Origin of the sequence: Aromatoleum tolulyticum (assembly GCF_900156155.1) — a bacterium.
GTDB classification, from domain to species: domain Bacteria; phylum Pseudomonadota; class Gammaproteobacteria; order Burkholderiales; family Rhodocyclaceae; genus Aromatoleum; species Aromatoleum tolulyticum.
In genome coordinates this window covers 1-115,343 of record NZ_FTMD01000006.1, presented here as the reverse complement: position 1 = coordinate 115,343, position 115,343 = coordinate 1, and the positions used below count along the sequence as shown (strand labels likewise).

Here is a 115,343-nt window from a genome sequence, read left to right as displayed (position 1 = left end):
CACGTAGTCACCCATGAACTCGTGACCACAGGAGTCGCAGCGCTGCATGCCGTCGAAGGATGCGCGGTGGGCCGTCAGGCGAATGGTGCCTATGCCGGCGATCGCATCGCGCGCATTGATCAGCAGGTTCATCATGATCTGATGGAGATGCGCCGGATCGACAGACAGTCGCGGCAGGCCGGGATCGATATCGGCAACCACCGCGAGCGTGTCGGGCAGGGTCGCGCGCAGCAGCCCTACCGCCTCGCGACCGATCTGGGCGAGCTCGGAGCTGCCCGGCTGCACGGCACCGCCGCGACGGAAACTCAGGAGCTGCTGGATCAGTTCCCGGGCACGCTGGCCGGCCGAGCGGATTTCCTCGACGTACTTCAGCACGCGCGCCTGCCCGCCGTCCTGTTTGAGCTGCGTGGCCGCGAGCTGCGAGTAACCGAGGATGGCAGCGAGGACGTTGTTGAAATCGTGCGCGATGCCTCCCGCCAGGGTGGCGACGAGTTCCATGCGCTCGAGCCGCGCAACGCGCTCGAACAGCTCGTGCCGTCTGCGCTCGTCATCGCGCAGCTGCGTGATGTCTTCCTTCAGCGCAACGAAATGCCGGACCTCGCCGCACTCGTCCCGCACCGGCGACACGGATACCGCCTCGCGGATCAGCCGGCCGTCGCGACTGCGATTCGACATCTCGCCGCGCCAGGTCTCCCCGGCGAGAATCGTCCGCCACAGGCTTGCGTACTCCTCCTGCGTCGTTTCGCCGGACTTGAAGATGCTCGGCCGCGCCCCGATGAGCTCTTCCTCGGTATAGCCATATGCCTTGCAGCACGCGGGATTCACGTATTCGATCCGCCCGTCGCCATCCGTGATGATGACCGCACAGCCGGACTGTGCGATCGCCTCGGCAAGCGTCCGACTGCGCGCCTCACTCGCTCGCAGGGCATCTTCCGCACGCTTGATCGGCGTGATGTCGGCAAAACTGGTGATCACCGACGTGATCCGGCCCGTAGCGTCCGCGATCGGCTGGCTATTGACCTGGATCCACACCGGATCCTGCCCGGGATGAGCGATTCCCATCACCACGCCGCGCTGAGGCAGGCCGGTGCGCAGCGTGACCATCGCCGGGTGCAGGTCCGGCGGACAGGAAGATCCGTCCTCGTGGAGGAAGCCGACCGGCAGGCTCTCGGCGGTATGGCCTTCGAGTTCGGCAGCGGAAAGGCCGTAGATCTGCTGTGCGGTGCGATTGCACGCCGTGATGCGGCCTGCGCCGTCGCGCACGACCACGCCTTCGAGCATGATGTCGAACAGGGGCGAGAGGTCGTCGTGACCCCGCGATTCGCGCATTGACTGCTGCTGGTCTGCCATCTTGATCCGGGTCGATCTGCTTCCCGGATTATACTTACAGCATAGCAATGCAGCCAGTGCGCGATTTGCGCCGGAACATCAGCTGCGGTAGTCGGCGTTGATCTTCACGTAATCGTACGAGAAATCACAGGTCCACACGGTGGCGCGCTCGAGACCGCGGCCGAGATCGACACGCACGGTGATCTCGGATTCCTTCATCACGCGCGCACCGGCGTCCTCGCGATACGTTGCCGCACGGCCACCGTTCTCGGCGACCAGCACCTCCTCGCTTGCGCTGCCAAGCCACACGCGCAGCCCGCTCACGTCGAGATCGTCGATGCCCGCGTAGCCGATCGCGGCGAGGATGCGCCCGAGGTTGGGGTCGGAGGCGAAGAAGGCGGTCTTGACCAAGGGCGACTGGCCGATCGCATAGGCCACCTTGCGGCACTCCGCGCGGTCCTTGCCGCCCTCGACGGCAATCGTCATGAACTTGGTGGCACCTTCGCCGTCGCGCACGATCGCCTGGGCGAGCCGGATCGAAACGTCGATGATCGCATCGCGCAGCGCGCGGAAGTCCTCGCCCAGCGGATCGTTGATCTCGGAGTTGCCGGCCTTGCCGGTCGCGATGATGATGAAGGAGTCGTTGGTCGAGGTGTCGCCGTCGACGGTGATGCTGTTGAACGACAGGTCGGCCGCCTCGAGGGCGAGCGCGTCCAGCAGGGACTGCGAGATTGCCGCATCGCAGGCGAGGAAGCCGAGCATCGTTGCCATGTTGGGCTTGATCATCCCCGCGCCCTTGCTGATGCCGGTAAGCGTCACCGTGCGCCCCGCGATCGTCACCTGGCGCGACACGGCCTTGGCCACGGTATCGGTCGTCATGATCGCGTGCGCCGCATCGAACCAGCCGTCGGCACGCAGATCGGCCTGCGCGGCAGGGAGTCCGGCCACCAGGCGGTCGACGGGCAGCGGCTCGAGAATCACGCCGGTGGAAAACGGCAGAACCTGCTCGGGGGCAATGCCCATCAGCCCGCCCACGGCCGCACAGGTGGCGTTGGCGTTCGCCAGCCCTTCCTCGCCCGTCCCCGCGTTGGCGACGCCGGTATTGATCACGAGCGCGCGGACGTTGCCGCCGGGAAGGTGATCCTTGCACACCTGGACCGGCGCGGCGCAGAACCGGTTGAGCGTAAACACGCCCGCCACACGGCTGCCGGCCGCAACTTCGATGAGGGTCAGATCGCGACGGTTCAGCTTCCGGATCGCGGCTTCGGCAACCCCGAGGCGAACGCCTGCAACCGGATGCAGCTCCGAGGCAACCGGGGTCGAGAGGTTAACGGGCATGACGGGTCTCCATCGGACAAAGGGCGGCACGCGCCGCCGCGGTTTCATTGGATGCCGGCAACGGCATCACTGCAGGGCCTCGCATCAGCCGTTCTGGCGCGACGACGAGGCTGCCGTGACGGCAAGCGAGACTTGCTGGGCAAACAGCTGGAAGGCTTCGAAACGTTCGTCATCGATACCCTCCGCGGAATGGGAGCGGTCGGCGTAAAAAAGACCGATCGGGCGCCCCTGCGCGAGGATGGGAGCAATGCAGGCGCAGGCGGCATCGGTCACCTGCAGCAGACGGTCGAGCCGGATTCCCGGCGGCGTCTGACCGGGACCGAAACGCATCGCCCGCGGGTTGCGGAAGAATTCGTTGAACAGATCCCCGGGCGTGCCATCGAGGGAAAAGATGAAAGCCTGGCGCAACGCCTCGGCGCCGCCACCAAGCGAGGTCTTCCCGACCAGTTGCAGCCGGTTCTGCGACATCAGCGCGAACAGCACGCGGTCAAAACCGACGCCGCGATAGATGCCTTCGAGCACGAGTTGCAGGATCTCGTTGAGGTTCGCTCCAGCCGCGATGCGGCCCGAAATCTCGCGCAGGATCCTGAGCTGGAGATGCGGATCGGGCTCCATCGCGAAAGCTTCTTCCACCTCGATCACGCCGGTCTCGGAGGCTCCTGCGGCGGGAGTCGGCCGCGGGATCAGCGCTCCTGCCTCGGCCGCGCCGAAATATCCGGCAATGCGAGCGGCCTCGACACTGTTGGCGGCGAGCTCCTCGCGCATCGCCTCGGACGAAACTCCGGCAAAGGTCGCCAGACCGCGAACGAGCTTGTCCAGACCCGGGCTGTCCCACCCGCCCTCGACCTCGACGGCGAACCGGTGGCCGAAGTGGATCGCCTGCTCCGCCACGCCCGCACGATTGCTGCCGTCGAGCACGGACTGGAGCAGCGCACCGAGCTTCCACTCGCGCGCGAGCCCCTGCGAAAGCTGGCGCAGGCGAAAGCCGAGCACGGTCATCTGCGCCTCATCGTCGGCCTGGCCCGCGGCGAGCGCTTCATCCAGCCGTTGCGCGAGCTTGCCGCCGAAACACCAGAAGGCCATCTCGCCGACCCGCGACAGCAAGGCGGCGATGAAGACCTCTTCACTGCGCCCGTCGCGTCGCAGCGCGGCCAGCGCGCGCGCCTGCACCGCCGCATGGAACACCCGCGCCATCTCGTTCACGACGCGCTGCCGGACGCCGCCGGCCAGCAGGGCATCGATCACGCGAATCGCGATCGCAATCTCGGCGACGGCATTGAAGCCGAGCACGACAATGGCGCGGCTGATGGTGCTCACGCCATGGCGTGCGGGGTTGTACAGGACGCTATTGGCGAGCTTGAGCACCTTCGCCGTCATGGCCGCGTCCTGCAGGATGGCCTGGGCGAGCTTTCCGGTCGGGGATTTTTCGTCCTCGGTGACGGAATGGATCAGGGCCACCGTCGCGCCGAGCGCAGGCATCTCCTGGTCGCGAATGAAGGTGACCCACTCACCGAGGCCGCGCGGCTCGCGCGTGCCCTGCTCGGAGGCATCCGCCGGAACGCCGAGCTGCAGTTCCGGAAACAGTGCGGGCTCGGCGGAACGCCGGCCCTTGGGATCAGCCGGCCCGGTCACGTCCGGGAACGCTCCGCGTGAAGCCAAGAACGGCCCGCAAAGGGCCGTTCAAGGACGTGGCGGGGACGCGTCGTGCCACCCATCGCGCCTCAGCTCAGCTTGCCGTGGCAGTGCTTGTACTTCTTCCCCGAGCCGCAAGGACAGGGGTCGTTGCGCCCGACCTTCGGGGCCTGCGCAACGGCAACGCCACCTTCCTGCTCCTGCGACGTGGCGCCGAGCGCCTCATCGTAGTCGGCATGGTGGTACTGCACGTTGTCCAGCTCGGGCTGACGTTCGGCCTCCTCCAGCTGAGACTCGGCGCGGACCTGCACGGTCATCAGCAGCTTGGAGACTTCGGCGCGAACGGTCTCGAGCAGGCCCTCGAAAAGCTCGAAGGCCTCGCGCTTGTACTCCTGCTTCGGGTTCTTCTGGGCGTAGCCGCGCAGATGGATGCCCTGCCGCAGATGGTCCAGCGCGGCCAGGTGCTCACGCCAGTGCGTGTCGAGGCTCTGCAGCATCACGTCGCGCTCGAACTTGTGCCACGCCCCCGTGTCGACTTGCGCGATCTTCGCTGCATAGCCCTCGTCGGCAGCGGCAAGGATGCGCTTGAGAATGGTCTCGTCGTCCAGATTCGGCTCGGCCTTCAGCCACTCGCCCACCGGGAGGCGGAGCAGGAATTCCGCCGCGAGGGCCTGCTCCAGCGCCGGGATGTCCCACTGCTCCTCGACGCTGTCGACCGGCACGTAGATGCGGAAGGCGTCGTGCAGCACGCCCTGGCGCATCGCATGAATCGTGTCGGAGATGTCCTCGCTCTCGAGCAGCTCGTTGCGCTGCTGGTAGATCACCTTGCGCTGGTCGTTGGCGACATCGTCGTATTCGAGCAGTTGCTTGCGGATGTCGAAGTTGCGCTGCTCGACCTTGCGCTGGGCCGACTCGAGCGAGCGCGTGACCATCGCATGCTCGATCGCCTCGCCCTCGGGCATCTTCAGGCGCACCATGATCGCGTTGAGGCGCTCGCCGGCGAAGATCTTCATCAGAGGATCTTCGAGCGAGAGATAGAAACGCGAGCTGCCCGGGTCGCCCTGGCGACCGGCACGGCCGCGCAGCTGATTGTCGATGCGGCGCGACTCGTGTCGTTCGGTGCCGACGATGTGCAGGCCGCCGGCTGCGAGCACCTGCTCGTGCACTTTCTGCCATTCCTCGCGCATCCCGGCGATGCGCGCGTCCTTCTGCTCGTGGGTCAGCGTTTCGTCATCGCGGATTGCCCCGATCTGGCGCTCGATACTGCCACCGAGCACGATGTCGGTACCGCGACCGGCCATGTTCGTCGCGATCGTGATGACCCCCGGACGACCCGCCTGCGCGACGATTTCGGCTTCGTGTTCGTGCTGCTTCGCGTTGAGCAACTGGTGGGGCAGCTTTTCGCGCTGCAGCAGGCCCGAGAGGAATTCGTTGATCTCGATCGAAGTCGTGCCGACCAGCACCGGCTGGCCGCGGCCGACGCATTCGCGGATGTCGGCGATCACCGCGTCCCACTTTTCCTTCGCGGTGCGGTACACCTTGTCGTTGTCGTCGCGGCGCTGCATCGGCCGGTTGGTCGGGACCACGACCGTTTCCAGGCCGTAGATCTGGTGGAACTCGTAGGCCTCGGTGTCGGCGGTGCCGGTCATGCCGGCGAGCTTGCCGTACATGCGGAAGAAGTTCTGGAAGGTGATCGACGCGAGCGTCTGGTTCTCTGCCTGGATGCGCACGCCTTCCTTGGCCTCGACCGCCTGATGCAGGCCCTCGGACCAGCGACGGCCGGCCATCAGGCGGCCGGTAAATTCATCGACGATCACCACCTCGTTGTTCTGCACGACGTAGTGCTGGTCCTTGAAGTACAGCGCGTGCGCACGCAGTGCGGCGTAGAGATGGTGCACGAGGAGGATGTTGCCCGGGTCGTACAGGCTCGTTCCCTCGGCCAGCAGGCCCATGCGCGTGAGGATCTGCTCGGCGTTCTCGTGCCCCTGCTCGGTGAGGAGCACCTGGCGCGCCTTGAGGTCCAGCGTATAGTCGCCGGGCTTGGTGACCTTCTCGCCCTCGCCGTCGCCCTCGCCCTCCTGCTGCGTGAGCACCGGGGCGACCTGGTTGAGCTTGAGATACAGCTCGGTGTGATCCTCGGCCTGGCCCGAGATGATCAGCGGGGTGCGCGCCTCGTCGATCAGGATGGAATCGACCTCGTCGACGATCGCGAAGTTGAGGCTGCGCTGCACGCGTTCGCTGGTGGTGTACACCATGTTGTCGCGCAGGTAGTCGAAGCCGAATTCGTTGTTCGTACCGTAGGTGATATCCGAGGCGTAGGCAGCCTGCTTTTCCTCGTGCGACATGCGCGACAGGTTGCACCCGGTCGTCAGCCCGAGAAAACCGTAGATACGCCCCATCCAGTCGGCGTCGCGGCTCGCCAGGTAGTCGTTGACGGTCACGACGTGCACGCCCTTGCCCGCCAGCGCGTTGAGGTAGGCCGGCAGCGTCGCGACGAGCGTCTTGCCCTCACCGGTGCGCATTTCGGAGATCTTGCCGTTGTGCAGCACCATGCCGCCGATGAGCTGCACGTCGAAGTGGCGCATGCCGTGGACGCGCTTCGCCGCTTCGCGCACGACCGCGAAGGCTTCCGGCAGCAGGCTGTCGAGACTTTCGCCATTGGCGACGCGCTGCCTGAATTCGTCCGTCTTGGCCCGCAGGGCCTCGTCCGTCAGGACCGAAATCGTCGGCTCCAGGGCATTGATGGTGCGTACCGTCTGGGAATACTGGCGGATGAGGCGGTCGTTGCGACTACCGAAAATTTTCTTGAGCAGGCCGGAAATCATGTGGGTATCTGATGGGACCGATTCGGCAAAGCGGGAAGTTTAGCATGCCGGCCGCAAGCCCCTGCAGAGGATGCGGCGACGGCACGCGAGCGCAGCGGGAAGGCCGGCCCTTGCGGCCCGGGACTGCACGACCTACCATCTGGGCGCACTCCGACTTCGGCACCGCAATGACCCAGCTCATCCAGCGCTTCCTGGGCACCGGCGACGCTCTCGCTCGCCTGAAGGACCATGCGGCGCGCCTGATGCGCCTGCAGACCCTGCTCCAGCAACACCTCCCGCCCGCGCTCGCATCGGCCTGTTCGGTCGCCAACCTGAAGGGCGACATCCTGGTGCTGCTTGCCAACGGCGGCGCTGCGGCCGCGCGCCTGAAACAGATCGCGCCGTCGCTGGTCCAGCAGTTTGCGGCGGCCGGGCTGCAGATCAAGACCGTGCAGGTGAAGGTCAAAGTGCTGGAGACGCGCGAGGAGCGACGCCCTCCGCCGCAACGCACGATCTCGGAAGACGGCAGCCGCAGCATCGAGGATTTCTCGGCCACACTGCCCGCGGATTCGCCACTGCGCGAATCGCTCGAGCGCCTGGTGCGGCGCAGCCGTCGCGACTGACTATCAACCGGGCGATCAATCGCCCTCTTGCCGCGGCGCGGCGAAGGCTACGCGAACGGGACGAACACGCGCTCGAGCGCGAACAGCGCAAGGAACACGAACAGCACGACGATCCCGGCGCGGAAGCAGTTCCACGCCCACAGGCGGTACTTGGGATTGCCGGTGAGCATCCATGCGGCGAGCGATCCGCCGATGCCGATCACTGCGAGGATGGCGAACAGGCGGATCACCAGCATCGCCGGACGCTCAGGCGAGCGAGAGTTCGAACTGGTGGCTGACCGCCGCCGGGGTCGCGGCGTCCTGCTCGAACGTCACGATTTCCCACGCGCTGCTGTCTTCCAGCAGCACGCGCAGCACCTGGTTGTTCAGCGCGTGGCCGGCCTTGTGCGCGGAATACCGGGCGAGAAGCGGATGACCGCACAGGTAGAGGTCGCCGATTGCATCCAGCACCTTGTGCTTGACGAACTCGTCGACGTAGCGCAGGCCTTCGGCGTTGAGCACGCGGTATTCGTCCATCACGATCGCGTTGTCCAGACTGCCACCCAGCGCCAGGCCGTTGGCGCGCATGAACTCGACGTCCTGCATGAAGCCGAAGGTGCGTGCACGGGCGACGTCGCGAACATAGGAGTGTTCGGCGAAATCGATACTCACCTGCGTCGAGGTCTTGTCGATCGCAGGGTGGTTGAACACGATGGAGAAATCCAGCCTGAAGCCGTCGTACGGTTCGAGGCGCACCCACTTGTCGTCCTCGCGGTACTCGACGGCCTTCTTTACGCGCAGGAAGCGCTTCGGTGCCTGCTGTTCCTCGATCCCCGCCGACTGCAACAGGAACACGAAAGGACCCGCGCTGCCATCGAGAATGGGAATCTCGGGCGCGTCGACGTCCACGTGCAGATTGTCGATACCGAGACCGGCAAGGGCCGACATCAGGTGCTCGACGGTGCCGACCTTGGCGCCGTCGCGCTCGAGCCCCGAGCACATGCGCGTGTCGCACACCGAATACGGGTCGGCCGGGAAGTCCACGACCGGATCGAGATCGACGCGATGGAAGACGATGCCCGTATCGGGCGCAGCCGGACGCAGCACCAGCTGGACCTTGCGTCCGCCGTGCAGACCGACGCCGGTGGCCTTGATGAGCGATTTGAGGGTGCGCTGCCTGATCATTGTTAAATTCCCGTTACACGACAGCAGTTTAGCATGCACACACGGGATCACGCGGCAAGTTTGGTTGCAACGCAACATGCAACACAGCGTTGCTGCGGAGTGCCATCAAGCCTCTGCAGCGCCGGCAGGAACGGAAACGGGCGCATGCCGCGGACCGGAGGCGACGGTCCACAGCACGCGCCCGTAATGGGCGGAGCCGGCGGTGCTCAGTCGGCCTGCTTGCGCAGGAAAGCCGGAATGTCGTACGTGCCCATGCCGTTGGCGCTCATCGCCTCGACCGTCGTGCGACGGTTGGTGCGAATGACCGCCGGAACGTCCAGGTTGGTCAGGTCGATGCCGCCGACCGAGGGACCGTAGGTGCCCGTGCCCTGCACGACCTGCATCACCGGCTGGCGCGCGGCGCGCGGCACGCCGAGGCCGGTCGCGACGACGGTCACGCGGACGCAGTCTTCCATCGACTCGTCGAACACCGTGCCGTACTTGACGAAGGCTTCGGGTGCGGCGAAGGCCTGGACGGTCTTCACGGCATCGCGCACTTCGGACATCTTCAGCGAGCGGCTGGCGGTGATGTTGATCAGCACGCAGCGCGCGCCGGACAATTCGGTGCCCTCGAGCAGCGGGCTCACGGCGGCCTGCTCGGCGGCGATGCGTGCGCGGTCCATGCCGGAGGCTTCGGCCGAACCCATCATCGCGCGGCCCATCTCGCCCATCGCGGTGCGCACGTCCTGGAAGTCGACGTTCACGAGGCCGGGCACGTTGATGATTTCGGCGATGCCGCCGACGGCGCTGCGCAGCACGTTGTCGGCCGAACGGAAGCAGTCCTCGAAGCCGGCGTCGTCGCCGTACACTTCGAGCAGCTTGTCGTTGAGGACGATGATCAGCGAGTCGACGTAGCGGGTCAGCTCTTCGACGCCGCTTTCCGCGACGCGCAGGCGGTTCTCGAAGTCGAAGGGCTTGGTCACGACCGCGACGGTCAGGATGCCCATCTCCTTGGCGATCTCGGCCACGACCGGCGCAGCGCCGGTGCCGGTGCCGCCACCCATGCCGCCGGTGATGAAGCACATGTGGGCGCCGTCGAGCGCCGCGGCGATCGCGTCGCGCGAATCCTGCGCCGCCGCACGGCCGGCTTCGGGCTTCGAGCCTGCGCCCAGACCCGAGTTGCCCAGCTGGATCTTGTTCGGGGCGAGGCAGCGATTGAGCGCCTGTGCATCGGTGTTGGCGACGATGAATTCGACGCCCTGCACCCCTTCCCGGATCATGTGATCGACGGCATTGCCGCCGGCGCCACCGACACCGATCACCTTGATGATCGTGCCGGTCTGCTCCTTCTCAACGATTTCAAACATTTGCCTCGCCTCCTGAAAAACAACCCCGATACGCACCGAGCTGCCGCCGAATCTACATCTAGTAATAAATCAAAAGTTTACAACTAAATAAGGGGGTCAGATCAACAACTCATTCAATTTGGCTGAAAAATTCCACGCCATTCCGTCAAAAATTCTTTTCGAACCACGCCTTCATGCGTCCGAACACCTGCTTCACGCTGCGGGTGTCGCGCGCCAGCATGCCGCGGCGACGCTGGGCGTGGCCTTCCATGACCAGGCCCATGGCCGTGGCATAGCGCGGGTGGCACACGACATCCGCCAAGCCGCCCGAGTACTGCGGCGCGCCCACGCGCACCGGCATGTGGAACACTTCCTCGCCGAGTTCGACCATGCCGAGCATCACCGACGAACCGCCGGTGAGGACGATTCCCGAGGAGAGCAGCTCTTCGTAGCCGCTGCGGCGCAGCTCGGCCTGCACGAGTTCGAACAATTCGGACACGCGCGGCTCGATCACGTCGGCAAGACGCTGGCGCGACAGCGGCCGCGGCGGGCGGTCGCCGACGCCGGGCACCTCGATCATTTCCTCGGGGTCGGCCAGCGTGTGCATCGCGACGCCGTGGCGGATCTTGATTTCCTCGGCTTCGGAGGTCGGCGTGCGCAGCGCCATCGCGATGTCGTTGGTGATCTGGTCGCCCGCGACCGGCAGCACCGCCGTGTGGCGGATTGCGCCGTGCGTGAAGACCGCGATGTCGGTCGTGCCGCCGCCGATATCGACGAGGCACACGCCCAGTTCCTTCTCGTCCTCGGTCAGCACCGCGTAGCTCGATGCGAGCGGCTGCAGGATCAGGTCCATGACCTCGAGTCCGCAACGACGCACGCACTTGATGACGTTCTGGGCCGCCGACACGGCGCCGGTGACGATATGCACCTTGACCTCGAGCTTGACGCCGCTCATGCCGATGGGCTCGCGCACCCCGCCCTGCCCGTCGATGATGAACTCCTGGGTGAGCGTGTGCAGGATCTGCTGCTCGGCGGGCACCGGCATTGCGCGGGCGACCTCGATCACGCGCTCAACGTCGAGCGGGGTGACTTCCTTGTCCTTGATCGCAACCATGCCGTTCGAGTTGAAACTCTTGATGTGGCTGCCCGCGATCCCGGTATAGACGTCGCGGATCTTGCAGTCGGCCATCAATTCGACTTCCTGGATCACGCGCGAGATCGCGTCGACCGTGGCCTCGATGTTCACGACCACGCCGCGCTTGAGACCGCTGGCCGGCTGCGTGCCGACACCGACGACGTTGATCCGCCCGTCGGGACGAACCTCCGCGACCATGCACGTGACCTTGGCGGTACCGATGTCCAGCCCGACGATCAGGTCCTTGTATTCCTTGCTCATTGCTTGCCTTTCGCTGCCTTGAAGTCCCCCACCGGGGTGAGGGCGAATCCGCTCGGGTAGCGGAGGTCCGCTACCGCCACCTGCACACCAACCTTTTCCCGCGCCTGCGGCCAGGCGCTCACGAAGCGCTCGAGGCGCTGGCCGATCGGCGCCTTCTCCTGGTCGCGTCCGAGCATGATCACCATGCCGTCGTCGAGCTTGAGCTGCCACGCCTCGCGCGCCGAAAGCGCGAGACCGACGAGCTTGTGGCCGAGCGGTTCCAGCATCGCGCCGAATTCGCGGTGTTTCGCCTGAATGTAGGCAGCCGACCCCTGCGGCCCCGAGAAGGACGGCAGTTCGGCATTGCTTGCCGCGACGAAGACTTCGCCCTGGCGATTCACCAGCTGCGAGTCGCCGCTGCCGGACACGGTCCAGTACGCCACGGCCTGATGTTCCTCGAGGCGCAGCTCCAGCACGTCGGGCCAGCGACGGCGGACTTCGGCGCGCCTGACCCAGGGCAGCTTCTCGAAGGTCTCGCGCACGGTCTCGAGGTCCACCGAGAAGAAATTGCCGTGGATCGCACTGCGGGCCACGTATTCGAGCTGCTCGGTGGTCACCTGCGCCGGAGGCGTCAGCACGACCACCTCGCGCAGCGGAAACAGCGGGCGCGACAGGAACCACGCGACGAAGGCGTAGCCGAACGCAACCGCCGCGAACAGCATCAGGATGTCCGAAAACAGGTTCAGCACGGCCGGCCGGTGCCACACACCCTCGCGCTCATGCACGCGACCGGGCATCCGGCTGGTGCCGGATAGCCCGCGTGCGGCAAGCGGAGAACGCAGGCGGAATTCAGCCAAGGCGGGCATCCTCCAGGATCGCGAGACACAGCTGGGTAAAGTCCATGCCCGCCACGCGCGCCGCCATCGGCACGAGGGAGTGGCCGGTCATGCCGGGACTGGTGTTCATTTCCAGCAGGTAGGGACGCCCGTCCTCGGTCAGGATCAGGTCGGCGCGGCCCCAGCCGCGGCAACCGAGCACGCGCGCGCTCTGCATGATCAGCGCCTGCAGGGCCTGCTCCTGCGCGGCGGGCAGCCCGCAGGGGCACAGGTAGCGCGTGTCGTCGGTGAAGTACTTGTTCTGGTAGTCGTAGTTGCCGCCGGGCGCTTCGATGCGGATCAGCGGCAGCGCCCGGTCATGCAGGAAGGGCGCGGTCAGTTCGGCACCGGAGATGAACTCCTCGGCAATCACGAGATCGTCGAAGCGCGCTGCGAGCTCCCATGCGGCCTTCAGCTGGGCGGGCTCGGTGACCTTGGTCGCCCCCATGCTGGACCCTTCATGCACCGGCTTGACGAAGATCGGCAGGCCGAGATCGGCGACGACCGCATCCCAGTCGGTGTCGGCATTCAGGATCGCATAGCGCGGGGTCGGCAAGCCGCATGCCGCCCACACCATCTTTGTGCGCCACTTGTCCATCGCCAGCGCCGACGCCATCACGCCGCTGCCCGTGTAGGGGATCTTCAGCAGTTCGAGCATGCCCTGCACGGTGCCGTCTTCGCCGCCACGGCCGTGCAGCGCGATGAAGGCGCGGTCGTACCCCTGTTCCTTGAGGATGTGCAGGTCGAACTCGGCAGGGTCGAAACCGTGTGCGTCGACACCCGCAGCGCGCAGGGCCTCGAGCACGGCGCCGCCCGACATCAGCGAGACGTCCCTTTCGGCCGATGTGCCACCCAGCAGCACCGCGACCTTGCCGAATTTCGCACGCATGGCCGGATCGACCACGGCCTTGTCCATCACTTCGCCGCTCACGCCACTTCCTCGTTGTTAGCCAGTTTTCCGGGCACGGCGCCGATCGAGCCCGCGCCCATCGTGATCACCACATCACCGTCGCGCGCAGCCGAGAGGACCGTCGCCGGCATATCGCCGATGTCTTCGACGAAGACCGGCTCGACCTTGCCCGACACGCGAATCGCACGCGCCAGCGAACGCCCGTCGGCAGCGACGACCGGCGCTTCGCCGGCGGCATACACTTCGGCCAGCAGCAGGGCGTCGACGGTGGACAAGACCTTGACGAAGTCCTCGAAACAGTCGCGCGTGCGCGTATAGCGGTGCGGCTGGAAGGCGAGGACGAGGCGGCGGCCGGGGAACGCGCCGCGCGCGGCGGCCAGCGTCGCAGCCATCTCGACCGGGTGGTGGCCGTAGTCGTCGATCAGCGTGAAGCTGCCGCGCTCGCTGCCATCCTCGCCGCGCAGCGGAATCTCGCCGTAACGCTGGAAGCGCCGCCCGACACCCTTGAACTCGGAGAGCGCCTTGATGATCGCTTCGTCCGGCACCTGCGCCTCGGTGGCCACGGCGATCGCGGCGAGTGCGTTGAGTACGTTGTGCAGGCCCGGCAGGTTCAGTTCGATCGGCAGACGGCTGATCGTGCCATTCACGCGAACAGCGTCGAACAGCATGCGGCCGCCTTCGGCACGGATGTTCTCGGCGCGGATGTTCGCGGACTCCGACAGGCCGTAGCGGACGATCTGCTTCGACACCAGCGGCATGATCGAACGCACGTGCGGGTCGTCCTCGCACAGCACCGCGACGCCATAGAACGGCAGGTGCTGGAGGAAATCGACGAAGGCCTGCTTGAGGCGGGCAAAGTCGTGCCCGTAGGTGTCCATGTGATCGGCGTCGATATTCGTGACGACCGAGATCACCGGGGTCAGCAGGAGGAAGGATGCGTCGGACTCGTCAGCCTCGGCGACGAGGAAATCGCCCTTGCCGAGACGCGCGTTCGCACCCGCCGCGTTGAGCTTGCCACCGATCACGAAGGTGGGGTCCAGCCCGCCCTCAGCAAGGATGCTCGCGACGAGCGAGGTCGTCGTGGTCTTGCCGTGGGTGCCCGCGATCGCGATGCCCTGCTTGAGGCGCATCAGCTCGGCGAGCATCTGGGCGCGCGGCACCACCGGGATGTGGCGCGCACGCGCGGCCGTCACTTCGGGGTTGTCGTTGCGCACTGCGGTAGAGATCACCACAGCATCGGCCTGGGCGACGTTCTCGGCAGCGTGGCCGGACACGACACGCGCGCCGAGTGCGCGCAGGCGGCGCGTCGCCGCGTTCTCGCCGAGATCCGAGCCGCTGACGGTGTAGCCGAGGTTGACCAGCACTTCGGCGATGCCGCTCATGCCGGCGCCGCCGATGCCGACGAAATGGATGCGTTTGACTTTGTGCTTCATTGCTTTCTCCCTGCCGCGAGGTCTTCGCAGACTTTCGCGACCGCCTCCGCGGCATGCGGCTTGGCCAGCGCGCGCGCCTTCGTCGCCATTTCGAGCAGACGCGTGCGATCGAGGCTCGCCAGGATGCCCGCCAGCCGCTCGGCGTTGAGTTCGGTTTGCGGGAGCAGGTATGCCGCTCCCTGATCGGCGAGGAACCGCGCGTTGCCCGTCTGGTGATCGTCCACCGCATGCGGGAAGGGCACCAGCAGACTCGCGGCGCCCGCAGCCGCCAGTTCTGCGACCGTCAGCGCACCCGCGCGGCAGATGACGAGATCGGCCTCGGCGTATTTCGTCGCCATGTCGTCGATGAAGGGCAGCAGCTCGCCCTCGACGCCCGCAGCGGCGTAGGCACTGCGCAGCGCGTCGATCTGCTTCGCGCCGGCCTGGTGCGTGACGTGCGGGCGCTCGGCCGGCTGCATGCGTGCGAGCGCCTGCGGCACCGTTTCGTTGAGCACCGCCGCACCCAGACTGCCGCCGACCACGAGCACCCTGAGCGCGCCGCTCCGGCCGGCAAAGCGCTCGGCGGGCGCCGCGAGCGCCGCAATGTCGGCACGCACGGGGTTGCCGACCCAGGCGGCCTTCTTCAGCACCTTCGGAAAGCCGGCGAGGACGCGGTCGGCGACGCCTGCGAGCACGCGGTTCGCGAGCCCGGCGACCGAGTTCTGTTCGTGCAGGACCAGCGCACGGCCGGTGAGGGCGGCCATCATGCCGCCCGGGAAGGTCACGTAGCCGCCCATGCCGAGCACGACGTCGGGCCGGATGCGCCCCAGCTCGCGCAGCGCCTGCCAGAATCCGCGCAACAGGTTCAGGGGCAGCAGCAGCTTGCGCACGATGCCCTTGCCGCGTAGCGCGGTGAAGCGCACCCAGGCGGTCTCGTAACCACGCTCGGGGACGATGCGCGCCTCCATGCCGTCGGGGTTGCCCATCCACACGATGCGCCAGCCGCGCGCGCGCAGGACTTCCGCCACGGCGATGCCGGGGAAGATGTGACCGCCCGTGCCACCAGCCATCACGAGGAGCGTCTTCATGAGCGCCCCCGCATCACTTGGCGGTTTTCCCAGTCGACACGCAGCAGGATCGCGAGCGCGATGCAGTTCGCGACGATGCCCGAGCCGCCGAAGCTCATCAGCGGGAGCGTGAGCCCCTTGGTCGGCAGGAGGCCCGTATTGACGCCCATGTTGATGAAGGACTGCACGCCGATCCACAGGCCGATACCCATCGCGACGAGGCCCGAGAAGTAGCGCTCGAGCTTGATCGCCTCGCGCCCGATCATCATCGCCCGATGCACGAGGATCGCGAACAATACGACGATGGTCAGCACGCCGACGAATCCGAGTTCCTCGGCGATCACCGCGAGCAGGAAGTCGGTATGCGCTTCGGGCAGGTAGAAGAGCTTTTCGACGCTTGCACCGAGGCCGACGCCGAACCACTCGCCGCGGCCGAATGCGATCAGTGCGTGCGACAGCTGGTAACCCTTGCCGAAGGCGTCCTGCCACGGGTCCATAAAGCCGAACAGGCGGTCGCGGCGGTAGGGCGAGAGCCACACCAGCAGCGCGAGGCCGATCACCGCGACGATCGCCAGCAGGACAAAGACGCGCACGTTGATGCCGCCGAGGAACAGCACCCCGAAGGCGATCGCGGCGACCACGACGAAGGCGCCGAAGTCGGGCTCGCGCAGCAGCAGGAAACCGACGAGGACGATGGTGATCGCCATCGGCAGGAAACCTCGGCGGAAGCTGCCCATGTCGGGGAGCTTGCGCACCGTGTAATCCGCGGCGTACAGCGCGGCGAAGAGCTTCATCAGCTCGGACGGCTGCAGATTGACGGGACCGAGCGGCAGCCAGCGCTGCGCACCGTTGACTTCCCGGCCGACGCCGGGGATCAGCACGATGACCAACAGTGCGAGGCCGGCGAGGAACAGCAGCGGCGCAAACTGCTGCCACTGGCGCATCGTCACCTGAAAGGCCATCAGGCCGCCGACCACGCCGATCGCGAGAAAAATCGCGTGGCGGATCACGAAGTAGTACTGCTGGTAGCCGGTGAACTTGCTGCCTTCGGCGATCGCGATGGACGAGGAATAGACCATCACGAGACCGATCAGCAGCAGCGCGGCCGCGGACCAGATCAGCAGCGGATCGAGGTCGCGGGCAGGCGTCTGCGGACGCATCAGGCGATTGACCGCGCGGCTGGTGTCCGAACCGATGCCGCCGGTGTTGCGCGAGGAGATCCAGCCGCTCAGTGCCGTCACGAATTTCATGTCGCGCTCACCCCCGGCTGACGGAGCACGGCCGCGATGAACACCTCGGCGCGATGGGCGTAGTTGCGGAACATGTCGAGGCTCGCGCAGGCGGGCGAGAGCAGCACGACATCGCCGGGTTGCGCGAGTGTCGCGGCGCGGGCAACGGCCGCCTCCATGTCGGCCGCACGCTCGGTCGGCACGCCCGAACCGGCCAGTGCGGCATCGATGAGCGCGGCGTCACGACCGATGAGCATCACGGCGCGGGCGTGGCGGGCAACGGCCTCGCGCAGCGGCGAAAAATCCTGCCCTTTGCCGTCACCGCCGGCGATCAGGACGACCTGCCGCCCCAGCCCTTCCAGCGCGGCCAGCGTCGCACCCACGTTGGTGCCTTTGGAGTCGTCGTAGAACACCACGCCGTCGGTACGCCGTGCAACGGGCTCGACCCGGTGCGGTAGCCCGCGGAAGGACTTCAGGCCCTCGATCAGCGCGGGATAGGGAAGATCGATCGCGCGGGCGAGCGCCAGTGCCGCCATGGCGTTCGCCGCATTATGTGCGCCGGCGATCGGGAGCTCGGTGATGCGCAGCAGGCGCTGTCCGCCGCATGCGAGCCATGCGGTGCCGTCCGCATCGGCGACGATGCCGTAATCTTCGGACCCGGTCGGGGCGTCCGTGCCGAAGGACACGACGCGCCGCCCGGTCTGCGCCATCGCCATCACGCGCAGGTCCTGGCGGTTGAGCACTTGCACGCCGTCGCCGTCGAAGATGCGCGCCTTGACGGCCGCATAGCTGCCGAGGTCGCCGTGACGGTCAAGGTGATCGTCCGTTACGTTCAGTACCGTCGCGCCTTCGGCGTTCAGGCCGGCGGTGGTTTCGAGCTGGAAGCTCGACAGCTCCAGCACCCAGCATTCGGGGAGCGCTGCGCCGCGATCGAGCCGCTCCATGAGCACCGTCAACGCGGCGGGGCTGATGTTGCCCGCGGCGACGGCGTCCAGTCCGGCCGCGCGGCACAGCGCCGCCGTCAGCGCGGTGGTCGTGGTCTTGCCGTTGGTGCCCGTGATTGCGAGGATCCGGGTGCGGGCGCGCTCCTGCTCCGTGAGCGCTTCGGCAAGCAGCGTCATCTCGCCGACGATCGCGATGCCGCGGCGACGCGCTTCGGCGAGCACCGGGGTGCGCGCGTCGATGCCCGGACTGAGGGCAATGCGCGCCACGCCGTCGAGGAGGCTGTCCGCAAAGTCGCCGAGGACGATCTCGGCTGCCGGCACGCTCGCCCTGAGTACGGACAGGCCCGGCGGCTCGCGGCGGCTGTCCGCCACGCGCACGCGCGCCCCCTGGCGTGCGCACCATTGCGCCATCGCCAGGCCGGACTCGCCGAGCCCGAGAACCAGTACGAGCTTGTCGGATGCGTCGCTCATCTCAGTTTCAGGGTCGAAAGGCCGAACAGCACGAGCATGATCGTGATGATCCAGAAGCGCACCACGACCTGGGTTTCCTTCCAGCCGCCCAGCTCGTAGTGGTGATGCAGGGGCGCCATGCGGAAGATGCGCTTGCCGCCGCTGTACTTGAAGTACAGCACCTGCGCCATCACCGACATGGTCTCGGCGACGAAGAGGCCGCCCATGATGAAGAGCACGATCTCCTGGCGCACGACGACCGCGACCGTGCCCAGCGCGGACCCCAGCGCGAGCGCACCGACGTCGCCCATGAAGACTTCCGCCGGGTAGGCGTTGAACCACAGGAAGCCGAGCCCCGCGCCGCACAGGGCGCCCAGGAACACGGCGAGTTCCCCCGCGCCGTTGATGTAGGGCACGCCGAGATACTTCGAGAAACCGGCATGGCCGGCCACGTAGGCGAAGATCGCGAGCGCGCCCGCGACCATCACCGTCGGCATGATCGCGAGGCCGTCGAGACCGTCGGTGAGGTTCACCGCGTGGCTCGTGCCGTTGATGACGAAATACGAAAGCGCGATGAAGCCGTAGATGCCCAGCGGGTACGACACGGCCTTGAAGAAGGGCACGATCAGTTCGGTCTGCGCCGGCTCGTGCGCCGTCAGCCCGAGGAACAGCGCCGCAGCCAGCGCGATCAGCGAGGTCCACAGGTACTTCCAGCGGCTCGGCAGGCCCTTCGGGTCGCGATGCACGACCTTGCGCCAATCATCGACCCAGCCGACCGCGCCGAAGCCCAGCGTGACGAGCAGCGTCACCCACACGTACTGGTTGCGCAGATCGCCCCACAGCAGCGTCGTGACCGCGATCGCGATGAGGATCAGCGCGCCGCCCATCGTGGGCGTGCCGGCCTTGGTGAGGTGCGACTTCGGGCCGTCGTCGCGCACGGCCTGGCCGATCTTCTTCGCTGCCAGCCAGCGGATCAGCGACGGGCCGAAGACGAAGGAAATGATCAGCGCCGTGAGCGCAGCAAGGACCGTGCGCAGCGTGATGTAGCCGAGCACGTTGAAGGTGCGGATATCCTGACCCAGCCAGAGGGCGAGTTCGAGCAACATGGACTAGTGAGACTCCTGTGAAGGGGCGCCATTGTGCACCGCCGCAAGCCCGTTCGCCACCCGCTCCATCCGCATGAAACGGGAGCCCTTCACCAGCACCACCGTGTTCGCATCGAGTCGCGGCGCCAAGGCGGCCACCAGGGCCTCGGCGGTGGCGAATTTCTGCCCGCCGTCGCCGAAGTTGTGCGCCGCAACCGCGCTCATTTCGCCCAAGGCGTAGAGTTCGTCCACGCCCTTGCTCTTGGCGTAGCCTCCGACCTCGTCGTGCAGTTGCGCGCTGGTCGTGCCGACTTCACCCATGTCTCCGAGCACCAGCACCGTATGCCCGGCCGTCGAGGCCAGCACGTCGATCGCGGCACGCACCGAGTCGGGATTCGCGTTGTACGTGTCGTCGATGACCTGCGCACCGTTCTGACCGGCACGTCGCTGCAGGCGGCCCGGCGCCCCGCTGAACCCGGAAAGCCCCTCGACGACCGCGGTCTGCGATGCGCCGGCGGCAAGGCATGCAGCTGCGGCGCCCGCCGCGTTGCGCACGTTGTGCTCGCCCGGCACCGGCAGATCGAACTCCACGCTTCCCTCGGAGGTGCTCAGCGTGAGACGGGCGCCGAGCCCGTGCAGATCGGCCTTCGCGCTCACGTCCGCTGCGTGGCCGGTGGCGAAAGTGACGACGGCGCGTCCCCGGTTCAGCTCCCGCCACAGCGTGCAATGGGGATCATCGGCATTCACGACGGCAATGCCGTCGTCGCCCAATCCACCGTAGATGGCCCCCTTCTCCCTCGCGATCTCGACCAGCGAACCCATGCCCTGCAGATGGGCACGCTGCGCGTTGGTGACGATCGCCACGGTCGGTCGGGCCAAGGCGGTCAGGTAGCCGATCTCGCCCGGGTGGTTCATTCCCATCTCGATCACCGCCGCACGATGGTGATCGCGCAGCTCGAGCAGGGTCAGCGGCAGACCGATGTCGTTGTTGAGATTGCCGGTGGTCGCAAGAACGCAGTCCGGGGCGTGCCCCTCATGTCGGGCCTGGGCGCGCATGATCGCGGCGCACATTTCCTTGACCGTGGTCTTGCCGTTGCTGCCGGTCACCCCGATCAGAGGGATGTCGAAGCGACTGCGCCAATGGGCCGCCAGTGCGCCGAGCGCACGACGGGTGTCGCTCACGACGAGGCGCGGAAACTCGATATCCTCGTGTTCGCGCTGCCAAGTCTCATCGACCAGCGCGGCAACGGCACCCGCCGCCACTGCCTGTTCGACGAAATCGTGACCATCGAAATGCTCGCCGCGCAGCGCGATGAACAACTGGCCGGGCCGGATGCGCCGGCTGTCGGTCCCGACGCACGAGAAGGTCGCCTCTCCGACCACGCGGAAACCGGCGAGTTGTCCCGCGTCCCTGAGGCTCAGCATGCATCGGCCCCCTTGGCTTGATTCCATTCACGCAACGCGATGTGCGCCTGCTCGACATCCGAAAAGGGCAAGCGCACGCCGAGGATCTCCTGATAGGGTTCATGCCCTTTGCCGGCGAGCACGATGACGTCGTCGGCTCCGGCCTCGGCGACGGCGATGCGGATCGCCTGCGCCCGGTCGATCACCCGCTCCGCCTGCGGACCCGCGCCCTGCATGATGGCGTCGATGATCTTCGCCGGGTCCTCGGAGCGCGGGTTGTCGCTGGTAACGATCACCCGATCGGCCCGCTCGCGCACGACCTCGCCCATCAGCGGGCGCTTGCCCGGATCGCGGTCGCCACCGCAACCGAACACGCACACGAGACGCCCGCCGCGCGTCGCGACGGTCGCACGCAGGGACTCGAGCACTTTCGCCAGCGCGTCCGGCGTATGCGCGTAATCGACGACGATCATCGGCTCGGCGACACCGCCCACAAGCTGCATGCGTCCCTGCGGCGGCGTCAGATGCGCGATCGCATGCACGATCTCGTCCAGCGGCAAACCGCGCGCGAGCAGTGCTCCGGCAACCGCGAGCAGGTTGGACACGTTGAACGGCGCGACCATGCGCACGTCGAGCTCGCGCCGCGCGCCTTCAAAAGCCATCGCGAAGCGCAGGCCCGACGCCGACATCCGGACATCCTGCGCACTCAGCAGGCGCACGCCATGCACGGGCGTCGCCGCGGCGGACTGCGTATAGCCGATCACCGGCAGCCCGGCGCCGGCGAGACGACGCGCCTGGTTCAGGCCGAAGGCGTCGTCCAGATTGATCACGGCGCAGCCCAGACCCGGCTGATCGAACAGCCGGGCCTTCGCGGCACCGTAGGCTTCCATCGTGCCGTGATAGTCGAGATGGTCGCGGGTCAGGTTCGTGAACACCGCGACATCGAAAGCGACCGCATTGACGCGCTCCTGGTCGAGCCCGATCGACGACACTTCCATCGTCGCCGCACTCCCGCCTGCAGAAAGGAAGTCGCGCAGGACGCGATGAACTTCGAGCGCATCCGGTGTCGTGTTCAGCGTATCGGCGAGCTGCCCCGGGAAGCCGTTGCCCAGCGTTCCGATCACACCGCATTTTTCGCCGAACCGGGCCAGGGCAGCGGCCAGCCACTGGGTGACGGTCGTCTTGCCGTTGGTGCCGGTCACCCCGACGACCCACTGCCTGTCGGACGGACATGCATGAATCAGGTGCGCGAGATAGCCCCCGAGGCGGCGCAGTTCGGCGACGGGAATTGCCGGAACCGGCAAGCCGTCCACGCGAAATCCGCCGCGGTCGTCCCACAATATGGCGGCAGCGCCGCGTTCGACGGCGGCGCCGATGAACTTGCGTCCATCCGAGGCCAGCCCGGGCCACGCGGCGAAAACATCGCCCGCGACTACGCGGCGCGAATCGGCCGTGATGCCGGTCGGCGCGACGCCGGCCTGTTGAAGGCGTTCGAGGATCGCGGATGCGAGTTCGCGGCTCACATGTTCTCCCGCGCTGGCACGACTGCCCCCTGCTTCTGTGCGAGTTGCAGCGGCACCAACGGAGCATCGGGCGCCACGCCGAGCGCACGCAGCGCTCCTTCGGTAATCTGGGCAAACACCGGCGCTGCAACTGCACCGCCGTAATACTGTCCCGCAGAGGGTTCGTCGATCATCACGGCAACGATAAGCCGTGGATCGGAGGCGGGGGCCAGCCCGACATAGGACGAAACATATTTGTTCGTGTAGTGCGCGCCTTCCAGCTTGATGGCCGTGCCGGTCTTGCCCGCGACGCGGTAGCCGGCAACCTGCGCCTTGGGCGCCGTGCCGCCGGGGCCGGACGCCAGTTCGAGCATGCCGCGCATCTCGCGCGCCGTCGCCGCCGAGAAGATGCGCTTGCCACCGACCGGCGGCGCGTCCAGACGCGTCAGCGACAAGGGCACCAGCTCGCCGTCGCGCGCGAACGCGAGATAGGCGTGCGCCATCTGGATCAGGCTCACCGAAACCCCGTGGCCGTAGGACATCGTTGCCTGTTCGATCGGCTTCCACGTCTTCGCAGGGCGCAGGCGGCCGCCCGCCTCGCCGGGAAAACCGAGATTGAGCGGCTTGCCGAAGCCGAGATCGTCGTACAGACGCCACATCTCGTCGGGCGAGAAATGCATCGCGACCTTGACGGTACCGATGTTGGACGACTTCTGGATCACCTGCGCCACGGTCAGCGCACCATTGCGGTGCGAATCGGAAATTGTCGCCCGCCCGATCGTCATCCGGCCCGGCGACGTATCGATGATCGTACCGGGCTGTACCTTCCCGCGGTCCAGCGCGAGGCCGACGATGAACGGCTTCATGATCGAGCCCGGCTCGTACACGTCGGTGAGTACGCGGTTGCGCAACTGGGCCCCGCTCAGGTTCGAGCGATTGTTCGGGTTGTAGGTCGGCGCATTGACCAGCGCGAGCACCTCGCCGGTGCGCGCATCGAGCACCACCGAAGCACCGGCCTTCGCCTTGTGCGTCTGCATCGCCTGGCGCAGGGCCGAATAGGCAAGGTACTGGATCTTGGCGTCGATCGACAGCGCGAGGTCCTGCCCGTCGCGCGGCGCACGGATGGCCTCGACGTCCTCGATGATCTGCCCGCGACGGTCGCGGATCACGCGCCGAGCACCCGCCTTGCCGGCGAGGGTGCCGTCGAAGGCGAGCTCCACGCCTTCCTGCCCCTTGTCGTCGACGCCGGTAAAACCCAGCACGTGAGCCATCACCTCGCCGCCGGGGTAGTAGCGACGATATTCCTGCTGCTGATGGACGCCGGCGAGCTTCAGGTCGGCGATCTGCTGTGCGGACTCGGGCGACACCTGGCGTTTCAGGTAGACGAAATCGCGGCCGGCGGCGAGGCGGCGATTGAGCTCCTGCACGTCCATTTCCAGCAGACCCGCAAGCTTGCGCGCGTCCGGCGGAGTGAGATTCACGTCGGTCGGAATCGCCCAGATCGAACGCACCGGAGTGCTCACCGCCAGCATGTCGCCGTGGCGGTCCGTTACACGGCCGCGCGTCGCCGGCACCTCGAGCACCCGCGCATAGCGCGACTCGCCCTTGGCCTGCAGGAATTCGTTGTTGACTCCCTGCAGGTACATCGCACGTCCGATCAGCGCCAGCGAGCACGCCATCAGGCCCAGCATCACCGCGCGCGGACGCCAGGCAGGCAGGCCGTGCCGCAGCAAGGGGTTGTGATTGAAGGTCACCGTCCGCTGTTTGCTCATTTGACCCCCTCGATCGAAAAGACCTGTCCCGGCACCGGCGCGCGCATCCCGATGCGCTCGCGGGCAATCTTCTCGACACGCGCATGCGCGGCCCAGGTGCTCTGTTCGAGCTGCAACTGGTCCCACTCCACTTCGAGGCCGTGAGCGCGCGTCTGCTCGCGCTCGAGTTCGGAGAACAGCTTGCGGGCCTGGTGCTGCGATGCGACCACGCCCAGCGCGCTCGCCACCGCCACCGCCACGAGGAAGGCGTCGGTGCGGATCATGCCGACACCTCCGTGCGCTCGGCCACGCGCATCACGGCACTGCGGGCACGCGGATTGGCCGCAACCTCCGCGTCGCCCGGACGGGCGGCCTTGCCGACCAGGGCCAGACGCGGCTGGGGCAGATCCGCGGCGCGTACGGGCAGACGCGACGGCAACTGCGGCGGACGCGATTCGTCGCGCATGAAACGCTTGACGATGCGGTCTTCGAGCGAGTGAAAGCTGATCACGACAAGCCGCCCGCCCGGCTTGAGCCGGGCGACGGTATCGGGCAGGATCAGCGACAGCTCTTCGAGTTCCTGATTGATGAAAATCCGTAGAGCCTGGAAACTGCGTGTCGCCGGGTGCTGCCCCGGCTCGCGTGTACGGACCGCTTTTTCCACGATCGCGGCAAGCTGTCGAGTGGTTGCAACAACCCCCCCTGTCCGAGCAGCTGCAATCGCCTTTGCAATCGCATGAGCAAACCGTTCTTCCCCATAATCCCTGAGCACCTCCGTGATTTGCGCGACAGACGCCTCTGCCAGCCATTGCGCCACGGTCTGCCCGCGGCTCGTGTCCATGCGCATGTCGAGCGGCGCATCGAAACGAAAACTCATGCCCCGCTCCGGCTCGTCGAGCTGCGGAGAGGACACGCCAAGATCGAGTAGCACGCCGTCGACCCGGCTGACGCCGAGGCCGTCGAGTTCGTCGGCAAACGAACTGAAAGGCGCATGCACGAGGGTAAGGCGGGGATCGGCGATTTCGCGACCGACCTCGATCGCCGACGGATCGCGATCGAAGGCGATGAGCCGCCCCTGCGGCCCGAGCGCCGCAAGAATCGCGCGGCTGTGTCCGCCGCGCCCGAAGGTGCCATCCACATAGACGCCGTCGGGCCGGATCGCCAGCGCAGCGACAGCTTCGGAAAGGAGCACGGTCACGTGCTTGGGCGATGGGCTCACAGCGCCAGGCTCTCGAATCCTGCCGGCAGGGCGGCACCGGACAGCGCCAGCATCGCCTCCTGCTGCTTCTGCCAGCCGGCATCCGACCACAATTCGAAGTGAGTCCCCTGCCCGACCAGCCACACCTGCTTGTCCAGCCCGGCCCACTGACGCGACGACGGCGCGATCAGCACACGCCCCGCGCCATCGAGTTCTTCTTCCTGGGCAAAACCGATCAGCAGACGCTTGAGCGCCGCGGCAGCGGGATCGAGGCCGGGCATCGCCGCGACCTGCGCGCGGATCGGCGCCCAGACTGCCTGCGGATAGACCAGCAGACACTTGTGGGGGTGGGCAGTGACGACCAGCGGCGCCCCGTCGGGAACGAGGGCGTCACGATGCCGCGCAGGGATCGCAACGCGACCCTTGGCATCGAGACTGAGCGCAGCGGCTCCCTGGAACATTTCCCCCCCTGATTCTGCCCGTCGAGGCGGCATGCATATGCCACCTGAACCCACTTTTCACCACCAGCCCCCACTTTAGAGTAAAGGAAATGGAGGGTCAAGCCGCGCGCGGGGAGTTTTCCGTTGCTACACAATGACTTATGAACAAGCAAAGCGCCGCCATAAACCCTGAAAAATCAAGGCAGATAGCGCAACTTCATGAGAAAAACGTAGAGATTCGGACGCCGGACGAGCCCGAAGTGGGGAAGCGTGGGAAAACGCACACGCAAGTGGGAAAAAAACAGCTCAGCGGGAGGAGGGAAGTTCGCCGATAAGCCGGGTTTTGTCGAACGGCCGCGACCTGAGCCGCAACCGCCGGGCAGTCATTCCTCTGGGGGCCGTGTTGCCACGGCGCTCTAGCAGCCTACCCGGGAGCAGCGCGAGCCACGCCATTGCTCCCCTATTTGGCCTTGCCCCGGATGGGGTTTACCGTGCCAGTCCTGTTGCCAGTCCTGCGGTGGGCTCTTACCCCGCCATTTCACCCTTACCTGTGCCTGAGAACAGGCCATCGGCGGTTTGTTTTCTGTTGCACTTTCCGTCGCCTCACGGCGCCCGGCCGTTAGCCGGCATCCTGCTCTGCGGGGCCCGGACTTTCCTCCACGCACACAAGGTGCGCAGCGACTGCCTGGCGAACTTCCCGCTGCGGATTATACGCTTCGCGCGTTCACTTGCCCGCGGGAATGAAGGTGGCGACGCCGTCCTTCAAGCGAAAGGTGCCGAGCGCAGGCCCCGGAGTCGAACCCGCGGCATTGTCCCAGTCCTGCACCTGGCACTTGTCGGTCCCGACGAGGTACCAGCGGCTGCCCTGGTGGAGCGCCCACAGGCGATCACCGGCCTCGAACACTTCCATCGGCGTCAGTTCGGTGCCGTCCGGATGAATCGGCACGCGCCGCTGGCAGTGCGGCAGGCGCGACGCGATGACCGCCTGATTGACCGTGCCCTGCCAGAAGTAGGGTTTCTCGCGCACCAGAATCAGGGCGTGCTGGCTGCCCTCGATCATGAAGGCGGTCGCACTGTTCTCGCACGCCGCGAGCATGGGCAGCATTGCCAGCGCGACAATCGCATTTGTCCGGGCATTCGGCATAGGGACTCCCGATCAGAGCAGCCGCCAGGCGATGGTTTCGCCGGCACGCAGGGGCACCAGCGGGTCGCCGGCAAGATAATCGTAGGCGGCCGGAACGTCCCACACCTGTTTCGTCAGCGTGATGCGCCCGGAATTGGGCGGCAGTCCATAGAACGCCGGACCATTGAGGCTCGCGAACGCCTCGAGCCTGTCCAGCGCCCCGGCCTGCTCGAAGGCCTCGGCATACAGCTCGATCCCGGCATGCGCCGTGTAGCAACCCGCACAGCCGCAGCCTGCCTCTTTCGTCGAGCGCGCGTGCGGCGCCGAATCGGTGCCGAGGAAGAACTTCGTATTGCCGGAGGTCGCCGCCTCGACCAGCGCACGCCGATGGGTCTCGCGCTTGAGCACGGGCAGGCAGTAATGATGCGGACGAATGCCGCCGGCGAAGATCGCGTTGCGGTTGAGCAGCAGATGGTGGGCGGTGATCGTCGCGCCGACGTTGTCGCCCGCCGCCTTCACGAACTGGGCGGCATCGGCGGTCGTGATGTGCTCGAAGACGACGCGCAGGCCGGGAAATTTCTGCGTCAGCGGGGCAAGCACGCGGTCGATGAACACCTGCTCGCGATCGAAGACGTCGACTTCACCCTGCGTCACTTCGCCGTGCACGCACAACACCATCCCGACACGCTCCATCCGCTCCAGCACCGGATAGACCTTCTCGATCGCCGTCACACCCGCATCCGAATTGGTCGTCGCGCCTGCCGGATAGAGCTTCACCGCCACCACCGCGCCGCTCGCCCTGGCACGATCGATCTCGTCCGGCGCCATGTTGTCGGTGAGGTAGAGGCTCATCAGCGGCTCGAACTCGATGCCGGCCGGCACCGCCGCGCGGATGCGGTCGCGGTATTCGAGAGCCAGCGCCGTCGTGGTCACGGGCGGCCGCAGATTGGGCATGATGAGCGCACGGCCGAAGCGCTGCGCGGTGTGCGGCACGACGGCCGCCAGCGCGGCGCCGTCGCGCACGTGCAGATGCCAGTCGTCGGGGCGGATAAGGGAAATTTTGTGCATGACGTTCCAGGATCGGGATGCGGGCGCCGTTGGTCGCGCCAATTATATATGCGGGTTCAGCTGCCCTTCAGTTCGAGCGCGCGCGCATACAGCAGCTTGCGCGACGCGCCGGTGATGTCGGCAGCGAGCCGCGCGGCGGTCTTGACCGGAAGCTCCTCGAGCAGCAGCGCAAGGGCACGTTCGGCATCCGCGCCGAGGCCTTCGACCGCAGGCGCAGCGGCCACGATCAGCACGAACTCCCCGCGGCAACGGTTCGCATCGGCCGCCAGCCACGCCGGTGCCTCACCCAACGGCATGCGGGCGATCTGCTCGTAGATCTTCGTGATTTCGCGCGCGATCACAATGTCGCGCGACGGCTCCAGCACTGCCGCGAGATCCGCGACACATTCGGCGATGCGGTGAGGCGATTCGTAGAACACCAGCGGCACCTCCTGCGCGCGCAACTCCTCGATCCGCGCCCGCCGCGCCGCCTGCTTGGCCGGGAGGAAGCCGACGAAGCGGAAACCGTCGTCCACGAATCCGGACGCGGACAGTGCCGCAATGGCCGCACAGGGACCGGGAACGGGCACCACCGGGAAGCCCGCCTCGCGCACGCGTGCAACCGCACGCGCACCGGGATCCGAGATGGCTGGGGTGCCGGCGTCGCTGATCAGCGCGACGTGCTGCCCCGCCTCCAGCATCCGGATTACCTGCCCGACGGCGGCCTGCTCGTTGTGCTCATGCAGCGGAAAGAGCCGGGTACGGATGCCCAGCGCATCGAGCAGACGCTGACTGTGGCGCGTATCCTCGGCGGCGATCGCGCCCACTTCCGCCAGCACGCCCTGCGCGCGCATGCTGACGTCCTGAAGATTCCCGAGCGGAGTCGCCACCACATATAATGATGGCGTACTTGAAAGCGGAGACGAGCTGTTCGACATGGACATCGGGGATCGCAGCAAGAGGGAAGGCATTGTCCGGCGGCCGGCGCCTCTCACGCAAGCGCGCGGCAAGGCCGGCGAGGAACTCGCCGAGCGAATCCTCGCGCGCCGCGGCCTCACCCCGCTCGCACGCAACGTGCGTTGCCGCGGCGGAGAAGTCGATCTCGTGTGCCTGGACCGCGGCACGGTGGTGTTCGTGGAAGTCCGTCTGCGCAGCAATCCGGGCTTCGGCGGCGCGGCGGCGAGCATCACCACGACGAAGCGCCGGCGCATCGTGCTTGCGGCGCGCTGGTGGCTCGCGGGCGCGGGCCGTCGCTACGCACAGAGCCCGTGCCGCTTCGACGCGGTACTGATGAGCGCACTCGACGAAGCTGCGGTGGAATGGCTGCGGGGAGCGTTCGACGCCGACGCATGGTAAGCGTCTGTAAGGGAACCCGCCGCTGCAGCACCCGGCACGGCACACTTGCGCCGCACGGCGGCCGCGGCGGGGCCGGCCTCCGCCTCGTGCTAGACTTTTGCCCCCGACAGAAGCGACCCGAGCCCCTCATGGACCTGATTCACCGCATCTCCCGACAATTCGAAGACAGCGCGCGCACCAAGCTCGACTCGCTGGAGGCGCTGGCCGCCCCGATCGCGGGGGCCGTGGAGATCATGACCGGCAGCCTGCTCAACAACGGCAAGATCCTCGCGTGCGGCAACGGCGGCTCGGCTGCCGATGCGCAACATTTCGCCGCCGAGCTGGTCAACCGCTTCGAGATGGAGCGTCCGCCGCTCGCTGCAGTGGCGCTGACGACCGATACTTCGACGCTGACCTCGATCGCCAACGATTACGACTACACCCAGGTATTTTCCAAGCAGGTGTGCGCGCTCGGGCAACCGGGCGACGTCCTGCTCGCGATCTCGACCAGCGGCAACTCTCCCAACGTCATCGCGGCGATCGAGGCCGCCCACGAACGCGAGATGCGCGTCATTGCGCTGACCGGCAAAGGCGGCGGCAGAATGGGGGAAATGCTCGGCGACGGCGACATCCACCTGTGCGTTCCCGCCGACCGCACGGCACGCATCCAGGAAGTTCATCTGCTCGTCCTGCACTGCCTGTGCGACGGCATCGATTGTCTGTTACTCGGAGTTGAAGACTAATGAACAACAAGACCCTTCAAGCCAGCCGGCGCACCCTGCTCCTCGGCCTGGGCGCAGCAGCGACGCTGCCGCTGCTGCAGGGCTGTTTCCCGCTCGTCGCGGGCGGGGTCGGAGCGGGCGCGGCCATGGTTGCCGACCGCCGCACCTCGGGCGCCTACGTCGAGGACGAAGGCATCGAATGGCGCACCTCGAGCGCACTGCGCGATCGCCTCGGCGACGCCGTGCATATCAACGTGACGTCCTTCAACCGCAACGTGCTGCTCACCGGAGAAGCCCCCTCCGAGGCGCACCGTGCCGAAGCGGAGCGCGTGGCCGGCGGCATCGCCAACGTCAAGGGCATCGTCAATGAGATCCAGGTCGCCGGCACCTCGTCGCTGACCTCGCGCGGCAACGACTCGCTGATCACGTCGAAGGTCAAGGCGCGCTTCGTCGATTCGGCGCAGTTCAGCGCCAACCATATCAAGGTCGTGACCGAGGCGGGAACCGTGTTCCTGCTCGGCATCGTGACGCGCCGCGAGGCGGACGCCGCGACCGAGGTGGCACGCCGCACGGACGGCGTGCGCAAGGTCGTGAGGGTGTTCGAGTACATCACCGACCAGCAGGCCCGCCAGCTCGAAGGCAAGAAGGACTAACGCCGGATCGTCGGCTGGAGCGGCTTCGGCGAAGCCGCTCTCGCACGTTTCGTCAACCCGCCTGGCGGGAACGCAAAGCGGCGAGCAGCTTGTCGTGCACGCCGCCGAAGCCGCCGTTGCTCATGACCAGCACGTGATCGCCGGGGCGGGCTTCGGTGACGACGGCCGCGACCATCTCGTCCAGCGAATCGAAGGTACCGGCCCGCCCGCCCAGCGGCGCGAGCGCTTCGCCCGCATTCCAGCCCAGATTGTTCGCGTAGCAGTAAACGCGGTCGGCCAGGGCCAGACTGTCGGGCAAGCGACTCTTCATCACCCCCAGCTTCATCGTGTTCGAGCGCGGCTCTAGCACCGCAAGGATGCGCCCCTGCGCTTCGCGTTTGCGCAGCCCTTCGACCGTCAGCGCGATCGCCGTCGGATGGTGGGCGAAATCGTCATAGACGGTGATCCCGTCTACGCGGCCGCGCACCTCCATGCGACGCTTGATCCCCTGGAAACGCGCGAGGCTCGCGATGGCCTGCGCCGGCGTCACGCCGACATGGCGGGCCGCGGCGATGGCCGCCAGTGCATTGCTGCGATTGTGACTGCCCGACATCGGCATCGCGATGCGCCCCAACTCCTCGCCGCGCAGCCTGAACACGGCCTCGCCCTCGCCCTTACCCTCCTCCGCCCCCGGCTCGACCGACCACTGCGCGGCGTCGCCGAACCACTCCAACTCGGACCAGCAGCCGCGCGCGAGCACGCGCTTCAGGCTCTCTTCGCCGCCATTCGCGACGATGCGGCCGGATGCCGGAATCGTCCGCACGAGGTGATGGAACTGCGTCTCGATCGCCGCGAGGTCGGCAAAGATGTCGGCGTGGTCGAACTCGAGATTGTTGAGAATGGCCGTGCGCGGACGGTAATGCACGAACTTCGAACGCTTGTCGCAGAATGCCGTGTCGTACTCGTCCGCCTCGATGACGAAAAAGGGCGAATCGGTGAGGCGCGCCGACACGCCGAAGTTGCCCGGCACGCCGCCGACGAGGAAGCCGGGATTGAGCCCTGCATCGTCCAGAATCCACGCGAGCATGGAGGTCGTCGTGGTCTTGCCGTGCGTGCCCGCGACAGCCAGCACCCAGCGCCCCTGCAGGACGTGCTCGGCCAGCCACTGCGGACCGGACACATAGGGGAGTCCGCGTTCGAGGATCGCCTCCAGCAGCGGATTGCCGCGCGAGATGGCATTGCCGACGACGAACATGTCGGGCGCAAGGTCGACCTGCGAGGCATCGTAGCCTTCCGTCAGGCCGATGCCCTGCGCTTCGAGCTGGGTGCTCATCGGCGGATAGACGTTCGCGTCGCAGCCGGTCACCTTGTGCCCGGCCGAACGGGCGAGCAGCGCCACGCCGCCCATGAAGGTGCCGCAGATTCCAAGGATGTGGATGTGCATCGAAACTCCGGGACTTACGGACCGCTGCAATGTGCCTGAAACCGGTCCGTGTAGAATGGTGCGCATTCTACACGGACCCTCAGCCGGACTCGCGACCATGACTTTCCGCGCGCCCCCATCCCGCTCCGCAACCCTGAGGCGTGAAATCGCCGCGGCAGCGGCCCGCATGATGGCCGAAGACGGTATCAGCGATTTCGGCTTCGCCAAGCGCAAGGCCGCCCGCCAACTCGGCGCTTCGGACACCGACTCCCTGCCCAACAACGCCGAGATCGAAGCCGAGCTGCGCGCCTGGCAGTCGCTGTACCAGGACGAGGAGCAGGCCGAACGCGTACTCGAGATGCGTCGCGCCGCTGTCGGCGTGATGCGCCTGCTCGACGAGTTTCGCCCCTACCTTACCGGCGGCGCCCTCGACGGCACCGCGGGTCGCTACACCGAGGTCGATATCGAACTCTTCCCGGAAAGCGCCAAGGAGGTCGAGATCTTCTTCCTCAACCAGGACATCGCCTACGAACACCGCGAACCGCGCCGCCCCGCGCCGCACGCGCCGGAAGCCATACTGAGCTTCGACTGGGAACAGGTTCCGATCCGCCTGTCGATCTATCCGGCCGACTCCGAACGCTCCAACCGCCGGCATGCGGAAAGGGCGCGCCTGCCGGCGGTCGAGGCGCTGCTCGCCCAGGGCCGCAGCGAACCCGAACCCGTGCGCTGAAACCGCCCGCACCATGAAACCGCTCGTCCGCAACGCCTTGATCCTCGCCGTCGCCGCAGCCGCAGGCTTCGCCGGTTATCTCGCCCAGCGCAACTCTTCGCCTCCGCGCCCTGCCGCGGCACAGGTCGCCCGCGACGCGGGCGCACCGATCCTCGCCCTGAACCTGCCCGACAGTGACGGCCAGCCGCAGACCCTCTCGCAGTGGCAAGGAAAAGTGCTGGTGGTCAATTTCTGGGCGACATGGTGCCCGCCCTGCCTGCGCGAGATTCCCGAATTCGCTGCCGTGAGCCGGCGCTTCGCCGATGCACCGGTGCAATTCGTCGGCATCGGCATCGACCAGCCCGACAACGTGCACAGATTCGCCGAGGAAAACAAGGTTCCCTACCCGCTGCTGATCGCCCCGCTGCAGACCCTGGCCGTGACGAGCGCGCTCGGAAACACGTCCCAGGCGCTCCCATTCACCGCGATCTTCGACCGACGCGGCGAACTGGATTTCGTGAAGCTGGGCACCTTGAATGAAGCGGAACTTGAGGGCAAAATTCGCGCACTTCTCGCTTCGCGCTGACGTGCCCGGAACGCTTTCACTGGACAAAGTGCGGCGATCTGCGGCAAACTTGCCGTTATGACGCGCTCAAAACGCAGCAAAACCACCGAGGCCCCACCGCCTCCGCAGACCCGCATCCTGGTTCTGCACGGCCCCAACCTCAACCTCCTCGGTACTCGCGAACCCGATGTTTATGGTCGCACCACGCTGGCCGACATCCATTCCGCAATGGATGCGCGTGCCCGTGCCGCCGGGGTCATCGTCGAGTCCTTCCAGAGCAATCACGAAGGGCAGCTCATCGACCGCATCCAGGCTGCAGCCGTGGAAGCGATCGACTACATCATCATCAACCCGGCCGGCTACAGCCACACGAGCGTCGCCCTGCGCGACGCGCTGGCCGCGGTGGCGATTCCCTACGTGGAAGTACATTTGTCCAACATCCACGCACGGGAATCGTTCCGCCATCACTCCTATTTTTCCGATCGCGCCATCGGCGTGATCTGCGGACTGGGCGCATACGGCTACATGGCCGCACTCGAATTCGCCCTGACGCAACTGCGGAAAAGCTAGACACGAAACCCCTCTGGCGGCGCCCCGGATGCGCCGCATTGTCCGGAGAACAGCATGGATCTGCGCAAGCTGAAGAAACTGATCGACCTCGTCCAGGAATCGGGCATTTCCGAACTGGAGGTCACCGAGGGCGAAGAGAAGGTACGCATCGCCAAGCACATCGCCGCCCCCACGGCACCGGCCTATCTGGCAGCCGCGCCCATGGCCGCCCCCGCTGCAGCGCCCGCCACCAATGTGGTCGTCGCGCCGGCGGCTGATGCACTGCCCGACGGCAACGTCGTCAAATCGCCGATGGTCGGCACCTTCTACCGCGCGACCGCGCCGGGCGCGAAGCCGCTGATCGACGTCGGCCAGAGCGTCGCCGTGGGCGACCGTCTGTGCATCATCGAAGCGATGAAGCTCATGAACGAGATCGAGTCGGAGTTCACCGGCACGGTCAAGGCGATCCTGGTCGAGAACGGCCAGCCGGTCGAGTACGGCCAGCCGCTGTTCGTCATTGCCTGATCGGCGCGCCATGTTCGAAAAAATCCTGATCGCGAACCGCGGCGAGATCGCCCTTAGGGTGCTGCGCGCCTGCCGCGAACTCGGCATCCGCACGGTCGCCGTGCATTCGGTCGCGGACACCGAGGCCAAGTACGTGAAGCTCGCCGACGAGTCGGTGTGCATCGGCCCCGCCGCGTCGGCGCAGAGCTACCTGAACGTCCCGGCCATCATCTCGGCGGCGGAAGTCACCGATGCCGAGGCGATCCACCCCGGCTACGGTTTCCTGTCGGAGAACGCCGACTTCGCCGAGCGCGTCGAACAGTCCGGCTTCGCGTTCATCGGCCCGCGCGCCGAAACGATCCGCCTGATGGGCGACAAGGTCAGCGCGAAGGATGCGATGAAGGCCGCGGGCGTGCCCTGCGTGCCGGGTTCCGACGGCGCCCTGCCGGAAGACCCCAAGGAGATCGTCAAGATCGCGCGCGCGGTCGGCTATCCGGTGATCATCAAGGCGGCCGGCGGCGGCGGCGGACGCGGCATGCGCGTGGTGCACACGGAAGCTGCGCTGCTCAACGCCGTGCAGACGACCCGCGCCGAAGCGCAGGCGGCATTCGGCAACCCGGTCGTGTACATGGAGAAGTTCCTCGAGAACCCGCGCCATATCGAGATCCAGGTTCTCGCCGACGAGCACGGCAACGCGGTCTACCTGGGCGAACGCGACTGCTCGATGCAGCGTCGCCACCAGAAGGTCATCGAGGAAGCACCCGCGCCCGGCATCGACCGCAAGGCCATCGCCAAGGTCGGCGAGCGCTGTGCCGAGGCCTGCCGCAAGATCGGCTACCGCGGCGCCGGCACCTTCGAATTCCTGTTCGAGAACGGCGAATTCTACTTCATCGAGATGAACACGCGCGTGCAGGTCGAGCACCCCGTCACCGAGCTGATCACCGGCATCGACATCGTGCAGGCCCAGATCCGCATCGCGGCGAACGAAAAGCTGTGGTTCGGCCAGAAGGACATCGTCTTCCGCGGTCACGCGGTCGAGTGCCGGATCAACGCCGAAGACCCGTTCAAGTTCACCCCCTGCCCCGGCAAGATCACCAACTGGCACACGCCGGGCGGCCCAGGCATCCGTGTCGATTCGCACGTCTACAACGGCTACACGATCCCGCAGCACTACGACTCGATGATCGGCAAGCTGATCGCCTACGGCGACACGCGCGAACAGGCGATCCGCCGCATGCGCATCGCGCTGTCGGAGATGGTCGTCGAGGGCATCAAGACGAACGTGCCGCTGCACCAGGAACTCATGCTCGACGCGCGCTTCATCGAAGGCGGCACCAGCATCCACTATCTGGAGCACAAGCTGGCCGACCGCAACGAAGTCAAGAAGAGCTGACGAGCCGGAGCCGCCGCGCATGTGGATTTCCGTGACCCTGCAGGCCGAGGCGAAGAAGGCCGAGGCGCTGTCCGAAGCGCTGATGGAGGCAGGCGCGCTCTCCATCAGCATCGAGGACGCCGACGCCGGCACCGAGGCGGAAAAGCCGCAGTTCGGCGAGCCGGGCCATCACCCCGTGGGCCTGTGGGACCACAGCCGCGTCACCGCGCTGTTCGACGCCGGTGCCGACCTCACGGTCGCCCTCGCGCGGGCGGCCGCCGACGCGGGCTTCGACGCGGTGCCGCCCTTCACGCTGGAGGACGTCGCAGAGCAGAACTGGGTGCAGCTCACGCAAAGCCAGTTCGACCCGATCCGCATCACCGAGCGGATGTGGATCGTGCCTTCCTGGCATACCGCCCCCGATCCGACCGCCATCAACATCGAACTCGATCCCGGCATGGCCTTCGGCACGGGCTCGCACCCGACCACGCGCCTGTGCCTCGAATGGCTGTGTGACGCGGTCACGCCCGGCGCCGGCGTGCTCGATTACGGCTGCGGTTCGGGCATCCTCGGCATCGCCGCGGCAAAGCTCGGAGCCGCCGACGTGCTGGGCGTCGACATCGACGACAAGGCACTCGAGGCCGCACACGACAATGCGCAGCGCAATGGCGTGACGATGCGCCTGCAGCATTCGCGCCAAGCGCTCGACGTGCAGTTCGACATCGTCGTCGCAAACATCCTCACCAACCCGCTGTGCGTGCTCGCGCCCCTGCTGGCCGCACGCGTGGCGCCCGGCGGACGGATCGCGCTGTCGGGCGTACTCGACACCCAGACCGATCAGGTCATCGCCGCCTACGCCCCCTTCATCGCTCTGCGCGTCGGCGCGACCCACGAGGGCTGGGCGCGCCTCGAAGGCACCCGGCCCGCCACCGGGGCCGGCAACGACTGATGCTCGCCCGCTGCCCGGCCTGCCACACGGTATTCCGGGTGCGGAGCGAGCAGTTGCGCGCACACCACGGGCAGGTGCGCTGCGGCAGCTGCCTGCTCCCGTTCGACGCGCTGGACAACCTGATCGAGGACGCAACCCCTCCCGCAGCGCCCAGGACGCCCGAACCGGCACCGGACCGCTCCGACCGCTTCTTCGTACTCGAAGACAAGGCGGCAGACACGTTCTCGGACCAGCTCGACTTCGAATTGCCCGACGCGCTCGTCCCCCAGCGCGCGGCAAGCGGTCCGCGTCAGGAACCCGAGGAACGCACGCGGGAGCCAGTATTTCCGCCCGATACCGCCGAGGACGTTCGCCAAGCGGCGGGGGTGCCATCTGCGGATCAGGAGAACATCAACCCGGCAATCGACGCGCAGCTGGCACCCGCCGAGACAGACCGATCGCGCCCCGGACCCAAGCGCCCGAGCGAAGAAGGCCCCCGCAGGCCCGTCTACCATGACGGCGGCCGGTCGTGGCGGGACACCGATCATCGCGAGCAGCCGGAACCTGCCGGAGAGGCCGCGCCCGACACCCTGATGGGTCTTTCCACCTCACCCGACAGGATCGAGCCGGGCATCCCGACGCCGCCACGCCCCGAAGAAGACTTCCCTGCCGAAGAATCCACGCCCGCGCTCACCGAACCGCCGACGGATACCGAAGACGAGTTTGCAGACTACGCACCGCCGGCGCGCCCTCCTGCCCGTCGCGGCCTCACCGGCCTCGCCATCGGCCTGCTGAGCGGGATGCTCGCGGCGCAGATGCTCTATCTTTTCCGCGCCGACCTCGCACGGGAATGGCCGTCCTTGCGGCCCACGCTGGTAAACGCATGCCACGCCCTGGGCTGCAAAGTCGGACTGCCGCACATCGCCGGCCTGATCAGCGTCGAATCCTCGGACTTGCAGTCCGAGCCCGGCAAGGCGGCCAACCTCGTGCTGAACGCGACGATCCGCAACCGCGCCCCCCATCCGCTGGCCTGGCCGCACCTCGAACTGACCCTGACCGACGCGCGGGATCGTCCTCTCGTGCGGCGCGTACTCACGCCACAGGACTGGTTTCCGGGCGCAGATCTCGAACAGGGTTTTGCCGCCGGACGCGACATCGCCGTGACCCTGCCCTTTTCGGCGGACGGCTTGGGCGCGACCGGATACCGGATCTACGCCTTCTACCCCTGACACTCACGCGACACCACCCCATGACCCAGCCGCACCGCGAGCATCACGAAAGCCCGTTCAAGGGCAAGACCGGACTCACCCGCCTGTTCAACGCCCTGCGTTATTCATTCGACGGGCTGAGCGCAGCCTTCCGACACGAGGACGCCTTCCGCCAGGAGTGCATCCTTGCCGCGGTTCTCATCCCGCTTGCGCTGTTCATGCCCGTCACCGGAGCGGGCAAAGCCCTGCTCATCGGCAGCGTACTGTTCGTGATGATCGTGGAGCTGATCAATTCGGCGATCGAGGCGACCGTCGACCGCGTTTCCCTCGAACGCCACCTGCTCGCCAAGCGGGCGAAGGACATCGGCAGCGCCGCCGTCCTTCTCGCGCTCGTCAATCTTGCCTGTGTGTGGGGACTGGTCCTGCTCGGCTGATCGGAACCCTGTCCGGCGCCAGCCTCAGCGCGTCACGCGCGTCGTCGATCCGTCGCGCACGACGCGAACCGAATCGCCGGAACGGAAATCCTCGCCCTTGTCGTCCTGAACGACCGCCATGAGCTGATTGTTGTCGAGTCGGACGGTGACCTCCACGCCCTGAGAGCGCGTCGCGCCCTCCTCGATCGCCGAACCCGCAAGGCCGCCTGCGACCGCACCGATCACCGTCGCGATCGCCGCACCGCGCCCTTCGCCGATGCCACTGCCCGCAATGCCGCCGATCGCCGCACCCCCGAGTGCGCCGATCGGGGTCTTGGTTCCCTCGAGCTTCACGTAGCGAACCGATTCGACCACACCGTACTGCACCGTCATCGCCCGGCGCGCTTCGCCGCGCGAGTAGGTCTCGCCGCCCAGACCGGTCGCGCAACCACCCAGCCCGAGTCCAAGCACCGCCACGGCAAAGGCCGCCGCAACGGCACGCTGTCTCATATCCATCACCATAGTGCCTCTCCAAATACCTTCGCATAACGCGCGCCGATCTCAGCACGATCCGGCGCGTGATTCTGCCCCCCGCGACTGGCGATCTTGATCGATCCCATCAGGGACGCCAAGCGCCCGGTCCGCGTCCAATCGTAAGCTTCTGCAATCCCGTACAGCAGACCCGCCCGGTAGGCATCGCCACATCCGGTCGGATCGACCACTTCATCAGTCGCCACGCATGGAATCTCGATGCACCGACCGTCCGCATAGATGCGCGAACCCTCGGGCCCGAGCGTGACGACCAGCGCCTCGACGCTTTCCGCCAGCTGCTCCAACGAACGCCCGGTCCGCTCGCACAGCAGGCGCGCTTCGTAATCATTGACCGTGCAATAGGTAGCCTGGTTCAGGCATTGCAGCAGCTCCTCGCCCGAGAACAGGGGCATCCCCTGACCGGGATCGAACACAAAGGGGACGCCCGCGTCGGCAAACTGCGCGACATGGTTCAGCATGCCGTCGCGACCGTCCGGCGACACGATGCCGAGCTTCACGCCGGTCGCGTCCTGCACCCGGTTGAGGTGCGAATGATTCATCGCACCGGGGTGGAAGGCCGTGATCTGGTTGTCGTCGAGATCGGTGGTGATGAAGGCCTGTGCGGTGAAGCTGTCCGGCACCTGCTTCACGTGATCCTGGCGCAGCCCGAGTCGCTGCAGGCGCTGGCGGTAGGGCTCCGCGTCGTCCCCCACGGTCGCCATGATCAGCGGATCCGCGCCCAGCAGTTTCAGGTTGTAGGCAATGTTCCCGGCGCACCCGCCGAATTCGCGCCGCATGTCCGGCACGAGAAACGACACGTTCAGGATGTGGATCTGTTCGGGAAGGATGTGGCGCTTGAAACGATCATGGAACACCATGATGGTGTCGTAGGCCATGGAGCCGCAGACGAGGATGGACATTCAATTACCCGGAGGAAGGAAAATCCCGCCATTATAGGGCGCTGCGGCATTGCCCCTACAACGCCGCCCGCAGCTTCGCCGCCATCTCCTCGAGCGCCTCGCGCGGGGGATTCTTCGCCGGCCACGCCAGCGCCATGCCGTCGCCCTCCCAGCGCGGCACGACGTGGATGTGGAAGTGGAACACGGTCTGGGCCCCGGCCTTCTCGTTCGCCTGCAGCAACGTCACCCCCTCGCAGCCGACGACAGCCTTCACCGCACGCGCCATGCGGGCCGCGGTGCGCCATGCGGCCCCGGCCAGCTCATCATCCAGTTCATAGACATTCGCGCGGTGCGGCTTCACGACCACCAGCATGTGCCCGGGATTCACCGACTGCAAATCCATGAACACCAGCGTCGACTCGTCCTCGAACACCCTTGAGGCGGGCAGCTCACCCTTCACGATGCGGCAGAACACACAGTTTTCCATTGCTTCTCCCCAAGCGGACGGAACGCGATTTCGTCACCCCATCGTAACGCCCTCGTCATGGCACCGCAACGCAGCATTCAGACAATGCGGGGAACACGCCAGAACAAGGATGAACGTCATGCTTCAGAAACAGGCGCACACCGCGGAACGCCGCAACCGCAACCTGCACGTCGCGCTCGCGGGGTGCGAAACCGAGATCCTCGAAGCGCAGAAGCTGCGTTACCGCGTATTCGCCGACGAAATGGGCGCCCGCCTGCCGAGCCGCACGCCGGGCGTCGACCGCGACATCTACGACCCCTACTGCGAGCACCTGATCGTGCGCGACGAGGCTGCCGGACGCATCGTCGGCACCTACCGCATCCTGTCGCCCGCTGCCGCGCGCAAAGTCGGCGGCTACTACTCCGAAAACGAATTCGACATCACGCGCCTGCAGCACTTGCGCAACCGCATCGTCGAGATCGGCCGCTCGTGCATCGACGCCGACTACCGCAGCGGCGCCGTCATCACGCTGCTGTGGGCCGGCCTGGCCCGCTACATGCGGGAAAACGGCTACGATTACCTGATCGGCTGCGCCTCCGTCAGCATGGCCGACGGCGGACACACTGCCGCGAGCCTGTACAATCGCCTGAAAGACGAGCACGGCGCCCCGCTCGAGTACCGCGTCTTCCCGCGCTGCCCGCTGCCCCTCGAGCGCCTGCGCAACGACCTGCCGGGCGAGGCCCCGCCGCTCGTCAAGGGCTACCTGCGCGCCGGCGCGTGGATCTGCGGCGAACCGGCGTGGGACCCCGACTTCAACACCGCCGACCTGCCCATCCTGCTATCGATGAACCGGCTCGACGGCCGTTACGCCAAGCACTTCATGGAACGCCAAGACTGAAAACGCACGCCCTTCAACCGCCCCCCAGCCCACCCGCCCCGCGCTGGCTGCGCGTATGGCGCTACCTGCGACTCGCGCTGCACCTGGCGCAGGGGCTGCTCACGGTTCTCACCGTCTATCCGCTGACCGGTGATGCGACGCACCGCAGCCTGCGTCGCCGCTGGTCGCAGAGACTGCTCGCCATCATCGGCGTCGAACTGCGGATAGCGGGACACGCCATCCAGCCCGGCTGCATGCTCGTCGCCAACCACATTTCGTGGGTCGACATCTTCGTCATCAACGCCCTCGCGCCATCGGCCTTCGTGTCCAAGGCCGAAGTGCGCGGCTGGCCGCTGATCGGCAGGCTCGCAGCCAGGAACGAAACCGTCTTCCTGCGCCGCGGCAGCCGCGGTCACGCGAAAATCATCAACGCGGAGATTGCCGCCCTGCTCGATGCCGGACGCAACGTCGCAGTCTTCCCGGAAGGCACGACCACCGACGGCAACCACATCCTGCATTTCCACGCCGCCCTGCTGCAACCGGCAATCGAATGCGGCCATCCGATCCAGCCGCTTGCGCTCTCCTACGCGGGCGCCGACGAGCAGCCCAGTCGCGCGGCCGCCTACGACGGAGACCTCACTCTTGGACAGAGCCTCGGCAAAATCCTCGGGGAGCAGCGCCTGATCGCGCGCATCGACGTCGCGGCACCAATCGCCACCGAAGGTATTCACCGCCGTGACGTGGCCGCCATGGCCCACTCGGCGATCGTCGCGCGATTGCCAAGCGTCGGGGATGTGACTGCGCACAGCCCCAGGAACGAGGAAGCGGGGAAGAAGGTCGCCTAAGCCTAAGCCTGAACCTGGAACACGGCGCCGTCCTCGAGGCGCACCGCCGTCAGCTTGCCACCCCATACGCAGCCGGAATCGAGCGCGATGACGCCCGGGGCCCGGTAGAAGCCCAGCGCCGACCAGTGGCCGCAGACGATCGTGTGTGTCGAACTCAATCGTTGGGGCGTCGTAAACCACGGCATCGTGCCGGCAGGCGCGCGCATCGGCGAGCCCTTCGCCTGCAGCGCCATGCGCCCGTCTGCACTGCAGAAGCGCATGCGCGTCAGCGCATTGACGACGACCCGGTGGCGCTCCAACCCGATCAGGCTCTCAGACCACGCATCCGGCTCGTTGCCTCCGAGATGCTTGAGCAATTCCTGCGCATCCGGGCCAGCCAGTGCGGCACTCACATCCGCCGCTAGCTCCACCGCCCGAGCCACGCTCCACTGCGGCAGCAGCCCGGCATGCACCATCGCGAAATCACCCTCGACGTGCATCAGCGGCCGGGTCGCCACCCACGCCAACAGCTCATCACGATCCGGCGCCTCCAGCACCTGGAACAGCGTGTCGTCGTCATCCAGCCGCTTATGCCCCGCCGCTACCATCAGGAGGTAGAGATCGTGGTTTCCCAGCACGATCGTCGCCGCCTCTCCCAGACCCGACAGGAAGCGCAGCGTCTGAACGGACTCGGGGCCGCGATTGACCATGTCGCCCACGACCCACAGGCGGTCCACCTTCGGGTCGAAAGCGATCCGCTCCAGCAGGCGCTGAAGCACTGAATAACAACCCTGGATGTCACCTACCGCGTAACTGGCCATGAAAATCGGGTGCGCTACAAGAAGTCCGTCGCGAAATTCTATCGCGTCGGAGCTGCTTCAGTCGCGAATCAACGCCGATTTCCCTGCGGGAGCAGCATTCGCACACAATTGCGCTACGGCGCAAACCGCTCCGTCAGGCCTTGCTGCCCGCGCGCACAAAGCTCCGTTCGCCCTCGACCACACGCAAGGCCGGGCGACCGTACATGGGAACATATTCCGGCACCCAACGCAGCAGACCACGACGAACCTCGTCGTCAGTCAGCGACCCGCTCTGTGTCAGCCACGCGTTCAGTTCGGCCAATAGCGACACCACGGCCGGACGAGCACGGGCGATGCGCAGTTTCGGATGTGGCGTCTCGCGCGTTTCCTCTGCGTCGGCCAGCAACTCCTCGTAAAGCTTCTCGCCCGGGCGCAAGCCGGTGAACTCGATGCGGATCTCGTCTTCCGAGAAACCCGACAATCGGATCATGTTGCGAGCCAGATCGACGATCTTCACCGGCTGCCCCATGTCCAGCACGAATATCTCCCCGCCCCGCCCCATGGATGCTGCCTGCAACACGAGCTGCGCCGCCTCGGGAATCGACATGAAGTAGCGGTTAATCTCCGGATGCGTCACCGTCACAGGCCCGCCGCGCGCGATCTGCTCCTGGAACTTCGGAATCACGCTGCCCGTGCTGCCAAGTACGTTGCCGAAACGCACCATTTCGAACTGGGTCGAACCGCTCCGGTCCTGCATGGCCTGACAGAGCAATTCCGCAAGCCGCTTGCTCGCCCCCATGACGTTGGTCGGATTCACCGCCTTGTCGGTGGAAATCAGCACGAAGCGCTCGGCGGCATGACGCTGGGCGGCCTCGGCCACGCGCAAGGTGCCCAGCACGTTGTTGCGCACCGCCTGCCACGCGTTGCCGACCTCCATCAAGGGCACATGCTTGTACGCGGCCGCGTGGAACACGACCTGCGGCCGCCATGCGGCAAACACTTCATCAAGGCGCGTAGCATCCTTGACGTCGCCCGCAAGCGGAACGACCGCGAGTTCGGGGCAATTCTGCGCAAACCACTGCTCTATTGTGTACAGGGCAAATTCGTTCTGCTCAAAGAGCACCACGCGTGCTGGAGAAAAGCGCGACAACTGTCGGCAAAGCTCGCCGCCGATGGACCCGCCGGCCCCTGTCACGAGCACAACCTTGCCGTGCAGCATGGCCTCGACGTGCGGCGTATCGATCCATACCGGCTCGCGTCCGAGGAGGTCCTCGATATCCGCGCGTCGAATCGACGCCACGGCCACCCGGCCGCCCATCACATCCTCGAGCCCCGGCACGGTGAACACCTTCGCTCCGGCCCGGACCGCCAGATCCGTCGCGTGGCGCCGCACGCGCGTCGCGGCCGAAGGCATCGCCAAGATTACATGCTGTACACGTTCGCTCGCGAGAATCTCCGGCAACTCCTCGACGGAACCCAGCACAGGCAATCCGAGAAGCTCTCGCCCCCACTTGCTTTCGTCGTCATCGACTAGACCAACAACCCTCCAATCGGCACTGCGCTGGAGTTCACGCACCAGCATCGCGCCCCCGCGCCCCGCCCCGACGATGACCACCGGCCTTCCCTTGGCGATCAGTCCGCCATAGAGCCGATGCTCCTTCCACATCCGATAGGCGACCCGCCCGCCGGCCATAATCACGGCCAGCAGGATCGGATACAGCAACAGGGTCGAACGGGGAACGGCCGGCTGCGCACGGTACAGCGCAACGAAAGCCCAGACCGAAAGGGAGGAAATTGCAACCGCGCGCAGCACGCGCGCGAGGTCCGGCAAGCTGGCGAACACCCACATGCCGCGGTAGAGACCGGCCCGACGGCAGACGATCCCGTGAACCGGCAGCAGCACCAGCATGCCCAAACCGATCTGCGCCGCGTATTCGACAGGCCACTCGAAGTTGAACCGCAATATGTACGTACCGAACCAGGCAGCACACGCCGCCAGCAAGTCGAACAACAAAACCAGAATGGAACGGTTCAACCACGTCATCTTGACCGATTCCTAAGGGATAGAAGGCTCGCGAACAGGAATGCCGACTACGATTCTACTGCATCCCATCGAAGTTCTGCCGCGCCGCAACATTTCGGCACAGGCTGATTACCCAAATGGGGCGGCCGAATCACTGACGCCTCAGCCGACCTGAAACTCGCGTTCGCCCGCACGCAATACGACTGCGGCAAGCAACAAAGGTGCATATGCTATGACAATTCCGACAACGCCATCAAGGAGCCCGGTGCCGACGCACAGAGCCACCGGAAGCAGCCAGAGGACATTGATCGCGCAGACCGCGACCGTTACCGGCAAATGACCTCCGAAGTACCGTGACGCATGCTGGTACGCATGGCTGCGATGCGCTTCATAGACGCGTTCTCCCCGGCACAGTCGGCGCAGGAGCGTCCACGTGGCATCGACGATGAACACTCCGAGGAGGATGAGCCAGCACCAGAACAACGCCGGTGACGCCTGCGTCGCCTGCAACGACAGGATGCCGAGGACGATGCCCAGAAAACCGCTCCCGGCATCTCCCATGAAGATCCTGGCGGGCGGGAAATTCCAGTACAGGAAACCGGCGACCGCGGCCGCGAGCGTCAGCGGGACGATTGCTTCGTCGGCCCGCCCGATCACGATATAGAGCAACGCCCCGCCCAAGCACACTGTGATCGCCTCGACGCTCGCGATCCCGTCGATGCCGTCCATGAAATTATACAAATTCAATAACCAGACGAGGTAGATTGCACCCAGGACAGGGCCCCAGATCCCGAGCTGCACCGACCTGCCGAACCAATCGAACGACGGCATCCCGCCAAACCATGCGAGGATCCATACTGCGGCGACGAAGTGCGCAAGCAATCGCCAACGCGCTGCAATATGCCGATGATCGTCGATGAACCCGACCAAGGCGATCAGCGCGCCGGCGCCGACGATCGCGAATGCCAGGAGGTCGCCGACGCCTCCTTGCAATGCCAGAAGAACGATGGCCGTCAAGAAGCTCAGTACAATCGCCACCCCTCCGCCGCGCGGCGTCGGGATCGTGTGCGAGCTCCGCGCATTCGGTACGTCGATCAAGCTCCGCGCCATCGCATAACGCCGCAGCGCCCCGGTCAAGAGACCGGCCGTGAGCGCGACTAGCGTGATCACCACGACGAAGCGGATCACGCCTTGTACCCCGCCACGGCCCGGCGCATCCCTTCGTCGACACTGATCGGCGGACGCCAGCCCAGCACCTCGCAGGTTTTCGCACAATCGACCTGTAAATTGCCGCACAGCCGCAGCAACATATCTTCCTTCCCCATCAACCTCGCTCCCGCCTGCAAGACCCACTCGGGCACCGCCAGCAGCTTGGCCCGACGACCCATCGCGGCAGCGAGCCTGCGGATCAGTTCGGCGGTCGACAGATCCTCGCCGTCAGCAGCAAGAAAGATCCGGCTGGCGGCCGCGGGGTGGTCTACACACGTAACAAGCAGATCCACGAGATTGTCGAGAGCCACCAACGAGCGGCGATTGTGCTCGATCGCACCCAGCGGAAGGGGTAATCCGCTCGCCACCCAGCGCATCAGATCATGGAAGTTCGCACGGACACCGGGGCCATACACCAGCGGGGGCCGCACGATGACCACTTCCATGCTCGTCTCCGCGGCAATCGCAGCGAGGGCCACCTCGGCCTCCGCCTTGGAAATCCCGTATGCATCGGTCGGCGCGGGTCGCATGTCCGCGGTGAACCGCTCCCCCGGCGGCGTCTGATCCCCGTTCACCTTGATCGAACTGATGAACACGAAGCGCCGCACCCCCGCCAGCGCGGCCTGTCGGGCCAGACGAACTGTTCCCACGACATTGTCCGCACGGAATGCCGCCAAGGGGTCCGGCGCGCCATCCACGCGCACGTGCACACGCGCGGCCGCGTGGATCAGCACGTCGTCTCGACGGAGGATGCATCCCCAGTCCGCATCCGCATCCAGCGACGGCCCCCGAATGCACCCCGGCGGAACGGACTCGCCCCGCACGACACCGACGACGCACGCCTCACCAACGCGACCCCGCGCGACCAACGCGCTCCCCACGAAACCGTCCCCCCCGGTCACCACCACTCGGCGACCGGCGCTTGCGACGCTTTTCACCATCGCGCCATCCGACTCCACATTACGCCTCGACATTCGGCAGGCCCATGTCACGGCGACTTGGTCGCGACCGGACCGGAACCCGGAACATCTGGCAACCGCCCCCAATACTTGACGAAATATCGCAGCATGCTCCTTGCGTGCCAGCGCAGGTAGGCCAACCGCCTGTGGCTATCGCGTCGGGCGTCGTGCACCACCGCCACCGAGGGGCACGCGAGGACGGGCATGCCCGCCTTCCACGCCCGTGCACACACATCAACGTCCTCGTAATAGAGGAAGAAGCGCTCGTCGAAACCGCCGAGGTCTCGGTACGCTGCGCTGCGGAACAACATGAACATGCCCGCGACCCACTCGGGATAAAAATCCGGATCCCCCACAGCCACCGCATAACGCCCCGGATCGCCGACCAGCGCCTTGCGCACGAGCCTCCGAACCGACGGGAACGGACGCAGGCTGTCTTCCATGCGGCCATCGGGGGCGACGACCGCCGGCGCCGCCAACGCCACCGTCGGGATCGCGGAGAGCCGCTCGATCAGCGCGGCGAACGGATCTCCGTCGAATTCGATGTCAGGATTGAGCGGACAAAAGAAGGGGCGGTCGCACACCCGGAAGGCGGCGTTATGGTTCGCGCCGAATCCCCGTGGCGCAGGGTTCGCGATGATGCGGATGTCGTGCTTGCGCCCCACCGCAGCTAGCGGTTCCGGAACGTTCTGCGTGAGGATGATCTGCCCGACGGAAAGACACCCGGCCAGCGCCTCGACCAAAGCCTCTACCATGCTGCCATGACCGTGGCTGATGATCGACACCGAGACCGGCGCCACCGTCATATCACTAGATTCCACATCCGAAACGCACTTCGCTGAACCCACCGAACCATAACCACTAGCGCAACTTTTTACGTCAGCCCCTGCTCTCACTCACAACACCCACATCCACGATGTACGCTATCAATAACAACGACAACGCCTTCATTCGAACTAACAAGCGTAATTTGTAAATAACTAGCAGGAGGCTAACCTATTCAGCCGGCCGCGCGGATGCACTTGAGACACCAACTTTACGCCACCCCCGCCAGCGTTCAAAACTCCTATCCTTTAAGGCCAAACAAGGCTTCTCCACCAGATGCCACGACGCAACTCCTATCGTAAGCGCCACAACACTCGACACAAATGCGTTAACGCCGGGGGTAGCTTGCGGAAACAACAGCATCACCAACTGCTGAACTGGCCAGCCCCACAAATAGACGCCATACGAGTAATCGCCAAGCCTATCCATGAAAGCACCAAAACTCCGGAATACAAGGAAGATGAAAACACAGATTAGAACAAGATTATAACCATAAACAAATTTTGGCGTCCCATGCGTCATTCCGGCCACAGCCAACGCAAAAATGAAGTAAATCGGCGAAACAACGACACTTCCCCTATTCACATACAAGAAAGCACCAATCAAAAAGAGCAGCGCGACATGGTTATCTGTCTCCCCCTTAACTCCTGGAACTTCGAGCAGCCCACTCCACACACCAACAACTACTAGAAGCGCAAGAACATTAAAAAGGGACCTATTCGTAAGACACCCCGACAGGTACACGACCGCAACAATAATATACATTCGAATTTCAACAATAACAGACCAGATAGATCCGTTAACGCCCTTGTTTTTCAATTCTTCGAACACACCGGGAAGGAACCACTCCGTAGTTAGCCCAAACCCAAGGTGATACAAATATGCCCACGTCTGTCCGTTAGAGAAATAATCAAAAACAGAAAGACTCGAAACCCAAGGACCAATCACTAATGTTGTAATTCCCAGATACACCCAGAGCGCAGGAAACAGTCTCAGCATCCGAGAACGCGCATATACGAATACGCCCCTCTTCAAAATACTTGCCGTCACCAAGAACCCACTCATCAAAAAAAACAAATCAACTGCAACACCGCCAGCATGCGCAAAACCCGTTATGCGCATAACCCAGTCCGAGCCACCAGAGCCAGCCACAGCGTACGAATGCCCATATATTACGGCCAATGACGCTAACAACCTCACTAACGTAATGCTATTATTTCGCGCTTCCGATATATCCTGCAACGTATTCATTCGATGACTAGCCGCACTCATTAAATTCGCACCTAACTTCCTAGAACCGCGGAACATGAGACAACAAAAATCATACCCAACGGAACACTCAGCCCTACCGCTTTCCACTTGAACAAGACTCTATCGCCCCCCTCTTAGCACCGCGCTGCTTAAAAGATAGGTAACAGGAAGAACAACTATCGAGACCAGTAAAGGAGCAAAGGTTGCACCAATCCCAGCCTCCACAAGAACACCTAGAACCAATGCAGAAGAAGCATATTGCGCAACGTAAACGAGTGGATACCTAATCATTCCGCCAATTGTCACCGGAACATTAAATACAAATTTCGCATTAAACAGGTAAGACACTACAACACCTACGACATACGCCGCAAAATACGCTAACTGATACACCACAACCAAGTGCAACAGAAAATATACACCGTAACTAACAGCCGTATTTAGTGCCCCCCCCGCAATAAACCGGCCCCATCTCTTGCACTGCAACACATCATCCTCCCGCCTTCCCTTTTACAATCTCTACAAACTCCGAGTAATCACGAATATAATCAGTCGGATCATAATAGTCGGAGGCAAAAACAAGCAAGACTGCATCGCTTGAATATTTGTATTGAATACCCCAAGTGAGAGGCGGCAGATATATTCCGACATGAGGCGAATCGAGCAGAACCTCACTTCGAGACACCCCATCATCAACCACAACCGCGCAACTGCCTTTCACGCAAACCAAAAATTGGTGACAGTTAAAGTGCGCATGCTCTCCGCGCGTCTTTTCACTAGGCACATTGAAAACCAAAAAATAGCGCTTTGGGGAAAAGGGAATTTCGCGCAAAAACTCACCGACGGATAGATCTCCGCGCATGTCTTGCACAGCTGTAAATCTATGCAACGACACGTCACCTACGCCAACATCAATTCGCCCCTCCCTTCCATCTGAATCGCCCCCAACTGCGCCGTTGAAGTTAACCTTCCCTTGGGCATTGTTCTCAACGTACCCAACAATCCTAGCCGGAGAGCCAGTAACAATCGCATAAGGCGGGACAGACCTAGTCACGACAGCGCCTGCACCTACCATTGCGCCCCGACCGATAGTTACGCCAGGTAGTATGACGGCTCCCCCGCCGATGGATGCTTCCGCCTCGACATGCGTTTCGTGAAATCGTTGCGGGTAGACCTTAGATCTTGGGTATTTATCATTCGTAAATGTCACGTTCGGCCCAACAAACACGTCATCGCCCAAACGGACACCGTCCCATAAATATACCCCTGATTTCACCGTCACCCTGTCGCCAATAATTACGTCATTTTCAACAAAACAGTGCGCACAGAGATTTACATCACAACCAATTCTTGCGCCAGCCAGAATCACCACTGACTGCCAAACAGTCGTACCCTCGCCAACGTTACTCGTCTGAACGTCCGCCGTAGGATGCACTTTACTCGTGCGCGTCATACACCACCTTTACAATTTGACTTCCGAATCGCCACCACGGACGAAGGTCTTGCTTTACTGTTTTCATAGCCACGCCAAGCATACGTACCTACCAATCCGAGGCCCAATAAATTTAGCGCACCAAAAAACAACGACACCATCATTGTCGCTGCATAGCCAGGAACTACGATCTTGCCCGCGACGTGACCGATCAAAACAAGACTTCCCAATACCGCTGACAACGCACTCCCAATCAACCCAAACCTAAAAAGCATCTTAATTGGATAATCCGTGAAGGCAAATACGCTGTCCAGCATATAGTCGATCTTCTTTCTAAAGGTCCAAGCCGACTTACCCTCAGTACGAACAAGCCGGGTATACCCCACGAACTTCCTTCTGAACCCTAGCCAAAAAATAAGCGCAATAAGCGACGACCGCGACTCTTCTAGCTTAAGCAACTCGTCCCGAAATGCTCGATTGCACCCAAATATATCCACCCCCCCATCAGGCATTTCCGGAACAATTATGCGGCGATAAAGCCCCCAGAACACCTGAGACGCGATCCGCGACACTAATGGATCGCTTCGTCCATATCTCGTACCTATCGCAACGTCACATTCATCTGCATTCAGATGCCTAAAAAACGATATCAACAACTCTGGCGGCTCCTGCAAATCGGCCGCCATAACTCCAAAAAACTCACCGCGTGCCGCTGTCAAACCGGCGCGAATTGCCGCAAAGGAGCCGAAATTTCTTGAAAGTGCTAGAAGCTGAGCGGGGAAACTCAGTTGCTCGATACCATTCTGAAGCAATTCGAACGAACGATCCGGACTACCATCAACAACAAATACCACCTCCAACTCTCCGCCTACCTCTTGATTGATCGACGAAAGGACATCTAGAAGGCGGTAAATTGAAGCTTCGTTTCTATACACGGGAACAACAATGGAGTACCTCATCAGGACCACCGATTGACTGCATCGATTACCCTTTCTACATCAGCGTCGGTCATTTCCGGATAACATGGTAATGTCAAAACGGTTTTCGCAAGGGCCTCGGTGTTTGGCAGCTCCAGACACGAATACCTCTCCCCAAACACCGGCTGCATATGATCCGGAACTGGATAATGAACGTCGGTAGAGATCCCAACACGCTTTAGGTGCTCGCGAAGAGAATCGCGCTCGTTCGTCCTGATAACATATAGATGAGCAACGTAATCGGCGCCTCCACATTCAGGTGCGCAAACAGCCGGATTCGACAACCCGGCACTGTATGACTCCGCTATACAACGCCTCCTCTGATTCCAAGCATCTAGTCTCGGCAACAGCTCCATCAGAACGGCCGCTTGAATTTCGTCAAGCCTGCTATTTCTCGCCCCAGGCGATGCGACCTTGTACTTCTCCGACCACCCATACTGCCTAAGTCGTAAAGCCGCCTCCGCCAGCTCGACGCGCTTCGTCACGATAGCGCCGCCATCGCCGAGGGCACCAAGATTCTTAGTTGGATAAAAGCTAAAGCACGCCAAATCACCGTACGCACCGGCCATGCGCGAATCAAGCCGCGCTCCGTGAGCTTGTGCGCAGTCCTCAATCAACGGAACTTGCCGTTGCCTGCAAATATCGGCGATCTCCGCGATGTCTGGAGCAATTTTCCCATAAAGGTGGGTTACGATGATTGCCCTTGCCCCCAGGTCTATCGCCCGCCTAACGGAGGTTGAACTTGCCGTCCTAGACTCAAGGTCTACGTCCATAAACACCGGGAACGCACCAATCGCTAGCATCGCCGTTGTGGCATACATCCCAGCGTTCGCGACGGTTGCAACCCTGTCGCCGCTACCAATCCCCACTGAACGCAACGCGATCTCAAGCGCATCCGTGCCATTGGCAACTGTAACGCATCTTTCCACACCAACGTATTGAGCAAACGCCGACTCAAACCCCATAACTTCAGGCCCAAGTATCACCCAACCACTCTTCCGCACCCGTTGTAGAGCACGATCCACAGCATCAGCGTTGCAATCAATGTGCGCTTTAATATCGTTAATGACCATACAATTACCTATCGTTGTTCAACGTTTCTCTTCAACGCCGCTAATGCAGGGTTATTGGGCTCGAGATCAAGCCCCATCTTAATGTATTGCTGTGCTTCACTAAGCCGACCCATTTCTGCTAACGCTGCCCCATAGTGCAGATAGATCCAAGACGACAACAAATGCCGCCTAACAGCGTCCTCGGCTAGTGAAACTGTTGCTTGGTATTCGGCCGCCTCGTTTGCGCACTCAAGCGCTCTCCCGACGACAACGACATCGTCAATGCTACGCCACGTAATTCCACACACCAACAAGAGGATTCGCTCCGCGGGTAGCATTTCTTGCAGTCGCGGACCGTCGGTCACCTGCTCGAGCGATCCACTTTTGCCGAACACATAAACTTTGTCATAGCCACCAACCGCGGCCTCGTCCGCATAAACGCCATTTACGAGCTCCTTGGACATATTATTCCAACCGCGCTCGGATCTACGCAATATCAAGTCGAATTTCCCAACTTCCGGAAAACGCGTCAATACGTATCGCGTATTTCTGAAAGGGTGATACGGCCCCCTCACACCTGCAATTAATACCTTCTGCCCTTGCTGGGAATGCAGCAAGCGCAGACTACTCAACACAGCCTTACCATACCGTTGATTTTCGACGGACCACTCCGTCGACGCGGCAAACGAAAATGCATGGATCGCCACAGCCGTTATAATGCCCGCTAGCCCTGCGATACGTGCGGCACCACTTACACTTAACTTTCGACTATTTAAGCCAATTTCCGAAAACTTTATCACTCCCACTACCACGATGAGAGCCACGGGCACTAGGGAATACCATCCATATATATCCCATTCTCGGTTTACTAGTAGCGCCATTGGTATCGTCGCCCCCACGGCACATGCAATAGCGTACAAAATAAACTTCCAATGCCGCCCAGCAATAAAGCTTGTGCTTGCGATCGTAGCCGCAACCATTACTGGCACGCCAATACCGCTTACTAAGTAAAACAACAACAGCTCAATGTTGCGGCGCGGGCTAACCGCCAGCGTGTATGCGTCGGACGCAGTATCGAGTCTCAAGAATTTCGACCCTAACACTGCATCCTTGATAAACACTAGCGCTATTACCGAAACGACCGCCCCCGTGGTGAGCCACCGCCCCTTTCGCCCCCTCGAAAGAAGGTCGAAGACAAATGCCATTCCTGCAATGGACACTCCGTACGTTGGCTTAGCCTCAACCGACAGCCAAAAAATCACTATGGGAAAGACTAACTGCGACAGCCTTACTCTCCCCCCCTCGACTTCAATCTGATTTAGCCACATCAGAACGGCCACTACGCTCAACGCCCCCGCGAGCATCCCCCCAAAATCATATTGCGCGATCGGAAAATACAATGGCGAACCAACGACGATGAACATATAGATCCCGATAGCCCATAAGGGAAATCGATGACCAATAATCCGTTCCACCAAAAGTATTGTTAACGCAATGAACACTAAGGACGGCACAACTAGCAAGACCGCGAGAGCATTCTCAGCGTCGAAAATCCCGGCCAATCTCAGATACGCGAGCATGACAGGACGAGGAGACAAGAAGTCAGCGCTCGACCAGCGCTCATGCGCTATTAGATAATATCGATACAAGTCACTATGGTTGGGCGTTACGAAATCCAAATAGCCTGGACGCGCAAAAAGACTGACGAGGACAAATGCAATTATCACATATAGCAATAACAGTAACACCCTAGAAGACGTTAGGGCACCGCCCGCACCCCATAGACGCCCGTTCATCTTTCCTGTCATCGTCGTATAATTGTCTACACCACCTGACGGTCGTCCATTTGACATCATTAATAACCCTTAGAAAATTGTGACGCCGCACTTCGACTGCATCAAAATACCGTACTGTACATCTATAAAATAATGCGATTTTCACCCAACAAGCGTCCAACATTACATCCCGTGACCGTGAGGTCTGGAGCATTCCCTCCTACGCAATTAGGATATTGCATCACACCAACACGGCTCAAGAGCGAACATTCGACGCACAAGTTGCGTACACAAATTGATTGCGCGCAAACACAACAACTTATGGCCGTCAAGAGACACTCTTTCACATTCTTACGCTCCTGCGTGTTCGATTGCGTATCACCTTCACATCCGTCATGCACAAAATCAGACGAATAGAGCTTTAAGTGCCTCCTGAAGAGCAAATCTTGAAAACCGCCGTCGAACGTAAGCAAGTCCTGCTTTCGACCTACTTCGCCAGAGCTCATCGTTCGTCATCATGGCAACAACCTCACCGGCAATCTCTGCCGCCGTCGCGTACACGCCGAGTGCAGCGCCGGCATCCTCAAGCCCCTGCGCTCCGACAGGTGTAGTAATGACCGGAACGCCAAAACGCATTCCCTCCACCACCTTTCCCTTCACGCCAGCCCCAAACTGTAAAGGCGCCACAACGACCCGTGTATTACCATAGTATTCGGCCAGCGCGTCGTCAGATATATAACCTGTAATTACAACATGGTCATTCGCGAGACGGTATAAGTCAATTCCCGGGTTTGCGCCGGCGAGCACCACTTCAACGTCGGGCAATACTGCCCTGACGAGCGGGAGAACTTCACTGACCACGAATCGTGCTGCTGTAACATTTGGCCTATGGGCATAGTTCCCGACGAACAGAATGCCCCTTCGTTCAGAAAGGTTTTCGGCGGCATTGTCAACTACCGTTTCAAAGGCATATGAGGGAATGGTTGCCACTCCCTCGCGTGAAGCAAGCACACGGGCCACCTCGTCTGCCTCGCGCCTAGACGGATAGCACACGCGATCCACGGACCTCCAAATGTGCTGCTCAAGACTTAAGTACCTGCCAAGTTCCCTCCGAACCAGCCTCGCCTCACCTCTATCAAACCCCAGCTCATCAGCAAGCCGGAGGTAATGGATATCGTGCCCGTAGTAGATTATCGGGACAGGAGATCGTTTTCGGATTTGGCCGAGATACTCTCTAGCCACATCAGGTCGAGAAACTAGTATGAAATCAACATCCGCACCGTTTTCATTGAACCAATTCGTAAAATTGCCCTCCCGAGAATCGCCATATTGAATATCTACGCCCATCTCCTGCAGTTGCGGCGTATAGATAGGGTCATACCAACAGTGCTGAGGCCAAAATTTCACCTCAAAGTCTATGTCCAACAGGCCCCGGACGATCTCGATCATGGTGCGAGATCCAGCATCACGATCCGGTTGCGGGACATATTGATCTACGATCAACACTGTCTTGCGCAATCCTGAGCGCACATACTCCAATCGCTTCCCAAATGACGACGTGATCCACTTTCTCGTGAAGGTATGCTGATCGTGCGATTGATCAGACACAACCATCCCCATACCTTTCTCGATGCACCGGGGCTCATCATGCTGAAGCGCCGACGATGCAGGCTGGTACACTACTTTCATTCCTGCCTCGCGGATTGCAAACGCTAGATCAACGGCACCGTACCCCACTGGCGACATCGTCTCATCGAGGCCACCTACAGTCCTATACAGCTCCGCATCAATCATCAATAATGCAAAAGAACAGTAATCAACGAGCTTCAAATAGTTATACTTGGGGCTCGAGGACTTTTCCATCCGCCCTAGCTCTAACGTCGCGCCATCCTCCCGAACGTAACCGCCTGCCTGCTTAATCAAACCGCTTCTAAAAAGGATTTTCGATCCACAAATTCCAATTTCGCTCTTTAGACAAAAAGCGCGCAGCAGTGCGTCGATAGAGCCTTCTGCGATTTCAACGTCTGGTCCAACAAATACCAAGTAGCGCCCACGCGTTCTGTTAACCGCTTTGTTCAACGCCGCAGCTGTGTGACTGTCGTCTACACGCTGAATGTAACGAATTCCGCCATTTAACAGAAGACTATTCAGGGGAAACCTGCATTCTTGTTGTTGGACAACTACGGCTTCATACTCAAAGCCAAGCCGCGCACATGCAATTGAACGCAAGGTATTTAGCGTGTTCGATACGTCAGTCGAACTCAAAATAACAAAGGACACCAAAGGGCTCTGGGAGCTCTCGACTCGGATACTCCGCGCAACACCCTCAAACTGTTCCGGAGCAATTGGCGCCCAAGAAGTCACGGGTGCAGAGTTCAGCGCCCCTCGCCTATTCCATATCTCATAATTTGGGGTACCCTCAAACAGTGATCCTGCCCCCATATATGCAAGCGTCAGCAATCGCGACTTTTGCGGACCAGTCAACGGCAGCAGAGTATAAAAACGCCGCCCCCTCTCACGTACCCAACGCTTCAGTTTCAGTAATAGAGCACGCCGCGCATCTATAAAATTCAGCATTCCCACACCAACGCAGCTGTTCTTGTGACGTACCCAGATTGGCTCAGATTATTCCTCTTGCGAACTGCAAACCAAATCAGTAAAAATCGATTCACGATCATCTGCAACGTCAAAATGAACTCTTCCCGCCCATCCCGTCGTTGCACTCCGTTATCAAGAAGTTCGCCGCTTCAGCCAAGTTCGTGATGCGCGACAATTCAACCAGGTCGCAGGCCTCCCCAGAGAGGAAAAGTAGGGTTCCAACCTCCGCCGACCGTCCCGCCTCCATATCGGAAAGCTTATCGCCTATCAGAACCGATTGTGGCAGGTCGATTTTCCAGTCGTGAGCCGCCTGAATCAGCATACCGGGACCAGGCTTGCGAAAATTACTTTCGCGTCGGTATTTACCGACCCCATGCTCCGGATGATCCGGGCAATAGTAAACGCCGTCAATCCGGCCACCGCGCGCAATAAATTCGCCGCCAACCCAATTCATCAAAGCAGTGAAATCATCCTCGGTGTAGTACCCTCGACCGATACCAGCTTGATTCGTAACGACAATCACCACATAGCCGGCGCGATTTGCCTCTGCTACGAGCTCAAATATTCCGTCAATAAACTCAAAGTTTTCCTTACGGTGCACATAGCCGTGATCAATATTGATCACACCGTCACGATCCAAAAAGAGAGCGCGCCTAAGCATACTATTTACGACGCCGCCAACTCAGACTGCGCTCGCTGAAAGTCATCCGGCACCCCGATATCGATGAACTTTCCCGAGGTCACGTAGATATCAAACGTCCCACTAAGGACTTCCCCTGTAAGGAAATCCCCTTCCAGTGAGAATGCAGAGCCAGGCAAGAACCCGTCAAGCTGATGACGATTCAGCACATAACATCCTGCATTTATCAAGCCAGGCCCGGACATCCCCTTCTCCGCGAAACCTGTCACCACACCGTCGGCAATTAGAAGGCGCCCATAGCGTGATGCATCCGGAACCTCTCGACCAACGATGATCGGACGTCCGTTCGACTTCCACTGCTGCTCGACCTTCCCAACCTCCAAATCGAGATAAGTGTCGCCGTTGAAGACAAACACATGGTCCGAGACCGAGCGAGTCAACGCGAGCCGCACTCCACCGCCAGTCCCCAGGGGCTGCGACTCGGTCACGTAGTCAAGTTCAAGGTTCGCAAAGCGTTCACCAAAATAACCATGTATTCTTTCTCCCATGTACCCGAGTGACAAGACTACGCGACTAAATCCCTTGCGATCGAGGGTTGTAAGCAATATTTCCAGGAACGGTCGCCCATTGATTGGCGCCATTGGCTTCGGCACGTCCGCCACGACCCGACGGAGCCGAGTGCCAAAGCCACCCGCGAGCACAATCGCTTCCATCACGCAGGTTCTGTAAACAACGCCCGCTCAACCAGGCCGCACATAATGTGCCCCAACGCGGTATGGCCTTCCTGAATTTTTGGCGTGTCTCGCGAAGGAACCTCAAGATAATGCTCACAATAGTCCTTCATCGGACCGCCACGATTTCCGGTCATCCCCACACATACCAGATCCCTCGCCTGCGCCTCCTTCAACGCCGCAAGAATATTCGGTGATTGACCCGACGTCGAATAGGCGATAAAGACGTCGCCTTTCTGACCATGTGCCTGTACCTGCCGGGCGAATAGCCTTTCGTATCCGTAGTCGTTGCCTATCGCAGTGAGAATGGAGGTATCCGTAGTCAAGGCAATTGCGGGCAGGCCAGGACGATCGAAGGCAAAACGACTGACAAACTCACCCGCTATATGCTGGGCATCGGCGGCACTCCCCCCATTGCCGGCCAATAGAATCTTCCCACCACTCCCAAGGCACTCCACGCATGCTCGTGCTGCTGCCTCAACCCGCGCCAACAGGGAATCATCCGCGAACATCGCCTGCATGACCGTCTGTGTCTCTGCAAGTTGTGACCTTATATACGCTCTCACGCCAACCTCCATGCTTGCGCTCCATTTTTTGTAAAATGGCAATTACTGACCTGTCCGCTGAATTCGCTCAGCGTCCGAATAACATCCATACGCCTTTCCGACGGTACAAAGAAGAGCATAAAGCCGCCTCCGCCTGCGCCAGAGACCTTTCCGGCCAACGCGCCTGATCTGAGCGCCGCATCATAGATCTCGTCTATGTGGGGGTTTGAGACAGTCTTTGCCGACCGTTTCTTGTTCTCCCAACCTAAACGCATCGATTCGACGAGGCCATCGAAGTCGCCCCTGAGCAAGCATTCCTTCATCACCAGCGCTTCTCGCTTTAGCCCGTGCATCGCCTGCACTGCATCGCTGGCACCGGCCTTAATATTACTGCTCTGATCTGCAATGATGCGTGCGGATTCCCGCGAAACTCCCGTAAAAAAGAGTACGAGTGATGCTTCGAGTTCGCAGAGAATCCAGTTCTTGATCCGTAGCGGGTTAATCACCGACCGGTGATCTGAGTAGAACTCCATGAAATTGAAACCGCCAAACGTTGCCGAATACTGGTCTTGGCGACCTCCTTGCAACCCGCAATCGATCCGTTCAATCAGGAACGCAAGTTGGGCGATTGCGTAATCGTCCAGCGGCAGGTTAAGCAGTTCCACGAACGCACGGATCATCGCCACTACCAAGGTGGACGAAGAACCCAGACCCGAGCCGGCGGGGGCATCGCAAAAGGTACTTAGCGTCAGATGCAACGGGCGCCCGCCGTTGTATCGGAGCACCATATGATTGTAGACAGCCTTGTGAAGATCCAAGCGGCCATCGAGCTCAAGCGGCACAGCTGGAGCCGTCGTCGTTTCGGCCTGTAGATCGGTAGCAACAAACCGAACCAACGGTTCGTCGAGCGTTTCGATTACTGCATACGCGTACCGATCGATCGTCGCATTGAGGACATGCCCCCCGTGGACATCACAGAAGGGAGAAACATCGGTGCCGCCACCAGCCAACCCAAGCCGGAGGGGAGCTCGCGCACGTACAATCATCGCTTCGCCCCCGCTAGTTTCCCGCGCCAATAATCAAGCATGTCGGCGATCGTCTGCTCCAGGGGTATTTGCTGAACCCACCCCGTATGCTGAGTCAAACGCGCGGAGTCACCCCAAATGACCGGCTCATCGGTAGGGCGAAACAAAGACGTGTCCGATTCGATACGTATTCCAACCGATGCCAAGCGGCAAACAAGATCGACCACTTCCTGCATCGAATAAACGTGCTGGCCACTAATATTGTAGACTTCACCCGGATCACCGTGTTCTGCCAACAATACCAGCGCCTTTACCAGATCACGAACGTCCGTAATTGCGCGCCGCGTGCTCAAATTTCCTACACGAAGACAATCTGCAAGCCCGACTTCGATTTCAGCAGCACGGTACGTAAAATCACTCGCCGCGTCACCGACCTTCCGCGGACCGGTTGTGTTGAATATTCTGGCCCGTACAGTTCGAAGCTCGTCTGAATGGTGATACTGGTAGGCAATCAAGTCCTGCCCAACCTTGCTAACCCCATATGGACTAAGGGGCAAGAGCGGGGCATCCTCGGTAATCGGGGTATTCTCCGGTGTAAGGCTAGCGCCGTATTCTGCGCTCGAACAGGCCACAACAATCGCCGGATTGTACGAGGGTGACACACGTTGAATCAGCCTGACTGATTCGCAGACATTGACAGTACCAATGATGTTTATGTCAAGTGTGTCGGCAGGCCGCCGCCACGAAACCGCAGGATAGCTTTGCGCCGCAAGATGATAGATAACATCCGGCCTAAAACCATCCATAAGCCTGTAAATTCTCAGTGCGTCACGCACATCGCATTCTTCCAACGTCGCACGGCGATCAATCTCAGCCAACGAAATCGTCGAGTTGTAATACAAGCCAAGAGGGGATATTCCTTCCCGAAGCAAATAGTCGGTCAAATGCGTCCCGACCATTCCACCGATTCCAGTGATTAGAACTTTCATAGTGAATTTCTTTACCTATTTACACCCGACGGTTCAGTATATGGAACTGACACATCCTCACGTCGCCTGATGCGCCACACCCAAACATCAAAAGTTTACGGCCGGCCTCCACACACGCCTAACAAGGCCGCTCCGGTCCAAGAATTTGTACGTTCGGCTAGAATCGGTAGTTACGTCGATCCCTTTCTTTGCTCGCACAGAGCGATCCTCATTGAAGGCGTCGTTCCTCGCCGAAATCAATTTCTTCTGAGAAGACCTTTCTGAGCGCATTCACCGAGTAGAACTCGCGAACAAATGACAACTCAGCCGACGAGGATTCGCGCCATCTCACATCATTCGCCATAAGCTCAATTGCTGCATCCGCGAAGCTCTCCGGATCGTCCGCGACCGAGAGGGCATGAACGGCCGAGGAAAGTCCTTGCGCTCCAACCGATGTCGTAACGACGGGAAGTCCAAATCGCATGGCCTCGACGACTTTTCCTTTGACACCTCCGCCATAAAGCAGAGGCGCAACAGCGAGGCGTGCCTGCCGATAGTATCGAGCAAGTTCGTCGTCGGACACGAAGCCCGTGACCGTTACGCGGTCATCGGATAACGCGCACACCCGGGCCGACGGGTTCGAGCCAACCAGATACAAGTGCACTTCCGGGAGGCGCTTCCAGATTAATGGCATCACGTGCTTCGCCAACCACTCGGCCGAATCCGCATTGGGAGGGTGACCGAACCCTGCAACAAATACGATATCTTTCCGAACGGACAAATTACCTGCAGCGTCATCACTAAACTCATCAAATGCGTAAACCGGGATCGTCCGAACTTGCCCGCCCAGTTGATTCGACTCCAAGAATTTCTGGACATAATCCGTTTCAGTTTCAGACGGATAGTAAATAACATCCAGCAATCCCCAGACGCGCTTTTCTAGTTCTTCGAGCGACGACGCATCACCGCGCAGCCGATGGTTTTCGGGCTCGAGTCTGATTTGATCCTGGAGCCGCAAATGATGCACATCATGGCCGTAGTACAGGACACGCGCAGCGGAATGCTTGCGAATAGCCTCGATATAATCAATCGCAACATACGGGCGACTCAACAGGAAATAATCAATATACTTTCCGTTTTCGCGAACCCAGTCGTCAAATTTATTTGCATATTCAGGCCCGTAGAACACTTCGACCCCCATCTGCTGCAAGGGTGCAGTGTAAATCGGGTCGTACCACAGATTCTGCGGCCAGAACTTAACGTTTAGCCCGGCCTCGCAAAACAGTCGCATCCATTGAACCATCGTCCTGGACCCCGCATCCTTGTCCGGCTGCGGCACATAGTGATCGATTATTACAATGCACTTCCGGCGTTGCGAACGATCTCGTGCTAAGAAGACGCACTCTCCGTTCGCCAAATGCTCTCTTTCCAAGGTCGTTCGCCAGCGCACGAAAAACTTTCGCTGGTTTTCCACTTGATACGCTTTCACACCATGGTTCGTGTCCGTTCCATGCGAAGCCCCCTCGTGATGCACGACCACAGAGGCCGGCTGATAGTAAACCTTGTAACCAGCCCCTCGTACTTTGAACGCAAGATCCGTGTCTTCACAATACGCCGGCACATAGTGCTCGTCGAAGCGACCGAGCCTCTCAAACAAACTGCTCCGTAAGAGCAGGGATGCGCCCGAACAGTAATCTGCCTCGTGAACGTAATTAAATACGCTGGAGGCGGGGTCGGAAAGCCGACCAAAATTCCATGCACTGGCGTCGCGCCATACGATGCCACCGGCCTCCTGCTGCCTCCCATCCGGATAGACGAGCTTGGACCCGACCATTCCACAGTCGGGGAAACGCCTGAACACATCCAGCATTGCATCGAGCCAACCGGGCGTGACTTCGGTGTCGTTGTTCAGGAAATAAACATACTCACCTCTCGCGAGCGTGCTCGCCCGATTGCAAGACCGCACGAAGCCAAGGTTGGTCGGATTCTCGTCATATCTAAGACCACGTACCTCCCTCAGCCGAGCTATTTCGCGATCACCTGAGCAGTCTTCAACAACGAGCACTTCAATCGGAACGCGCGGCGGATGACGTGCGATCGATTTGATACATGCCAAAGTCATCTCAAGTTGACCATAAGCCGGAATGATGATACTCACTACGGGGTTATCAACCGTATCGAGAACAGCCAACTTAAGGCGTTCGTCCAAAGAGGTGCCGTCCAGCTTCGCATGAAGGTCGATGTTTTGCGCCGCAGCGATCGGTGTGGGCCGATGCCGACTCAGCTTCCAAGTCTCGTATCGTGGGATGCCCTCGAAGAGGGACGGTGCCACGGAAAACGCCGTTAGTTCTAACCACTTCTGCAGCAGCGGTCTTGAGTTGACCTGTCGACTTACTTTACGCCCCGCCGCATGCACATATGGGCGCAGACCCGCACCTGCGGCTGCACGATCGCCTCTGAGCACCCGTCCCAGAAACCGAAGCGGTCGCGTCGCTCGCCACGAGCGCGACTTTCGCATCAAATTGAGATCCGATTCAAGTCTGTGCATCCGGCGTAACATCTCATCCGAGGTGCGCGAACATTCCGCTAGACTGCGCAAAGACGAACTCAACTCCCCCTTCAGCGCAGAGAGCTCTGATGCACGCGCAAGCAGATCGGCCTCAAGTGTCTGGACCATCCCCAATGCGCTCACCTTCTCGCGCAACTCATCACTAAGCGCCTTTCGCGTTTGCCCCAACTCGGCATCAAGGGTCTCGATCATCCCCAGCGCGTTCGTTTTCTCCCTCAACGCAACATCGAGAGCCTTTCGCGTTTGAGCCAATTCGGCATCAAGGGTCTCGATCATTCCCAGCGCGTTCGTTTTCTCCCTCAACGCAACATCGAGAGCCTTTCGCGTTTGAGCCAATTCGGCATCAAGTGACCTTGTGCGGTTTTCCATCTCTTTGTACTGCCGCGACACATTCGCGCACGCTCCTTTCTCCTGACGCAGCTGCTCTTCGAGCGACCGCGCTCCGGCCACAACGCGTTCGTAATCTGTTATCGATTGTTGAAGGGCCTGCCTGGTTTGCGCCACCTCCAAGTCCAAGCTTTTTGCCCAGCTATTAGCCTCTTCATGGGCACGAAACGACTCCGCATGCGCCTGACGCGCCTTCGCCAGATCCTGCTCCAACGAACGCGCCCACCGCACAATTTCCAGCTGCCGTCGAACGGGATCGTAGTCCTCCGACAGTGCAATAGACGCGGGCAATCGCGGCAATACTGCCGCATCGTTACCACAAACCGCGATAAAGTACACCGCATCATCAAGCTGTGCTGTGCGTACTTCAATCCTGGAACCCGTATCGGTATACGCGACGTATTCGCGCGCTTGGCACCCGCCCGGCAGCAGCGCCGAGCCAGCAGAAATACGCTGATGAACGTATTGGATACTAGAAAAATGCGCTCTTAGAAGCTTATCTAGCTCCTCAAAATTGAGCTCTCTGACATGGAACTTATTGGGCTCATCGAGAAACGCATTGTAAACAGGACGATTCGGAGACGAAAGAATCAAAACACCATCCGGCTTAAGCACGCGGCGAATTTCCGTGAGCATCGCCTCCTGTTCAGCTAGATGCTCGAGCGTTTCGAACGAGACGACCCGATCAAAGTGACCATCAGGCATGGGAATCTTCAGCGCACTACCCTGATGGAAGCATATATTTTCTTCAGCGCCGTAACGCTCACGGGCGTGAGCTATGGCCTCCTCGGAAATATCCACGCCAACCACCCCTCTCGCTTCGCGCGCAAGCATGGCAGCACCATAGCCTTCACCACAGGCCACATCAAGAACCACGCAATCCCGACACAATGGGCTCGTCCATGCATATCGGTGCAAGTGTTCTAGTCGCAATTCACCCCCGACTTCAGGAACGTAGCGCTCGCCAGTGAAATCCATCATATAGCTTCCAAAACACCCTATTTTCTAGCAATCACCGCCATCGCCGCTGGATACTCGTAAGAAAAGATTCTGCAGTTCCTAAATCCAGACAAAATAACAAACTTCCAGAAATCCGCTCCAAACTCAGTGCGAACTAGCTGGTCGCTTTCCTGAACATTTGATCTACCGTGATAGCTTGGTCGCAGACCTTCTCGGCTTCGTGACATTCGATCAACCACAATTGGGATCGTAAAAATGCAATGCCCGCCCGTGCGCAGCACACGGTAACATTCTGACAGCCCCCTAGTCGGGTTCTGGACGTGCTCGAGGGTATCCGAGTGAACAACAAGATCAAATGAATCCGACGGGAGATCCAGATCTTGCATATCAAAATCCGGATATTGAACTAAACGATGCCCGTTAATCGAACTAAGGAAAGGCGTTAAATTCCCTGCCAAATTTATCTCAAGCACCCTCAACGGCCTTACGGCGCTGCAAAAATCAGAAAATATACCCGTTTCACCATACGCGTTGAGAATTGCTGCGGCCAACGCCATCGAACGAAGATTATTGCTGCAACGCGTACAGTGAAATCCCTGTTGCGTATTGATATACGAAACCTCATAAGAATCCAACTGCCAAGAACTTACTAGATCTGGCCAGAGGACCTCCGTTTGGGCGAAATCGCCCCCCCCCGCATACCGGGCAACAGGCAACCTGATTCAACGTGCTATTTTCCCGCATAACGCTCATAGAACCGAATATCCTGTTCCAATATTCTTTGCAAAGATAGTCTAGTGTCCTTACCGACACTTGACGCTGGCGCACTTCGCGCGACATCCTTGGTTACATTCAGTCTTATATCTTCATTAAATTGAATTCCGACGACCGCCCCAAGCCTTGCCAACTCGCAGTCGTACCGCTCATAGTCCCCAACAAAATCGAAGCGATGCATATCGACCCCCCCAAAATAGACCTCAGAATAGAGGAACCTGAGCTTAGGCAACATTGCGAACTGTTCAATCGTGAGACCCGTATCCTTAACATACTGAAAAACAGGGCTATCCCATGCACTTCTGTCGTGCCCCGTCCAAAACATATATATCGATATCAAATTATCGACGGGGTGCCGCAAGAATGTAATTCTTACCGCGCCGGCAACTCCGTCATACTTCGAGGGATGAAAATGACCATGCACTGCACGATATGGAGCAATGCTATTCACACCGCTGCGAGAATAACAATTCGGATCAATACTATAATGTGATCGCACATCCACAGGATCGTCTTGATAGTCTAAAAGCACATTCGACTCTCCTAACGCGATAATTAATTGCCGCTGAAAAGAAGTGCCGGCAACCTTTGGCGTGTGCACTGAAACAATTGGACTAGAAATTTCCATAGCGATTCACTCAAGCCTAATTGTACAGTTCGTCATTGGCATAGATAGCACCCCATAGACAACATGGGAACTCACGACAGAAATCCTCAACGCATCGTCGCGACGATGATGTTGTGTATGCCCCTCTCCATCTACACGATCCGCGACCGCACCACCGATGAAGTACTCGCCAACCGGCAAATAGGGAAGGAAGAACTGAAACTCAGCAACGAAATTTGAATTTGCTGCCACGTACGGCGGCAAGTCAACCATATACCCAAGACTAGTATTTTCGCTTATCAGCTCGACGCCGCGCTGATTGCGCACGCAGAATCCGACGATAGGATGAATCAAATTGTTTATCGCATGACAGCAGATACGCACGGTAATGACTTCGCCACCACTAAGTTGAGTGACTGGAGTCTTGTCTGAATCAAGGAGTTCTATTCCGACAATCTCTGCCCCACCCGCTCCCCAAAATGCCGAGGAAAAATCAAAGGCAAACACTTTCGCCAAATACGCATGGGCAGGTCGGGCTGCAACGTCCAAACTCTCCCCTACTCGTTGGTTGCTTTCAGCATCGCTTACCGATGGCATCGAGGCGGTTACTTGAATGACTGCGTCTTTGTTAATTTGCTGATGAACGTATGCATTGTAATGTCGAACGACCTCCTTGGCATTACCGTCTGCAGCCATCTCTCCTTCTCGCAGCCATATAGCACGATCACATAATTCAAGGACTGCCTGCATGCTGTGCGAAACAAATAACAGAGTTCCGCGCTGAATAAAATTTTTCAAAAACAAATTGCACTTCTGAATAAAGACGGCGTCCCCAACAGCAAGAGCCTCGTCGATCACCAGAATATCCGCATCCACGTGCGCTATTACGGAAAAGGCCAAGCGCATCATCATTCCACTTGAGTATGTCTTAACCGGCTGATCGATAAACTCACCAATATCCGCAAACGCTTCAATTGACTCAAAGCGCTCGCTGACCTGATCCACGCTGAGACCAAGAACTGATCCATTCAAATAGACGTTTTCTCGCCCGGTGAACTCAGGATTGAATCCAGATCCTAGTTCAAGCAGTGCAGCCACTTTGCCGCGCGTGCAGACCGTTCCTAACGAAGCCTCAAGAGTCCCGCAAATCATTTGCAATAGAGTGGACTTCCCGCTTCCATTTCGGCCGACAATGCCGACGGTCTCTCCCTTACGCACATCAAATGAGACGTTTCTCAGCGCCCAGAACTCACGGTAATATTTATTTGGCAACTTCCCGAGCTTACGCTGAACGCGAGGGAGAACAAATTGTTTTAGTCGGTCTCTTGGCTGATCGTAGATCTCAAAACACTTGCTCAGAGAACTTACTTGAATGACTACTTCAGAGGACATCAGAAAACCCTTTCCTAGTTTTCTGGAACCACGCAAAGCCGATCCATGAAACTAGTGCACCAACTAACCAGTAGATCAACAGCACCATGAAGTCCGGCGAACGCCCCCAGTACAAAGCGTCCCTCGTTTGCTCGATGATCGGAGTCAACGGGTTAAGATATAGCCAACCACGGTAACTCTCTGGCAATGCCGTTGCAGGGTAGAAGATCGGGCTCAGGAACATCAACACGGTAGTAACAATCCCGATAACCTGAGAAACATCACGAAGGTATACCCCCAGGGACGCGAGCCCCCAACTCAATCCCATCACAAGAAAAATAAAGGGGAAAATCACAAAAGGCACATACATCATTGTTAGGTGCGGAGTTCCGTACAAGACGACATATGCGATAACCCATACCGCAAAACTAACCGCGCAGTGAAACAGTGCGGAAGCCAACGTAATCCAGGGCAGAACTTCTAACGGAAATACTACCTTCTTCACATAATTAACATTCGAGAGAATCAGGCTCGGCGCACGGTTAACACACTCGGCAAACAGGTTAAAAACGATCAACCCCGCAAACAGGACCAAGGCGAATTCAGTCTTTGATTCGCTCGCGGCGTTCCAGCGCGCCTTGAAGATTTCGCTAAAAACGAACGTGTAAACTGCGAGCATAAACAATGGGTTAAAAAACGACCACAAGATACCCATGACTGAACCACGGTAACGGCCAAGAACCTCGCGCTTTGCCGATGCGGTTATGAGCTCACGATTTTGCCAAAGGCTGGCAACCATTTCGACGGGACTAGCGGAATAATCACGCATCAGCCAAACACCTCCGCTGTCGATAGCAGCTGCGCCGCCGCATCCTTTTCTGCCAGCCGGGGCTCACCTTTGATCGGCCAGTCGATATTCAGGGACGGGTCGTTCCAAAGCAGGCTGCGCTCGTGCTCCGGAGCATAATAATCCGTTGTCTTGTACAAAAATTCGGCCGTCTCGCTCAACACTAGAAAGCCGTGCGCAAATCCCTCCGGCACCCAGAACTGGCACTTGTTTTCCGCACTCAAGCGAACTCCGACCCAGTGTCCGAAGGTGTTCGAGCCTCTGCGCAGATCGACGGCGACGTCGAAGACCTCGCCCTGAACTACCCTTACGAGCTTTCCTTGCGGTTGGCGGATCTGGTAATGGAGGCCGCGCAATACGTTTCTGGAGGACTTAGAGTGATTGTCTTGAACGAAATTAGGGGTCAGACCAGTTGCCTGCTCGAAGGCCCTTGCATTGAAACTTTCGAAGAAGAATCCGCGATCATCGCCAAATACTTTAGGCTCGATTAAAAGCACGTCGGGAATTCGTGTCGGGACGACATTCATCAGCACACGGTCTCCTTGAGGATAGTCATCAAGTATCGGCCGTAGCCGTTCTTGCATAGCGGTTGTGCCAGCGCCTCGAGTGCGCGCGCGTCAATCCAGCCGAGGCGATAAGCAATCTCTTCAGGACACGCAACTTTCAGCCCTTGACGCTTTTCAATGGTCTGAATGAATTGGCTCGCATCGAGCAAAGACTCATGCGTGCCAGTGTCGAGCCAGGCGTAACCGCGCCCCATGATCTCGACGCTCAGGCTTCGCTGGTCCAGGTAGAGACGATTCAGGTCGGTGATTTCGAGCTCGCCGCGCGGAGAGGGCTTCAGGTTTTTCGCGAGTTCGACGACATGTTGATCGTAGAAATACAGACCGGTAACCGCATAGTTCGACTTGGGTTTCGCGGGCTTTTCCTCGATCGAGAGGACCTTTCCGGTTGTGTCGAACTCGGCGACGCCATAGCGTTCCGGGTCATGTACGTGGTAGGCGAACACGCTCGCGCCCTCGCGCCTTGCCATCGCACTGGCGAGCAACTGAGCAAGATCGTGCCCGTAGAAGATGTTGTCGCCCAGCACGAGAGCTGATGGATCGCTGCCGATGAATTTCTCGCCGATGATGAAAGCTTGTGCAAGGCCATCCGGCGACGGCTGTACCGCATACTGGAGATTCAGACCCCAGCGGGAACCGTCTCCAAGCAGATGTTCGAAACGCGGGGTGTCCTGCGGGGTGGAGATGATCAGGATGTCGCGTATCCCGGCCAGCATGAGGGTGCTGAGGGGATAGTAGATCATCGGTTTGTCAAAAACCGGAAGGAGTTGCTTGCTAATCGCCAAGGTGGCGGGATGAAGCCGGGTGCCGGATCCGCCGGCTAGTATGATGCCCTTGCGCGTCATTGGCGAGCCTCGTAGTTCTTGCTGATCCAGTCGCGGTACGCACCACTCTGGACATTGGCAACCCATTGATTGTTGGCGAGATACCACTCGACAGTCTTGCGGATGCCCGTCTCGAAGGTTTCCGCCGGTTTCCAGCCGAGCTCCCGCTCCAGTTTCCGTGCGTCGATCGCGTACCGACGATCGTGACCCGGTCGGTCTGCGACATGAGTGACGAGCCGGCGGTAGCTGCCTGCCGGATCAGGCTTGAGTTCATCCAGCAGCGAACAGATGGTGTGAACGATCTCGATGTTCGGCTTCTCGTTCCATCCGCCGACATTGTAGGTTTCGCCAAGCCGACCGGCTTCGAGCACGCGCCGGATGGCACTGCAGTGATCCTTGACGTACAGCCAGTCACGGATCTGCATGCCGTCGCCGTACACCGGGAGCGGCTTGCCTGCCAAGGCATTGGTGATCATCAGCGGAATGAGCTTTTCCGGGAAATGATACGGGCCATAATTGTTCGAGCAGTTGGTGGTGACGACCGGCAAACCATACGTGTGATGCCAGGCGCGAACCAGGTGATCACTTGCGGCCTTGCTGGCCGAGTAGGGACTATTGGGCTCGAACGGATGTTGTTCGGTGAAGGCGGGATCGCCCGCCCCGAGACTGCCGTAGACTTCGTCCGTGCTTACGTGCAGAAAGCGAAACGCCGATTTCGCGTCCGCGTCCAAGGCACTCCAGTAGCCGCGTGCCGCTTCGAGCAGCGTGAAGGTGCCCTCGATATTGGTACGGACGAAGTCCCCGGGACCATGGATCGAGCGATCGACATGGCTCTCGGCGGCAAAGTGCACGATGGCGCGCGGCCGATGCGTTGCGAGCAACTCTTCGACGAGCGCGCGGTCGCAGATGTCGCCATGCACGAAAAGGTGTCGCGAATCTCCGTTTAGAGAGGAAAGCGTCTCGAGATTCCCTGCATACGTGAGCTTGTCGAGATTGACCACCGGCTCACCAACAACCGAAACCCAGTCAAGCACAAAATTGGCGCCGATAAATCCGGCTCCGCCCGTTACCAGAATCATCCTTTATCCTTGAAATAGTTGAGCTATCCCGGCGCCAGCGGCTAAGGCACGCTGACTGCGGCACTTCAGGATGCGCACAGATGCGCTAATCATCCGGAAAAACAGAAGATTATTGCACTGCCGCAAAATCAGTGCCATTCCACAAAAGTAATAGGAAATCACATCCCATAGTAAGCTCGGTACCACCCCACGAATCGAACGACCCCCTCCGGAACGCTGGTTGCCGGCGCAAACCCCGTCCAGGCGTGGAGTTCCGCCGTTTCGGCGTACGTCGCCGGCACGTCGCCGTCCTGGATCGGCAGGAACTTCTTCTCGGCCTTGAGCCCGACGGCGTCCTCGATAGCATCGATGAAGCTCATGAGTTCGACGGGATCGTGGTTGCCGATGTTGAAGACCCGGTACGGGGCTGAGCTGCGGCCCGGGTCGGGCTGGAGGGGATTGAACGCGGGATCCGGTTCGGCTGTGCGGTCGAGGGTGCGGATGACACCCTGGACGATGTCGTCGATGTAGGTGAAGTCGCGCTTCATCTTGCCGTGGTTGAAGACGTCGATCGGGCGGCCTTCGAGGATGGCTTTTGTGAACAGGAAGAGCGCCATGTCGGGGCGACCCCAGGGGCCATACACCGTGAAGAAGCGCAAGCCGGTGGTGGGCAAGCCGTAGAGGTGGCTGTAGGTGTGGGCCATCAACTCGTTGGCCTTCTTGGTGGCGGCGTAGAGACTGACCGGGTGGTCGACGCTGTCGTGCTCGGAGAAGGGCATCTTGGCGTTGCCACCGTAGACGCTGGAACTGCTGGCGTAGACGAGGTGCTGCACCTTGTTGTGGCGGCAGCCTTCGAGGATGTTGACGAAGCCGACGAGGTTGCTGTCTACGTAGGCGTGCGGGTTCTGCAACGAGTAGCGCACGCCGGCCTGGGCGGCGAGGTGGATGACGCGATCAAACTTTTCCTCGGCGAAGAGGCGCTCCATGCCGGCGCGGTCGGCGACGTCGAGCTTGACGAAGCGGAAGGCGGGATGCGGGGTGAGGCGCGCGAGGCGGTCGAGCTTCAGTTGCGGGTCGTAGTAGTCGTTGAGGTTGTCGAGACCGACGACCTCGTCGCCGCGTGCGAGGAGAGCCTCGCTGGTGTGCATGCCAATGAATCCGGCGGCGCCGGTTACGAGGATCTTCATACGCAGTACGACCGTTTGTGGGAATTTTGACCGCGAATTATCGCATGCACGGAGGGCGCCTTCGTTACAGAAAGTTAGGGTTCGCCCTGATCGACATGCATCAGGAATGGATGGGACGCGTGTTCGTCGCACACTCAATCGCCGGACCGACCTGACGAGCGGCGGGGGATATACTTCCGCGTCCGTCCGAACTCGACCTTCGATGCTTGTCCGACTGCCTTATACCCTGCTCTGGCTGTGCGCCCTGCCCTTCGTGCTGCTTCGCCTCCTGTGGCGCGCGCGACGTCAGCCAGCCTACCTGAGGCATCTGGGCGAGCGCTTCGGGCGTTATGCGGGCCGGACGCCGCTGCCGGTGATCTGGGTGCATGCAGTTTCCGTAGGGGAGACGCGCGCGGCGGAACCGCTGGTTCGCGCGCTGCTCGCGCGCTGGCCTGATCACACGGTGCTGCTGACACACATGACGCCGACGGGGCGCGATACCTCCACGAGCCTATTCGGGGGGGAAGCGCGTGTGCTGCGTTGTTACCTGCCGTACGACCTGGGCTCGCTTTGCCGGCGCTTTCTCGCGCATTTCCGGCCGCGCGTCGGCATCGTGATGGAGACCGAGCTTTGGCCCACGTTACTGGCGAGCTGTCGCGCGGATGGAGTGCCGGTGCTGCTCGCCAACGCCCGACTTTCGGAGCGCTCAGCGCGCCGCTATGCGCGCTGGCCGGCACTGACGCGGATGACGCTGGGGGCGCTGGCTGCGATCGGTGCGCAAACGGAGGCGGACGCGCAGCGACTCGGCGAGTTGGGAGCGAGTGGCGTCACGGTGACGGGCAACATCAAGTTCGACATCTCGCCGCCGGATGCGCTGCTCGCGCTCGGGGCGAGTTTCCGCGAACGCTTCGGCGGGCGCCCGGTCCTTCTCGCGGCGAGCACGCGGGAGGGCGAGGAGGCGCCGATTCTCGAGGCGTTCCGGGCGCAGGCGCCGGACGATGCGCTGCTCGCAATCGTGCCGCGGCACCCGCAGCGTTTCGACGAGGTCTCGCGGCTTGTGGAGGCGAGCGGACTCAAGCTGCAGCGGCGTTCGGACGGGACCGCCGTTGCAGCGGACACGCGCGTCTGGCTGGGCGATTCGATGGGCGAGATGTTTGCGTATTACGCGGCTGCGGACGTCGCGCTGATCGGTGGCAGCTGGCTGCCTTTCGGGGGGCAGAACCTGATCGAGGCGTGCGCGGTGGGTACGCCGGTGGTGCTGGGTCCGCACACGTTCAATTTCACGCAGGTGGCGGATCTTGCGATTGCCGCGGGGGCGGCGCGGCGGGCTGCCGATGTCGACGAGGGGATGCGGATGGCGCTCGGGCTGCTGGCCGATGGGAAGGCGCGCGAGACAGTCGGCGCCGCAGGAAGGCAGTTTGCGGCCGCTCATCGCGGGGCGACGGCGCGGACGATGGAGATTGTGGAGAAACTGTTTCGCGGGTGAGGTACGGAGCGGAGGTACCGCTATGACAACTGGCGTGCTTTGCGGTGGCCACTCCCCAACTGGCCGCCCCACAGGGAATTCAGCGCCAATTACTCCGCGAGCAGCGCGTCGATGAGCTGGACGTCTTCTTCGCCCAAGGTGCCGGCGGCGGCTTTCAGGCGCAGTTGGGCGAGGATGGTGTCGTAGCGGGCGCGGGCGAGCTGGCGCTGGGTGTCGGCGAGCTGGGACTGGGCGTTGAGGACGTCGATGTTGATGCGCACGCCGACTTCGTAGCCGAGCCGATTGGCTTCGAGGGCAGAGGTGGATGAGACCTGGGCGGCTTCGAGGGCCTTGACCTGCGCCATGCCGCTGGTGACACCGAGGTAGGCTTGACGCGCCGCGAGCGCGGCGGTACGGCGGGCGTCGTCGAGGTCGGCATCGGCCTTGAGCTTGAGGGCCGCTGCTTCGCGTTCGCGCGAGGAGACCGCACCGCCGGCAAAGATCGGGACGTTGAGCTGCAGGCCGACGGTATTGGCGTCGGTGCGCGTCGAGCCGCCGGCGGCGCTGGAGCTGAAGCCTGCGCTGTTGTGGCTGCGGGCGGCGACGACGTCGAGGGTGGGGTAGTGGCCGGCGCGGTTGCGCTCGACTTCGCGCGCGGCGATTTCGCGCGCGAGTTGCTGCGCCTGCACCGCGTAGCTGCCCTGCTCTGCGGCCGTTGCCCATTCTGCGATGTTGTCGGGCTGCGGGCGGGTCAGGGAAAGGCCCGGACGCAAGCCGGCGAGCGGCGACGGGTCCTTGCCGACGATCTGGACCAGCGTCTGGCGGCGTACATCCAGGTCGTTTTGCGCGGCGATTTCCTGTGCCGAGGCAAGGTCGAAGCGCGACTGGGCTTCGTGAACGTCGGTGATCGTAACGGTGCCGACTTCGAAGCTGGCCTTGCCGAGTTCGAGCTGCTCGGAGGCGGCCTTTTTCAGCTGGGACTGCGCGGCGAGGGCGTCCTGGGCGTTGAGGACGTCGAAATAGGCTTGCGAGACGCGCAGGATCAGGTCGTGGCGCGCCTGTCCGAGCTGGACCTCGGCGAGCGCGGTCTGCAGTTCGCCCTGCTTGTACTGGATCCAGTTCTGCCAGCGGAACAGCGGCTGCGTGAGTTGCACGCCGTAGCCGTTGCTGTTGTATTCGCGCGTGCCGAAGGCACGCGTATGCGTGTCGACGTCATTCCAGGTGGTGTTCGCGTTGGCGCCGATGGTCGGCAGGAGCCCGGCCCGGCCCTGTACGACACGCTCCTGACCCGCTTCGTACTGGGCGCGGGCGGCGGCGAAGCGCGCGTCGTTGGCGAGCGCGTCGCGATAGACCTGCAGGAGGTCGGCCGACCAGACGCTGGTCGAAAAGAGGGTGGCGAGACTCAGGGCGATTGCGCGCTTCATCGACTTCTCCGGGGGCAATTCGCTGTGACGTCAGTACTGCGGCATGGTCGGGTCGACCTGGGCGGCCCAGGCGGCGACCCCGCCGGCAAGGTTGATGACCCTGGAGAAGCCCTGGCGCTCGAGGAACATGCACACCTGCGCGCTGCGGCCGCCGTGATGGCAGATGACGACGATCTCGTCGTCGGGATCGAGCTCGGCCTGGCGCGCCGGCACGGAGGCCATGGGCATCAACGTGGAGCCTTCGATGCGACAGATGCCGAACTCGACCGGCTCGCGCACGTCGAGCAGGAAGGGCTTGTCGCTCTGCGAGTCGGCAAGCCGTTCGGCGAGTTCGGTGGCGGTGATCTGTCGCATGCGGGGGCTCCTCAGAAGCGGAATTCGTCCTTGCGCTGTACGTTCTTCAGCATCGGGACGACGGTTTCGAGCACGTCTTCGGTCTGGTACTGGTCTTCCGAGACGCGCGTGATCAGGCGGGCTTCCATGACCGGCGCCGCGCCGACGAAGGCGAACATGCGGCCGCCGACCTTGAGCTGATCGAGCAGGCTTTGCGGCACGACCGGCAGACCGCCCGAGACGACGATGACGTCGTAGGGCGCACGGCTGCTCCAGCCGCGGGCGGCGTCGCCTTCCTCGACGATGACGTTCTCGACGCCCGCACGATTCAGGTTATCGGTCGCGAACTTGACGAGTTCGGGCTCGATCTCGACCGAGCGGACCCAGTCGGTGCGCGCGGCGAGCAGCGCGGCGAAGTAACCGGAGCCGGTGCCGATCTCGAGTACCGAATCCGAACGCTTGAGCGGCAGCGCCTGCAGGATGCGGCCCTCGATGACGGGCTTGAGCATGGTCTGGCCGCAGCCGATGGGGATTTCGACGTCCGCGAAGGCAAGCGTCTTGTGGGCGGGAGGAACGAATTCCTCGCGCTTGACCGTCATCAGGAGGTCGAGGACGTCCATATCCAGCACATCCCAAGGGCGGATCTGCTGCTCGACCATGTTGAAGCGGGCGCGTTCGAAGTTCATGGCATTGGCTTCCTGTGCAAATATTAGCACACGCTAATTTAGTGCGCGATAAGTAAACTTTTGCATTTTAGCGCACTTGCTGCACTGCAGGCGGCCCGTCTTCCCCGGTTTTCCGGGGTTCGCGGCGCACGCGGTACCACGCGGCATACAGCGCGGGCAGGAAGACCAGCGTGAGCACGGTGGCGACGGTGAGGCCGCCCATGATGGCGACGGCCATCGGCCCGAAGAAGGCGCTGCGCGAGAGCGGAATCATCGCGAGGATCGCCGCGGCGGCCGTGAGCATGATGGGGCGGAAGCGGCGCACGGTCGATTCGACGATGGCATCCCACGCGCTGCGGCCGTGCTCGCGGTCCTGGCGGATCTGGTCGACGAGGATCACCGAGTTGCGCATGATCATGCCGGAGAGCGCGATCGTGCCGAGCATGGCGACGAAGCCGAAGGGCTTGCCGAAGGCGAGGAGGAAGACGGTCACGCCGATCATGCCGAGGGGCGCGGTGAGGAGCACCATCGCGACGAGCGAGAAGCTCTGCAGCTGCAGCATGAGCACTGTGAGCACGACGATGAAGAACAGCGGCATACCAGCGGCGACGGACGTGCCGCCCTTGGCGCTCTCCTCGACGGCGCCGCCGACCTCGACCCGGTAGCCCAGCGGCAACCCGGCTTCGATCGACGCGATCTGCGGGGCAAGGTCGGCGACGACGACGGCCGGTTGCACGCCGCCGTACAGGGTCGCGCGCACCGTGACGGTGGGGATGCGGTTGCGACGCCAGACGACGCCCTGCTCGAAGCCGTATTCGGCCGTCGCGACCTGGGCGAGCGAGACGCTGCGGCCGCCGCCGACCGGGATCGCGAGGTCCGGCAACAGGCCCAGATGCACGCGCTCGGATTCGGCGCCGCGCAGCATCACGTCGATGATCTCGGTGCCTTCACGGAACTGGGTGACGGCGAAGCCCTGCACGGAGGTGTTGAGCAGCGTCGCGATGTCCTGTGTCGTGAGACCGAGGAGCCGCGCCTTGTCCTGGTCGACCTTGAGGCGCACGCGCTTGGACGGTTCCTCCCAGTCCAGGTGCACGTTGGAAAGCTGCGGGTGGGCGCGCAGCTTCGCGGCGACCTCGTGCGCGATGCGGCGCAATTCGTCCGGCGCCTGGCCGCTGACGCGATACTGCACCGGGAAGCCGACCGGCGGACCGTTCTCCAGCCGGTTGACGACGCCGATGAGTTCGGCCGGGGCCTCGTCGAAAAGCGCGATCAGCCGCGTGCGCAAGGCCTCGCGCGCCGCCGGGCCTTCGGTGAGGATCACGAACTGGGCGAAGCTCGTCTGCGGGAGCTGCTGATCGAGCGGCAGGTAGAAGCGCGGGCTGCCGCCGCCGACCCAGGCGACGTAGTTCTCGATGCCCTGCTGCTGATCCAGAAAGGTTTCCAGTCGCCGCACCGCGTGCTCGGCGGCCTGATGCGAGGCGCCCTCGGGCAGGCGCAGGTCGACGAGCAGTTCGGGTCGCGTCGAGTCGGGGAAGAACTGCTGCGGCACGAAGCGCGCGAACACGACGAGCGAGCCCGCAAAGGCGATCAGGGTCAGCGCGATGACGAGCCAGCGGCGCGCGACGCAGGCGTCGACGAGGGCGCGAAAGCGCGTGTAGAAGCGCGTGTGGTAGATCGCGTATTCGTCGTGCTGCTCGTGCGCGTGGGCGTCTCGCTCGGCAAGCCGCGCACCGAGCCGCGGTGACACGCGCCCGAGCAGCCGCGCGAGCGCCGAGGGCTTGCCGCGCAGGGCGCGGAAGTCCGGCAGCAGGTGGTAGCCGAGCCAGGGAACGAAGAGGACCGCCGCGATCCACGACACGAGGAGCGCCGCGACCGTCACCTGGAAGATGGAGCGCGTGTACTCGCCGGTGGCGGAGGCTGCGGTGGCGATCGGCAGGAAGCCGGCGGCGGTCACGAGCGTGCCGGTGAGCATCGGCATTGCGGTCGTGACGTAGGCGGCGCTCGCGGCCTTCGCGCGCTCCCAGCCCTGCTCCATCTTCGTCGCCATCATTTCGACGGCGATGATCGCGTCGTCGACGAGCAGGCCAAGCGCGAGGATCAGGGTCCCCAGCGAGATCTTGTGCAAGCCGATGTCGAACAGGTGCATGAACAGGAAGGTGATCGCGAGCACGACAGGGATGATCACGAGCACGACGACGCCGGTGCGCAAACCGAGCGAGAGCAGACTCACCGCCATGACGATGACGACCGCTTCGACAAGCACCTGGACGAATTCGCCGACGGAGCGGGACACCGCGCGCGGCTGGTCGGCGACGCGCTCGAGGCGCACGCCCACGGGCAGTTGCGCGTCGATGCGGGCGGTCGCCTCGTCGAGGTGGCGGCCGAGCGCGATGATGTCGCCGCCTGCGCGCATCGACACGCCGATGCCGAGCGCGTCCTCGCCCTTGAAGCGCATGCGTTCGCGCGGCGGGTCGGCGAAGCCGCGACGCACCTCGGCCACGTCGCCGAGACGGAAGCTGCGTCCCTGCGCACGGATGACGGTGTCGCGGATGGCGTCGAGGTCCTCGAACGCGCCGCTCGGGCGCAACCACACGCGTTCGTCGCGAGTATCGAAGAAGCCCGCGCCGGTGGTCGCGTTCTGGCCCGCGAGCGCGCCGGCGATGTCGCGCACCGACAGGCCGAAGGTCGCGAGCTTGGTGTTCGAGAGTTCGATATACACGCGCTCGGGCTGCTCGCCGAAAAGGCTGACCTTCGCGACGTCCGGCACGCGCAGGATTTCGCTGCGGATTGCCTCGGCATAGCGCTTGAGTTCGGCGTAGTCGAGGCCTTCTCCGACCAACGCGAAGATGTTGCCGTAGGTATCGCCGAATTCGTCATTGAAGGTCGGACCGACGATGCCCTGCGGCAGGGTATGGCGGATGTCGCCGACCTTCTTGCGCACCTGGTACCAGACTTCGGGCATCTCGCGTGCCGGCGTCGAGTCCTTGGCGACGAAGAACACCATCGACTCGCCCGGGCGCGAGAAGCTGCGCAGCACGTCGACCTGGGCGACCTCCTGCAGCTTCTTCTCGATCTTGTCGGTGACCTGGCGCGCGACCTCCCCGGCATCGGTGCCGGGCCACTCGGTGCGGATCACCATCACCTTGAACGTGAAGGGCGGGTCCTCCGACTGGCCGAGCCGGGAATAGGAATACAGGCCGATCACGGCGAGGACGGCCATGAAATAGAGCACCAGCGTCTGGTGCCGCAGCCCCCAGGCGGAGATGTTGAAACGCCCTTCGTCGAACTCGCGCGGGGTGGTCATTTGCGTGCATCCAGTGCGACCGGGGCGGCTTCATCGACCGCGCGCACGGTTTCGCCGGCGACGAGGCGATGCACGCCCGTCACCACGACGCGCGAGCCGGCCGGCAGCCCACCGGCGACCACGACGCCGTCCTCGCGGAATACCGCCGTATCCACCGCGAGGGGCGCGAGACGCGAGGCCTCGTCGACGACCCAGACGGTCGCGCGGCCATCGACGCGGGTCACTGCGGCGAGCGGCAGGAGCGTGTGCGCCGCGTCGCCGGATTCCGTAAACGCGACGCTCGCCGTGGCGCCGAGCGGCAACGCGTCATCGGCATCGGCAACGCTCACGCGCACGGCGTAGGAACGGGTCGCGGCGTCGGCCGCGGGAGCGATTTCGCGCACCGCAGCGATATAGGTGCGCGCCGGATGCGCCCACGCACGCACGGCAGCGGGCGAACCTGTCTTCAACTCGGCAATGCGGCTTTCCGGTACGTGGATCAGCACCTCGCGCTGGTCGGGGCGTGCCACGCGCAGCACCGGCTGACCGGCCGCGACAACCTGCCCGACGTCGGCGGGAGCGGCCGTGACCACGCCCTCGTCGGCAACGGTCAGGGCCGCGTAGCCGGCCTGGTTGCCGGCCGTGGCGAGTTGCGCGCGGGCCTGGCGCAGCCGCGCTTCGGCCGCCTGCTGGGCGGTACGCCGGCCGTCCAGCGCCGAGGCGCTGACGAAATTGCGCGCGTGCAGGTTCTGCACCCGCTCGAATTCCGCCCGCGCCAGCGCCACGTCGGCCTCCGCCGCCGACACCTGTGCCGCGGCCGCCTGTTCGGCGAGTTTCACGTCCTGCGGGTCGAGGCGCGCGAGCACCGCCCCCGGCCGCACGCGCGCGCCGACGTCCACGTTGCGCTCGACGAGCTTGCCGGCGATGCGGAAGCCGATGTCGGCCTCATGGCGCGCACGCACCTCGCCGATATATACGCGCAGCTGCGGCTCCCTGTCGCCGCTGCCGATGGTGCGCACGAGCACCGCCCGCGGCGGCTTCTCGACCGGAGCCGGGCCGGAACACCCGGCAAGCAGAGCGGCCAGGACGACACCTGTCAGTATTGTCTTCATCGCGCATCTCCGCTTGGCGCCGGGGCCAGCAAGCCATTCAGGACCAGATCGAAATAGGTGTGCAGGTACTGCGCCACGTCGGTTTCCTGGCCGCAGCAGGGGCCGAAGGAGTGCAGCCACATCGCCCGATAGACGAGCGGAGCGATCAGGACGCTGCAGATCGCTTCGGGATCGACTTCGCGAAAGACGCCGCGCTCGATGCCGCGCGCGACCGCCTTGCGCAGGAGCGCAGTGCCGCGCTGTATCACTTCCTGCTGGTAATAGACGGCAATGTCGGGGAAGTTGCGCGCTTCGGACATCATCAGCTTCGGGATGCCGCCCAGCTCCGTGCTGCCGATGCGCTCCCACCAGCCCAGCAGGATCGCGCGCAGCAGCGCCAGCGGATCGTCGTACTCGTCGAGAAGCGCTTCGCCCGCGTGCAGCGCCGGGACGATGCCTTCCTGGATGACGGCCTTGAACAGCGCGTCCTTGCTGTCGAAATAGAGATACAGCGTGCCCTTGGATACGCCGGCGCGCTCGGCGATGTCATCGAGCCGTGTCGCGGCGAAGCCCTTCTCGACGAAGAGCGACAGCGCGGCGGCGGTGAGTTCCTGGGGACGGGCTTCCTTGCGGCGTTGGCGGGCTGGCGAACGGGCGGGATCGGACATGCGAGCGAGAAACCGGTGTGCGGCACCGTTTTAATGACTGACCAGTTAGTAACTTATAACATCTCTCCGATAAGTACAAGGCGCGCGAGATCGCTGTTACGTGGCAATAATGTCTTGAACGCGACAATAGAGTCTTGAATGCAGCGCCAAGCCATTTCAATAAAGACTTGGACAGCTCCCCTGCGCTCCTGCGGTCGGCGCTTCGGGGATGTTGGGCAGATGCTTGCCGAGGCAGGCAGCAACGAGGGCGCGCGCCATACCAGTCACGGTTGCTCGGGATCGCAATTACCGGGCGTTCCAGTCACGTATCGGACGTCTTCGCCTAACTCCTCATTTTCGAGCCGGCTCGACGCGCTAAGCGCCGGGTGCTGAACTGCTGAGGCCATTCCATACACTACGAAACCAGCGTCGCATCGTCGGCCTGACCGGCAGAAGGCGGTTTACGCGGACGCAGACGTGAGCGCGACCGCGCACCGGTAAGCCGCCATTCGTCTTGCTACGCCACTTCTTGCGGACGATGTGCAGCTTTCTGAGCGCTCTAGACGTTGACGATCGACATGGCGAAGTCTCTGTCCGGCCAGGAGCTGACGGTCGTTGTTTCCGCAGACTAGCCATTCGAGAGGCCGCTTCCGTCAGAGACCTGCCCGCGCTGACCTGTCAACCTACACGCGCCACGCCTGCTTCCGCTTTTGCTGGCGAGCTTTCCTGACTTTGGTTTGTACCTATTCGGGGGCGCAGGTCCTCGACACGGAGCAAGACATTGAACTCCAACGAAGGATGAGGTAATTTGTGAGTAAATTAACTCATAGTTATCCGCGATGCTTCCTTACGAGCGTCCTCATGGCGCCACGCTCCGCCAACGACTGCGCGAGCCCGTCCACTTACTTAACATCGTCGTCGGTCCGCGACGAGTCGGCAAGTCGACGCTCGTCAATACCGTCCTGCAGGACTTCACTCCCCACGTCATCTATGTCTCGGCGGAGCCGACCGGTGTGGAAAGCAGGTCGTCCATAGGCTTTCCGCTTCTCGATGACACCTTCGCAACCGAACAGACCGTCGGCACCGGCAAGATTGACGGTCAGTGGCTGATCCAGCAGTGGAATGAAGCAAGGCGCCGTGCGGCAAAGGCCGACGGATCGTTCATTCTTGCCATTGACGAGATCCAGAAGATCCCGCGCTGGTCGGAAATCGTCAAGGGGCTCTGGGACCAGGATCGAACGGCCGGCGTGAACATGCATGTGATCCTCCTGGGGTCGTCCCCGTTGCTCGTGCAACATGGTCTCGGCGAGAGCCTCATGGGACGATTCGAGTTGCTTCGGATGGGCCACTGGTCCTATCCGGAAATGCATTCGGCGTTCGCCATGAGCCTCGACGAATACATCTACTTCGGCGGTTATCCCGGCCCCATGAACAGCGGGCTGTGGCGCGACGAGCGACGCTGGCGGGATTACGTCACCGGCAGCCTGATCGAGCCGAGCATCGAAAAAGACGTCTTCGAACTCAACCGAATCGACCGTCCGGCACTGCTCAAGCAGCTCTTCTGGCTGGGATGCGACTACTCGGCCCAGATTCTCGCGCTCGACAACATAGCGCAAAACCTCCGCGAACCGGGCGAAGGTGCGGAGCCACACGTCGGTACTGTCGCCAAGTATCTCGACCTCCTCGGCAAGGCCGGACTGCTTGCCGGGCTCCAGAAGTTCTCCGGCAGCATGCTCCGGCAGCGCACCTCCTCGCCGAAGCTGCTCGCACTGAACAGCGCGCTGATGGCAGTCGCGAGCGGGTACGACTTCGCGAGCGCCAAAGCAGACCGGTCGCGGTGGGGGCGCATGGTGGAAAGCGTCGTCGGGGCGCACCTCTACAACAGCGGCGGTCAGGATCTGCTGACCTACTGGCGTAAGGGCAAGCTCGAAGTCGATTTCGTTCTCTCCCGCGGACGCAGGACAGTCGCGATCGAAGTCAAGAGCGGTCAAGCCAGCCGGCCCATGCCAGGGCTGGCTGCCTTCTCCTCCAACTACCCCGACTGCCAGCGGCTGGTCGTCGGCGAGGGAGGTATTCCCCTGGTCGACTTCCTGTCACAGCCCGCCGAACACTGGCTGTCCGAGTTTCAATGACATCGCTGGGCCGCACCTGCACCGAGATTCTTCCCCAGGGTGAGCGACGGGCCGGGTTGGCGCTGGAGGACATCCGCGATCGCCCCGCCTACGTCCTGCTCGGAGAGCCGGGTGCAGGCAAGACCACGGCATTCGGGATGGAGGCCGCGGCTGCAGGCACCGAGCCGGTGTCCGCCCGTGACTTCATCGCATTGCCACCACGACCGGAATGGCTTGGGAAGCCGATTTTCATCGATGGGCTGGACGAGGTGCGAGCCGGGAGCATCGACAACGTGGCGCCGCTGGACGCGATACGCCACAAGCTCCTGCAAATCGGCCAGCCGGTCTTTCGGCTGTCATGCCGGGAGGCCGACTGGCTTGGAAGCGATCGCGAGCATCTGGATTCGATCACCCCGCAAGGGGTCGCGGTATTTCATCTCGACGACCTCACCGATGAGCAGGTCGGTGTCGTTCTCTCGCAGGACCACCGCATCCCGGATCCCGACGCCTTCATGGAATCAGCGCGCGCTCGAGGGCTGGAGGCCCTGCTGCGCAATCCGCAGAATCTGGGAATGCTGGCCGAGGCCGTTCACGACGGCTGGCCGGACAATCTGAAGGATGCATTCGAACTGGCCTGCCGGCGGCTCGCCCACGAACACAACCGTCAACGTCGAGACGTGACGCGAAATCGTCGTATCGCGGCTGACAAACTCCTCGATGCCGCCGGACAGCTCTATGCAATTCAACTGCTCGGCGGCCTCGCAGGCTTCGCGCTGGATGAGGATGCCGCCACTGCCGCTTATCCGGCGCTTCAGGATCTCGGACTCGATATCGGGGAGGCGCTCAGGCAAGCGCTGGAGAGCCGCTTGTTCGCCGGCCACGGCAACGTGGATCGACGCGAGCCTGCACACCGCCGCATCGCGGAATTCCTCGCGGCCCGTTATGTAACGCGGCAAATCGACCACGCGGGGCTTCCGCTCGGGAGGATTCGCGCGGTCATGGAGGCGGGCGACGGTGGCGTGGTATCCGATCTGCGCGGCCTTCACGCTTGGCTGGCCGTGCTCTTCCCGTCTGCCCGCAGGACCCTCGTGGAAGCGGATCCGCTGGGCGTCGTTCTGTACGGGGATGTGAGGGCCTTTACCGCGGACGACAAGCGCTGCGTCCTGAATGCCTTGAGCCGTGAAGCCCTACGCTATCCATGGTTCCGGTCTCAGGATTGGAATGCGCCGCCCTTCGGTGCGCTGGCCGACCGCGAATCGGTCGACCATTTCCGGGAGATCCTCGAGTCTCCCGATCGCAGCCAGGCGCACGAGTCGCTGGTAGATTGCGTGCTCGAAGCGATCCGCCACGGTGATCCTCTACCCGAGCTCTGTGAAGCCTTGCTGGCCATCGCGCGCGATCGCAGCCGCTGGCCGACAAACAGAAAGGCCGCCATCCAAGCGTACATCCACGCGACCGATGGAGGACGCAGTAGGCTACGCGCGCTGCTCGACGACATTTCGGGCGGTCGAGTGCCCGACGGAGACGACGAGCTGACAGGCATACTGCTCACCGAGCTCTACCCTGTCCAGCTGTCGCCAGCCGAGATCGTGGACTATCTCCACACGGCCAAAGATCCGCGGCTCATCGGCCATTACCTGATGTTCTGGGATCGCGAGTTCCTCGAGCGAACCCCGATCGACGAGATTCCCCAGGTGACGGACCGCTTCGCCGAGGCATGGACGAGACTGCGCCGGTCGCTCGACGATTTCCACCTCAAACGCCTCGCCGGAGGGCTTCTGGTAAAGGCTTTGCAGCTTGCGGGCGAGTTCGCTGCGCCGGAACGGGTCTGGCGCTGGCTCGGCATGGGGCTCGATGAGCACGCCTATTCCCGCCTAGATAAGAAGCACCAGCAGCAGATTACCGACTGGCTGTCGGAGCGTCAGCAGATACTTCGCGAGCTCCTAGAGTTCTCCTTCGCACAGTGCGCGCCGAAGAAGGACGTCCTGCATTGCCTGCTTGAGACGGAGCGCCGCATCTACGACGCGCGCGTCGCGCCCGACACCGCCGACTGGCTGTTCGAGCAGGCAGCCGGTTTCGATTCGGCGGAAGCACGAAACTTCCTGTTCAACCGAGGAGCCATGTCGCTCCTTCGGCGGCTCGACTACACGCCGGGCCTGCTCGATGCCCTCCTTTCCGTCTCTGCCAGGCATCCGAAATTGCAACCCAACGTGAAGGCCTGGCTGCGGTGCAATTGGGACGACTGGAGGCGTGAGGATGCGCAATGGAAGCGGAACCGGTCCTCGGAAGCGGAGCGCCGCGTCGCGGAGTGGCAGGCGTTCGTCCGCAAGCACCATGATGCGATAGAAGCGGGTTCGGCCCACCCGAAGATCATGCACGACCTTGCGATGGTCTATTTCGGCCGCTTCCAGGAGGCGGAAGGCGAGAACGCCGAGGCCCGCATGCATGCCTGGCTCGGCGGCGACGCCGGCATGGTCTTGACGGCGCTGACCGGACTGCGGCGGACATTGGCGCGTGAAGACCTTCCAACGGTTTCGGAAATCATCAAGCTCGCCCTCGACAACCGCCATCACTACATCGCGGAAGCGAGCCTGGCGGGTGCCGAGGAATGGTTCCAGGATAATCCGGTGCGCAAGCTCGAACTTGATGACGAGGTGCTGACCCGCCTCGTATGTTTCCGCCTCACGCACGACTATGGTGCCGCACCCGCTTGGTTCCAGAGCTTGGTTGCACAACGCCCCGGACTCGTGGCCGACGTCCTCGTTGCGTACGCATCGGCCATGCTGAAGGCCGGTAAGGAGCACGTCGCGGGCATCTTTCCGCTGGCCTACGACGACCATTACCGCGACGTCAGCCGGCTGGCCGCGCTGAAGCTGCTGGCGGCCTACCCGGCTCGCGCAAAACGGCAGCGGCTGGGCGATCTCGGCACGCTGCTCGTCGCTGCGCTCAGGCATTGCGATCGTCAGAAACTCGTGGAGTTGATTGCCGCCAAGCTGTCTCGCAAGAGCCTGGACGTGGCACAACGCAGCCAGTGGTTATGTGCCGGACTGTTGCTCGATCCCATCCAATACGAGGGCCCCCTTTCCAGTTACGTCGATGGCAATCAGGCCCGGTCGATGCTGATCGCCCGCTTCTTTTCAGAGCGACCGGCGCAAGCCACCGGGCTACCGGAACTCTCGGAATCGACCCTCGTCATGTTGATCCGGAGCATCGGACCATATACGACTCCGGTGCGCCCGACCGGCGCTTATACGGTGACTGCCGAGATGAACGCCGCTGATCTCGTGCGGGGATTGATCGCGCGACTCAGCAACCGAGCCACCGACTCCGCATCGAAGGCCTTTACGGAGCTGCTGAACGATGAATCCCTGCATGCCTGGCGAGACCGGTTGCGCGAGCACCAGGAGTCGCAGCGAGTCGTGCTTCGCGAAGCGCGTTTCCGGTACCCGTCGGCGTCCGCGATTGCCAGACTGCTGGAAAACGGCCCGCCGGCCCACCCTGCAGACCTCAAGGCCTTGCTTGCACAGCACCTCCGCGACCTCGATCGCAGCGATCGGGACGGCAATACAACTGGGTACAGGCGTTACTGGAATATCGACGAGTACGGCAGGCCCACCAGTGCCAGGACGGAGAACGATTGCCGCGATCGGCTGCTTGAGCTCTTGAGGGAGAGGGTTCGAGGCATTGGTGTCGAGTTGATGCCGGAAGGTGAGTACCGGGAGAACAGGCGAGCCGACATTCGTGCATCGTTCGGTGGAACTGGCGGATTCAACGTTCCAATCGAGATCAAGCGCGACAGCCACAAGGATCTTTGGCTGGCATGGCGAACCCAGTTGCTGGACCACTACGTGCGGGACCCGGGTGCCGACGGCCACGGAATCTATCTGATCTTCTGGTTCGGAGGCCGGGGCATGCCGGTTGCCGCGGACGGCGGCAGTCCTCCCAGATGCGCCGGGGAGCTCGAATCCAGACTGTCCGCGCTGCTCAGCGAGAGCGAGAAGCCATATATCGACGTTATCGTCCTCGACTGCGAACCCCCATCTACGTCCCGCGGATCAGAAAAATAGATTGCCCGGCCCCTCACTCCAACGCACGTTCGGAAATTGCGGCGACTGCTCCACCCGGAAACCTGCCGTTGAACGTCTGACGCGTCGAGCGGCAGCAACGGGTCGGGCACGGACGAAACCGCGAAGAGGCTGGACGACGGCTTTCTGACTGCTTGGGACCTTACTGGTGAAAGTTCGTCACTTCGCGGCCTCGCGGGCTGCTTGCGTGTGGGACCGGCCATTCAGTTGCCACGCCCGGCGGACGGCAGCCGACCCACAGCCGTCTTTGAACCACAGGCAGGCTCAACGGCAGGTTGCCGGGACTACCGGACCTTGAGCCTCCCCTCGAACAGCGGACAGTCGCCACACGCCTGGCCAGCGTCGACCTCGGCCGTACGTACTCGACCGAATTGACGATGCGAGAACGCACCTTTCACGTCCTGCGCCGTTGCTATTGGCGTTCTGGGTCACGCGCCGTGGTGGGAGATTGTCCGACGTGCTCTCGTCGGTGGGTCGGTTGGCCACAGTCCCGTGACCCTATGAAGGAAGAGCAGACCTGAAGCACGCTGGAGCACCGAGTAGTACGGCCTTTCGGTTCACTCGAGCAGTGCGTGGGTCCGCGCGTAGCGAAACATCTCCAGCGCATTGCTCAGCCCGGTCTTCTGCCGGATGGCTGTCTGGTAGTTGGCGACGGTCTTGGCGCTGACGCAAAGCCGCGCGGCAATCTCGTCGACCGCGAGTCCCTGCGCGAGCATCGTGAAGACTTGGAATTCCCGCGGCGACAGCACCTGATGGGGCGCCTGGCTGTCGTTCCCGGCTTCGCCCAGGGCGCGCGCTGCTTCGGCCGACAACGGGTGCCCGCCCGCACCAAGGTCGAGCACTGCTGCGATCAGCGCTTCCGGGGCGCTGCTCTTGGTCAGATAGCCGTCGGCACCCGCCTGCATGGCTTGACTGACCATCGCCGGCGCGCCATGCATGCTGAAGACGAGAACCTTCAATGTCGGCACTCGGGCTTTGAGCCGCCGCAGTGTTTCGAGACCGCCGCGCCCGGGCATGGAAAGATCGAGAATGAGAATGTCGGCATGATTGGCGCTCAGCCAGGTGTATGCCGTTTCGCAGTCGGCGAATTCGGCTACCACGCTGACATTTGGCTCCAGTTCCAACAGCCGTCGATATCCGGTGCGCACCACGGCGTGATCGTCGGCAATTGCCACGTGCAAGCTGGTCATTCGACTGTCCTCGCGTACGTCATTGCCGATGCGCGGTCGGCTGGCTCGCGCGCCGCTTCCGGCCAGGGAAAGCGTGCCTGAAGGCATAGCCCCCGCGGCCCGCCCGCCGGGCCTCGATCGAGCATTTCCAGTTCGCCTCCGTGGGCCCAGACCCGCTCACGGATGCCGGCCAGGCCATTGCCCTGCTGTAGCGCCTCGGTGTAGGAGGCGATGCCGATGCCGTCGTCGCACACCGACCACTGCACACCCTCCCCGAAGCGGGCGGCGAGGGCCACTGCCACCGTTTTCGCGCCGGCGTGGCGGGCGACGTTGGTGAGCGCCTCCTGGGTCATGCGGTACAGGTTCAACGCCAGACCTTGGGGGATATCGCTGCCGTCAAGGTCCACGGCCAGCTGGTAGTGGATGGTTTGTCCCGGGCGCTGGCGCCAGCTCTGGACCAGGGTTTCGATCAGGTCGCAGATTGGAATCGATGCGCGGCTCCCTTCGTCGCACGGGTTGCCGAGCCAGCCAAGCAGATTGCGTATGTCCTGCTGGACGCGGGCGCATTGCTGCTCCAACTCTGCCGCCACGGTGTGCAGCTCCGGCTGCTGCTCGGTCCGCCGCAGCAGATAGGTCGCATCCGCGCGCATCGCGGTGAGCGATTGGCCGAATTCGTCGTGCAACTCGCGGGCGATGTGGGCGCGCTCGTCTTCCTGCAGGGTCAGCACCTTGAGGCTGAGCAGGCGTCGCTCCTCCTGCGTCTGCCCCAGCGCCGCCGCCAAGTGGTTGAGGGCACGCGCGATCACATCGAGTTCGCGGATGCGCAGGGCGGGCAAGCGTGCCCCATAGTCCTGGCGCTCGAAGGCGGCAATGGTGTCGAGGATCTGGCGCAATGGCGCAAAGGCGTGCCGCACCGCCCAGTACAGGGCAGCCAGCAGGCTGAGGCTATAGAGCAGCAGGACCCCGGTGACGCCGAGGATTTCGTCGAACGCCTCTCGTTGCTCGCTGAACGGATGCGTGGTCAGGGTGATGCGAAACGTGCGGCCATCGGCACGCTCCAGCAGCCAGGCCGATTCCTCCGCCGCGTGCGGGCGCGCAAAGAGGCCCAGCAGCCACAGGAAGGGTCGCATTGCCGGCGGGGACAGTTCCTCTGCCACGGATTGCGCCAGCACTTCACCGCTTCTCCCATCCTCGAGCCGGAACTGGAGGTGACGCAAGCGGCCCAAGCGGCCCGCTTCGCGCAAAGCCTCGATCCGCTCCCCGAGCGCATTGTCCGGCGCGTTCTGCAAAGCGGCGAGCTGGCTGCTCAAGAGCGCGAGCTGCCCGGCGCCCTGGCCTTCGCGGCGGACATCGGATTGAGCCCGCCACGCCGCGAGGAGCAGGACGCAGAGCAGACAGGCGAGCGAAATCGCCGCCGCGCGGCGCAACAGTACGTAGGTCAGTTCCATGTGGGCAGTATCACATCAGCCGGGCGGTTCGCGCACCGGATAAAAGTCGGGAATTTTTCCTATGGAAGACGACGCGGGGCGTACGTACTCTGCTCCGTGCAATGTATCCGGCGGGATTTCGGCACAGGCCAATTGCAAGCGAATCGAAGGCCGCGAGAACGACCACCTGACCCATACCAGAGCACCACAAGGAGCATCATGCAGCACGATAGCCGGGCACCAATCCGCAAAGCGCTGGCCCTCTTCATCGCCTCTGTGGGGCCCGCCGCGACGGCTGTCGCCGCCGAGACCGTCGAACTCGCGCCGGTGGAGGTCGTCGGGACCACGCCGCTGCCCGGTATCGGCCTACCCAAGGACCAGGTCCCCGCCAACGTCCAGACCCTAAGCAGCCAGCGTCTGCGCGAGGCGGGCGGCCAATCGCTCGCCGAAGACCTGCAGCGCAGCCTGCCCAGCGTCAATGTCAACGAGATCCAGGGCAACCCCTACCAGGCCGACGTGAATTACCGCGGCTTCTCCGCCTCGCCCCTGCTCGGCACGCCGCAGGGCCTCTCCGTGTTCCTCGACGGCGTGCGCGTGAATGAGCCCTTCGGCGACGTCGTGAACTGGGACCTGATCCCCCAGGCGGCGATCGCCACGCTGGCCTTGGTGCCGGGCTCCAATCCGCTCTACGGTCTGAACACCCTGGGCGGCGCGCTGGCGATCCAGACCAAGCGCGGCGACACCCACCCGGGCGGGGAGATCGAGCTGTACGGCGGCTCCTTTGGTCGCCGCGGCGGCTCCGTCGAACACGGCGGCAAGCGCGACGAACTCTCCTGGTTTGTCGCTGCCGAGGGGATGAAGGAGGACGGCTGGCGCGACCGTTCTCCCTCGGAGGTCGGCCAGCTGTTCGGCAAGCTCGCCTGGAGCACTGCGACGACCGATCTCGCCCTCACGCTGGCCCACGCCAACACCGATCTCATCGGCAACGGCCTGGTGCCCGAAAGCATGGAACGCCAACGGCGCGAAGCGATCTTCACCCATCCCGACCAGACGAAGAACCGCAGCACCCTGCTGGCGCTCTCCGGCAGTCAGTGGCTGAGCGACAACGACCAGATCTCCGGCACCGTCTATGTCCGGCGCACCCGCACGCGCACGCTCAACGGCGACGGCAACGACGAGTACGAGGACGAGTTCGAGGAATGGGCCGATGCCGGCTTTCCCGCCGGGGAGGGGCCGGAAAACGGTGTGCTCAACCGCACCCGTACCGACCAGAACGCCGCGGGCCTGGCCCTGCAGTGGAGCCGTATCGCCGGTGCCCACCAGTTTGCCGTCGGGGTGTCCCACGACCGCAGCCGTGCCAGCTTCCGTCAGAGCGAGCAGGGTGGCGAACTCACCGGCAATCGTGGCATCGAGGCCGACGAAGACGAGGAGCAGGTGAACAGCCTGCTCGGCCGTACCCGAACCACCAGCGTCTATGCCACCGACACCGTCGCGCTGGCCTCCACCGTGCATCTGACCGGCTCGCTGCGCTTCAATCGCACCCGGGTGATAAACCGCGACCGCATGGGTGACGCCCTCAACGGCGACTTCACCTACCGCAAGCTCAACCCCGCGCTGGGCCTCACTTGGCAAGCCGCACCCTCCCTTACCGTGTACGGCGGCTTCTCCCAGGGCAGCCGCGCGCCGACGCCGATCGAGCTGGGGTGCGCCGATCCCGAGAATGCCTGCAGCCTGCCCAATGCGATGGCCGCCGACCCCTTCCTCGACCAGGTCGTCACGCGGACTTTCGAGCTGGGTGTGCGCGGCAGAATCGCCGGCAACATGCTGTGGAATGCAACCGCCTTCCGCAGCACCAACCGCGACGACATCCTCTTCGTCGGCACCGGTGGCAGCCTCGGCTTCTTCACGAACTTCGGCCGCACCCGCCGCGAAGGCGTCGAACTGGGCCTTTCCGGGGAGACCGGTGTCCTCGACTGGCGCGTGAACTACAGCTACCTCAACGCGACGTTCCAGTCCTCCGCCTGCATGCTCGCCGAGAACAACAGCACCGAAGGCGAAGGCGGCTGTCCCGACGACGAGATCCGCGTCGAGCGCGGCGATCGCCTGCCCGGGCTGCCGACGCACAGCCTGAAGCTGGGCCTCGGCTGGCGTGCCGCGGACGCGCTACGCATCGGCGCCGACCTGCTCGCGTACTCTAGCCAGTATGTGCGGGGCAACGAGAACAACCGCCACGAGCCGGACGAAGATTTGGGCGGCCGCGGCAAGCTCGGCGGTTACGCGATCGTCAACCTGAACGCGGACTACAAGCTCGCGCGCGACTGGACGCTGTTCGCGCGCGTCGACAATGTCTTCGACCGCCGCTATGCGACGGCCGGCGCGCTGGCCGAAAACCCATTCGTCGGTACTGGCAACACCTTTGAAGCGGATCCAGAAGGATGGCGCCGCGAGCAGTTCATCGCCCCCGGCACGCCGCGCAGTGCGTGGATCGGCTTACGCTACGCGTGGAAGGGGCTTTGATCACGCCTGTCCCCCTCGCCCTGACCGCCCCGACAAATGAGCGATCTTTCGGTGCTGCCGCCATCGACGAGCGGCACGACGCTCGCTGAAACCCTTCTGAAGGTCCCGGCAGCGGCCCGGGCGCTCAGCAGTGCCACGAAGTATCAACGAATGAGGAGACGCTAGTGATTTTCCCCCGACTTCCTGCATCGCTCGTCGGTGCGCTGCTTGCCGCCGCGCTCGCGGTGCCCGCCCACGCAAAGAACACCGGCCTCATCTTCGTCAGCAGCGAGAACGACAATGCGGTCGCCGTGCTCGACGGCAAGACGCATCAGGTCATCAAGACGGTTGCGACCGGCAAGCGCCCGCGCGACATGCGCCTGTCGCCGGACGGCAGCGCGCTGTTCGTGATCGCGAGCAACTCGAACCGGGTCGATGTCATCGACATCGCGCAGCTCAAGGTCACCCACAGCATTCCGGTCGGCGAGGATCCCGAGATGTTCGACCTGTCGCCCGACGGCAAGCGGATGTACGTCTCCAACGAGGAGGACGCGCAGGTCACAGTCATCGACGTCGGGTCGCGCAAGAAGATCGGAAAGATCGAGGTCGGCGAGGAGCCCGAGGGCGTGAAGCTCAGCCCGGACGGCAAGCGGCTCTATGTGACCTCCGAAGTCGCGAACATGGTGCACGTGATCGACCCGGCGACGAACGGCATCCTCGCGAACGTCGTCGTCGGCAACCGGCCGCGCCGCTTCGCGATCACGCCGGACGGCGGCGAGGTGTGGGTCACGAACGAGCTCGGCGGCGCGGTCACCGTGCTCGACGGCGCGAAGAACACGCTCAAGGCGAAGGTCGAGTTCAAGCCGAAGGGCTTCCGGCCCGACGACGTCACCCCCGTCGGCATCACGATGAGCCGCGACGGCAAGACCGCATATGTGACGCTCGGCCGCGCCAATCACATCGCGATCGTCGATGTCGCGAGCCGCCAGGTCACCGACTACGTGCTCGTGGGCAATCGCGCGTGGGGCGCGACGCTGAACCGGGACGGCAGCCTGCTGTTCGTAGCGAACGGCCTGTCGGACGACGTGTCAATCGTCGACACTGCGAGCCGCAAAGTGCTGCGTTCGGTGCCGGTCGGAAGGGTGCCGCATACCGTCGTGGTGGATGACTGATCTGGGTGTCGGTTCGATTGGTACGCGCTGCATAGCGTTCGATTTCTCGCGCCCAACTCTCACTTGTTTGAGCGTTGCGTTGCCGCTCGCCACTCGATAGCGTACCGGCTGGATCGAGTTGCTCGCGTAAGACGTCTGGCAGATTCCAGAGCGGACCAGTCGCTCGAATGACGGCTCTGTGGAATCGGCGAGTGACAGCTGATGGCCGGACAGAGACCTCGCCAAGTCGCTGGCCAACGGCTGTAGCGCTCAGAAAGCTGCCCGTCGTCCGCAAGAAGTGGCGTAGCAAGGCGAATGGCGGCTTGCCGGTGCGCGGGCCAGTTCAACGCCAGCTTCCACGTAAAAACCGCCATTGGCCGGTTCACCCGAGCAACACGTCCTATAGCCTGACGAAAAAGTTGCCACCCCCGCTGATGGCGCCTTCCTACCCCTCCGACCGGACGGATCCTTAACGGACTGGATGCAGGTGGGGAATGACCCTTTGTGCCCGCGGTATTAACCGGTGAGGCCTCACAAAGTACCTCTGGATCTGCCAGCAGACGAATCCGTACGGCACTGCGACTGCCCATACACCGAGCACTATCCTCCAAATCTCGGCCTCAGCCCACAGCACCGGCACGAGGATCGGCAGCATGACGAGCGTGGCGAGGAGAGACAGGGCAACCGCCGCAGACATCAGCCATGGCTTCGTAGGCACAAAAACCCGGCCGGCGGCATCAACGCGCAGGCATCGGTTGCTAACCAAGTTTCGCAATTCATGTGTGGCAAGAAGGCCGCGGTTCGCCAACTCGCGAACAGCCCGCTTTACAGATGCCTCGACTCGGCAGCCATAAGTGCGTGCAAAGACCAGGTCGTCGAGATGCAAGATCGCCTCCGACGTGCCTCTCGCGGTCCAGCCCAAGGTCGCACCCAATTCCCGGACCAGTCGAATCTGCGCGCGCAGACGTAAGTCCCAAAATGGAGCGGCGATCCGCCAAGCGAATCGTTCGAACCTCGCAGCCCAACTTCGGCTGCCACGAGTTCTTCGCAGTGCAGCCTCCATAAATTGCAGCACTTCATCCGGGTCAGAAGGTTTCCCCGCCGGTCGATCTTCCAACTCAGACTGCAATACTTCGAGCTGACGGAGTTGCTCTTCGATTTCCTTCCTACCGTCTCTTGTCATGATTCCACCTTAGTCTCAGGCTGCATTTCCAAGAAGCAATGTGAGATCAAGCCCATCCGGATCAGCACGCTTTGCCCGTCTACATGCCCGATAGGCAAGCCGGAAGGCCTTGGTTTGTAGATCCGCCGGATAGGGCCGGCCTTCGGTGTCGACTGCAACCCGTTGAACCCAAGCCCAGACCTTTTCGAAGAGCTCCCAGTCGAGGATTTCCGCATATTCAGCGCCCGATTCCTCAGCAAAGAGCAGGTACAGCAGATCCCCTCCATTTTGCCCAAAGGCCGAGAGGTAACCGAGCCCTGGTTCCCGCGAGCCGTTTTCGTAGTAGTTCTGCGTAACGCGAGTAATCCCCAACTGGCGAGCGAACTCCTCCTGACTGAGTCCCAGGCGCTCTCGCTCCCGTCGCAGTCGATGATGCAGCCCCGGCACGATTTGGTTGGCAATCTGGCGCACGGTCATATCAACATTCGTTGACACTATAAACGGTTAAACCTAATATAACAGCATCCGGTGCTTATTACGACCTCGTCAGATTTATGAGCCCCTTCTCAGCCACGCTTCAGGAACTGCGCCTCGTCTACCAGCTGAGGCAAGCAGAACTGGCCGACAAGCTCGGCTACGAGCAGAGCTACATCTCGGCACTGGAAATCGGTACCAAGGGCCCGCCGACGGCAGCCTTCGTCGAAAAATTGATTAGCGCGCTGGAACTAGATAGCACCTGGCAGTCACGACTGTGGGAATCGCTGGAGGCGTCCCAACGAAAGCTCGTCGTTCCGAGCGAGGCGCCCGAGGCGGTCTATCGCCTATGCAACGAGTTGAGGCGCCAACTCGACCACTTACATCCGGCTCAAATTGAGTTGATGCGGATCGCCCTTCGCCTTCCGCAATCCATGAGAACCGAGCCTCCAGCCTCGCAAAGGCGCTTGCGGCGGCGCGTGAAGGGCAACCAAGAGGAGGAGACGGAAATGTAAAACGGGGCAAACCTTTCGGCTTGCCCCGCTGGGGTTCGCGTAGCTGACGCTACAACGAGACTGGACACCTCAAAGTATCGTCACTCCCCTCCCCAGCGTCAAGCCGCCTTCCTTCGGTTCCCAACGTGCTGCGGCCGCTTTAGTGCCGCGGCAGGTGGGAGTTACGTCCAAATTCGGAACTTTTGCCCTGGCTTGGCGAGGCTCTAGCCCACACTCGGAGCCAGAACCTTGTCGGTGCAAGGGTTCGCTGGATTTCGGAGGCGCATATGCCAGCAGTAGCGGAGCAGACACAAGAAGACGTCGACAACCATATAGCCGCGCAATTCACAAGCGCTCCATGCACGGGTTCGACAACCCACTCGACCGCTGCAACTGATGCGGAGATCGCCGCGCACTTGCCCATCAAGGTGGAGCCAAAGCAACGGCCGGCTAAAGGTATGAGCTGGAAGAAGCTGATGGAGCGCGTTCAAGGCGGCCACGGCCAAGGACATGGCCGCAACTACCGGCCGTGGCTCACGATCCGGCGAAAAAATCCATCACCGACGTCCAATCAGGTCGTCTCCTGGATGCCCGGGCTAGGACGCGTTGCGCATTACTTTTCACGCGGCGAGTATCACACCGCACTCATGCTCCTGTGGTTGGGCGTTCTCGACATCCGAGAGCAATTCCCCCTGTGGCCGATGCCACACCCGCACCCCCTGACAGGCGTGCCGGGTACCCAAGACGGTCAGCTTCCCTGGTCGCGCGGTCTACTCAAAATCGCGCAAGACGCCGGCATCGACCATGGCTACGAATTTGGAACACGGCTGCCGTACGTCGCAACGCTGGACCTGCTGGTTTCCGTTCCAGGTCATCACGGTCCGACGCTCGCCGGCTTTTCCTCGAAGCCGATCGACGACGCGGATGACGAGGTCCGGTGGCGCACGCTGGAGCGGCTGGAGTTGGAGCGTCGGTACTGTGGGGAGTTGGGAATCCCATACCGGGTTTCGTACTCCGCACTGATTCCCCTTCTTATGGCCGGGCAATTGGAGTGGCTCCTCGATAGCGCCAACTTGGACTATGCGCCGCACCTAGCACGACTTGCCGACTTTTTCGCAAGGGGCTTCTGCGAGCGCCCAGACCTTTCGATTACCGATGCGGTCCAAGCGTCCGCCAAGCACATGGAGCTGGACAGCGACACCGGTTGGTTGCTGTTCCGGCATTGCGCCTGGCACCAGAAGATTGATATCGATCTGTCGCACAGAATTCTGACGTCTCTTCCCGCCCGGCTTGGCGGACGGCAGGTGTGCGATGCGCTTCGCACCCAACTGTTTGGGAGGACGTGGTGATGGCGACCGTCGAACCGGGCATGGTGCTTAAGTCGACATGCCCTGAATCCCCGCTGCAGGGCATATATCGAGTCCTGGATGTCATGCCTGATCACACGCAGGCCATCGTCATCCCTGTTCCGACCGCCCCGCGGAAGCGCGACGGCAAGAAACAGGCAAATTATTACGCGCGCGGCTTCTTCGCTCTGGACACGGTCGTTCTCGCGGGCTGGATCGATCGCAAGTTGCTCCTGCCTACGAAGATCGAGTTGCCCCTGTTTTGGGCACTGAGCGATGAGCAGATTGAACAGCGATACCCGCCGAGAAAGGGAAAGATCCGGTCATCTCCATTGCTCCGTCGGGATCAAAAATGGGCTCTGATCGAACCACTTGTTTCTTCCTCGGGCAATATCCGCCTTCCCGCGTTTACCGAACTCGACAGGCTAGCGTCCGCACACGCCGAGGAGTCGGGGGTCAATAAGGGCAAGGTTCTCGATGCCCTGCACCGCTACTACGCATTCGGCCGTATCAAGAATGCCCTGCTTCCCAATACTCCCAACTGCGGCGCACCGGAGAAGCCGCGATACGCGAAGGAAGGGAAAAAGCTCGGGCGCAAGAACGCCGCAGCGAGCGTGGGCGAAACCGCACTGCAGGGCAAAGTCCTCGACGAACAGGACCGGCAAAATCTGCAGGACGGATGGCATCTGTACGTGCGGCCAGGAACCACTGTGTCACAGGCGTTCATTGCCACAACCCAGACGTTCTACGCCACTGGGCACACGCTGAAACATGGCCTCCTCGCGCCCGAGTTGCTGCCCGCGCATATGCGGCCCACCGAACGGGAGTTTCGCTACCACGGACCCAAGACGCCTGAAGAAGCCGCCGCGAGACGTCTCATGGGAGAGGGGGACTGGGCGCGCGACTACCGGCCGCTCGTTGGCTCCGCACGTGATGGAATTTGTGCCGTTGGACAGGTCGGCTCACTGGATGCATCGCCCATCGACGTCAACCTGACTGCCTGCTTTGATCGCGTCACTCCCATTGGCGTAGGTAGAGGGCTTGTTGTTCGAGACAGCTGGCTCGGCCTGTACTGTGGATTTCAAGTCGCGATCGGAGGACTCAAGACCGACGACGCCAAGCTGGCGATACTCCGCAGCGGGCTCGACAAGGCATCGCTCCTTGAACGGTACGATCTGCAGGAACTCCCGCCGGAAGATTTCCCAAACATCGTTTTCTCGAAGCTCCTGTCCGACAATGGGGAGTTACGCTGCCTCAACGGCATCGAGAGTTGCACCGAGCAAATAGGTTCGCGGATCGAGTTTGTTTCGTCCAAGCGAGCAGACCGCAACTCCACTTCGGAGTCGGGTCACCATTCCCGTCATCGCGGGCTCGACCACCACCTCGAGGGGACAACCAAGGGACGCCAACGCAAGCGCGGCGAGCCGCTTCCCATCACGAAGGCACTCATAAGTCATTTTGAGTACACCCGGCTATTGATCCTATGGATGCATTGGGCCAACACACAACAACAGGTGCCGCATCTGCTGACAACGGAGATGCGGCGCGAGAATATCAAACCCACTCGCATAGAGATTTACCGTTGGGCAAAGCGCCATGGCTACGTCTCAGGCAGAACAGTCGACCCGACATACCTTCGCGCACACCTGCTCCCACGATTCCACGCGAGCGTCCAGCGTAACGGGCTAGTCCTGCATCGGCCCGCAACCGGAAACACGGTTGAACTCCTGCGGAACGCGCGATTCAACAGCGAACATCTGGCGGCCTCCGGCCTCTACCGCCGCCTGAAAAATGCGGACGGGCCACCCCACATCGAGGTGCGTGCCGACCCCGACGACCTGTCCGAGATACTCCTCGTGGACGACCGCGGCATCCATGTCATCCCGAACGTTTCCGACGACCTGATTCTCGTCCACGACGGCTGCATCGCGGACCTCTCCGCGATAAACGACGTCGAGAAACGACGAAACATCGAGACTGCGTCGGAGCGCGACCAAGCCGCCTCCGATCAACGCGCGTTTCGAGAGGAAACGCAGGCTAACGCACGCGCCAACAAGGCGCAGAGGCTGGCAGCCGGCGGCAGGCAGGAGCCCGGCGGCCGAGAACGCGCTGGGGTGCGCGCCAACCAACGCCGGGAACGAGGTGCGCAAATGGAGGCAGCTGCCGCGCGCGTCCCCCAAGGGGATCCCCCAGCCAACGTCGTGAGCGACACCCCCGCTCCTCAATCCGTTTCAATTCCGTCCAAAAGAGCTGAGTCCCCCGAGCAGCCCGGCGCGCTGGCCGCGCTCCTCCGGCGGCGGCTTGCCGGTTTCCACAACGAGAGGCACCCATGACGAACACCACCGCTGACAACGATATGCCGCCGGACGGCAACCCGTTCCTGGAACCCCTCGCAGATCACTTGTTCGCCAAAGACCTGCCGCAACGGTTGGCATCGTCACCGCAGGATGGAATCGACACGCGGTCGCTGGGGCCCCAGGCTCGACTCGATCTACTCGATCTGCTGCAGGAGACCATGTTCGAGCCAACCTCGACCTCGCTGGAGATTGCCATGCGCGTCTATCGCCTCATTCGACGAGGCTACCGGGCGCGCGACCCCCGACTCGCTGCGGTCCGAGCCATGAGCATGACCATCGCCCGATTCGCTGGCAACGAGGCCCGGACGCTGCCGTGGCTGACAACCCAAGCCAAGGGGATGCGAGTCTCGGGCATCACGGGCCTCGGGAAGACCTACGAGGTCATCCGGGCGCTCCGGCTATTACCTCAGTCCATCGAGCATGGACGTTGCCAGGCAGCAGGCTGGGAGCACATGTTGCAGGCCGTATGGCTTTACGTGGCCATGAGCCATGACGGATCGCTCGGCGGGCTGTTGCTGCAAATCCTGTGCGCCCTCGACTCAGCGATCGGCACGAGCTACGCCACGGACCGGTCCCTCACCCGCCTGAGCAACGAGAAGCTGGCCGTACATATCGGCATCATCCTGCGCAACCACGCGGTCGGCGTCCTCGTCATCGACGAGTTGCAGAGCCGCAATTTTTGCAGCGGAGCCCATGGGGCACTGACGGCGACCTTCTTTCTGCGGCTGCTTAACTTCGGCATCCCAGTCGTTCTGATCGGAAACCCGCTCGGGCTAGACGCGCTGGACTCGTTCTCACAGGACATGCGGCGGATCAACTCCGGCGGGTCAATTGAGCTACACCCACTGGAGGCCGACGAGTTCGACTGGACCGATTGCCTCGCCAAGGCGCTGTGGCGCTACGACGTGATGCCGGAATCGACGTCGATTGAGGATCCCAACGGCACGTTATTGTTTCGTTACAGCGGGGGGATCCGCGACTACGCGTGCCGAATCCGCGCGGCCTCGCAGCGCCTGGCGATCGAACTCGGCGACAGAGCGGTCACCGAGCTGCACATGGAGCAAGCGTTTCTAGGCCACGACTTCAGCGATCGCGAGCGCGCACTGATCCGCGGATTCCGCGACCAAGACCCAACGCTGCTCATGGACTACACGGACGTACCGTGGCAGCGCTACGCCGAACGCTGGGGTCGCCTCCCTTCCGCATCGCGCGGCACTGCTCCCGACTCGCCCACCGCAAACACCCGACAAGCTAAAGGGAACGCCGGAAAGGCATACGGTTCGGAGGTCCGGCCCAAAGGACAGGACACGACTACCCCCCGCGTTCCTGTTACCGAGCGCGCGCGTGCGACGGTCCGTGCGAAACGCACCCGTAAGGAAAAAGAGCTCCAGCGGCGCGCCGAGGTACGGACAGGACTCGATCCGAGTGATGTCCGGCATAGCGGCCTTCAGGAACTCCTGCTCACCGGCTTCGAGGTGCTCCGCGCCAATGGCGCACGGGCCTAATACTGATCCTTGATGGGAGAAGAAGAATGAGCTCAACTTACGAGCGCCGAGACCAGACCGCAGGCACAACGCCGCACGAACTCACCCCCGAGCCTGCAGCGAGGAAGCGACCGCCTTTCTTTCCAGCCGCACTTCCGGACGAAACACTGGCGTCCAGAGTCAGCCGATACCATGTTCAGCGGGGACACCAAACGACCCACGCCACATACCGAGAGCTGTTCGAGTCGGCGCCGTTCAGCCTGACCTACTGGGTGCCGCCCAAGTTGGAGCGGCTCGCCGCGAAACTACCGGGCCGGGCTTCCGACAACCTAACTGCACTCTACCGAGAATCGACACTGTTGCCACTGTTTCAGCAGTTCGCCGGCGGGCGATACACTGTGGATCGCGCTGCCGGTTCTCCTGAAGCGGCGGCCGTGGAATTGCCACGTCGCATCGTCGGCGAAAGCGGCACGACACATTTGTGTCCGACATGTCTGGTGGACGACTTGCAGGAATGGGGCACGTCGTACATCCATCGTGAACATCAGATCCCGGGCATCACGTGTTGCTGGAAACACGGGGTGAAGCTGATCGACCGCTGTCCAATTTGCCGTTGCCCGTTCGAATCTCCGAAGAACCTCATTCTCGGCCTCTGGCAATCGTGCCACTGCGGCAACGAGATCATCGAGGTGGCACCTTCGGTCCATGAAGAGGCGCCGACATCCGAGGTCGAGTTCGCCCAATTCGCCATGGCGCTGCTGCCCGCACCGGGGACGGCCATCAGCACGGACGCCTTGGTTGCTCTGTACAGGCATCGCGCACGCGAACTCGGTTTCTCCCGCGGAAGCAACATCAATCGGATCGACCTATTCGCTGCGGTAGAAGAGCATTTCGGTGCCGAACTGCTCGCGCGGATCGACCCCGCCTATCGTGCCGACCGCCGAAGCGGCTGGTTCCACGTTCTCTGTCCATCGGCCGCTGCTGATGTGCCCGTGAACAGACATCTGGCCCTCGCCGCATTTTTGTTCAGGGAGGCCAACCTCTTTATTCAGGCACGCGATACCGCGTCGGCAGAGTGGCAAGTTCGGCGCCAAGTAAAGCCGCGTCTGAGAGAAACTTCGATAGTGGATCCCGCCAACACCGCAGGGATTCCGAAAACGGCAGACGCGCTGATCGACAAACTTACCAGCCTTGCCCGCCGACATGGGCTTGACGTTGACGCGCTTTGGGTCCGGCACTTTGCGATGATGAAGCGTGCTGTTCGCGTGGCCCCGGATGCTGCGGCGCAGATCGAGGCACGTCTCGCAACACGGCCGATAGCCGGTACGGCTGCTATCGGTGCATCGGCGTTACGAGACCCCACCCAAGACGCGACCGACGCCCGTTGGGCCGAGGCCCTCCAACGTGCTGCAGCCGGCCTCTATGCTGGTCCGGGCAAGCCAGTAAAGGTCACCAAGCATCGCATCGTCAATGCGGCTCTGTTCCGCGGAGAATCGTGGCCGAGCGCCGACGCTTTTCCTCGTTCCCGCGCCGCGCTCGAGACCCATGAGGAGTCGATCTGGCATTTCTACATGCGTCGCCTCCTGTGGGCGCTGAACGTGCTGGGCAGTGCCGACGTAGCGAAGTGCAACATCCTGAGTGTTGCGGGAATCGAGCACCACAAAGGGGAAGCCGTTCTGCAATATCTAGTACGCACAGGGGCTACCCACAAGGCAGCCATCGCCCCGGCCCCCATCTTGCCGAAGCAGCTCGATATTCCAACGAATTGGATAGGCCCGTGTCCCGAACGCACTTTTCAGCGCGCGGGCCGGGGTTATGTCCCAAGGAGGACCAAGCGACACGACCTGCACGGCTGACAATGGGGCCCTGGCTAATTCTTTGGCAGAATCTCATGAAGTTGCCCAATCTTCCTCTCCGGCATCCCGACGAGACCTTGTATAGCCTCGTCGCCCGCACGCGTCTGATGAACGGAACGCAAAGCGACTGGGAGACTTGCGCGGCCCTGTTCGGGCCGACACCTGTGCGACGCATCGCGGACATCCCGGTGAACTTCACGTACTTCTGCGAAGCGACCGACGGGGTATATGGCTCCCGCGCTGCCCTCGTTCGGGACGCCACGGCGATTCCTTTTTTTCGGAGTCTCGGGCGACTGGCGCGGGATGATTCTCCGAACGGAGGGCAACGTTGCCAGCCGCAGCCTCCCCGCAACAAGGATGTCCAGAAACCATGCGGCCTCGCGATCATCTCGCATGGTGGAATTCACAACTGGCGTTTCTGCCCAGCATGTCGAGAGGAAGAGATCAGCGCCCACGGCGTTCCATACTGGCATCGTCAACACCAGTTGCCGGCAACGCTCAAGTGTGCAAAACATGGCAGAAATCTTGTCGAGGGACATCCCCCAAAAAGCACGCGGGACGGTCGGCTGTGGCTACCCGACGCGCCTACATTGGTGGCGCAGCCCGTTGCTGTTGAGAACGAAAAAGGTCTCACCCAGAGCACGATTCTCATTCGGCTCGCCCAACTTTCAGGCTCCGTTCTGGTCGCGCCCTCCTGGTCTTCGAGCGCAGGGCGCGTGATCACCACCATTCGCCACGCTTTGGGAACTCGGGGGTTGCTCACAGCCGCTGGAAGAATCCGTCGCGACGACTTTCTACTTGAAGTCAGGCGCTGGTTCGGTCCGCTTGCGCGCGTGCCCCCATTCGCCACCCTGCTCGGTACAACTAACCTGGAGCAACTCGTACAGGCTCTATCGTATACACGCCCGATCCGCACCTGCTCCGAGATCTTAATGCTGATCGACTGGCTATTCGGCTCTTGGGACACATTTCTCTTTCATCGGGATTGGCAGGAAGTCATGGAGACTGGCACCATCGGTGCTAATGCTCCAGCGGGCTGCGCTACTGTGGGGCACCGTAACCGGCGCCGGCAACCTGAACAAACCTTCGACGCCGCGCGACAAGCGCATCGCAACACGTGCGTAGCCTTCTGTAGGGGGCAGGCAGATGCGTCCCGTACGCAATTCGGGAGGGCTCACCCGAAGTCTTACCAATGGCTTCGTCGCAACGATGCTGAGTGGCTGAATATGCAGTTCCCCGCACGTGTACCGCAACCGCGGCAGGAGCAACTGTTCGTAGAGCGTTGATTCAAACACTCCGACGGAATTGGGTTTTCAGGTGACTTTGCGAGCCGGGCTCTCGCGTGACCGCCGACCACTAGCAGCAGGCATTCGTCTAGACAACAAATCCGACGACAGATTGTTCGCGTTCGTCGTTCGCAACCTAGGCATATGCGCCAGATGCCATTTGGGACAACAACTGATCGAGTACGCGGTACCCTTCGAGCGTGTCGGTGAAGGCTGCGGGGCACTGCCCACCCAAGGCTGGGCATGGGGTTGCGATCCAGTCGCCGAGCCAGCGCGGCGCGTCGAACGGCTTGTCGTCGCTGGCAGCGGTCACCATATGATCCACGACCTCAATCAGACGCAGGAAGGCGAGGACTCGTTCACTCTGCTCAGTCGTGAGCCGAGCCCTCCTTCCGACTGTGCCGACATGTGAGTAGCGCGCGAGCTGGAGCAGTTCGATCAATTCCAGTGTCGATCGACCGACAGCCTTAGCGATCTCGACCAAAGCAACGGACTCGATCCCCGCGCGCAAGCAGTTGATCCTGTCCATCGGATCCAAACGTAGCAGCGCCCGCGGGTCAGGCAGAGCGCTCTCTGGGCTGCGATCTCGGCGTCGCTTGATGGTTGCGGACATCTGGAGGCAGGGCGGCTCGGGCCAAATTACAAGTCTAGTCGAACCTTGCGGGGCACGCTCCCGCTTCTGGGGCGACAGCGAAGCGGCATTTCGCCCCTTCACCCCATTGCTCCGAATGCTAGAGAATACTCTTCGCCCACGCGCTTCTAGTGTTGCTGGGCGCCCCGCACATCTATCACCGAGGCCAGCACTCGAAGCGGTCCTTCGACCGCTCTCTCCACAAAAGACATTCCACCTTTCGGTGGCCCGGTGGCAGGTTTATGAGCCGAGCAGTCGCCACGAGCGGAGATTGACTGAGAGCTCCTCGGCCTGAACGGTCATTGGGCCCCAGCGAAACGAAGGGCTGTTGAACGCTCGACTGCCGCCGTTCAGCGCACTTCAATGTTGAGCGACAGCTTTCTATGTGGCTCGACGGTAGTGAGAGTCCCGTTGCTTACTGTCGCTGGTGACGAGCACCGGAATGCGCGCCAATGTGGCATGCAGAAGCGTTTAAGATGCCCAGATCGTGTATGTTTGAGTAATATGGGCGGCGGTGGGGAGGTAAGAACATGAACGCAAGCCCAATCCGGATGATCCGACTGATAAAGGTTGGAATGTATCTTTTGTCCCTGTGGCTGTTGCTCGTCCTGATCTTCGTGAACAAGATCGACGTTGAACTGTGCTTCGCTTGCAAGTTCGCCTCGTGGGAGGAGCTGGGTGCTATTGCCGCGAAGAACTATCTTCCCTTGCTTTGCGTGGTGGTCCTCGTCGTGTCGCTTGCGTTCTACGCTGTATTCGCACGAATCATACGGGGAGCGAAGGACGGGCCATTCAAAGTTATCGAGATCGAGGACAAGAGCGCGGATCACCTCGTCTTCCTTGCGACATACGTGATTCCGTTATTGAGCTTTAGTTTAGACACGCCGCGCCAAGTCGTGAGCCTCATCATCACCCTCACGTTGATTGGCGCAATTTACGTTCGGACAAACCTATTTTATGCGAACCCGACGTTGTCTCTGCTCGGGTTCAAGATTTGCACAGTCAAGTTCGAGCAGGGCTCCGCAGGCGTGCCGACTGGGACAGCCGTATTGATCGCACGGGAAGATATCGATCTGGGTGCCAGTGTTAACACGCTTCGACTCGACAAGAACATTTTCTTTGCGCGGAAGGGGATCACTATAAAACCATGAAGACAATCGACGCGCTGCGGGCGGGACTGGGGGCGATCCTGCACGCCGACGGAATCAATCTGAAACTATATTTGGGCACAGGGGAAAGCGACACGCGGACGTACTGGTTGGCTGATTTTGATGATGGAGCAACGGAGGCGGTGTGCCAGCAATTCGTGCGGAGCGTCGATCAGTTTCTGGCGACTGAGAATCTGGAGACGCGGCCCTTGACGGAAATGGATCATCGAGCCGATACCCTGTTCATGTATGACCTCACAGAACAGCCGACCGAATTCGCGAAGCTGCGGTCGCTTGCGGATGGAAACGATCCAGAGACTTTTACGTTCGCCGCTAATGATTTGTCGACGGTGACCAGTCTTGCGATCAAAATTTCTTCAGCGCAGAGCGCTGTGGTGTTCTTCAAAAAGTTCTATCCGGTATCGCTCGTCAAGCGTGACCAGATCTTGCTGGTCATGAAGGACAACACGCGATTCGCGTTCATCAATCAAGATATTCTGAAGGTGACTGGCGGATTCGAGGTGGTGTTGCTTGATGATGAGTTTTACATTAATGATTTCGGGAAATTCGAGAAGACGTTTGCGTTCGACGAGATTGCAAAGAATGCTATGCGGGAGGTGACGAACCGAATTATGGCTCTCGACTTGGTGAACGACGCCAAGGGCTACCTAGCCGCATGCCTAGGTTCGAGGAAAGACATTCTCCGGGCGGGAAGAAGCCGAGTGCTAAATATGGAGGTGGCTGCGATCATCGCCTTTGTCCAAGCGAAACAGCATCAAATTGGCATCAAGGTGGCCGATGGAAAACTGGTGCTCTCGTCGAAGGCCAGCATCAAGAAGCTGTATAAGCTCCTGAACGACGACTACCTGACCTCCGAGCTGACACATGTCGATTACGAAACGTTGGCCAAGAATGAACTGGAAGCAGCGACGGCAACTGAGTAACGAGGCGGAAAGAGGAAATCGTGGAAGGCAGGGACCGTCGTGTGTTGTTAGTCGCCCCTGTCCTCCTTGCATTGCGCCTAATTGACGAGCCTGTACCGACTCGAATGCTGGTTCCCGAGGCAGACGTTGGGCCGAACTTACGCGTCAACGAGAGACAATTTGACATTTAGCCGCGGACGCGAACACAGCTCTTGTTAAGATGACAACCATGTATGCCATACTGCGCCCGGCAAGCCGCTTGAGGGGCAACTGGCGCACGTGTGATGGGAGGATTTAGTTGAAGTCGGTTGAGACTGAGTCTCTTGGGACTCTCACTCCATTCTTGAAGTGGCCGGGTGGCAAGCGTTGGTTTGTCTGCAACTATGCAGATCTGCTTCCTACAGAGTACGGCACCTACATTGAGCCCTTCCTTGGGGCTGGTTCTGTTTATTTTTACATTCGGCCCAAGCGTGCTCTGCTTGGCGACGTCAATATTGAATTGATAAATGCGTACCAGGTAATTAAGGATGATTGGCAGGTACTCGAAAATAGCCTGAAATACCGCCAGCGTCGGCATCGAGCGGATGCTGATGGATACTATTACTGGCTGCGTGGTCACGTACCCGCGCAGCCTTTCCAGCAGGCTTCCCGACTCATCTATCTCAACCGAACCTGTTTTAACGGTATTTACCGGGTTAACCGACAAGGACAATTTAATGTTCCGCGGGGCACCAAGGAGAAGGTTGTCATCGACACCGATAATTTCGAGGCAATGTCGAAGCTGCTGACTGGCGCGGAGCTGGTGCCTGGCGATTTCGAATTGCTGGTTGATCGCGCGCTAGAGAACGACTTTGTTTTTTGTGATCCACCTTACACGGTACGTCATAACTACAACGGGTTCGTTAAGTACAACGAGGTGCTGTTTTCTTGGGCCGACCAGGAACGCTTAGCCGAAGCGTTGCTAAGGGCTGCGCGACGTGGCGTTAAGGTCTTGTGCACAAATGCCAACCACCAAAGCGTGCGAGATCTTTACGACAAGCGCGATTTCAAACAGCAGGTAGTCTCACGCCGTTCGCCCATCTCGGCTGACAGCGCAGGCAGGCGTCACTTTGAAGAGCTTGTTATTCAGGCAAACATCTAGGGAGAGGACAGTCAAATGGGCGAACTCGGTAGCTTGCTCAATACTGCAGCCACACAAGGAAATCCGATCGATGCGCTGCGGACCTTCCTGTTGCGTGAAGATCAAATGGAACAGGCGCGGCGAACAGCCGACATGCGCTTTGTTGGCTACGTGCTCGAACTTGGCTTTGACGCCGCCAAGATCATCACAAGTGATCCTTACAAGCTAGCCGTTGGCGGTATCCCTCGCGGCTCCTTTCTCATCATGACGCCTGTGAACGCTGGCAGTACGCCACCGCACTTTACGCTGCTGCGCGTTACCGGCGTCTCACCTACACCGCTATCGAACCAAGTGCAGCAAACGTACTTCGAACTGCACAAAAAGTCGATGCCGGAGCTTGACGTTTGGACGCAAAGCGAGCTGCAGTGGGGCGCGCTCGATTGCGACGTGCTCGGGATGTTTTACGCGAATCCTCTGAATATGCAGGAGCTACAGTTCTCCGGTGACGTCAACAACGTCGTCAGCGCCCATCGCTACAAAGTTTTCGCTCCTGATGATGCGCTTTTGCGTCTCATCGTCAATGGAATGGTTAAGCCCGAGCAGCGGTCCACCATTGGAACCCTCCGAACTATGGAGTGTGGGCTCTTCAGCAACGGAACGGTGACAAACATTCCGGTTGAGGTCTCAATGCGGGACTTTAAGGGTTGTCGGACGGCCATGTTTGGCAAGACTCGCCTGGGCAAATCGAACGTTGTCAAACTGCTCGCGCAGGCGATGCTTGACGCGACAGAAACCGACAATTCGGTCGGCCAGTTGATCTTCGACATCAATGGCGAGTACGCCAATGACAACCCGCAGGATGGGAACCGATCGCTTCGATCGGCCAACGAGGCTCGGAGCCAAGTATACGCGCTCACACCGAGGCCAAACACTCCGTCTCGACCGCTCCGACTAAATTTCTACGAGCAGCCGGCGGCTTGCCTAGAAGTAATTGCCTCGCTTCTGGAGCAAGACAACCAGAGGTCCAACTACATTCGCAGCTTCGCCAGTGTTGGCCTACCTGAGCTAGCAGACCTGCCCAGTATGAATGAATCGGACCGGACGCGGGCTGTGCGCAAGGTGCAGATGTATTGGGCCTGTTTGAACAAGGCAGGTTTCGCTGCCGACGAAGCTCGTCTTCGCCAGCTTCGCTTGATCGCAAGTCAGTACGTTCGCCACTTTGACTGCCACTTCAATGCGCAACTGAGGACGGCGGCCTACGGCGCGGTTCGCCAAACACCGGCGCCTGCGGCGCCTACGAATCTGGACGAGTTACAAGGCGAGTTGGAAGTCATGGCGCGATTCAGGCGCGAGGCTCCGAACGATCCCAACCTGATGAGCGGTACCCGGCCGGTGTTTGACCCCGACATGACGGCACTACTCGATTTCTTGAATCCTGCTACTGGAACTGGCCCCGCCGTACTTCGCGGATACATCGGTTACCACGCCGCCGATGCAGGGAACTTTCAGATCGAGATTCTCCAGCTCCTCGACCAAGGGCGGACCGTCATCCTTGACCTCGGGAACGCCACTGACAGCATTCGCCGGTACTTCTCCAATCTGCTTTCCACTGCAGTGTTTCGTGCTCAAGAGACCAAATTCGTATCGAGTACGCTGGGCAATCGCTATGTCCAGCTGTACTTCGAGGAAGCGCACAACCTCTTTCCGCCCGACAGCAAGGACTTGACTGGCGTATACGCGCGATTTGCCAAGGAAGGCGCTAAATTCCACATAGGGATGGTGTATTCGACTCAGTCGCCGTCGACCATCAACAAGGAGCTGCTAGCCCAGACTGAGAACTTCTTCGTTGGACACCTATCGAGCCAAGATGAAACGAAGTCATTGTCTCGGGTGCAGGTCGCCTTCGCAGGAGTAGAGGATGACATCCTGAGGGCGAAAACGCCCGGCTACATGCGCATGCTGACGATGTCTCACCGTTTCGTAGTGCCCGTTCAGGCGTTTCGCTTCGAAGCTCGAACATCTGTCGCTGCGCCTGCGGCTTGACGAGGAGGCACTATGCCTTATGGACAAGGTACGAGACTCCCAGGCGAGGCTGCATCAAAACTCGGACATCTGGCGGTTATCGAAAGCCCCTGGGTCAAATCTCTCGTTGAAGACTTCGAGAGCGCTCCTGCGGTTGACGGCGACCCGTCTAAGACGGTGTGGCAAACGTTCGATCCAAAAGAGGTTGTTCCCTTGCGGGGTGTCTGGGCCGTAGACGGCTCGTTCGTTCCGGTTCGCTCAGAGCAAAAGCCTCCGCGTGAGGTGGCCTTCGTCAAGACTGCGTTACTTATGCTTGACAAGGCCAAGCTGGATGTCATCGATAAGGACTTGCCGCATCCGCTGCTACTTCGTGACGCACTCAAGGATACTGGCGTGCAGCATGCTACGGTCTTCCCGCTGAAGAATGTTCGTACAAGCATGGGCACGAACTACGACGCGGTTCGTAACATCGTCAGAGACTCCATGCGCGTGGACCAAGGTGGAGCCTACCACGACACGATGAAGTGGTTGGCTTATCGCAAATGGGAGCCAGACTCGACAGCGCGGTCCCCAGCGTTTCAGTGCCCACACTGCCGCAAGGATGTCGACAGCGGGTTGGATCACGATGCCGAAACTGGATTGTGTCCACATTGTGGTGGAGAGGTGTTCCTGTCAGACCTGTGGGGCTTCCACATGGAAATGGGCGAGGACAGTGCGCCGGAGTCACTGGCGTCGTCGTACATGCTTATCATGGAACATCTGATGCTCTTCACAGCGGTGCGGCTAATGTGGCATCACAGCGACCGCTCGCTAGTTGCCGACACTTTGTTCATTAAAGATGGGCCGCTTACGCTGCGAAGTCAGTACTCGAAGATGGTTCCCAATATCCGGGATTTTTTGCAGTACGCGAAGGTCACGGGTCGCCCGGTGCACATAATCGGACAGGAGAAGAGTGGTACATTTTTCGACCACTTGGCGTCCATCGTTCGCTTCGCAGCGCCGCACAACCGCGGTGAGCCGCTGACCTATGCTCCCCTGATGCACTCATACGTGCACCGTGAAGTTTACCGTTCGCCTGACGTTTCCAATCCCTACGGACTCAAAACCAACTGGGGCGAGAAAATGTATGTCAAAGTCGACCCGGGAGCTTTTATGGTGCTTAATGTGCCGACAGGGAACTACAAAGCCGACAGTGATTGGCCCACCGCAGGGGACCTGATCGGACTGAGCCGGATTCTCGCCACTCTGCCATCATTGGTGAGCCACAAATTCGAGGGCGCCCTTTACCCAGTTGAGTTGGCAAACGGTATTGCCTCGATGTCGAGCTACCCGTCCGCCACTATCCTGCAGCGCTTCCTCGAAGGACAGGCATCCAGATAGACTAAAATGCCGTCCCCTTCGGCACCATACCCAATTCATTTAAATACGACAATGCGCAGGACGAGAGCAGCCCCTTCGAGAGGTCAAGCCATGACGAGCGATGTTCAAATGTCGAACTGGGGCAACCGACCGAATCAGGCCACAGGCTCAAGATCTGGGCTAAATTCAATGCTTTAGACATTTACCGTCGAAAAAGATGCCACTAGAAAGAGCCCGTTTATTTCAAAACGTCGTGATGAAGCTTTCCGTCCTTCGCTACATCGTGAAGTCTCGGAGCAAGCGGGGGCACACGGATCTGAACAGGGATTGCGAGACCTTTTTCAGGGACGTCCTTAACATGGTTTACGGATTTGAACTTGATAACCTCAACGAGAGCGCGCTCAACACTGCGGCTATCGACTTGGCTGACGAAGGCCGTAAGCTCTGCGTGCAGGTGACGGCCACCGCTGACGCAGCCAAGATCAAGAAGACAATCGAGCTGTTCATCAAACACCAGCTCTACAAGAAATACGATACCCTTGTCATTCTGATGCTGATCGAAAAAAAGGACTACCGAGCCAAATTCGAAACCGATGGCAAGGTCGTATTCGAGCCGAAACATCACGTATGGGATATCGACGACATCATTGCAAAGGCCGAGCAGATGTCCTCCAACGACTTGCAGCAGCTTAGTAATTTCGTTGACGCCCAATTGCCTTCCGTGAGCCAGGCTCTTGAGCCGGCAAGCCTTCTAGCTCAAGCGGAACAAATCACGGCTAAACCTCCTGTATCTGCCGTTTCATTCCTAAAAGCGATGGGTAACACGCCCGGAACAAGGGACTGGAAGGAAGAGTTGTCCGGTGTCTCGAATCTGTTCGACGCCCTCTGCGACCTCTCGCGCAAGCAGCGGGAGTTCGTTGCGTTCATTTTGATAAATGGCAAGCAGTCCGGTTTCTTTGGGCGGTGCGTCATGTCGATTCAAACCGTCGAGCAAAAGCTTCGTTTGAACCGTAGAGAAGCTCAAGAATATTTCCTCGCGCTGAGCCAAGCCGGACTGATTGACGTCGATGATGAAGGCGACGCTCAGAATTTCGAGCTGGGATTTCGATTTCCTAGTCACGCCGATGGTTTTTTAATGTTGAAGGACTACCTAATGACAGCAGACAAGATCCAAAAAGTCATCGTCAACTGTGATTTCACTGAGCTGGATTGACCGCGCACGGGGGAACGTCGCACCTGTGCCTTGGTTAGAATCAGGCTGCCGCGTCAATGTCAACTCATCTGCGCGTTGCGAGAATTTTGCGGCGAGCGACCGATTTGGGCCGTAGACTCGTGATAGTGCCAAGGTTCGGATCGGGAGTTCGCATTCACCGGATTGGAAAGCTGCCGCTCGTCGCAGTCCGCGGCTGAGTGGCGGGTAACCGATGCATTGGTGACCGGAACAGGCCGCCGATCGAACGACCGTTCCGGCCGAGGTGCTTCCGTTGGTCGTGCGTCAGGTGAGGCGCTGGCTCTTGAATGGGGGCCTCCAGTCAGTTCGTCTAACACCCAAGTTCGCGATAGCGAAGCCTCAGCTTTAGCAATGCGCCTTGGATAGATGAGAGCTGCGGTCCGGAGGCGAGCCTTTCGCGCTGCTCCATAGTCGCGAGGTTGCCATCCAAGTCGTGGCATTCCTGCCGATCGGTGGGTTCAAGTTTCATCCGTCGCCGATAGACATCCATCTGCTTCGCGTCCATGCCAGTGAGCGGCTTTAGTGCGTCGGCCATGATTTCGCGGTGCCGTTCGAGGCGAACGTCGTTGCCAACGCGTTCACTGCCCGATAACTTGCTTACCCCCCGTGTGGGTTCGACCTCTATCTTGCGCGCGCCCAGGCACGGGGAGTCCGAGTAGGTCACCTTGCCATCCACTTCACACCTGAAAACCGTTCGTGAAGGCGGTGGAAGATTCTGCGCCCATGCGCCCATGCCCGGCGCGGCGATCACGAACAGCACGATCGCCTTTAGCACAGCGCCCTTCGTCGTGCGGAGGTTTGTCGTGCGCTCGACACTCTTCGACAATTCCCAGTCGTTTACCAAGTGACCTCCGGGTACATGAAGATTCGCGCTGCATCTTAAGTGCATGGCATCCTAGCTGCCAAGCACTGCGACTGGGATACGACATCCCGTCGTTTGACTCATTGACCGGCACAAGGAGGAGAACGGCACGTGATCGTCGCATTGCCGCCCGACACGGGCCAGCGACCCAAGGTCGGCCTTGGCCGAGTTGCTGTCAGCGAATAGCTGGGCCTTTTGACTGCATCGTTCAGCCACATGCCGTTGAATATCCGATGGCGCGGAGGCGTCAGCAGGACAACAGATACATCGAGCATTCCTTTCCCTCGATGACCGCGTTCATTTGCATCCCACGTTCGTTGGAGAATAATGGCAACGAGACGACATGGCCGGTCGAGGGCAGTTCATGCAACCCATAAGATTTTTCGGCAACGTAGACGCATTCTGCACATCATCAGGGACTGCTCCGGCGATTCTTGTTTCGAACGAGGCACCCGTCGCAGGCAGTACACCGCCATTACGGCCCGGTTGGCGGGATGTTCGTGACCGGATACAGGAAATCGAAACCGATCCGGCGAGGCGGAAGCGCCTGATTGAAGCCAGAAAGCGCATGGCGCACGTGCTGTCGGAGCGAGGGAGCTTGACCTTCATGCGGCTTGAGAGAGGGATGTCGAAACATGACTTGGCCGCAATGAGTGCCATTCCCGAAGCGATGCTATCGCGCCTTGAGGCTGGAACCGAGGATCCGCGGCTGTCGGTGTGTTGCCGGCTCGCGCAGGCTTTGAACCAATCTCTGGATGAGATCGCGGCAGCGATTGCGGCGAGCGGCCCCAAAAGATCGGGGGCATGATCAGCGAACAGGGCGGGGTCCGAAGATGACGAATCATGCGGACGCCAACTGCTCAAAAACTAAGGCACCAACTGGAAGACGTCCATGAAGCCGAAGCCACGCGTTGCGGCCTTGCCGTTGGAGGCGATCATTCGCATTGCCCACGATGTGACGCAAAAGGCTGCCCGCGACGCGGTAGCAGCGGGACGCAGTGTTGCTGGTTGGAAGGACGGGCACATCGAGTTGTTTGGACCCGGAGCGCGTCCGCTGTCCTCACCGCGGCCCGATCCGGAGGCGCCATCTGAAAGCTAAGCTATTGTATGGTTCGTTGTGCCAAATCGGCTGCTAGCGACGAACGGGCCTCGCGTGGGGTGTATCGTAAGCTTGGCGGCGTAACAAAAAGACAGCTGTAAACAAAGCACTACGTTAAGCGCCGACCCAGCGCTGACGCGTACGCGGCAGTGGAGGACCGCGCTGCCGCACAACGAACTACACAATAGCGGGGATCGCACCGAGAGCCGGGCACTCAACCTCGGGGGATCCGCTCTGCAATCATCCTGACACACCAACGCGTAGGCGCCGGATTGCCGAGAACGCCGCTCAACTGGCTGCGGCACTGCGCCCATGACTGACGAGGTATCGTTTAAGACTGTATTGTTGCAGCGCACGGGGAGATACGTGGATTCACGCGTTGTTCAAGACTTTATCGTCAGTTTGAATCGAGTCGGCGAAGACTAAGTTGTTGATTCGGCGAGAGCACGGTTCAAGACTTTATTGAAACCAAACAATCGCAGGCTGTCGGTTCGCCCTGAGTTCGTCGAAGGACAATCGCAGGGCGCCTACAGACTCGGCCCAAGCGGTATGTCGCAGCCACGCACGTAACGGGGACGCAATCCGTGATGAAAAGAACACTATCATCTCATTTGGCATATAAAAACCTTGCAATGATATGCTCATGAACTTTTCCGAATCCGCACTCGATCCTGCCTCGACGAAATGCCGACTGTCGCCGCACGCTCCCGCCTGTATGACCTGCACTGGCACACGGACGGCCCGCCGCTCGCGGTCGAAGCCTGGTGGGGGCGCGAAACCCTGTCCGGCGGTTTCGAGTTCCACCTCGACACCCTGTCGCAGGACGCCTTCCTCGCCCTCGAGCCGATGCTCGGGCAGGCGGTGACGCTGCGCAGCGCGCTCTCCGACGGCAGCCGCAGCGAGCGCTCGGGCCTCGTGCGCGCGGTCGCCAATCCCGGCAGTGACGGCGGCTGGAGCCGCTACCGCCTGACGGTGGTGCCGTGGACCTGGCTGCTCACGCGCGGCCGCCACAACCGCGTGTTCCAGGACAAGTCCGTGCCCGAGATCCTCGACGCCGTGTTCGCCGACTACCGCGCGCACGCCGCGTGGCACTGGCACGAGGACGTCGCCCCCTTCCTCGCCACCGCCCGCCCGCGCAGCTACTGCGTGCAGTACCGCGAATCCGACTACGCCTTCGTGTCGCGCCTGCTCGCCGAGGAAGGGCTGGGCTGGTGCATCGAGG

At 62.0% G+C, this 115,343-nt stretch carries 98 protein-coding genes, 1 other RNA gene and 1 pseudogene (1 of these 100 running past the window's edge); 33 read left to right on the top strand and 67 right to left on the bottom strand.

Going from position 1 to position 115,343, the window contains the following annotated elements; all coding sequences use genetic code 11:
• The 4 genes from BW991_RS10710 to secA form a co-directional block, all read right to left on the bottom strand.
• Positions 1-1,329, bottom strand: the 5' portion of a protein-coding gene (locus tag BW991_RS10710; RefSeq protein ID WP_244551666.1) for a PAS domain S-box protein. Its footprint begins 237 nt before the window's first position; the window shows 1,329 of its 1,566 coding nt (coding positions 1-1,329); the start codon lies at positions 1,327-1,329; its stop codon lies off the left edge, out of view.
• A 99-nt stretch (positions 1,330-1,428) separates the two neighbouring features.
• Positions 1,429-2,667 carry a bifunctional glutamate N-acetyltransferase/amino-acid acetyltransferase ArgJ gene (gene argJ / locus BW991_RS10705; RefSeq protein WP_076602104.1) on the bottom strand — a complete coding sequence of 413 codons (1,239 nt, stop codon included), beginning with the start codon at positions 2,665-2,667 and terminating at the stop codon, positions 1,429-1,431.
• Positions 2,668-2,751: 84 nt separating this feature from the next.
• Positions 2,752-4,299 (bottom strand): HDOD domain-containing protein, encoded by a 1,548-nt coding sequence (locus tag BW991_RS10700; RefSeq protein WP_076602103.1) that lies wholly within the window; start codon positions 4,297-4,299, stop codon positions 2,752-2,754.
• Positions 4,300-4,388: 89 nt separating this feature from the next.
• Positions 4,389-7,124: a preprotein translocase subunit SecA gene (secA, locus tag BW991_RS10695; protein ID WP_076602102.1), complete on the bottom strand. Its 2,736-nt coding sequence runs from the start codon at positions 7,122-7,124 to the stop codon at positions 4,389-4,391.
• A gap of 167 nt (positions 7,125-7,291) precedes the next feature.
• Between secA and BW991_RS10690 the strand changes: the two genes are divergently transcribed.
• Positions 7,292-7,726 carry a DciA family protein gene (locus tag BW991_RS10690; RefSeq protein ID WP_076602101.1) on the top strand — a complete coding sequence of 145 codons (435 nt, stop codon included), beginning with the start codon at positions 7,292-7,294 and terminating at the stop codon, positions 7,724-7,726.
• 47 nt (positions 7,727-7,773) lie between these two features.
• Here BW991_RS10690 and BW991_RS10685 read toward each other — a convergent pair whose 3' ends face one another.
• The 21 genes from BW991_RS10685 to rsmI form a co-directional block, all read right to left on the bottom strand.
• A complete protein-coding gene (locus BW991_RS10685; RefSeq protein ID WP_076602100.1) occupies positions 7,774-7,962 on the bottom strand; it encodes a hypothetical protein in 189 nt (62 codons plus the stop codon).
• 10 nt (positions 7,963-7,972) lie between these two features.
• Positions 7,973-8,890: a UDP-3-O-acyl-N-acetylglucosamine deacetylase gene (gene lpxC, locus BW991_RS10680; protein WP_076602099.1), complete on the bottom strand. Its 918-nt coding sequence runs from the start codon at positions 8,888-8,890 to the stop codon at positions 7,973-7,975.
• Between the two features lie 206 nt (positions 8,891-9,096).
• Positions 9,097-10,236 (bottom strand): cell division protein FtsZ, encoded by a 1,140-nt coding sequence (gene ftsZ / locus BW991_RS10675; protein WP_076602098.1) that lies wholly within the window; start codon positions 10,234-10,236, stop codon positions 9,097-9,099.
• A gap of 145 nt (positions 10,237-10,381) precedes the next feature.
• Positions 10,382-11,611 carry a cell division protein FtsA gene (ftsA, locus tag BW991_RS10670; protein ID WP_076602097.1) on the bottom strand — a complete coding sequence of 410 codons (1,230 nt, stop codon included), beginning with the start codon at positions 11,609-11,611 and terminating at the stop codon, positions 10,382-10,384.
• Complete coding sequence (locus BW991_RS10665; protein WP_088179595.1) at positions 11,608-12,456, bottom strand: cell division protein FtsQ/DivIB; 849 nt, start codon at positions 12,454-12,456, stop codon at positions 11,608-11,610. The genes ftsA and BW991_RS10665 overlap by 4 nt, the downstream gene beginning before the upstream one ends.
• Positions 12,440-13,354: a D-alanine--D-alanine ligase gene (locus tag BW991_RS10660; RefSeq protein ID WP_076602281.1), complete on the bottom strand. Its 915-nt coding sequence runs from the start codon at positions 13,352-13,354 to the stop codon at positions 12,440-12,442. Before BW991_RS10660 ends, BW991_RS10665 begins: the two co-directional genes overlap by 17 nt.
• Positions 13,355-13,392: 38 nt before the next feature.
• Positions 13,393-14,808, bottom strand: a complete 1,416-nt coding sequence (gene murC, locus BW991_RS10655) for a UDP-N-acetylmuramate--L-alanine ligase (RefSeq protein ID WP_076602095.1) — start codon at positions 14,806-14,808, stop codon at positions 13,393-13,395.
• Positions 14,805-15,875, bottom strand: a complete 1,071-nt coding sequence (murG, locus tag BW991_RS10650) for an undecaprenyldiphospho-muramoylpentapeptide beta-N-acetylglucosaminyltransferase (RefSeq protein ID WP_076602094.1) — start codon at positions 15,873-15,875, stop codon at positions 14,805-14,807. Before murG ends, murC begins: the two co-directional genes overlap by 4 nt.
• Entirely contained in the window at positions 15,872-17,104 is a 1,233-nt protein-coding gene (gene ftsW / locus BW991_RS10645; protein WP_076602093.1) for a putative lipid II flippase FtsW, read from the bottom strand. The genes murG and ftsW overlap by 4 nt, the downstream gene beginning before the upstream one ends.
• Positions 17,101-18,498 (bottom strand): UDP-N-acetylmuramoyl-L-alanine--D-glutamate ligase, encoded by a 1,398-nt coding sequence (murD, locus tag BW991_RS10640; protein ID WP_076602092.1) that lies wholly within the window; start codon positions 18,496-18,498, stop codon positions 17,101-17,103. The genes ftsW and murD overlap by 4 nt, the downstream gene beginning before the upstream one ends.
• Positions 18,495-19,583 (bottom strand): phospho-N-acetylmuramoyl-pentapeptide-transferase, encoded by a 1,089-nt coding sequence (mraY, locus tag BW991_RS10635; RefSeq protein ID WP_076602091.1) that lies wholly within the window; start codon positions 19,581-19,583, stop codon positions 18,495-18,497. The genes murD and mraY overlap by 4 nt, the downstream gene beginning before the upstream one ends.
• Positions 19,584-19,586: 3 nt before the next feature.
• Positions 19,587-20,987, bottom strand: coding sequence for a UDP-N-acetylmuramoyl-tripeptide--D-alanyl-D-alanine ligase (locus BW991_RS10630; protein ID WP_076602090.1), 1,401 nt, complete (start codon positions 20,985-20,987; stop codon positions 19,587-19,589).
• Positions 20,981-22,489: a UDP-N-acetylmuramoyl-L-alanyl-D-glutamate--2,6-diaminopimelate ligase gene (locus BW991_RS10625; protein ID WP_076602089.1), complete on the bottom strand. Its 1,509-nt coding sequence runs from the start codon at positions 22,487-22,489 to the stop codon at positions 20,981-20,983. The genes BW991_RS10630 and BW991_RS10625 overlap by 7 nt, the downstream gene beginning before the upstream one ends.
• Complete coding sequence (locus tag BW991_RS10620; protein ID WP_076602088.1) at positions 22,486-24,240, bottom strand: peptidoglycan D,D-transpeptidase FtsI family protein; 1,755 nt, start codon at positions 24,238-24,240, stop codon at positions 22,486-22,488. The genes BW991_RS10625 and BW991_RS10620 overlap by 4 nt, the downstream gene beginning before the upstream one ends.
• On the bottom strand, positions 24,237-24,503 hold the full coding sequence (ftsL, locus tag BW991_RS10615) for a cell division protein FtsL (protein ID WP_076602087.1): 267 nt from the start codon (positions 24,501-24,503) through the stop codon (positions 24,237-24,239). The genes BW991_RS10620 and ftsL overlap by 4 nt, the downstream gene beginning before the upstream one ends.
• Positions 24,500-25,438 carry a 16S rRNA (cytosine(1402)-N(4))-methyltransferase RsmH gene (rsmH, locus tag BW991_RS10610; RefSeq protein ID WP_076602086.1) on the bottom strand — a complete coding sequence of 313 codons (939 nt, stop codon included), beginning with the start codon at positions 25,436-25,438 and terminating at the stop codon, positions 24,500-24,502. The genes ftsL and rsmH overlap by 4 nt, the downstream gene beginning before the upstream one ends.
• Complete coding sequence (gene mraZ, locus BW991_RS10605; protein WP_076602085.1) at positions 25,435-25,878, bottom strand: division/cell wall cluster transcriptional repressor MraZ; 444 nt, start codon at positions 25,876-25,878, stop codon at positions 25,435-25,437. The genes rsmH and mraZ overlap by 4 nt, the downstream gene beginning before the upstream one ends.
• A 295-nt stretch (positions 25,879-26,173) precedes the next feature.
• An RNA gene (gene rnpB, locus BW991_RS10600) (RNase P RNA component class A) lies at positions 26,174-26,554 on the bottom strand.
• Positions 26,555-26,581: 27 nt separating this feature from the next.
• Positions 26,582-26,962, bottom strand: coding sequence for a hypothetical protein (locus BW991_RS10595; protein WP_244551665.1), 381 nt, complete (start codon positions 26,960-26,962; stop codon positions 26,582-26,584).
• A 51-nt stretch (positions 26,963-27,013) separates the two neighbouring features.
• Positions 27,014-28,048 (bottom strand): dihydroorotase, encoded by a 1,035-nt coding sequence (gene pyrC / locus BW991_RS10590; RefSeq protein ID WP_076602083.1) that lies wholly within the window; start codon positions 28,046-28,048, stop codon positions 27,014-27,016.
• 56 nt (positions 28,049-28,104) lie between these two features.
• Positions 28,105-28,965 carry a 16S rRNA (cytidine(1402)-2'-O)-methyltransferase gene (gene rsmI / locus BW991_RS10585; protein WP_088179594.1) on the bottom strand — a complete coding sequence of 287 codons (861 nt, stop codon included), beginning with the start codon at positions 28,963-28,965 and terminating at the stop codon, positions 28,105-28,107.
• Between rsmI and BW991_RS10580 the strand changes: the two genes are divergently transcribed.
• The 3 genes from BW991_RS10580 to BW991_RS10570 all read left to right on the top strand — a co-directional run bounded on the left by BW991_RS10580 (position 28,964) and on the right by BW991_RS10570 (position 30,737).
• Positions 28,964-29,383 (top strand): YraN family protein, encoded by a 420-nt coding sequence (locus tag BW991_RS10580; RefSeq protein ID WP_076602280.1) that lies wholly within the window; start codon positions 28,964-28,966, stop codon positions 29,381-29,383. The genes rsmI and BW991_RS10580 overlap by 2 nt on opposite strands.
• A gap of 128 nt (positions 29,384-29,511) precedes the next feature.
• Positions 29,512-30,105: a phosphoheptose isomerase gene (locus BW991_RS10575; protein WP_076602081.1), complete on the top strand. Its 594-nt coding sequence runs from the start codon at positions 29,512-29,514 to the stop codon at positions 30,103-30,105.
• Positions 30,105-30,737, top strand: a complete 633-nt coding sequence (locus BW991_RS10570) for a BON domain-containing protein (RefSeq protein WP_076602080.1) — start codon at positions 30,105-30,107, stop codon at positions 30,735-30,737. Before BW991_RS10575 ends, BW991_RS10570 begins: the two co-directional genes overlap by 1 nt.
• 52 nt (positions 30,738-30,789) lie before the next feature.
• Here the strand turns inward: BW991_RS10570 and mpl are convergent, their stop codons facing one another.
• Entirely contained in the window at positions 30,790-32,160 is a 1,371-nt protein-coding gene (mpl, locus tag BW991_RS10565; protein WP_076602079.1) for a UDP-N-acetylmuramate:L-alanyl-gamma-D-glutamyl-meso-diaminopimelate ligase, read from the bottom strand.
• A 166-nt stretch (positions 32,161-32,326) separates the two neighbouring features.
• On the opposite strand from mpl, the gene BW991_RS10560 reads away from it, so the two are divergent.
• Genes BW991_RS10560 through BW991_RS10525 form a run of 8 tightly spaced genes read left to right on the top strand, consistent with a single transcriptional unit; the run spans position 32,327 to position 38,408 of the window.
• Positions 32,327-32,869, top strand: coding sequence for a hypothetical protein (locus BW991_RS10560; protein ID WP_170879085.1), 543 nt, complete (start codon positions 32,327-32,329; stop codon positions 32,867-32,869).
• Between the two features lie 13 nt (positions 32,870-32,882).
• Entirely contained in the window at positions 32,883-33,434 is a 552-nt protein-coding gene (locus BW991_RS10555; RefSeq protein WP_076602077.1) for a TlpA family protein disulfide reductase, read from the top strand.
• A 57-nt stretch (positions 33,435-33,491) separates the two neighbouring features.
• Positions 33,492-33,983 (top strand): type II 3-dehydroquinate dehydratase, encoded by a 492-nt coding sequence (aroQ, locus tag BW991_RS10550; protein WP_076602076.1) that lies wholly within the window; start codon positions 33,492-33,494, stop codon positions 33,981-33,983.
• A gap of 54 nt (positions 33,984-34,037) precedes the next feature.
• Positions 34,038-34,487: an acetyl-CoA carboxylase biotin carboxyl carrier protein gene (gene accB, locus BW991_RS10545; protein ID WP_076602075.1), complete on the top strand. Its 450-nt coding sequence runs from the start codon at positions 34,038-34,040 to the stop codon at positions 34,485-34,487.
• 10 nt (positions 34,488-34,497) lie between these two features.
• The gene (gene accC, locus BW991_RS10540; protein ID WP_076602074.1) at positions 34,498-35,859 is read left to right on the top strand and encodes an acetyl-CoA carboxylase biotin carboxylase subunit; all 1,362 of its coding nucleotides are present in this window, start codon (positions 34,498-34,500) and stop codon (positions 35,857-35,859) included.
• A 19-nt stretch (positions 35,860-35,878) separates the two neighbouring features.
• On the top strand, positions 35,879-36,787 hold the full coding sequence (prmA, locus tag BW991_RS10535) for a 50S ribosomal protein L11 methyltransferase (protein WP_076602073.1): 909 nt from the start codon (positions 35,879-35,881) through the stop codon (positions 36,785-36,787).
• Positions 36,787-37,995: a DUF3426 domain-containing protein gene (locus BW991_RS10530; RefSeq protein WP_076602072.1), complete on the top strand. Its 1,209-nt coding sequence runs from the start codon at positions 36,787-36,789 to the stop codon at positions 37,993-37,995. Before prmA ends, BW991_RS10530 begins: the two co-directional genes overlap by 1 nt.
• A gap of 20 nt (positions 37,996-38,015) precedes the next feature.
• Positions 38,016-38,408, top strand: a complete 393-nt coding sequence (locus BW991_RS10525) for a diacylglycerol kinase (protein ID WP_076602071.1) — start codon at positions 38,016-38,018, stop codon at positions 38,406-38,408.
• Positions 38,409-38,432: 24 nt separating this feature from the next.
• Here the strand turns inward: BW991_RS10525 and BW991_RS10520 are convergent, their stop codons facing one another.
• From BW991_RS10520 to BW991_RS10510, 3 genes are read right to left on the bottom strand one after another with little or no spacing between them, the layout of a single operon-like run.
• Complete coding sequence (locus BW991_RS10520; RefSeq protein WP_425290210.1) at positions 38,433-38,897, bottom strand: outer membrane lipoprotein; 465 nt, start codon at positions 38,895-38,897, stop codon at positions 38,433-38,435.
• A 5-nt stretch (positions 38,898-38,902) separates the two neighbouring features.
• Positions 38,903-39,838, bottom strand: coding sequence for a carbohydrate kinase family protein (locus tag BW991_RS10515; protein ID WP_076602069.1), 936 nt, complete (start codon positions 39,836-39,838; stop codon positions 38,903-38,905).
• A 55-nt stretch (positions 39,839-39,893) separates the two neighbouring features.
• Entirely contained in the window at positions 39,894-40,304 is a 411-nt protein-coding gene (locus BW991_RS10510) for an HIT family protein (protein WP_076602068.1), read from the bottom strand.
• Positions 40,305-40,422: 118 nt separating this feature from the next.
• On the opposite strand from BW991_RS10510, the gene BW991_RS10505 reads away from it, so the two are divergent.
• Together BW991_RS10505 and BW991_RS10500 are read left to right on the top strand one after the other, a co-directional pair.
• Positions 40,423-41,181: a GNAT family N-acetyltransferase gene (locus BW991_RS10505; RefSeq protein ID WP_076602279.1), complete on the top strand. Its 759-nt coding sequence runs from the start codon at positions 40,423-40,425 to the stop codon at positions 41,179-41,181.
• Entirely contained in the window at positions 41,067-42,005 is a 939-nt protein-coding gene (locus BW991_RS10500; protein WP_244551675.1) for a lysophospholipid acyltransferase family protein, read from the top strand. Before BW991_RS10505 ends, BW991_RS10500 begins: the two co-directional genes overlap by 115 nt.
• A 2-nt stretch (positions 42,006-42,007) precedes the next feature.
• Here BW991_RS10500 and BW991_RS10495 read toward each other — a convergent pair whose 3' ends face one another.
• From BW991_RS10495 to BW991_RS10370, 27 genes and pseudogenes are all read right to left on the bottom strand, one after another.
• Positions 42,008-42,805 (bottom strand): symmetrical bis(5'-nucleosyl)-tetraphosphatase, encoded by a 798-nt coding sequence (locus BW991_RS10495; RefSeq protein ID WP_076602066.1) that lies wholly within the window; start codon positions 42,803-42,805, stop codon positions 42,008-42,010.
• A gap of 133 nt (positions 42,806-42,938) precedes the next feature.
• Complete coding sequence (locus tag BW991_RS10490) at positions 42,939-44,828, bottom strand: polysaccharide biosynthesis protein (RefSeq protein WP_076602065.1); 1,890 nt, start codon at positions 44,826-44,828, stop codon at positions 42,939-42,941.
• Between the two features lie 141 nt (positions 44,829-44,969).
• Complete coding sequence (locus BW991_RS10485; protein ID WP_244551663.1) at positions 44,970-45,995, bottom strand: MraY family glycosyltransferase; 1,026 nt, start codon at positions 45,993-45,995, stop codon at positions 44,970-44,972.
• The gene (locus BW991_RS10480; RefSeq protein ID WP_076602064.1) at positions 45,992-46,957 is read right to left on the bottom strand and encodes an NAD-dependent epimerase/dehydratase family protein; all 966 of its coding nucleotides are present in this window, start codon (positions 46,955-46,957) and stop codon (positions 45,992-45,994) included. Before BW991_RS10480 ends, BW991_RS10485 begins: the two co-directional genes overlap by 4 nt.
• A gap of 47 nt (positions 46,958-47,004) precedes the next feature.
• The gene (locus tag BW991_RS10475) at positions 47,005-47,781 is read right to left on the bottom strand and encodes a glycosyltransferase (protein WP_212566883.1); all 777 of its coding nucleotides are present in this window, start codon (positions 47,779-47,781) and stop codon (positions 47,005-47,007) included.
• 190 nt (positions 47,782-47,971) lie between these two features.
• Positions 47,972-49,051, bottom strand: coding sequence for an acyltransferase family protein (locus BW991_RS10470; RefSeq protein WP_076602063.1), 1,080 nt, complete (start codon positions 49,049-49,051; stop codon positions 47,972-47,974).
• 120 nt (positions 49,052-49,171) lie between these two features.
• Positions 49,172-49,540 carry a GtrA family protein gene (locus tag BW991_RS24470; protein WP_076602062.1) on the bottom strand — a complete coding sequence of 123 codons (369 nt, stop codon included), beginning with the start codon at positions 49,538-49,540 and terminating at the stop codon, positions 49,172-49,174.
• A 1-nt stretch (position 49,541) separates the two neighbouring features.
• Positions 49,542-50,420 carry a WxcM-like domain-containing protein gene (locus BW991_RS24350; RefSeq protein ID WP_280174121.1) on the bottom strand — a complete coding sequence of 293 codons (879 nt, stop codon included), beginning with the start codon at positions 50,418-50,420 and terminating at the stop codon, positions 49,542-49,544.
• 80 nt (positions 50,421-50,500) lie between these two features.
• Positions 50,501-51,442 carry a glycosyltransferase family 2 protein gene (locus BW991_RS10455; RefSeq protein ID WP_076602276.1) on the bottom strand — a complete coding sequence of 314 codons (942 nt, stop codon included), beginning with the start codon at positions 51,440-51,442 and terminating at the stop codon, positions 50,501-50,503.
• Positions 51,442-52,533 (bottom strand): DegT/DnrJ/EryC1/StrS family aminotransferase, encoded by a 1,092-nt coding sequence (locus tag BW991_RS10450; protein WP_076602060.1) that lies wholly within the window; start codon positions 52,531-52,533, stop codon positions 51,442-51,444. Before BW991_RS10450 ends, BW991_RS10455 begins: the two co-directional genes overlap by 1 nt.
• Positions 52,534-52,541: 8 nt before the next feature.
• Positions 52,542-54,308, bottom strand: a complete 1,767-nt coding sequence (locus BW991_RS10445; RefSeq protein ID WP_139335917.1) for a tetratricopeptide repeat protein — start codon at positions 54,306-54,308, stop codon at positions 52,542-52,544.
• A 384-nt stretch (positions 54,309-54,692) separates the two neighbouring features.
• Positions 54,693-56,150: a glycosyltransferase gene (locus BW991_RS10440; RefSeq protein ID WP_244551662.1), complete on the bottom strand. Its 1,458-nt coding sequence runs from the start codon at positions 56,148-56,150 to the stop codon at positions 54,693-54,695.
• Between the two features lie 93 nt (positions 56,151-56,243).
• Positions 56,244-56,729, bottom strand: a pseudogene (locus BW991_RS24465) (glycosyltransferase family 2 protein); the annotation flags it as partial.
• 244 nt (positions 56,730-56,973) lie between these two features.
• Positions 56,974-57,546 carry a D-glycero-alpha-D-manno-heptose-1,7-bisphosphate 7-phosphatase gene (locus BW991_RS10435; protein ID WP_076602057.1) on the bottom strand — a complete coding sequence of 191 codons (573 nt, stop codon included), beginning with the start codon at positions 57,544-57,546 and terminating at the stop codon, positions 56,974-56,976.
• A 5-nt stretch (positions 57,547-57,551) separates the two neighbouring features.
• Positions 57,552-58,238: a nucleotidyltransferase family protein gene (locus BW991_RS10430; RefSeq protein ID WP_088179593.1), complete on the bottom strand. Its 687-nt coding sequence runs from the start codon at positions 58,236-58,238 to the stop codon at positions 57,552-57,554.
• On the bottom strand, positions 58,238-58,777 hold the full coding sequence (locus tag BW991_RS10425) for a D-sedoheptulose 7-phosphate isomerase (RefSeq protein ID WP_280174120.1): 540 nt from the start codon (positions 58,775-58,777) through the stop codon (positions 58,238-58,240). The genes BW991_RS10430 and BW991_RS10425 overlap by 1 nt, the downstream gene beginning before the upstream one ends.
• Positions 58,778-58,818: 41 nt before the next feature.
• Entirely contained in the window at positions 58,819-59,847 is a 1,029-nt protein-coding gene (locus BW991_RS10420) for a GHMP family kinase ATP-binding protein (protein ID WP_076602054.1), read from the bottom strand.
• Positions 59,844-60,815 (bottom strand): GDP-mannose 4,6-dehydratase, encoded by a 972-nt coding sequence (locus BW991_RS10415; protein ID WP_076602053.1) that lies wholly within the window; start codon positions 60,813-60,815, stop codon positions 59,844-59,846. The genes BW991_RS10420 and BW991_RS10415 overlap by 4 nt, the downstream gene beginning before the upstream one ends.
• Before the next feature lie 208 nt (positions 60,816-61,023).
• Positions 61,024-64,731: a glycosyltransferase gene (locus BW991_RS10410; RefSeq protein ID WP_076602052.1), complete on the bottom strand. Its 3,708-nt coding sequence runs from the start codon at positions 64,729-64,731 to the stop codon at positions 61,024-61,026.
• Between the two features lie 17 nt (positions 64,732-64,748).
• The gene (locus tag BW991_RS24460) at positions 64,749-65,267 is read right to left on the bottom strand and encodes a class I SAM-dependent methyltransferase (RefSeq protein ID WP_212566880.1); all 519 of its coding nucleotides are present in this window, start codon (positions 65,265-65,267) and stop codon (positions 64,749-64,751) included.
• Between the two features lie 173 nt (positions 65,268-65,440).
• Complete coding sequence (locus BW991_RS23665) at positions 65,441-66,112, bottom strand: sulfotransferase family 2 domain-containing protein (RefSeq protein WP_076602051.1); 672 nt, start codon at positions 66,110-66,112, stop codon at positions 65,441-65,443.
• A 6-nt stretch (positions 66,113-66,118) separates the two neighbouring features.
• Entirely contained in the window at positions 66,119-67,483 is a 1,365-nt protein-coding gene (locus BW991_RS10395; protein WP_076602050.1) for an ABC transporter ATP-binding protein, read from the bottom strand.
• Entirely contained in the window at positions 67,473-68,291 is an 819-nt protein-coding gene (locus BW991_RS10390) for an ABC transporter permease (protein ID WP_076602049.1), read from the bottom strand. Before BW991_RS10390 ends, BW991_RS10395 begins: the two co-directional genes overlap by 11 nt.
• Positions 68,291-68,836, bottom strand: coding sequence for a dTDP-4-dehydrorhamnose 3,5-epimerase (rfbC, locus tag BW991_RS10385; protein WP_076602048.1), 546 nt, complete (start codon positions 68,834-68,836; stop codon positions 68,291-68,293). The genes BW991_RS10390 and rfbC overlap by 1 nt, the downstream gene beginning before the upstream one ends.
• Positions 68,836-69,717 (bottom strand): glucose-1-phosphate thymidylyltransferase RfbA, encoded by an 882-nt coding sequence (gene rfbA, locus BW991_RS10380; protein ID WP_076602047.1) that lies wholly within the window; start codon positions 69,715-69,717, stop codon positions 68,836-68,838. Before rfbA ends, rfbC begins: the two co-directional genes overlap by 1 nt.
• A complete protein-coding gene (gene rfbB / locus BW991_RS10375) occupies positions 69,714-70,775 on the bottom strand; it encodes a dTDP-glucose 4,6-dehydratase (protein WP_076602046.1) in 1,062 nt (353 codons plus the stop codon). Before rfbB ends, rfbA begins: the two co-directional genes overlap by 4 nt.
• Positions 70,776-70,933: 158 nt before the next feature.
• A complete protein-coding gene (locus tag BW991_RS10370; RefSeq protein WP_076602045.1) occupies positions 70,934-71,941 on the bottom strand; it encodes an NAD-dependent epimerase in 1,008 nt (335 codons plus the stop codon).
• A 202-nt stretch (positions 71,942-72,143) separates the two neighbouring features.
• Here BW991_RS10370 and waaA point away from each other — a divergent pair, with 202 nt between their 5' ends.
• Positions 72,144-73,406 carry a lipid IV(A) 3-deoxy-D-manno-octulosonic acid transferase gene (gene waaA / locus BW991_RS10365; RefSeq protein ID WP_076602044.1) on the top strand — a complete coding sequence of 421 codons (1,263 nt, stop codon included), beginning with the start codon at positions 72,144-72,146 and terminating at the stop codon, positions 73,404-73,406.
• Between the two features lie 89 nt (positions 73,407-73,495).
• Here waaA and BW991_RS10360 read toward each other — a convergent pair whose 3' ends face one another.
• From BW991_RS10360 to BW991_RS10335, 6 genes are all read right to left on the bottom strand, one after another.
• Entirely contained in the window at positions 73,496-74,809 is a 1,314-nt protein-coding gene (locus tag BW991_RS10360) for a TolC family outer membrane protein (protein WP_076602043.1), read from the bottom strand.
• A 30-nt stretch (positions 74,810-74,839) separates the two neighbouring features.
• The gene (locus BW991_RS10355; RefSeq protein ID WP_076602042.1) at positions 74,840-75,163 is read right to left on the bottom strand and encodes a rhodanese-like domain-containing protein; all 324 of its coding nucleotides are present in this window, start codon (positions 75,161-75,163) and stop codon (positions 74,840-74,842) included.
• 11 nt (positions 75,164-75,174) lie between these two features.
• Positions 75,175-75,828 carry a protein-L-isoaspartate O-methyltransferase family protein gene (locus tag BW991_RS10350; protein ID WP_076602041.1) on the bottom strand — a complete coding sequence of 218 codons (654 nt, stop codon included), beginning with the start codon at positions 75,826-75,828 and terminating at the stop codon, positions 75,175-75,177.
• 67 nt (positions 75,829-75,895) lie between these two features.
• Positions 75,896-79,111, bottom strand: coding sequence for an efflux RND transporter permease subunit (locus BW991_RS10345; protein WP_076602040.1), 3,216 nt, complete (start codon positions 79,109-79,111; stop codon positions 75,896-75,898).
• The gene (locus BW991_RS10340) at positions 79,108-80,202 is read right to left on the bottom strand and encodes an efflux RND transporter periplasmic adaptor subunit (RefSeq protein ID WP_076602039.1); all 1,095 of its coding nucleotides are present in this window, start codon (positions 80,200-80,202) and stop codon (positions 79,108-79,110) included. The genes BW991_RS10345 and BW991_RS10340 overlap by 4 nt, the downstream gene beginning before the upstream one ends.
• A complete protein-coding gene (locus BW991_RS10335) occupies positions 80,199-80,849 on the bottom strand; it encodes a TetR/AcrR family transcriptional regulator (protein ID WP_076602038.1) in 651 nt (216 codons plus the stop codon). Before BW991_RS10335 ends, BW991_RS10340 begins: the two co-directional genes overlap by 4 nt.
• 818 nt (positions 80,850-81,667) lie before the next feature.
• Here BW991_RS10335 and BW991_RS10330 point away from each other — a divergent pair.
• Both BW991_RS10330 and BW991_RS10325 read left to right on the top strand, forming a co-directional pair.
• Entirely contained in the window at positions 81,668-82,960 is a 1,293-nt protein-coding gene (locus tag BW991_RS10330) for an ATP-binding protein (RefSeq protein ID WP_076602037.1), read from the top strand.
• A complete protein-coding gene (locus BW991_RS10325) occupies positions 82,957-87,006 on the top strand; it encodes an NACHT domain-containing protein (protein ID WP_076602036.1) in 4,050 nt (1,349 codons plus the stop codon). Before BW991_RS10330 ends, BW991_RS10325 begins: the two co-directional genes overlap by 4 nt.
• Before the next feature lie 575 nt (positions 87,007-87,581).
• Here the strand turns inward: BW991_RS10325 and BW991_RS10320 are convergent.
• Both BW991_RS10320 and BW991_RS10315 read right to left on the bottom strand, forming a co-directional pair.
• The gene (locus BW991_RS10320) at positions 87,582-88,214 is read right to left on the bottom strand and encodes a response regulator (RefSeq protein ID WP_076602035.1); all 633 of its coding nucleotides are present in this window, start codon (positions 88,212-88,214) and stop codon (positions 87,582-87,584) included.
• Entirely contained in the window at positions 88,211-89,641 is a 1,431-nt protein-coding gene (locus tag BW991_RS10315) for a HAMP domain-containing sensor histidine kinase (protein ID WP_076602034.1), read from the bottom strand. Before BW991_RS10315 ends, BW991_RS10320 begins: the two co-directional genes overlap by 4 nt.
• Positions 89,642-89,839: 198 nt before the next feature.
• Between BW991_RS10315 and BW991_RS10310 the strand changes: the two genes are divergently transcribed.
• Positions 89,840-92,137: a TonB-dependent receptor gene (locus tag BW991_RS10310; RefSeq protein ID WP_076602033.1), complete on the top strand. Its 2,298-nt coding sequence runs from the start codon at positions 89,840-89,842 to the stop codon at positions 92,135-92,137.
• Between the two features lie 164 nt (positions 92,138-92,301).
• The gene (locus BW991_RS10305) at positions 92,302-93,288 is read left to right on the top strand and encodes a PQQ-dependent catabolism-associated beta-propeller protein (protein ID WP_076602032.1); all 987 of its coding nucleotides are present in this window, start codon (positions 92,302-92,304) and stop codon (positions 93,286-93,288) included.
• 1,177 nt (positions 93,289-94,465) lie between these two features.
• Here the strand turns inward: BW991_RS10305 and BW991_RS10295 are convergent.
• On the bottom strand, positions 94,466-94,906 hold the full coding sequence (locus BW991_RS10295; protein ID WP_076602030.1) for a helix-turn-helix domain-containing protein: 441 nt from the start codon (positions 94,904-94,906) through the stop codon (positions 94,466-94,468).
• A gap of 77 nt (positions 94,907-94,983) precedes the next feature.
• Between BW991_RS10295 and BW991_RS10290 the strand changes: the two genes are divergently transcribed.
• The 6 genes from BW991_RS10290 (at position 94,984) to BW991_RS10265 (ending at position 103,726) form a co-directional block, all read left to right on the top strand.
• A complete protein-coding gene (locus BW991_RS10290) occupies positions 94,984-95,418 on the top strand; it encodes a helix-turn-helix domain-containing protein (RefSeq protein ID WP_076602029.1) in 435 nt (144 codons plus the stop codon).
• A gap of 437 nt (positions 95,419-95,855) precedes the next feature.
• Entirely contained in the window at positions 95,856-96,746 is an 891-nt protein-coding gene (locus BW991_RS10285) for a PDDEXK family nuclease (protein ID WP_170879083.1), read from the top strand.
• Positions 96,746-99,076: a hypothetical protein gene (locus BW991_RS10280; RefSeq protein ID WP_076602027.1), complete on the top strand. Its 2,331-nt coding sequence runs from the start codon at positions 96,746-96,748 to the stop codon at positions 99,074-99,076. Before BW991_RS10285 ends, BW991_RS10280 begins: the two co-directional genes overlap by 1 nt.
• Positions 99,073-100,605, top strand: a complete 1,533-nt coding sequence (locus BW991_RS10275; protein ID WP_076602026.1) for an ATP-binding protein — start codon at positions 99,073-99,075, stop codon at positions 100,603-100,605. Before BW991_RS10280 ends, BW991_RS10275 begins: the two co-directional genes overlap by 4 nt.
• Before the next feature lie 26 nt (positions 100,606-100,631).
• Positions 100,632-102,440 (top strand): TniQ family protein, encoded by a 1,809-nt coding sequence (locus tag BW991_RS10270; protein ID WP_076602025.1) that lies wholly within the window; start codon positions 100,632-100,634, stop codon positions 102,438-102,440.
• A 35-nt stretch (positions 102,441-102,475) separates the two neighbouring features.
• Positions 102,476-103,726 carry a TniQ family protein gene (locus BW991_RS10265; protein WP_170879082.1) on the top strand — a complete coding sequence of 417 codons (1,251 nt, stop codon included), beginning with the start codon at positions 102,476-102,478 and terminating at the stop codon, positions 103,724-103,726.
• A 136-nt stretch (positions 103,727-103,862) separates the two neighbouring features.
• Here the strand turns inward: BW991_RS10265 and BW991_RS10260 are convergent, their stop codons facing one another.
• The gene (locus tag BW991_RS10260; protein ID WP_170879081.1) at positions 103,863-104,255 is read right to left on the bottom strand and encodes an MbcA/ParS/Xre antitoxin family protein; all 393 of its coding nucleotides are present in this window, start codon (positions 104,253-104,255) and stop codon (positions 103,863-103,865) included.
• A 632-nt stretch (positions 104,256-104,887) separates the two neighbouring features.
• On the opposite strand from BW991_RS10260, the gene kwaA reads away from it, so the two are divergent.
• The 6 genes from kwaA to BW991_RS10230 all read left to right on the top strand — a co-directional run bounded on the left by kwaA (position 104,888) and on the right by BW991_RS10230 (position 112,142).
• Entirely contained in the window at positions 104,888-105,508 is a 621-nt protein-coding gene (gene kwaA, locus BW991_RS10255; RefSeq protein WP_076602022.1) for an anti-phage protein KwaA, read from the top strand.
• Positions 105,505-106,449, top strand: coding sequence for an anti-phage protein KwaB (kwaB, locus tag BW991_RS10250; protein ID WP_076602021.1), 945 nt, complete (start codon positions 105,505-105,507; stop codon positions 106,447-106,449). The genes kwaA and kwaB overlap by 4 nt, the downstream gene beginning before the upstream one ends.
• A 277-nt stretch (positions 106,450-106,726) precedes the next feature.
• Positions 106,727-107,569, top strand: a complete 843-nt coding sequence (locus BW991_RS10245; protein WP_076602020.1) for a DNA adenine methylase — start codon at positions 106,727-106,729, stop codon at positions 107,567-107,569.
• A 15-nt stretch (positions 107,570-107,584) separates the two neighbouring features.
• Positions 107,585-109,591: an ATP-binding protein gene (locus BW991_RS10240; RefSeq protein WP_076602019.1), complete on the top strand. Its 2,007-nt coding sequence runs from the start codon at positions 107,585-107,587 to the stop codon at positions 109,589-109,591.
• 12 nt (positions 109,592-109,603) lie between these two features.
• The gene (locus BW991_RS10235; RefSeq protein WP_076602018.1) at positions 109,604-110,950 is read left to right on the top strand and encodes a hypothetical protein; all 1,347 of its coding nucleotides are present in this window, start codon (positions 109,604-109,606) and stop codon (positions 110,948-110,950) included.
• Positions 110,951-111,146: 196 nt separating this feature from the next.
• Positions 111,147-112,142 (top strand): SMEK domain-containing protein, encoded by a 996-nt coding sequence (locus BW991_RS10230; RefSeq protein ID WP_076602017.1) that lies wholly within the window; start codon positions 111,147-111,149, stop codon positions 112,140-112,142.
• Between the two features lie 328 nt (positions 112,143-112,470).
• Here the strand turns inward: BW991_RS10230 and BW991_RS10225 are convergent, their stop codons facing one another.
• Complete coding sequence (locus BW991_RS10225) at positions 112,471-113,004, bottom strand: DUF4124 domain-containing protein (protein WP_076602016.1); 534 nt, start codon at positions 113,002-113,004, stop codon at positions 112,471-112,473.
• A gap of 382 nt (positions 113,005-113,386) precedes the next feature.
• Here BW991_RS10225 and BW991_RS23500 point away from each other — a divergent pair, with 382 nt between their 5' ends.
• Together BW991_RS23500 and BW991_RS10215 are read left to right on the top strand one after the other, a co-directional pair.
• Complete coding sequence (locus tag BW991_RS23500; protein ID WP_170879079.1) at positions 113,387-113,830, top strand: helix-turn-helix transcriptional regulator; 444 nt, start codon at positions 113,387-113,389, stop codon at positions 113,828-113,830.
• A 975-nt stretch (positions 113,831-114,805) separates the two neighbouring features.
• Positions 114,806-115,343: phage late control D family protein (locus BW991_RS10215; protein ID WP_212566879.1), on the top strand; the 538-nt coding region annotated here is incomplete at its 3' end.

Excerpts from the sequence above, each read along its gene's own strand:
- argJ (WP_076602104.1), bottom strand. The coding sequence starts at position 2,667 with ATGCCCGTTAACCTCTCGACCCCGGTTGCCTCGGAGCTGCATCCGGTT.
- secA (WP_076602102.1), bottom strand. The coding sequence starts at position 7,124 with ATGATTTCCGGCCTGCTCAAGAAAATTTTCGGTAGTCGCAACGACCGC.
- BW991_RS10690 (WP_076602101.1), top strand. The coding sequence starts at position 7,292 with ATGACCCAGCTCATCCAGCGCTTCCTGGGCACCGGCGACGCTCTCGCT.
- BW991_RS10685 (WP_076602100.1), bottom strand. The coding sequence starts at position 7,962 with ATGCTGGTGATCCGCCTGTTCGCCATCCTCGCAGTGATCGGCATCGGC.
- lpxC (WP_076602099.1), bottom strand. The coding sequence starts at position 8,890 with ATGATCAGGCAGCGCACCCTCAAATCGCTCATCAAGGCCACCGGCGTC.
- ftsZ (WP_076602098.1), bottom strand. The coding sequence starts at position 10,236 with ATGTTTGAAATCGTTGAGAAGGAGCAGACCGGCACGATCATCAAGGTG.
- ftsA (WP_076602097.1), bottom strand. The coding sequence starts at position 11,611 with ATGAGCAAGGAATACAAGGACCTGATCGTCGGGCTGGACATCGGTACC.
- BW991_RS10665 (WP_088179595.1), bottom strand. The coding sequence starts at position 12,456 with ATGCCCGCCTTGGCTGAATTCCGCCTGCGTTCTCCGCTTGCCGCACGC.
- BW991_RS10660 (WP_076602281.1), bottom strand. The coding sequence starts at position 13,354 with ATGCGTGCGAAATTCGGCAAGGTCGCGGTGCTGCTGGGTGGCACATCG.
- murC (WP_076602095.1), bottom strand. The coding sequence starts at position 14,808 with ATGAAGCACAAAGTCAAACGCATCCATTTCGTCGGCATCGGCGGCGCC.
- murG (WP_076602094.1), bottom strand. The coding sequence starts at position 15,875 with ATGAAGACGCTCCTCGTGATGGCTGGTGGCACGGGCGGTCACATCTTC.
- ftsW (WP_076602093.1), bottom strand. The coding sequence starts at position 17,104 with ATGAAATTCGTGACGGCACTGAGCGGCTGGATCTCCTCGCGCAACACC.
- murD (WP_076602092.1), bottom strand. The coding sequence starts at position 18,498 with ATGAGCGACGCATCCGACAAGCTCGTACTGGTTCTCGGGCTCGGCGAG.
- mraY (WP_076602091.1), bottom strand. The coding sequence starts at position 19,583 with ATGTTGCTCGAACTCGCCCTCTGGCTGGGTCAGGATATCCGCACCTTC.
- BW991_RS10630 (WP_076602090.1), bottom strand. The coding sequence starts at position 20,987 with ATGCTGAGCCTCAGGGACGCGGGACAACTCGCCGGTTTCCGCGTGGTC.
- BW991_RS10620 (WP_076602088.1), bottom strand. The coding sequence starts at position 24,240 with ATGAGCAAACAGCGGACGGTGACCTTCAATCACAACCCCTTGCTGCGG.
- ftsL (WP_076602087.1), bottom strand. The coding sequence starts at position 24,503 with ATGATCCGCACCGACGCCTTCCTCGTGGCGGTGGCGGTGGCGAGCGCG.
- mraZ (WP_076602085.1), bottom strand. The coding sequence starts at position 25,878 with ATGTTCCAGGGAGCCGCTGCGCTCAGTCTCGATGCCAAGGGTCGCGTT.
- BW991_RS10595 (WP_244551665.1), bottom strand. The coding sequence starts at position 26,962 with ATGCTGCCCATGCTCGCGGCGTGCGAGAACAGTGCGACCGCCTTCATG.
- pyrC (WP_076602083.1), bottom strand. The coding sequence starts at position 28,048 with ATGCACAAAATTTCCCTTATCCGCCCCGACGACTGGCATCTGCACGTG.
- BW991_RS10580 (WP_076602280.1), top strand. The coding sequence starts at position 28,964 with ATGGACATCGGGGATCGCAGCAAGAGGGAAGGCATTGTCCGGCGGCCG.
- rsmI (WP_088179594.1), bottom strand. The coding sequence starts at position 28,965 with ATGTCGAACAGCTCGTCTCCGCTTTCAAGTACGCCATCATTATATGTG.
- BW991_RS10575 (WP_076602081.1), top strand. The coding sequence starts at position 29,512 with ATGGACCTGATTCACCGCATCTCCCGACAATTCGAAGACAGCGCGCGC.
- BW991_RS10570 (WP_076602080.1), top strand. The coding sequence starts at position 30,105 with ATGAACAACAAGACCCTTCAAGCCAGCCGGCGCACCCTGCTCCTCGGC.
- mpl (WP_076602079.1), bottom strand. The coding sequence starts at position 32,160 with ATGCACATCCACATCCTTGGAATCTGCGGCACCTTCATGGGCGGCGTG.
- BW991_RS10560 (WP_170879085.1), top strand. The coding sequence starts at position 32,327 with ATGATGGCCGAAGACGGTATCAGCGATTTCGGCTTCGCCAAGCGCAAG.
- BW991_RS10555 (WP_076602077.1), top strand. The coding sequence starts at position 32,883 with ATGAAACCGCTCGTCCGCAACGCCTTGATCCTCGCCGTCGCCGCAGCC.
- aroQ (WP_076602076.1), top strand. The coding sequence starts at position 33,492 with ATGACGCGCTCAAAACGCAGCAAAACCACCGAGGCCCCACCGCCTCCG.
- accB (WP_076602075.1), top strand. The coding sequence starts at position 34,038 with ATGGATCTGCGCAAGCTGAAGAAACTGATCGACCTCGTCCAGGAATCG.
- accC (WP_076602074.1), top strand. The coding sequence starts at position 34,498 with ATGTTCGAAAAAATCCTGATCGCGAACCGCGGCGAGATCGCCCTTAGG.
- prmA (WP_076602073.1), top strand. The coding sequence starts at position 35,879 with ATGTGGATTTCCGTGACCCTGCAGGCCGAGGCGAAGAAGGCCGAGGCG.
- BW991_RS10530 (WP_076602072.1), top strand. The coding sequence starts at position 36,787 with ATGCTCGCCCGCTGCCCGGCCTGCCACACGGTATTCCGGGTGCGGAGC.
- BW991_RS10525 (WP_076602071.1), top strand. The coding sequence starts at position 38,016 with ATGACCCAGCCGCACCGCGAGCATCACGAAAGCCCGTTCAAGGGCAAG.
- BW991_RS10520 (WP_425290210.1), bottom strand. The coding sequence starts at position 38,897 with ATGAGACAGCGTGCCGTTGCGGCGGCCTTTGCCGTGGCGGTGCTTGGA.
- BW991_RS10515 (WP_076602069.1), bottom strand. The coding sequence starts at position 39,838 with ATGTCCATCCTCGTCTGCGGCTCCATGGCCTACGACACCATCATGGTG.
- BW991_RS10510 (WP_076602068.1), bottom strand. The coding sequence starts at position 40,304 with ATGGAAAACTGTGTGTTCTGCCGCATCGTGAAGGGTGAGCTGCCCGCC.
- BW991_RS10505 (WP_076602279.1), top strand. The coding sequence starts at position 40,423 with ATGCTTCAGAAACAGGCGCACACCGCGGAACGCCGCAACCGCAACCTG.
- BW991_RS10495 (WP_076602066.1), bottom strand. The coding sequence starts at position 42,805 with ATGGCCAGTTACGCGGTAGGTGACATCCAGGGTTGTTATTCAGTGCTT.
- BW991_RS10490 (WP_076602065.1), bottom strand. The coding sequence starts at position 44,828 with ATGACGTGGTTGAACCGTTCCATTCTGGTTTTGTTGTTCGACTTGCTG.
- BW991_RS10480 (WP_076602064.1), bottom strand. The coding sequence starts at position 46,957 with ATGGTGAAAAGCGTCGCAAGCGCCGGTCGCCGAGTGGTGGTGACCGGG.
- BW991_RS10475 (WP_212566883.1), bottom strand. The coding sequence starts at position 47,781 with ATGACGGTGGCGCCGGTCTCGGTGTCGATCATCAGCCACGGTCATGGC.
- BW991_RS10470 (WP_076602063.1), bottom strand. The coding sequence starts at position 49,051 with ATGAATACGTTGCAGGATATATCGGAAGCGCGAAATAATAGCATTACG.
- BW991_RS10455 (WP_076602276.1), bottom strand. The coding sequence starts at position 51,442 with ATGAGGTACTCCATTGTTGTTCCCGTGTATAGAAACGAAGCTTCAATT.
- BW991_RS10450 (WP_076602060.1), bottom strand. The coding sequence starts at position 52,533 with ATGGTCATTAACGATATTAAAGCGCACATTGATTGCAACGCTGATGCT.
- BW991_RS10445 (WP_139335917.1), bottom strand. The coding sequence starts at position 54,308 with ATGAACGGGCGTCTATGGGGTGCGGGCGGTGCCCTAACGTCTTCTAGG.
- BW991_RS10440 (WP_244551662.1), bottom strand. The coding sequence starts at position 56,150 with ATGGAAAAGTCCTCGAGCCCCAAGTATAACTATTTGAAGCTCGTTGAT.
- BW991_RS10435 (WP_076602057.1), bottom strand. The coding sequence starts at position 57,546 with ATGCTTAGGCGCGCTCTCTTTTTGGATCGTGACGGTGTGATCAATATT.
- BW991_RS10430 (WP_088179593.1), bottom strand. The coding sequence starts at position 58,238 with ATGGAAGCGATTGTGCTCGCGGGTGGCTTTGGCACTCGGCTCCGTCGG.
- BW991_RS10425 (WP_280174120.1), bottom strand. The coding sequence starts at position 58,777 with ATGCAGGCGATGTTCGCGGATGATTCCCTGTTGGCGCGGGTTGAGGCA.
- BW991_RS10420 (WP_076602054.1), bottom strand. The coding sequence starts at position 59,847 with ATGATTGTACGTGCGCGAGCTCCCCTCCGGCTTGGGTTGGCTGGTGGC.
- BW991_RS10415 (WP_076602053.1), bottom strand. The coding sequence starts at position 60,815 with ATGAAAGTTCTAATCACTGGAATCGGTGGAATGGTCGGGACGCATTTG.
- BW991_RS10410 (WP_076602052.1), bottom strand. The coding sequence starts at position 64,731 with ATGATGGATTTCACTGGCGAGCGCTACGTTCCTGAAGTCGGGGGTGAA.
- BW991_RS24460 (WP_212566880.1), bottom strand. The coding sequence starts at position 65,267 with ATGGCGTTGGCCGCAGCAATTCTCAACGCGTATGGTGAAACGGGTATA.
- BW991_RS23665 (WP_076602051.1), bottom strand. The coding sequence starts at position 66,112 with ATGGAAATTTCTAGTCCAATTGTTTCAGTGCACACGCCAAAGGTTGCC.
- BW991_RS10395 (WP_076602050.1), bottom strand. The coding sequence starts at position 67,483 with ATGTCCTCTGAAGTAGTCATTCAAGTAAGTTCTCTGAGCAAGTGTTTT.
- BW991_RS10390 (WP_076602049.1), bottom strand. The coding sequence starts at position 68,291 with ATGCGTGATTATTCCGCTAGTCCCGTCGAAATGGTTGCCAGCCTTTGG.
- rfbC (WP_076602048.1), bottom strand. The coding sequence starts at position 68,836 with ATGAATGTCGTCCCGACACGAATTCCCGACGTGCTTTTAATCGAGCCT.
- rfbA (WP_076602047.1), bottom strand. The coding sequence starts at position 69,717 with ATGACGCGCAAGGGCATCATACTAGCCGGCGGATCCGGCACCCGGCTT.
- rfbB (WP_076602046.1), bottom strand. The coding sequence starts at position 70,775 with ATGATTCTGGTAACGGGCGGAGCCGGATTTATCGGCGCCAATTTTGTG.
- BW991_RS10370 (WP_076602045.1), bottom strand. The coding sequence starts at position 71,941 with ATGAAGATCCTCGTAACCGGCGCCGCCGGATTCATTGGCATGCACACC.
- waaA (WP_076602044.1), top strand. The coding sequence starts at position 72,144 with ATGCTTGTCCGACTGCCTTATACCCTGCTCTGGCTGTGCGCCCTGCCC.
- BW991_RS10360 (WP_076602043.1), bottom strand. The coding sequence starts at position 74,809 with ATGAAGCGCGCAATCGCCCTGAGTCTCGCCACCCTCTTTTCGACCAGC.
- BW991_RS10355 (WP_076602042.1), bottom strand. The coding sequence starts at position 75,163 with ATGCGACAGATCACCGCCACCGAACTCGCCGAACGGCTTGCCGACTCG.
- BW991_RS10350 (WP_076602041.1), bottom strand. The coding sequence starts at position 75,828 with ATGAACTTCGAACGCGCCCGCTTCAACATGGTCGAGCAGCAGATCCGC.
- BW991_RS10345 (WP_076602040.1), bottom strand. The coding sequence starts at position 79,111 with ATGACCACCCCGCGCGAGTTCGACGAAGGGCGTTTCAACATCTCCGCC.
- BW991_RS10340 (WP_076602039.1), bottom strand. The coding sequence starts at position 80,202 with ATGAAGACAATACTGACAGGTGTCGTCCTGGCCGCTCTGCTTGCCGGG.
- BW991_RS10335 (WP_076602038.1), bottom strand. The coding sequence starts at position 80,849 with ATGTCCGATCCCGCCCGTTCGCCAGCCCGCCAACGCCGCAAGGAAGCC.
- BW991_RS10330 (WP_076602037.1), top strand. The coding sequence starts at position 81,668 with ATGCTTCCTTACGAGCGTCCTCATGGCGCCACGCTCCGCCAACGACTG.
- BW991_RS10325 (WP_076602036.1), top strand. The coding sequence starts at position 82,957 with ATGACATCGCTGGGCCGCACCTGCACCGAGATTCTTCCCCAGGGTGAG.
- BW991_RS10320 (WP_076602035.1), bottom strand. The coding sequence starts at position 88,214 with ATGACCAGCTTGCACGTGGCAATTGCCGACGATCACGCCGTGGTGCGC.
- BW991_RS10315 (WP_076602034.1), bottom strand. The coding sequence starts at position 89,641 with ATGGAACTGACCTACGTACTGTTGCGCCGCGCGGCGGCGATTTCGCTC.
- BW991_RS10310 (WP_076602033.1), top strand. The coding sequence starts at position 89,840 with ATGCAGCACGATAGCCGGGCACCAATCCGCAAAGCGCTGGCCCTCTTC.
- BW991_RS10295 (WP_076602030.1), bottom strand. The coding sequence starts at position 94,906 with ATGACCGTGCGCCAGATTGCCAACCAAATCGTGCCGGGGCTGCATCAT.
- BW991_RS10290 (WP_076602029.1), top strand. The coding sequence starts at position 94,984 with ATGAGCCCCTTCTCAGCCACGCTTCAGGAACTGCGCCTCGTCTACCAG.
- BW991_RS10285 (WP_170879083.1), top strand. The coding sequence starts at position 95,856 with ATGAGCTGGAAGAAGCTGATGGAGCGCGTTCAAGGCGGCCACGGCCAA.
- BW991_RS10280 (WP_076602027.1), top strand. The coding sequence starts at position 96,746 with ATGGCGACCGTCGAACCGGGCATGGTGCTTAAGTCGACATGCCCTGAA.
- BW991_RS10275 (WP_076602026.1), top strand. The coding sequence starts at position 99,073 with ATGACGAACACCACCGCTGACAACGATATGCCGCCGGACGGCAACCCG.
- BW991_RS10270 (WP_076602025.1), top strand. The coding sequence starts at position 100,632 with ATGAGCTCAACTTACGAGCGCCGAGACCAGACCGCAGGCACAACGCCG.
- BW991_RS10265 (WP_170879082.1), top strand. The coding sequence starts at position 102,476 with ATGAAGTTGCCCAATCTTCCTCTCCGGCATCCCGACGAGACCTTGTAT.
- BW991_RS10260 (WP_170879081.1), bottom strand. The coding sequence starts at position 104,255 with ATGGACAGGATCAACTGCTTGCGCGCGGGGATCGAGTCCGTTGCTTTG.
- kwaA (WP_076602022.1), top strand. The coding sequence starts at position 104,888 with ATGAACGCAAGCCCAATCCGGATGATCCGACTGATAAAGGTTGGAATG.
- kwaB (WP_076602021.1), top strand. The coding sequence starts at position 105,505 with ATGAAGACAATCGACGCGCTGCGGGCGGGACTGGGGGCGATCCTGCAC.
- BW991_RS10240 (WP_076602019.1), top strand. The coding sequence starts at position 107,585 with ATGGGCGAACTCGGTAGCTTGCTCAATACTGCAGCCACACAAGGAAAT.
- BW991_RS10235 (WP_076602018.1), top strand. The coding sequence starts at position 109,604 with ATGCCTTATGGACAAGGTACGAGACTCCCAGGCGAGGCTGCATCAAAA.
- BW991_RS10230 (WP_076602017.1), top strand. The coding sequence starts at position 111,147 with ATGCCACTAGAAAGAGCCCGTTTATTTCAAAACGTCGTGATGAAGCTT.
- BW991_RS23500 (WP_170879079.1), top strand. The coding sequence starts at position 113,387 with ATGCAACCCATAAGATTTTTCGGCAACGTAGACGCATTCTGCACATCA.